At 47.0% G+C, this 115343-nt stretch carries 107 protein-coding genes (1 of these 107 running past the window's edge); 51 read left to right on the top strand and 56 right to left on the bottom strand.

Going from position 1 to position 115343, the window contains the following annotated elements:
* Positions 1-1350 carry the 5' portion of an L-aspartate oxidase gene (gene nadB, locus R6242_RS04920; RefSeq protein ID WP_318424489.1) on the bottom strand. It extends 234 nt beyond the left edge of the window, so the window shows 1350 of its 1584 coding nt (coding positions 1-1350); it begins with the start codon at positions 1348-1350; its stop codon lies off the left edge, out of view.
* Between the two features lie 312 nt (positions 1351-1662).
* On the opposite strand from nadB, the gene rpoE reads away from it, so the two are divergent.
* The 14 genes from rpoE to R6242_RS04850 all read left to right on the top strand — a co-directional run bounded on the left by rpoE (position 1663) and on the right by R6242_RS04850 (position 14169).
* On the top strand, positions 1663-2271 hold the full coding sequence (gene rpoE / locus R6242_RS04915; protein ID WP_293934728.1) for an RNA polymerase sigma factor RpoE: 609 nt from the start codon (positions 1663-1665) through the stop codon (positions 2269-2271).
* 30 nt (positions 2272-2301) lie between these two features.
* The gene (locus R6242_RS04910) at positions 2302-2787 is read left to right on the top strand and encodes a sigma-E factor negative regulatory protein (RefSeq protein WP_293934708.1); all 486 of its coding nucleotides are present in this window, start codon (positions 2302-2304) and stop codon (positions 2785-2787) included.
* Complete coding sequence (locus R6242_RS04905) at positions 2788-3762, top strand: MucB/RseB C-terminal domain-containing protein (protein ID WP_293934706.1); 975 nt, start codon at positions 2788-2790, stop codon at positions 3760-3762.
* Between the two features lie 6 nt (positions 3763-3768).
* Positions 3769-4242, top strand: coding sequence for a SoxR reducing system RseC family protein (locus R6242_RS04900; RefSeq protein ID WP_318424485.1), 474 nt, complete (start codon positions 3769-3771; stop codon positions 4240-4242).
* Entirely contained in the window at positions 4239-5648 is a 1410-nt protein-coding gene (locus R6242_RS04895; protein ID WP_318424483.1) for a DegQ family serine endoprotease, read from the top strand. The genes R6242_RS04900 and R6242_RS04895 overlap by 4 nt, the downstream gene beginning before the upstream one ends.
* Positions 5645-5890, top strand: a complete 246-nt coding sequence (locus tag R6242_RS04890) for a glutaredoxin family protein (protein ID WP_293934698.1) — start codon at positions 5645-5647, stop codon at positions 5888-5890. The genes R6242_RS04895 and R6242_RS04890 overlap by 4 nt, the downstream gene beginning before the upstream one ends.
* 195 nt (positions 5891-6085) lie before the next feature.
* Positions 6086-7879: a translation elongation factor 4 gene (lepA, locus tag R6242_RS04885; protein ID WP_293934695.1), complete on the top strand. Its 1794-nt coding sequence runs from the start codon at positions 6086-6088 to the stop codon at positions 7877-7879.
* A 110-nt stretch (positions 7880-7989) separates the two neighbouring features.
* Positions 7990-8949, top strand: a complete 960-nt coding sequence (lepB, locus tag R6242_RS04880) for a signal peptidase I (RefSeq protein WP_318424479.1) — start codon at positions 7990-7992, stop codon at positions 8947-8949.
* An 11-nt stretch (positions 8950-8960) separates the two neighbouring features.
* Entirely contained in the window at positions 8961-9335 is a 375-nt protein-coding gene (locus R6242_RS04875; protein WP_293934691.1) for a DUF4845 domain-containing protein, read from the top strand.
* Positions 9336-9337: 2 nt separating this feature from the next.
* On the top strand, positions 9338-10075 hold the full coding sequence (gene rnc / locus R6242_RS04870) for a ribonuclease III (protein ID WP_293934689.1): 738 nt from the start codon (positions 9338-9340) through the stop codon (positions 10073-10075).
* Positions 10072-10998, top strand: a complete 927-nt coding sequence (gene era / locus R6242_RS04865) for a GTPase Era (protein ID WP_293934687.1) — start codon at positions 10072-10074, stop codon at positions 10996-10998. The genes rnc and era overlap by 4 nt, the downstream gene beginning before the upstream one ends.
* Positions 10999-11003: 5 nt before the next feature.
* Positions 11004-11723, top strand: a complete 720-nt coding sequence (gene recO / locus R6242_RS04860; protein WP_318424475.1) for a DNA repair protein RecO — start codon at positions 11004-11006, stop codon at positions 11721-11723.
* A 362-nt stretch (positions 11724-12085) separates the two neighbouring features.
* Positions 12086-12448 (top strand): STAS/SEC14 domain-containing protein, encoded by a 363-nt coding sequence (locus R6242_RS04855; RefSeq protein ID WP_293934684.1) that lies wholly within the window; start codon positions 12086-12088, stop codon positions 12446-12448.
* Between the two features lie 14 nt (positions 12449-12462).
* Positions 12463-14169 carry a hypothetical protein gene (locus tag R6242_RS04850; protein WP_318424470.1) on the top strand — a complete coding sequence of 569 codons (1707 nt, stop codon included), beginning with the start codon at positions 12463-12465 and terminating at the stop codon, positions 14167-14169.
* 242 nt (positions 14170-14411) lie between these two features.
* On the opposite strand, the gene R6242_RS04845 is transcribed toward R6242_RS04850, so the two are convergent.
* From R6242_RS04845 to fnr, 24 genes are all read right to left on the bottom strand, one after another.
* On the bottom strand, positions 14412-16292 hold the full coding sequence (locus R6242_RS04845; RefSeq protein ID WP_318424468.1) for an MFS transporter: 1881 nt from the start codon (positions 16290-16292) through the stop codon (positions 14412-14414).
* Positions 16293-16395: 103 nt separating this feature from the next.
* Positions 16396-17484, bottom strand: a complete 1089-nt coding sequence (locus R6242_RS04840) for an anhydro-N-acetylmuramic acid kinase (protein ID WP_318424465.1) — start codon at positions 17482-17484, stop codon at positions 16396-16398.
* Positions 17481-18806 carry a M23 family metallopeptidase gene (locus tag R6242_RS04835; RefSeq protein ID WP_318424462.1) on the bottom strand — a complete coding sequence of 442 codons (1326 nt, stop codon included), beginning with the start codon at positions 18804-18806 and terminating at the stop codon, positions 17481-17483. The genes R6242_RS04840 and R6242_RS04835 overlap by 4 nt, the downstream gene beginning before the upstream one ends.
* 234 nt (positions 18807-19040) lie before the next feature.
* Positions 19041-19922 (bottom strand): DUF6999 family protein, encoded by an 882-nt coding sequence (locus tag R6242_RS04830; protein WP_318424459.1) that lies wholly within the window; start codon positions 19920-19922, stop codon positions 19041-19043.
* Positions 19923-20150: 228 nt separating this feature from the next.
* Complete coding sequence (locus tag R6242_RS04825; RefSeq protein WP_318424458.1) at positions 20151-22010, bottom strand: iron-containing redox enzyme family protein; 1860 nt, start codon at positions 22008-22010, stop codon at positions 20151-20153.
* A complete protein-coding gene (locus R6242_RS04820; protein ID WP_318424454.1) occupies positions 22010-22879 on the bottom strand; it encodes a fatty acid desaturase in 870 nt (289 codons plus the stop codon). Before R6242_RS04820 ends, R6242_RS04825 begins: the two co-directional genes overlap by 1 nt.
* Complete coding sequence (locus R6242_RS04815; protein WP_318424452.1) at positions 22869-23630, bottom strand: sterol desaturase family protein; 762 nt, start codon at positions 23628-23630, stop codon at positions 22869-22871. The genes R6242_RS04820 and R6242_RS04815 overlap by 11 nt, the downstream gene beginning before the upstream one ends.
* Positions 23631-23854: 224 nt before the next feature.
* Positions 23855-24352 carry a FixH family protein gene (locus tag R6242_RS04810; protein WP_318424451.1) on the bottom strand — a complete coding sequence of 166 codons (498 nt, stop codon included), beginning with the start codon at positions 24350-24352 and terminating at the stop codon, positions 23855-23857.
* A 2-nt stretch (positions 24353-24354) separates the two neighbouring features.
* Positions 24355-25791 carry a cytochrome c oxidase accessory protein CcoG gene (gene ccoG / locus R6242_RS04805; protein WP_318424447.1) on the bottom strand — a complete coding sequence of 479 codons (1437 nt, stop codon included), beginning with the start codon at positions 25789-25791 and terminating at the stop codon, positions 24355-24357.
* A gap of 138 nt (positions 25792-25929) precedes the next feature.
* A complete protein-coding gene (gene ccoP / locus R6242_RS04800) occupies positions 25930-26838 on the bottom strand; it encodes a cytochrome-c oxidase, cbb3-type subunit III (RefSeq protein ID WP_293931053.1) in 909 nt (302 codons plus the stop codon).
* A gap of 19 nt (positions 26839-26857) precedes the next feature.
* Positions 26858-27025, bottom strand: coding sequence for a cbb3-type cytochrome c oxidase subunit 3 (locus R6242_RS04795; RefSeq protein WP_318424445.1), 168 nt, complete (start codon positions 27023-27025; stop codon positions 26858-26860).
* A gap of 6 nt (positions 27026-27031) precedes the next feature.
* Complete coding sequence (ccoO, locus tag R6242_RS04790; protein ID WP_293931058.1) at positions 27032-27646, bottom strand: cytochrome-c oxidase, cbb3-type subunit II; 615 nt, start codon at positions 27644-27646, stop codon at positions 27032-27034.
* 29 nt (positions 27647-27675) lie between these two features.
* A complete protein-coding gene (ccoN, locus tag R6242_RS04785; RefSeq protein ID WP_293931051.1) occupies positions 27676-29097 on the bottom strand; it encodes a cytochrome-c oxidase, cbb3-type subunit I in 1422 nt (473 codons plus the stop codon).
* A gap of 209 nt (positions 29098-29306) precedes the next feature.
* Positions 29307-29513: a cbb3-type cytochrome oxidase assembly protein CcoS gene (ccoS, locus tag R6242_RS04780; protein ID WP_318424441.1), complete on the bottom strand. Its 207-nt coding sequence runs from the start codon at positions 29511-29513 to the stop codon at positions 29307-29309.
* Positions 29514-31922 (bottom strand): heavy metal translocating P-type ATPase, encoded by a 2409-nt coding sequence (locus R6242_RS04775; RefSeq protein ID WP_318424437.1) that lies wholly within the window; start codon positions 31920-31922, stop codon positions 29514-29516. It lies immediately after the preceding gene.
* Between the two features lie 102 nt (positions 31923-32024).
* On the bottom strand, positions 32025-32948 hold the full coding sequence (gene ispH, locus R6242_RS04770; RefSeq protein WP_318424435.1) for a 4-hydroxy-3-methylbut-2-enyl diphosphate reductase: 924 nt from the start codon (positions 32946-32948) through the stop codon (positions 32025-32027).
* On the bottom strand, positions 32945-33439 hold the full coding sequence (gene lspA / locus R6242_RS04765) for a signal peptidase II (protein WP_318424433.1): 495 nt from the start codon (positions 33437-33439) through the stop codon (positions 32945-32947). Before lspA ends, ispH begins: the two co-directional genes overlap by 4 nt.
* Positions 33432-36299: an isoleucine--tRNA ligase gene (ileS, locus tag R6242_RS04760; protein WP_318424428.1), complete on the bottom strand. Its 2868-nt coding sequence runs from the start codon at positions 36297-36299 to the stop codon at positions 33432-33434. The genes lspA and ileS overlap by 8 nt, the downstream gene beginning before the upstream one ends.
* Positions 36300-36442: 143 nt before the next feature.
* Positions 36443-37393 carry a bifunctional riboflavin kinase/FAD synthetase gene (locus R6242_RS04755; protein ID WP_318424426.1) on the bottom strand — a complete coding sequence of 317 codons (951 nt, stop codon included), beginning with the start codon at positions 37391-37393 and terminating at the stop codon, positions 36443-36445.
* Between the two features lie 147 nt (positions 37394-37540).
* Complete coding sequence (locus R6242_RS04750; protein WP_318424423.1) at positions 37541-38500, bottom strand: MlaD family protein; 960 nt, start codon at positions 38498-38500, stop codon at positions 37541-37543.
* Between the two features lie 30 nt (positions 38501-38530).
* Positions 38531-39085: a hypothetical protein gene (locus R6242_RS04745; RefSeq protein WP_318424421.1), complete on the bottom strand. Its 555-nt coding sequence runs from the start codon at positions 39083-39085 to the stop codon at positions 38531-38533.
* Positions 39082-39771 carry an ABC transporter permease gene (locus R6242_RS04740; protein ID WP_318424418.1) on the bottom strand — a complete coding sequence of 230 codons (690 nt, stop codon included), beginning with the start codon at positions 39769-39771 and terminating at the stop codon, positions 39082-39084. Before R6242_RS04740 ends, R6242_RS04745 begins: the two co-directional genes overlap by 4 nt.
* Before the next feature lie 77 nt (positions 39772-39848).
* Positions 39849-40532 carry a hypothetical protein gene (locus R6242_RS04735; RefSeq protein WP_318424415.1) on the bottom strand — a complete coding sequence of 228 codons (684 nt, stop codon included), beginning with the start codon at positions 40530-40532 and terminating at the stop codon, positions 39849-39851.
* 12 nt (positions 40533-40544) lie between these two features.
* The gene (fnr, locus tag R6242_RS04730) at positions 40545-41294 is read right to left on the bottom strand and encodes a fumarate/nitrate reduction transcriptional regulator Fnr (RefSeq protein WP_293931031.1); all 750 of its coding nucleotides are present in this window, start codon (positions 41292-41294) and stop codon (positions 40545-40547) included.
* Between the two features lie 128 nt (positions 41295-41422).
* Here fnr and hemN point away from each other — a divergent pair, with 128 nt between their 5' ends.
* From hemN to R6242_RS04690, 8 genes are all read left to right on the top strand, one after another.
* Positions 41423-42829 carry an oxygen-independent coproporphyrinogen III oxidase gene (hemN, locus tag R6242_RS04725; protein ID WP_318424413.1) on the top strand — a complete coding sequence of 469 codons (1407 nt, stop codon included), beginning with the start codon at positions 41423-41425 and terminating at the stop codon, positions 42827-42829.
* 4 nt (positions 42830-42833) lie between these two features.
* Positions 42834-43493, top strand: coding sequence for a sulfite exporter TauE/SafE family protein (locus tag R6242_RS04720; RefSeq protein ID WP_318424410.1), 660 nt, complete (start codon positions 42834-42836; stop codon positions 43491-43493).
* A 113-nt stretch (positions 43494-43606) separates the two neighbouring features.
* The gene (locus R6242_RS04715; protein WP_318424407.1) at positions 43607-43975 is read left to right on the top strand and encodes a response regulator; all 369 of its coding nucleotides are present in this window, start codon (positions 43607-43609) and stop codon (positions 43973-43975) included.
* A complete protein-coding gene (locus tag R6242_RS04710; protein WP_293931022.1) occupies positions 43972-44589 on the top strand; it encodes a chemotaxis protein CheC in 618 nt (205 codons plus the stop codon). The genes R6242_RS04715 and R6242_RS04710 overlap by 4 nt, the downstream gene beginning before the upstream one ends.
* Positions 44589-45539: a GGDEF domain-containing protein gene (locus R6242_RS04705; RefSeq protein ID WP_293931021.1), complete on the top strand. Its 951-nt coding sequence runs from the start codon at positions 44589-44591 to the stop codon at positions 45537-45539. The genes R6242_RS04710 and R6242_RS04705 overlap by 1 nt, the downstream gene beginning before the upstream one ends.
* Before the next feature lie 234 nt (positions 45540-45773).
* A complete protein-coding gene (locus R6242_RS04700) occupies positions 45774-47696 on the top strand; it encodes a PrkA family serine protein kinase (protein WP_293931019.1) in 1923 nt (640 codons plus the stop codon).
* Between the two features lie 77 nt (positions 47697-47773).
* Entirely contained in the window at positions 47774-49051 is a 1278-nt protein-coding gene (locus R6242_RS04695) for a YeaH/YhbH family protein (RefSeq protein WP_293931017.1), read from the top strand.
* A complete protein-coding gene (locus tag R6242_RS04690) occupies positions 49048-50586 on the top strand; it encodes a SpoVR family protein (RefSeq protein WP_318424401.1) in 1539 nt (512 codons plus the stop codon). The genes R6242_RS04695 and R6242_RS04690 overlap by 4 nt, the downstream gene beginning before the upstream one ends.
* A gap of 88 nt (positions 50587-50674) precedes the next feature.
* Here R6242_RS04690 and rplI read toward each other — a convergent pair whose 3' ends face one another.
* From rplI to fdxA, 5 genes are all read right to left on the bottom strand, one after another.
* A complete protein-coding gene (rplI, locus tag R6242_RS04685; protein WP_293931013.1) occupies positions 50675-51124 on the bottom strand; it encodes a 50S ribosomal protein L9 in 450 nt (149 codons plus the stop codon).
* Between the two features lie 15 nt (positions 51125-51139).
* Entirely contained in the window at positions 51140-51367 is a 228-nt protein-coding gene (gene rpsR, locus R6242_RS04680; RefSeq protein WP_046351876.1) for a 30S ribosomal protein S18, read from the bottom strand.
* A gap of 8 nt (positions 51368-51375) precedes the next feature.
* Positions 51376-51681, bottom strand: a complete 306-nt coding sequence (gene priB, locus R6242_RS04675) for a primosomal replication protein N (RefSeq protein WP_293931004.1) — start codon at positions 51679-51681, stop codon at positions 51376-51378.
* Between the two features lie 58 nt (positions 51682-51739).
* Positions 51740-52108: a 30S ribosomal protein S6 gene (gene rpsF / locus R6242_RS04670; protein ID WP_293931002.1), complete on the bottom strand. Its 369-nt coding sequence runs from the start codon at positions 52106-52108 to the stop codon at positions 51740-51742.
* 121 nt (positions 52109-52229) lie between these two features.
* The gene (gene fdxA / locus R6242_RS04665) at positions 52230-52553 is read right to left on the bottom strand and encodes a ferredoxin FdxA (RefSeq protein WP_293931783.1); all 324 of its coding nucleotides are present in this window, start codon (positions 52551-52553) and stop codon (positions 52230-52232) included.
* Between the two features lie 654 nt (positions 52554-53207).
* Here fdxA and R6242_RS04660 point away from each other — a divergent pair.
* Positions 53208-53990: a transporter substrate-binding domain-containing protein gene (locus R6242_RS04660; protein ID WP_318424386.1), complete on the top strand. Its 783-nt coding sequence runs from the start codon at positions 53208-53210 to the stop codon at positions 53988-53990.
* Positions 53991-54183: 193 nt separating this feature from the next.
* On the opposite strand, the gene R6242_RS04655 is transcribed toward R6242_RS04660, so the two are convergent.
* Positions 54184-56091: an ATP-dependent helicase gene (locus R6242_RS04655; RefSeq protein ID WP_318424383.1), complete on the bottom strand. Its 1908-nt coding sequence runs from the start codon at positions 56089-56091 to the stop codon at positions 54184-54186.
* Positions 56092-56192: 101 nt separating this feature from the next.
* On the opposite strand from R6242_RS04655, the gene R6242_RS04650 reads away from it, so the two are divergent.
* Entirely contained in the window at positions 56193-57161 is a 969-nt protein-coding gene (locus tag R6242_RS04650) for a hypothetical protein (RefSeq protein WP_318424380.1), read from the top strand.
* 109 nt (positions 57162-57270) lie between these two features.
* On the opposite strand, the gene R6242_RS04645 is transcribed toward R6242_RS04650, so the two are convergent.
* The 3 genes from R6242_RS04645 to R6242_RS04635 form a co-directional block, all read right to left on the bottom strand.
* Entirely contained in the window at positions 57271-57939 is a 669-nt protein-coding gene (locus tag R6242_RS04645) for a peptidoglycan DD-metalloendopeptidase family protein (RefSeq protein ID WP_318424379.1), read from the bottom strand.
* 435 nt (positions 57940-58374) lie between these two features.
* Positions 58375-60999, bottom strand: coding sequence for an alanine--tRNA ligase (alaS, locus tag R6242_RS04640; protein WP_318424376.1), 2625 nt, complete (start codon positions 60997-60999; stop codon positions 58375-58377).
* A 285-nt stretch (positions 61000-61284) separates the two neighbouring features.
* Positions 61285-62469 (bottom strand): Bcr/CflA family multidrug efflux MFS transporter, encoded by a 1185-nt coding sequence (locus tag R6242_RS04635; protein WP_318424374.1) that lies wholly within the window; start codon positions 62467-62469, stop codon positions 61285-61287.
* Positions 62470-62679: 210 nt separating this feature from the next.
* Between R6242_RS04635 and R6242_RS04630 the strand changes: the two genes are divergently transcribed.
* The 8 genes from R6242_RS04630 to R6242_RS04595 all read left to right on the top strand — a co-directional run bounded on the left by R6242_RS04630 (position 62680) and on the right by R6242_RS04595 (position 73450).
* A complete protein-coding gene (locus R6242_RS04630; protein ID WP_318424371.1) occupies positions 62680-63204 on the top strand; it encodes a fimbrial protein in 525 nt (174 codons plus the stop codon).
* Between the two features lie 482 nt (positions 63205-63686).
* On the top strand, positions 63687-66137 hold the full coding sequence (locus R6242_RS04625; protein ID WP_318424369.1) for a fimbria/pilus outer membrane usher protein: 2451 nt from the start codon (positions 63687-63689) through the stop codon (positions 66135-66137).
* Positions 66138-66164: 27 nt separating this feature from the next.
* On the top strand, positions 66165-66884 hold the full coding sequence (locus tag R6242_RS04620) for a molecular chaperone (RefSeq protein WP_318424366.1): 720 nt from the start codon (positions 66165-66167) through the stop codon (positions 66882-66884).
* 36 nt (positions 66885-66920) lie between these two features.
* Positions 66921-67946: a fimbrial protein gene (locus tag R6242_RS04615; RefSeq protein WP_318424362.1), complete on the top strand. Its 1026-nt coding sequence runs from the start codon at positions 66921-66923 to the stop codon at positions 67944-67946.
* A 54-nt stretch (positions 67947-68000) separates the two neighbouring features.
* Positions 68001-68498 (top strand): fimbrial protein, encoded by a 498-nt coding sequence (locus R6242_RS04610; protein WP_318424359.1) that lies wholly within the window; start codon positions 68001-68003, stop codon positions 68496-68498.
* 11 nt (positions 68499-68509) lie between these two features.
* The gene (locus tag R6242_RS04605; protein WP_318424357.1) at positions 68510-69034 is read left to right on the top strand and encodes a fimbrial protein; all 525 of its coding nucleotides are present in this window, start codon (positions 68510-68512) and stop codon (positions 69032-69034) included.
* A gap of 118 nt (positions 69035-69152) precedes the next feature.
* Positions 69153-69779, top strand: coding sequence for a response regulator transcription factor (locus R6242_RS04600; protein WP_318424354.1), 627 nt, complete (start codon positions 69153-69155; stop codon positions 69777-69779).
* A gap of 71 nt (positions 69780-69850) precedes the next feature.
* Complete coding sequence (locus tag R6242_RS04595) at positions 69851-73450, top strand: transporter substrate-binding domain-containing protein (protein WP_318424351.1); 3600 nt, start codon at positions 69851-69853, stop codon at positions 73448-73450.
* Positions 73451-73789: 339 nt separating this feature from the next.
* On the opposite strand, the gene R6242_RS04590 is transcribed toward R6242_RS04595, so the two are convergent.
* A complete protein-coding gene (locus R6242_RS04590) occupies positions 73790-74428 on the bottom strand; it encodes an NAD(P)-dependent oxidoreductase (protein ID WP_318424348.1) in 639 nt (212 codons plus the stop codon).
* A gap of 31 nt (positions 74429-74459) precedes the next feature.
* Positions 74460-75077, bottom strand: a complete 618-nt coding sequence (locus R6242_RS04585; RefSeq protein ID WP_318424346.1) for a DsbA family protein — start codon at positions 75075-75077, stop codon at positions 74460-74462.
* A 101-nt stretch (positions 75078-75178) separates the two neighbouring features.
* Between R6242_RS04585 and R6242_RS04580 the strand changes: the two genes are divergently transcribed.
* Positions 75179-76057 (top strand): LysR family transcriptional regulator, encoded by an 879-nt coding sequence (locus tag R6242_RS04580; protein WP_318424344.1) that lies wholly within the window; start codon positions 75179-75181, stop codon positions 76055-76057.
* Between the two features lie 105 nt (positions 76058-76162).
* Positions 76163-76981, top strand: a complete 819-nt coding sequence (locus tag R6242_RS04575; RefSeq protein ID WP_318424341.1) for a transglycosylase SLT domain-containing protein — start codon at positions 76163-76165, stop codon at positions 76979-76981.
* A 401-nt stretch (positions 76982-77382) separates the two neighbouring features.
* Here the strand turns inward: R6242_RS04575 and recX are convergent, their stop codons facing one another.
* From recX to R6242_RS04560, 3 genes are all read right to left on the bottom strand, one after another.
* Positions 77383-77829, bottom strand: coding sequence for a recombination regulator RecX (gene recX / locus R6242_RS04570; protein WP_318424338.1), 447 nt, complete (start codon positions 77827-77829; stop codon positions 77383-77385).
* A 2-nt stretch (positions 77830-77831) separates the two neighbouring features.
* Positions 77832-78890, bottom strand: a complete 1059-nt coding sequence (recA, locus tag R6242_RS04565; RefSeq protein WP_130107929.1) for a recombinase RecA — start codon at positions 78888-78890, stop codon at positions 77832-77834.
* A gap of 79 nt (positions 78891-78969) precedes the next feature.
* Entirely contained in the window at positions 78970-80826 is a 1857-nt protein-coding gene (locus R6242_RS04560) for an ATP-binding protein (protein ID WP_318424332.1), read from the bottom strand.
* Positions 80827-81034: 208 nt separating this feature from the next.
* On the opposite strand from R6242_RS04560, the gene R6242_RS04555 reads away from it, so the two are divergent.
* The 12 genes from R6242_RS04555 (at position 81035) to purF (ending at position 95612) form a co-directional block, all read left to right on the top strand.
* The gene (locus R6242_RS04555; protein ID WP_318424577.1) at positions 81035-82339 is read left to right on the top strand and encodes a D-amino acid dehydrogenase; all 1305 of its coding nucleotides are present in this window, start codon (positions 81035-81037) and stop codon (positions 82337-82339) included.
* A gap of 952 nt (positions 82340-83291) precedes the next feature.
* Positions 83292-86219 carry a FimV/HubP family polar landmark protein gene (locus tag R6242_RS04550; RefSeq protein WP_318424329.1) on the top strand — a complete coding sequence of 976 codons (2928 nt, stop codon included), beginning with the start codon at positions 83292-83294 and terminating at the stop codon, positions 86217-86219.
* A 53-nt stretch (positions 86220-86272) separates the two neighbouring features.
* Complete coding sequence (locus R6242_RS04545) at positions 86273-86842, top strand: hypothetical protein (RefSeq protein ID WP_318424326.1); 570 nt, start codon at positions 86273-86275, stop codon at positions 86840-86842.
* A 41-nt stretch (positions 86843-86883) separates the two neighbouring features.
* A complete protein-coding gene (gene truA, locus R6242_RS04540; RefSeq protein WP_318424322.1) occupies positions 86884-87666 on the top strand; it encodes a tRNA pseudouridine(38-40) synthase TruA in 783 nt (260 codons plus the stop codon).
* Between the two features lie 10 nt (positions 87667-87676).
* A complete protein-coding gene (locus R6242_RS04535) occupies positions 87677-88309 on the top strand; it encodes a phosphoribosylanthranilate isomerase (protein ID WP_318424319.1) in 633 nt (210 codons plus the stop codon).
* Positions 88302-89537, top strand: coding sequence for a tryptophan synthase subunit beta (gene trpB / locus R6242_RS04530; protein WP_318424315.1), 1236 nt, complete (start codon positions 88302-88304; stop codon positions 89535-89537). Before R6242_RS04535 ends, trpB begins: the two co-directional genes overlap by 8 nt.
* A 184-nt stretch (positions 89538-89721) precedes the next feature.
* On the top strand, positions 89722-90522 hold the full coding sequence (gene trpA, locus R6242_RS04525) for a tryptophan synthase subunit alpha (protein WP_293934861.1): 801 nt from the start codon (positions 89722-89724) through the stop codon (positions 90520-90522).
* A 53-nt stretch (positions 90523-90575) separates the two neighbouring features.
* A complete protein-coding gene (gene accD, locus R6242_RS04520; RefSeq protein WP_293934863.1) occupies positions 90576-91442 on the top strand; it encodes an acetyl-CoA carboxylase, carboxyltransferase subunit beta in 867 nt (288 codons plus the stop codon).
* A complete protein-coding gene (gene folC, locus R6242_RS04515; protein ID WP_318424311.1) occupies positions 91442-92725 on the top strand; it encodes a bifunctional tetrahydrofolate synthase/dihydrofolate synthase in 1284 nt (427 codons plus the stop codon). Before accD ends, folC begins: the two co-directional genes overlap by 1 nt.
* 2 nt (positions 92726-92727) lie before the next feature.
* Positions 92728-93462, top strand: coding sequence for an SPOR domain-containing protein (locus R6242_RS04510; protein WP_318424308.1), 735 nt, complete (start codon positions 92728-92730; stop codon positions 93460-93462).
* Between the two features lie 8 nt (positions 93463-93470).
* Complete coding sequence (locus R6242_RS04505; RefSeq protein WP_318424305.1) at positions 93471-93962, top strand: CvpA family protein; 492 nt, start codon at positions 93471-93473, stop codon at positions 93960-93962.
* A 108-nt stretch (positions 93963-94070) separates the two neighbouring features.
* On the top strand, positions 94071-95612 hold the full coding sequence (gene purF, locus R6242_RS04500; protein WP_293934874.1) for an amidophosphoribosyltransferase: 1542 nt from the start codon (positions 94071-94073) through the stop codon (positions 95610-95612).
* A 53-nt stretch (positions 95613-95665) separates the two neighbouring features.
* On the opposite strand, the gene zigA is transcribed toward purF, so the two are convergent.
* Positions 95666-96865 carry a zinc metallochaperone GTPase ZigA gene (gene zigA / locus R6242_RS04495; RefSeq protein ID WP_318424300.1) on the bottom strand — a complete coding sequence of 400 codons (1200 nt, stop codon included), beginning with the start codon at positions 96863-96865 and terminating at the stop codon, positions 95666-95668.
* A gap of 386 nt (positions 96866-97251) precedes the next feature.
* Between zigA and R6242_RS04490 the strand changes: the two genes are divergently transcribed.
* A complete protein-coding gene (locus R6242_RS04490; protein ID WP_318424298.1) occupies positions 97252-98433 on the top strand; it encodes an O-succinylhomoserine sulfhydrylase in 1182 nt (393 codons plus the stop codon).
* A gap of 141 nt (positions 98434-98574) precedes the next feature.
* Positions 98575-99174 carry a LysE family translocator gene (locus R6242_RS04485; protein ID WP_318424295.1) on the top strand — a complete coding sequence of 200 codons (600 nt, stop codon included), beginning with the start codon at positions 98575-98577 and terminating at the stop codon, positions 99172-99174.
* A 192-nt stretch (positions 99175-99366) separates the two neighbouring features.
* Here R6242_RS04485 and R6242_RS04480 read toward each other — a convergent pair whose 3' ends face one another.
* The 5 genes from R6242_RS04480 to R6242_RS04460 form a co-directional block, all read right to left on the bottom strand.
* A complete protein-coding gene (locus tag R6242_RS04480) occupies positions 99367-100179 on the bottom strand; it encodes a crotonase/enoyl-CoA hydratase family protein (RefSeq protein ID WP_318424291.1) in 813 nt (270 codons plus the stop codon).
* A gap of 72 nt (positions 100180-100251) precedes the next feature.
* Complete coding sequence (locus R6242_RS04475) at positions 100252-100749, bottom strand: DUF4442 domain-containing protein (RefSeq protein WP_318424287.1); 498 nt, start codon at positions 100747-100749, stop codon at positions 100252-100254.
* A gap of 147 nt (positions 100750-100896) precedes the next feature.
* Positions 100897-101697, bottom strand: coding sequence for a helix-turn-helix transcriptional regulator (locus R6242_RS04470; protein WP_318424284.1), 801 nt, complete (start codon positions 101695-101697; stop codon positions 100897-100899).
* 289 nt (positions 101698-101986) lie between these two features.
* Positions 101987-102514: a YbhB/YbcL family Raf kinase inhibitor-like protein gene (locus R6242_RS04465; protein ID WP_318424282.1), complete on the bottom strand. Its 528-nt coding sequence runs from the start codon at positions 102512-102514 to the stop codon at positions 101987-101989.
* Between the two features lie 165 nt (positions 102515-102679).
* Entirely contained in the window at positions 102680-103597 is a 918-nt protein-coding gene (locus R6242_RS04460) for a LysR family transcriptional regulator ArgP (protein WP_318424280.1), read from the bottom strand.
* A gap of 138 nt (positions 103598-103735) precedes the next feature.
* Here R6242_RS04460 and R6242_RS04455 point away from each other — a divergent pair, with 138 nt between their 5' ends.
* Positions 103736-104233 carry a GNAT family N-acetyltransferase gene (locus R6242_RS04455; protein WP_318424277.1) on the top strand — a complete coding sequence of 166 codons (498 nt, stop codon included), beginning with the start codon at positions 103736-103738 and terminating at the stop codon, positions 104231-104233.
* 32 nt (positions 104234-104265) lie between these two features.
* On the opposite strand, the gene R6242_RS04450 is transcribed toward R6242_RS04455, so the two are convergent.
* Complete coding sequence (locus R6242_RS04450; RefSeq protein WP_318424574.1) at positions 104266-104703, bottom strand: FMN-dependent NADH-azoreductase; 438 nt, start codon at positions 104701-104703, stop codon at positions 104266-104268.
* A 246-nt stretch (positions 104704-104949) separates the two neighbouring features.
* Between R6242_RS04450 and R6242_RS04445 the strand changes: the two genes are divergently transcribed.
* Positions 104950-105393 (top strand): GNAT family N-acetyltransferase, encoded by a 444-nt coding sequence (locus R6242_RS04445; RefSeq protein ID WP_318424274.1) that lies wholly within the window; start codon positions 104950-104952, stop codon positions 105391-105393.
* Between the two features lie 66 nt (positions 105394-105459).
* On the opposite strand, the gene R6242_RS04440 is transcribed toward R6242_RS04445, so the two are convergent.
* The 4 genes from R6242_RS04440 to R6242_RS04425 all read right to left on the bottom strand — a co-directional run bounded on the left by R6242_RS04440 (position 105460) and on the right by R6242_RS04425 (position 107965).
* Positions 105460-105654: a hypothetical protein gene (locus tag R6242_RS04440; RefSeq protein WP_293932338.1), complete on the bottom strand. Its 195-nt coding sequence runs from the start codon at positions 105652-105654 to the stop codon at positions 105460-105462.
* A 261-nt stretch (positions 105655-105915) separates the two neighbouring features.
* Positions 105916-106926 carry a nucleoid-associated protein gene (locus R6242_RS04435; RefSeq protein WP_318424271.1) on the bottom strand — a complete coding sequence of 337 codons (1011 nt, stop codon included), beginning with the start codon at positions 106924-106926 and terminating at the stop codon, positions 105916-105918.
* Positions 106927-106961: 35 nt separating this feature from the next.
* Positions 106962-107501 carry a flavodoxin domain-containing protein gene (locus R6242_RS04430; protein ID WP_318424267.1) on the bottom strand — a complete coding sequence of 180 codons (540 nt, stop codon included), beginning with the start codon at positions 107499-107501 and terminating at the stop codon, positions 106962-106964.
* Between the two features lie 44 nt (positions 107502-107545).
* A complete protein-coding gene (locus R6242_RS04425; RefSeq protein ID WP_293932344.1) occupies positions 107546-107965 on the bottom strand; it encodes a YkgJ family cysteine cluster protein in 420 nt (139 codons plus the stop codon).
* Positions 107966-108533: 568 nt separating this feature from the next.
* Between R6242_RS04425 and R6242_RS04420 the strand changes: the two genes are divergently transcribed.
* Positions 108534-108803, top strand: coding sequence for a hypothetical protein (locus R6242_RS04420; RefSeq protein WP_293932346.1), 270 nt, complete (start codon positions 108534-108536; stop codon positions 108801-108803).
* A 78-nt stretch (positions 108804-108881) separates the two neighbouring features.
* Here the strand turns inward: R6242_RS04420 and R6242_RS04415 are convergent, their stop codons facing one another.
* The 6 genes from R6242_RS04415 to R6242_RS04390 form a co-directional block, all read right to left on the bottom strand.
* Positions 108882-110093 (bottom strand): hypothetical protein, encoded by a 1212-nt coding sequence (locus tag R6242_RS04415; RefSeq protein ID WP_318424262.1) that lies wholly within the window; start codon positions 110091-110093, stop codon positions 108882-108884.
* Entirely contained in the window at positions 110093-110863 is a 771-nt protein-coding gene (locus tag R6242_RS04410) for a hypothetical protein (RefSeq protein WP_318424258.1), read from the bottom strand. The genes R6242_RS04415 and R6242_RS04410 overlap by 1 nt, the downstream gene beginning before the upstream one ends.
* Positions 110864-110871: 8 nt before the next feature.
* On the bottom strand, positions 110872-111414 hold the full coding sequence (locus R6242_RS04405; protein ID WP_318424255.1) for a hypothetical protein: 543 nt from the start codon (positions 111412-111414) through the stop codon (positions 110872-110874).
* Complete coding sequence (locus tag R6242_RS04400; RefSeq protein ID WP_293936866.1) at positions 111411-111698, bottom strand: DnaJ domain-containing protein; 288 nt, start codon at positions 111696-111698, stop codon at positions 111411-111413. The genes R6242_RS04405 and R6242_RS04400 overlap by 4 nt, the downstream gene beginning before the upstream one ends.
* A gap of 588 nt (positions 111699-112286) precedes the next feature.
* Positions 112287-113957: an energy-dependent translational throttle protein EttA gene (gene ettA / locus R6242_RS04395; protein WP_318424251.1), complete on the bottom strand. Its 1671-nt coding sequence runs from the start codon at positions 113955-113957 to the stop codon at positions 112287-112289.
* A gap of 562 nt (positions 113958-114519) precedes the next feature.
* On the bottom strand, positions 114520-115062 hold the full coding sequence (locus R6242_RS04390) for an NUDIX hydrolase (RefSeq protein WP_318424248.1): 543 nt from the start codon (positions 115060-115062) through the stop codon (positions 114520-114522).
* Between the last annotated feature and the right edge of the window lie 281 nt (positions 115063-115343).

The raw sequence follows: 115343 nt of genomic DNA, 5'->3' as shown, positions 1-115343 counted from the left end.
GTTGGTGCGCACAATGCCCACGTAATCCCACATAAAGCGGCGTAATTCATCCCAGTTGTGCGAGATCACTACTTCTTCGTCGGGATCGGTGACTTGGCTTTCATCCCACTCGGGGATATCTGGGCGCTCAGTGGCGGCGGCTTTTAAGATGTCGGTGGCGGCAGCTTTGCCAAGAACCATGCATTCCAGTAAGGAGTTGGAGGCAAGGCGGTTGGCCCCGTGTAGACCGGTGCAGGCGACTTCGCCCACGGCATAGAGGCTGGCAACATCGGTGCGGCCAGCCATGTCGCTCACTACGCCGCCGCAGGTGTAATGTGCGGCAGGCACAACGGGGATGGGCTCTTTGGTGATGTCGATGCCCAGTTCTAAGCAGCGTAGATAGATATTTGGGAAGTGCTCTTTAATAAACGCGGCGGGTTTATAGGAGATATCCAGATAAACGCAGTCAAAACCGCCTTTTTTCATTTCAAAGTCGATAGCGCGGGCCACAATATCTCGCGGAGCCAGCTCGGCACGTTCGTCGTGCAGGGGCATAAAGCGGGTGCCGTCAGGTAGTCTTAATATGCCGCCTTCACCACGTACGGCTTCAGTGATCAAAAATGATTTGGCGTGCGGGTGATAAAGGCAGGTGGGGTGAAATTGGATGAATTCCATGTTGGCAACGCGGCAGCCTGCACGCCAGCCCATAGCAATGCCGTCACCCGTTGCTACATCGGGATTGGTGGTATAGAGGTAAACTTTGCCCGCCCCGCCACTAGCCAGCACGGTAGAACGGGCGACGATGGTTTCAACGTGGTCCGTTTCTTTATTGTAAATGTAAGCGCCATAGCAGTGCTTACCTTCACGGCCTAGCTTTTGGTCGGTAATTAAATCAACGGCAATATGTGATTCAAGCACGGTGATATTGGGGTGGGAGGCTACTTTATGCGCCAGTGTGTCGATCACGGCAGCACCAGTAGCATCTGCAGCATGAATAATACGCCGGTGGCTGTGGCCGCCTTCGCGGGTGAGGTGGTAGCCTTGATAAGCGCTATCGCCTTCGGTGTCTTTGGTGAAGGGCACGCCCATTTGAATGAGCCAATCTATCGCTTCTTTGGAGTGTTCCACAATAAAGCGTGTGCTGTCGTGATCGCACAGGCCTGCGCCTGCAACGTGGGTGTCACGGATATGCAGCTCTACGCTGTCGGTGCCATCAAGTACTGCCGCAATGCCGCCTTGTGCCCAGCCACTGCCACCATCGCGCAATTCGCGTTTGGTGACCAGACCCACTTTGATGTGGTCAGCTAAGTGCAGTGCCATGGTCATCCCGCCAAGACCGCTGCCAATAATTAACGCATCAAATTCCCGCATTGCTGATGTTCCATTCCCAGAAAAATGAAATATTAACAGAGGCCAGACTTACGTAGCCGTGTATAAAGCCAAATCTGTTCGTATAAGTGCAGATTGACTTGATAAAGATCATGGTTAGCCCCATGTCACAGGTAGCCTGTCAGAATTAAGGCGGATTTGTTGTGGGAAACTGATTTTCTTATGCGCTACGCATTTTATCTTGCGTGCCAACACATCACTTCAAGGTTTGTGGGCGTCTTTAAGCAAGACACCATGCCTTGTGGGTGCTTAATTTTGACAGACGGCTAGAAATTTATTTTGGAGGTATCCTTGATTCAGCGTACCGATCGTGACATCGATCAGGAGCTTGTAGTACGGGCGCAGGCAGGTGATAAGCGTGCTTTTGAGCTGTTGGTGGTGAAGTACCAGCGTCGTGTGGCGCGGCTATTGTCGCGTCTGATTCGTGATCAAAACGAAATTGAAGACGTATCACAAGAGTCTTTTATCAAGGCCTATCGTGCCTTGCCTTCCTTTCGTGGGGAAAGTGCTTTTTATACTTGGCTTTATCGTATTGCTATCAATACCGCAAAAAATCATTTGTCGACTTTAGGCCGTCGTCCGCAGCTATTGGCGGATTACGAGGACGAAGAGGGTGAGTCGCTGGATGCTGCGGCACAAATACCGGATTACCATACGCCTGAAACTGAACTCTCTAACCGGCAGATTGTCTCTACAGTAAATGCAGTGGTGGATGAGTTGCCATCTGAGCTACGTACAGCGATTACCTTGCGTGAAATGGATGGTTTAAGTTATGAAGACATCGCTGCGGTGATGAATTGCCCCATCGGCACGGTGCGCTCACGTATTTTTCGCGCCCGAGAGGCAATAGCAAGCAAGCTGAGGCCCTTATTGGATATCGTTGGTCGAGATAAGCGCTGGTAAGCTTTGCATAAGATATGAGAGGGAAATACGATGAAAGAGAAACTTTCCGCCTTGATGGATGGCGAGCTGGATGTCTCAGAGATGGATGGCTTACTAGCTGAAATGAAACGCAAGCCTGAGTTAACGAATGCTTGGTACGATTGGCATCTGGCCAGCGATAGCTTACAAGAACATCCGCTCTTGTCGCCGCAGTTTATGCAGCGTTTTTCTGCGCGATTGGCCGCCGAGCCAACGGTGGTTGCGCCACAGCGCTTAAAGCGTAGTTCGGGGATGAAAAAACTACTAGTGCCTTTAACTGCAGCGGCATCGATCGCCTTTGTCGGTGTAGCAGTTTGGCAATCTAATACGGTTTTAAACACTGCTCCTGCAATGGTTGCGGTACAGAGTAATCATAAAATGGTGGCAAAAGCGCCAGCCGTGCGTGCTTATTTGGCTGCGCATAGCCAAGAATCTGGCAATGTTTTGGCGGAGCGAGATATCGTTTACGCTGATTTTGGCACGGAGATTGTGCGCTAAATGAGCGACTTGCTGGATAGATTAAAACCCCTTGTACTATGTGTAAGTTTGTTTCTGCCGGTGAGTGCTTGGGCTGCGTCTGAGCTAAATAACGCAGACGCGGCTGTTTTGCTGAATCGGATGGTGGCTGCGGCCAAGCAAGCTGATTTTCAAGGTACGTTCACGCATCAGCATGGTGATGCGACAGAAACTTTCCGAATTGTGCATGTAGGCAGTGAGCCGCTTGAGATTGAGCGTCGTGAATCCTTAGATGGTCCACGCCGTGAATACGTGAGAAAAGGCGATCAAATCAGCATTTACTTGCCTTCTAAAAGGCCAGTTTCTTTAGATCGCCGCTTTAGCTCAAAACTTTTCCCCCAGCATTTACCAGAAACAGCCGAAGCGGTGCTGCTTAATTACAAGTTAAAGAAATTAGGCATGGAGCGGGTTGCTGGCCTAAATGCACAGGTGCTTGAGCTGGAGCCGCGGGATGTGTTTCGATTCCCTATGCGTTTATGGATGCACACTGAAAGTGGCTTAATTCTTAAATCTGAGCGTCTTGGGCCTTATTCGCAGCCGGTTGAGTTATTTGTGTTTTCAAACCTTGTGCTCGGCAAGATTGATCGCGCTTTGCTTAGCCCCGTTAATCCATTGCGTGCGGTGGTGATGGAATCCAATCAAGGCGTAGCCAGCAGCCCCGTTGAGCCTTCATGGAAGATTGAGCATTTGCCACGTGGTTTTCGCTTTCTTAAAAGTATTCAGCGCTCTTTGATTGGCAAAGAAATGCCGGTTGTGCAGCATTTGTATAGCGATGGCTTGGTGACGGTGTCGGTGTTTTTAGAGCCTGCCATCGCTGAAGTCAAAGAAGGCGCTTCTCATCAAAGTGCTATGCATATGTTTGTGCGGCAAATTGATGGAAAAATGGTCACAGTATTGGGTGAAGTACCTGCCGATACGGTAAAGGCCTTTGCGCTTGCTTTTAATCCACAAAAGTAAATAAGCATGATTGAAACTGAAGCACAGGTGATTCGCGTCGATGGGCGGCATGCTTGGGTTAAAATCAAGCCACATACGCCTTGCGGGCAATGCGATCCTAAAACCGGTTGCAAATCGGTGGCGGTGAGCCGCTTGTTTGCACAGGCTCAAGAAGGCTTTCGAGTGCAAAGCCCGTTGTCATCTAAGGCGGGTGATTTGGTGACTGTGGCTGTGGCAGAGCAACAGCTGCTTAAAACCGCCGTGTGGGCTTATGGTGTGCCTCTGCTGTTGCTGATTGCAGGAGCTGCCCTAGGGCAATGGCTTATGCCTCAATCGCCTGTATATTCTGTGCTTGGCGCGTGTATCGGATTTGTAGTGGGTTTTGTGTTGCTTAAGCAGCAGCACCAACTGGCGGCGTCTGCCGAACCAGTCATTGTGGCGAGTAGGCATTCAAGCCCCTCGCCGTTTCTTAGCCCTTGTCAGATGAAACGTAAATCATGATGAAAAAACTAATTGCCAGTTTAAGTTTGGGTTTTGTAGCGAGCGCCGCTTTTGCGGCAGCTAGCCTGCCTGATTTCACCCAGCTGGTCGAGAAAGAAGGCCGTGCAGTGGTGAATATTTCAACCACGTCCACGATCAAAGAGCAGCCGCAGCAAGTGGGTGATGAAGACGGCATGGATATTTTTCGCCGTTTTGGTTTTCCTGTGCCGCGCATGATTCCGCGTAATGGGCAACAGCAGCAGCCCAGAGAACGCCAAGCGCAATCCCTCGGTTCTGGTTTTATCATGGCCGCAGATGGTTATATTCTTACCAATGCCCATGTGATTGCGCAGGCTGATGAAATCACCGTTAAGTTAACAGATAAGCGCACATTTAAAGCCAAAGTGATTGGGGCGGATGCCCGTACTGATGTGGCTTTACTTAAAATTGATGCCACAGGCTTGCCCAAAGTCACGCTTGGCGATGCAAATAAGCTCAAAGTGGGTGAGTGGGTGGTGGCGATTGGCTCGCCATTTGGCTTTGAAAATACGGTGACAGCAGGGATTGTTTCAGCCAAAGGCCGCAGCCTGCCAGATGAAACCTTTGTGCCGTTTATTCAGACTGATGTGGCGATTAACCCAGGTAATTCAGGCGGGCCGCTATTTAATATGGCCGGTGAAGTGGTTGGGATTAATTCGCAAATTTACAGCCGTTCGGGTGGCTTTATGGGGCTATCGTTCTCGATTCCGGTTGATGTGGTGATGAAGGTGGCGGATGAATTAAAAGCCACCGGCAAAGTGACGCGTGGTCGAATCGGTGTGGCTATTCAAGAGCTAAACGATGATTTAGCTAAAAGCTTTGGTTTAAGCAAAGTAAGCGGTGCACTGCTGGCTAGCGTAGAAAAAGACGGCCCCGCCGATAAAGCAGGCTTAAAGCCTGGCGATGTGATCTTGAAATTTAACGGTCAGGCTGTCACGACATCGAGCGATTTGCCTAAGTATGTTGCCGCTGTTCGCCCAGGCACCAAAGTGCCAGTACAGGTTTGGCGTGATAAAGCACTGCGTGATGTTGCTGTGACAATTGGTGTGCTTGAGCAATCCGATCGCATCAATGCAGAGCGTGAATACCGCGGCAATCAAAATGATGAAGGCGGGCGCTTTGGTTTGTCTTTGCAGGCAGTTGAGGCGGCACAGCTTAAGGCTATGGGCCTAAAATTTGCTGTTCAAGTACAAGCGGTGCGTGGCCCTTCAGCAAAGGCAGGCTTGCAGGCCGGCGATTTAATCGTGGCGGTGGCCAATCAAGAACTCACCAGCCTTGGCCAGCTAAAGCAGCTACTGACCGCGCTTAAGCCAAATGAAGCCAGTGCACTGCGGGTGATTCGTGGCGATGCTTCGATGTTTATGACTATTCGTGCGCCAGCGAAATGATTGCTCTTAAATTATATGGCCGCGAATATTGCGGGCTGTGCTTGGTGATGCGCGATGCTTTGCAGCAGCAGGCCGTGGCTAAGGGCTTTGTTTTAGAATGGATTGATATCGATGATGTCGATCATTTAGAAGAGAAGTATGGCGAATGGGTGCCGGTTTTGGCCGCTGCGGACGGGGTGGAAATATGTCATTACCACCTTGATCAAGCAGCACTTGATGCCTATCTTGCTAATTTCCGTTAAAATCACTGCAAATTAATATCTGGGGTGCGAAAGCGAGCTATCGGATTTTCAAAAATCGACGGCAGATCAAGCTTACAGCATCACAGCACGCTGATTTTAGCGCGCTGCGTTGTCGCTGATAGCTTGAATCCTGAGGATTTTTAAATTCGGTACAGCTCTTTCGTACCCCTTTTTACGTGAGTTTCTGGCAGACCAATGGATCATATTCGTAATTTCTCTATCATCGCTCACATCGATCACGGCAAAAGCACGCTGGCTGATCGTTTTATCCAATTCTGTGGTGGCCTAGAGCTGCGTGAGATGAGCGCGCAAGTGCTTGATTCGATGGATATCGAAAAAGAGCGCGGCATCACGATCAAGGCGCAGACGGCTGCGCTATCTTATAAAGCCCGTAATGGTGAAATTTATAACCTTAATTTGATCGACACCCCAGGACACGTTGACTTCTCTTACGAAGTAAGCCGCTCTTTGGCTGCTTGTGAGGGCGCGCTGTTGGTGGTGGATGCCTCGCAAGGTGTTGAAGCTCAAACTGTCGCCAACTGCTACACCGCGCTGGAGCAAGGCGTGGAAGTGGTGGCTGTACTGAATAAAATTGACTTGCCAGCGGCGGATCCTGAGCGTGTGATTCAAGAAATTGAAGACATTATCGGCATCGAAGCCACAGATGCAGTTCATGCCTCCGCCAAAAGCGGTATTGGTATCGAAGATATTCTTGAGGCGCTGATCGTTAAAGTGCCCGCCCCTAAAGGCAATCCTGATGGTGCATTTAAGGCGCTGATTGTGGACTCGTGGTTTGATAACTACGTTGGCGTGGTGATGTTGGTGCGGGTGGTGGATGGGCAGATTAGCCCGAAAGAAAAAATCATGTTTATGTCGAATAAATCGCAGCATCTTTGCGAACAAGTCGGCGTATTCACCCCAAAAACAGTACAAAGAACCGTATTGAAAGCCGGTGAAGTAGGCTTTGTGATTGCGGGGATTAAAGAAATTGCCAATGCTAAGGTTGGCGACACCATCACCACGGCTAAAGACCCTGCTACTGAGCCTTTGCCTGGTTTTAAAGAAGTGAAATCTCAGGTATTCGCGGGGCTTTACCCGATCGAAGGCCATGATTACGAAAAACTGCGTGATGCCTTAGAAAAACTCAAGCTAAATGATGCCTCGCTACATTACGAGCCGGAAGTTTCGCAGGCGCTGGGCTTTGGTTTTCGTTGCGGTTTCTTGGGCTTGTTGCACTTAGAAATCGTGCAAGAGCGTTTAGAGCGCGAATTCGATATGGACTTGATCACCACCGCGCCAACGGTGGTGTATGAGCTGCTGCTTAAGTCAGGCGAAGTGGTGCATATCGAAAATCCATCTAAGCTGCCAGATCCTTCTAAATACGAAGAAATCCGTGAGCCGATTATTACCGCCACTATCTTGGTGCCACAAGATTACGTGGGCGCGGTGATGACGCTGTGTAATCAAAAGCGCGGTAATCAGCGCAATATGCAGTATATGGGCCGTCAGGTGATGCTGAGCTACGATCTGCCAATGGCTGAAGTGGTGATGGATTTCTTTGATCGTCTTAAATCAGTGAGTCGTGGTTACGCGTCCTTGGATTACGATTTTAAAGAATTCCAAGTGGCTGACTTGATTAAGCTAGATGTACTGGTGAATGGCGAACGCGTCGATGCCTTAAGCCTGATTATTCACCGCAGCAGTAGCCAGTATCGTGGCCGTGAGCTGGTGGCCAAAATGCGCGAGCTGATTCCGCGCCAGATGTATGACGTGGCGGTGCAAGCGGCGATTGGTAGCCAGATTGTGGCGCGTGAAACGGTAAAAGCCACTCGTAAAGATGTATTGGCAAAATGTTATGGTGGTGACGTTTCACGTAAGCGTAAACTGCTGGACAAGCAAAAAGCGGGTAAGAAGCGCATGAAGCAAGTGGGTAATGTTGAAATCCCACAAGAAGCTTTCCTTGCAATCTTGCAAGTGAGCGATAAGTAAATTATTAGACAAATAATTTTTCTAGCATTGTTGTATCTACTTGGCGTATTCAAAGTACTGTCTGTGTTGGTGTGCTTTGCTAGAAAACTCCCCTATAAAAAGGAAAACGGATGAACTGGTTGTTGCTCGGAATTGTTTTCGTCATTTTAGGGCCCGTGTTGGTAGCAATCGGTGCCAAGCATGAGCGTAAAGGCAGTGAGCCACCTTCTTTAGTGCAGTACGGCTATCTTGCGGTGGTGATGGGCTTATTTATTGTCTTAGTACAATACTGCTCTATCTCTGCTGCCATGCTTATTTTTGTATTGGTGACGGGGGTAATTTGGGGCTTAGATCGGTTTATTTGGGCAAAGAAGCGTGGTGAAACACCGATTGCCGATTGGGTTGAATATGGCCGTGGTTTCTTTCCTGTATTGCTAGCGGTATTTGTATTGCGCTCATTTGTTGTAGAGCCTTTTCAGATTCCATCTAGCTCAATGCGTCCTGGCTTAGTGGTGGGTGATTTTATTCTAGTGAATAAATTTGCTTATGGTTTGCGCACCCCTGTGCTTAATAATGTGATGGTACCTGTAGGTAAGCCAGAGCATGGTGATGTGATGGTGTTTAATTACCCTGAAAACCCATCGCTTAATTATATTAAGCGGGTGATTGGTTTGCCTGGGGATACCGTTGAGTATCGCAATAAAAAGCTAACGATTAATGGTAAACCTGTGCCAACCACTGATATGCCAGACCATCAGTATGTAGAGCAGGGGACTTATTTAATTAATAATAAGCAATACAATGAAAAGCTAGGTCTGCATGATTACTCTACTTTAGCCATGGCGGATGTGCCATCGGTAAATATGGGTGAAGTGCGTGATTTTCCTTTTCGCGAAGATTGCCGCTATGATGAAGAAGGCTTTAGCTGCAAAGTGCCAGAAGGTCATTTCTTTATGATGGGCGATAACCGTGATCATAGTGCCGATGGCCGTTATTGGGGCTTTGTTCCTGATAAATACGTAGTCGGTAAAGCGTTTCTTATTTGGCTTAATTTTAAGGATATGGGGCGCGTTGGCACCTCTATTCGTTAAGGAAATCAATAATGCATAGTCGGCAGCGTGGTTTGTCTTTTGGCTCTTTTCTAATGTTTGCAATTGTAGGTGCGGTCATTGCCATTACGGCGCTGAAAGTGGTGCCGACTTATTTAGAGTACTTTACCGTTAAAAAAGCCATTGAACGTACGGTTAAAGAATATGGTGCACAGCAGCCCGCTGCAATTAGAGAGGCTTTTGGGCGCCAATCATCGGTTGATAATATCCGGGGTATTAGTGCTGCTGAATTACAGATTTCTCAGGCTAGCAGTGGTACAACGGTAAGTTTAAGCTACGAGCGGGTTGTTCCAATCGTGGGAAATATGAGTCTGTTGTTCGCTTTTGATATCCAAAAATCGAATACGCAGCAAGCTGCGGGTAATTAGTCGTGAGTGTTGTTCTTCCCCCAGAGCGCCTATTAAGGGTGCTCTCTTATTCTTTTAAAGAACCAAAGCTATTTAAACAAGCTTTAACGCATCGTAGTTTTTCTTCTACGCATAATGAGCGCTTAGAGTTTATTGGCGATGGTGTTCTAAATTCCTTGATTGCATTGGCTTTATATCAGACGTTTCCTAAGCTGCCTGAAGGGGATTTATCCCGCTTACGGGCAAGTTTGGTACGCCAAGAAGCCTTAGCCAGTATTGCCACCGAGCTTAATCTCGGTGATTTTATTTGGCTGGGCGAGGGCGAGCTAAAAAGTGGCGGCCATCGGCGTCCATCCATTTTAGCGGATGCCTTAGAGGCAATTTTAGGCTCGATTTGGTTAGATGGTGGCTTCGATGCGGTTTCAGCTGTGGTGCAAGCGCTATTTGCATCCAGAATTGCTGCCATTGATCCGCTGCTTGGTGCAAAAGACGCCAAGACCAGCTTGCAAGAGTGGCTGCAAGCTCGCCGTTATACGCTGCCGGCGTACACTATTCTTCGGCAGGATGGCGAATCGCCCGATCAGATTTTTGAAGTGAGCTGTTGTATCGCTGAAGTGAAGTTGCTAACCAAAGGCGTTGGCACAAGTCGCCGCGCCGCTGAGCAGCTTGCCGCCGAATCAGCTCTCACCATTTTGCAGGATAAGTTCCCGCTAAAAAGTAAGCACGCAGCTAGCAAGCTAGCCAAAGGTAAAAGCGCATGAGCGAGATAGATATTCAAAACGAAGTAAACGATTTTCGTTGTGGCTTCGTGGCCATTGTAGGCCGCCCAAATGTAGGTAAATCAACGCTACTTAATCAATTGATTGGCCAGAAGATCAGCATTACATCACGTAAAGCACAAACAACGCGTCACCGTATTACCGGTGTGCATAGCTCAGAAACTGCTCAGTTTGTATTTGTAGACACGCCTGGCTTTCAAACCAAATACCAAAACGCTTTAAATCAAGCCATGAATCGCAGCGTAACCAGCACTTTGGCTGATGTTGATGTGATTATGTATGTGATTGAAGCGGGTTACTTTAGCCCCGCTGATGAAGAAGTGCTGAAGCTATTGCCGACTAATCGCCCGGTGTTATTGGTGCTGAATAAAATTGATGAGCTGAAAGATAAAAACGAAATGTTCCCGTTTATTGAAGCGATGAATGCACGTTTTGATTTTCATGCCATTGTGCCTATTTCCGCACAAAAGAATCTAAGCGTGGATGTCTTGCTTAAAGTGGTGGAGCCACTACTGCCTAAGTCCGTGCCTCTATACGATATAGATCAAGTAACCGATCGCAATGAGCGCTTTTTGGCGTCAGAAATCATTCGGGAAAAGATTTTCCGCTTAATGGGAGAGGAGCTGCCTTATTCCATGACGGTAGAAATCGAAAAATTTGAAGACGATGAAATGCGTGATGGCCGTGAGCTACGCCGTATCCATGCCGCCGTCTTGGTAGATAGGGATGGGCAAAAAGCCATGCTGATCGGCCAAAATGGTGAAAAGCTAAAACGCATCGCCACTGAAGCACGGCAAGATATGGAAAAACTCTTTGACGCTAAAGTGTTCTTGGAAGTGTGGGTCAAAGTGAAAAACGGCTGGGCAGATGATACGCGCTTGGTTCGTCAGTACGGTTACGAATAAAGCCCGTGGCAAGACCTCTAAAGCAGCGCATTGATACGCAGGCGGCCTTTGTACTGCATCAGTACCCATACAAAGAAACCAGCCGCCTGCTCGATGTATTTAGCCGCGATCATGGCCGTGTCATGATGGTGGCTCGGGGAGCCCAACGCCCCGGTTCGCAGCTGCGTAGTATTTTATTAGGCTTTCAGCCTGTGCTGCTGTCTTGGTTTGGTGTGGGGGAGCTTAAAACCCTACACTCTGCAGATTGGCAGGGGGGCATTCCCCAGTTACGCGGCTTGCCGCTGCTGTGCGGCTTTTATTTGAATGAGCTGCTGCTACGTCTTCTGCCTCGCGATGAACCCCATGCTTTATTATTTGCCAGCTATTTTGAGGCGATTCGAGCCCTGTCTATCTTACCGAGTGATGGCTTAGGGGTAGAGCCGGTTTTGCGTGAGTTTGAGCGTGTTTTGCTCGATGCGATGGGTTATGGCGTTGATTGGGGGCAGTGTGAGGGCCAGCCGGTGCTGGCTGGGCGCACATATGGCTTTGATCCAACACTTGGTATTATTCCAGCGCAAAGTCATTTGCCTCAGTATCAGGGGCAGGCTTTGCTCGCCTTTGCCACCGGTGATTATGCCAGCGTGGCAACTCAGGGTAAGTTATTAATGAGACAGGCATTCGCGGCTATTTTGGGCGATGCGCCTTTACATACCCGCCAGCTTTTAATTGATTTGCAAAAGCTTTAATTGGCAAAGTATTTATCATCGCTTGCCTGCAGGGCAGGGGTGAAGAATGTCAGAATAGGGTCTAGAATTGATTGATCCATTATGCGGCCATAATCCGCGTTTATCTGGGGTGATCATTCAATTTGGTCATTTCTCTGAATTAGCAAATACTTAAATCGTATCGTATTTAATTGTGGTTTGTTTTAAAACACTCTCTTTTATGCAGAGTTAACAAAACCTTGCGGTAAAACAAAAGCGGACGCATTAATTTTAAATTGCTATAAATAATTAAAAAAATGTAATCCTTGTCGAGGCAGGGGAAAGCTAAGTAAACTAGCTAGTAGACATTGTATTTTAGTTTTTTTCTTGGGCAGGAGTCCGCGATGATTAGCATTTCACAAGAAAGCGATTATATCCAGACCACCGTTTTGGGTGAATTTACTTTGCAAGACTATCGTGAATTTGAAGAAAGTGTACTTTATCAGTCCAAGTTTCATGGGCCAGTTGCATTATTGTTTGATTTGCATGGAATGCTAAGCTATACGCTTGATGTGGCTTTAGAAGAACTTAAATTTGTTCGTGAACATGGGCAAGAATTTAATCGCATCGCTGTGGTTACTTCGGATCAATGGGTAACTTGGTCTGCTTGGTTAAGCCGTATGTTTACTGATGCTGAAATTGGTATATTCGATGATGCTGATGATGCTAAGGCTTGGCTTGTTCAATCCTCTGAACTCAATGCCTAACTGATAGGCGAATTATGCGTAATTTTTTAACGACTATTTTTTCAAAAGATAAATCGCCATTTGCTAGCGTAAAGGCGGCTACGTCGTGGTGTAAACGTTTGCAAGAGATTGATACACAATCACAGCAGCTTAAAATACATCAGGCGGTAGCCGCATTTATTAATGAGCAGAGAGTGGCAAGCTTAGAAAGCTTACATGTTTTACTATTGCTTGATGATGCTGCTCAGCTGTCTTATGAGGCCGTTTGTTACCAATACATTTCTAATCCACGGATGTCGAAAGATATTGAGATTAAACTTTGGAAACAAATTACTCAATTTGCTGCGGATATGGTGGTTATTTACCAGTGCTTTGTTCAAGCAGAAGTTGATGGTGGCAAAAAAGCAGAGCTTGCTCTGCTTATGCCAAAGGTATTGGCTAGAAGCTTGCATTATTTATCAATTCAAGCCAAATGGCATTATTTTAAATTTGAAAAAGTACCGCCTAAATTATGGATTTTATCCCATCAGCTTTATCGTCTATCTGAAATAGAAGGCTGCGATAGTAATCCCTTCCCTCTTTATAACTTGCACGGTAAAGAGGTGACTTCTTGCGCGGATGAATATATCCAAATGTTAATGTTGGGCTCTTTGTCTAGCAATAACCTCTCTGTGCGGCAAATTGATTGGGTCGATCAATGGCTTAATCAGTGGTCAAAACTTATTCAGCTATCACGGAAATTTCAAGAAGGGCGCTATCATTTCTGCGTGAATTTACAGGCCCCAGAAGGGGCACAAAAAATTCAGCCTGATTGTGAAGGGGAGCCATTCAGATACTGGGGCTTGCATGATTTAATGCAGGAAGTCACTGATTTATTACGCCGTTTAGAAACGGGCAGTTTGCCGCGAGATATTGGTATGGGTAAAGATTGCCCTGCGCCATTGGCTTTAGAATTACTCAAACATTTAGATATGTTTTGGTCATTAAGTATTAGAAATAGCGTAGTGCAAAGAAGTGAGCGTAAAAAAGTCGCTAAAATTGCCGATATCATTAGCGGTCTAGATTGCATTGTTGGCCATGTACGCTTAGATAACGATAAGTTTATGCGTAAATCAGCCACAGATGAACGAGGCCATGTTGATTATGATGAAATCATGGATATGCGTTTATATGGTTTTGTTTCTACTCGCACTAAAGAAAAAGTATCGCCAGCTAAGCAAATCGAAAATAAACAGAATGATTGGTTTGTGTGGAGTATAGAAAACGAAAGCGCGGGTGGTTATGGTGCGGTAGTACAGTTTTCAGAAAATGAATGGGTGAGGCCTGGCTTATTGCTGGCTAATCGCTTGGGTCGTAATGAAAACTGGCAGCTTGGTGTGATTCGCCGCCTTAATCGTTTAGCAGACGATGAAGTCTATGTGGGGATTCAATCACTGGCCGTTGCTCCTGTTGCCGTTAATTTATATATGGAAAAAGAAGAGCGAAAAGAGCGTATTTCCTTAGCCGAAGAAAGTACATTTGGTGTGTCTGATTTGCCAAATGTGCGCACGGCTTTGTATTTACCGCATCAAGTAGATGCAAAAAATGTAAATACGCTTATTTTGCATTCGGCTGATTATGGTGGTAACAAAATTTACCGTGTTCAAGCGCGCGAGCGGATTTTTATGGTGCGCTTAGGATCCGTGATTGAAAAAGGCATTGATTGGATTTGGGTCACGGTATTTGTATTAAGCCAAGAATAAATATTCTAATAAAAAAACCAGCCCATTTAAATTGCTTCCTGATTATGTCTCTTGCTCAAAAAAAGCCATATATGACATGTAGGCCAATATTCTGTAGGGGCGCTGCTTGCTGCGCCCTGTTCAGCGAGGGCGCAGCAAGCAGCGCCCCTACGAGTTAACTCGATTCACGTTGATATTCCAGCCCAACGACAAAAAATGAGCAAGAGACATAATCAGGAATTGCTTTAAATGGGCTGGTTTTTTTATTTCCAATCAGCACGTAATACCCTGACTTGTTGCTCTAAGTATTGGCGGGTAGCAAGGGCTGCCGGAACAGGCTCCCCTACAATAAAGCCAACTTTAGCCCAGATATTGCGCGGCATCTTCATCATTGCTGCGCCATCTTTGCGGCTAAAGAAGCTGCCCCATAGGCCTTGCAACGCAATGGGTATGACTGGTACGGGGGTGCGTTTAATAATTTCATCAATGCCAGGTTTAAAGGTGTTGATTTCGCCAGTGTGGGTGATTTTCCCCTCAGGGAAAATACAGATAATTTCACCTTCATCTAAGTATTGAGCCACTTTATCAAAAGCTTGGCCCTTCATATTTGGGTCTTCACGCATCGGGGCAATGGGGATCGTGCCTGCGGTGCGAAAGATGAAATTAAGCACCGGTATTTTAAAAATACGATGATCCATGACAAAGCGCACCGGCCGGCGTATTGCGCCAGCAATAATCATTGCATCCATAAAACTAACGTGGTTGCAAACTAAAACGCACGGCCCTTTATCTGGGATATTGTCTAAACCTTGATGGTTTACGCGGTAGAGGGTATGAGTCATGATCCACACCAAAAAGCGCATCATAAATTCGGGAATAAGCGTGTAGATGTAAATTGATACGCCAATATTCATTAAAGCCACCATTAATAGTAGGCCTCGAATAGGAATACCCGCGCTGAGTATGGCGATGCTCATCCCTGCTGCGACTACCATAAAGAGCGAATTTAAAATGTTATTTGCGGCAATGGCGCGTGAGGTGAATTCTTTTTCAGTGCGCATTTGCACTAAGGCATAGAGGGGAACGATAAATAAACCGCCAAATACACCCATCAAGCCAATGTCGGCCATGATGCGCCAATGTGGCGCTGCGCTAATGAATTGCGAAAGTGTAAATTGCCCGCTAGGTGCATTGCCAATAGCAAAGAATAGCTCTATGCCAAAAAACGACAAACCTAAAGAGCCAAATGGCACGAGGCCTAATTCAATTTTCCGCCCGGATAGTTTTTCACAAAGTACGGAGCCAAGGCCAACCCCCACAGAAAACAATGCAACCAGTAGTGTGTAGACTGCGGCATCACCGCCCAGTACATCTTTTGCTAGGCTAGGGAGCTGGGTTAAATAGACCGCACCAAAAAACCAGAACCATGAAATGCCCAATAAACTATTAAATACTGTTTTGTTTTGTTTAACATGCTTAACAATGTGCCATGTCTCTGAAAAAACATTCCAGTTTATCTTTAAATCTTTAACAGGGGCGGGGGCCGCTGGCATGCTACGGCTGCTTAGCCAACCCAAAATGGCAACGCCCAAGCAGGCCCAAATAATCAGGGACTCACCATGTGGCTGGTGCTGAATAATCATTGTGCCCGCAATTTGCCCTAATAAAATTGCGACAAAAGTGCCCATTTCAATTAGGCCATTGCCACCAAGTAATTCTTGATCTTTTAGGTATTGCGGTAAAATTGAGTATTTTAATGGCCCAAATAAAGCAGAGTGCACGCCCATCATAAAGAGACAGCTCATTAAAATGGCGGCGTCTTTTTGCCAAAAGCCAATCCCTGCCGCTAGCATAATGGCAATTTCTAATAGTTTTACCCATTGAGCCACGCGCGCTTTATCGTATTTCTCAGCTAATTGCCCAGCAAAAGATGAAAACAAGAAAAACGGCAGGATAAAAATACCTGCAGCAGCGTTAACCAGCGCGCCAGCACTGAGCCCCGCGGTAGATAGACCGTGAAAGGTGATCATCACCAAGAGGGCATTTTTAAATAGGTTGTCGTTAAATGCCCCGAGTGATTGCGTAATAAATAAGGGTAAGAAGCGACGAGTCTTGAGTAGATCGAACTGGTTTGTCTGGTGCATAAAATCTTATCCGCAGGGAATCGGGGCCAAGTCTAACTGAGAAGCGGCTGATTTAGAACGGCTATTTGCGTGTATTGCATAAGATTGCTAATGGCCTAGTTCGCTATGCTGGCCAAATGGCACCCAGGATGCGTGGCCCTTGCGCGCCGGTAACCCGTGGTAGGTTGGCGGGGACTCGGTCTAGGCAGCATTTTGCGAGCCAAGCAAAGGCATAGGTTTCCATCCAATCTGGATCAACCCCCAGCGTGGCACTGCTGCACACATGGGTTTGTGGCAGCTCTAGCGCTAACATTTGCATCAGGGTTACATTGTGCGCGCCACCGCCGCAAATATAGACCGCATCCAGTGCTTGCTGCCGCAGCGTATTGGCAATGCTGCGCGCCGTTAAGGCACAAAGCGTGGCTTGTACATCGGCGGGGGCATCACTACGTTGTGCTAAATGATGGTCTAACCAAGCTTGGTGGAATAAATCTCGGCCTGTGCTTTTGGGGGCAGGCAAAGCAAAGTAAGCATCGCTTAAAAACTGTGCTAATAAATCAGGCAAGATTTGCCCCGTTGCCGCCCATGCGCCGTCTTTATCGTAGCGCTGGCCCTGCTGCTGGCCAATCCATAAATCCATTAGCACATTGCCAGGGCCCGTATCAAAGCCGGTGGTGGGCTGGCCTGCGATCAGCAGCGATGAATTGGCAATGCCGCCAATATTAACGAGGGCGCGTTTTTGCATGGGGTTGCTAAACAGCGCTTGATGAAAGGCGGGCACAAGCGGCGCACCCTGGCCGCCTGCCGCTACGTCTCTGGAGCGAAAGTCGCCCACCACGCTGATGCCGGTTTGCTCGGCTAAGCGGGCGTTATTACTGATTTGCAAGGTGTAGCTGCATTCGGGGCGATGCCGAATGGTTTGCCCGTGGTTGCCAATCGCCTCGATATCTGCCGCCGTATAGCCGGTTTGGGCCAGTAGCTTGTGCACCGCATTGGCGCAAGCATCGGCATGGGCATTGGCGGCAAGCTGGGCCAAGTGCAGCTCATTGGCTTGTGGGGATTGCAGCGCAAGTAGCTGCGCGCGCAATGGCTCACTCAGCACGGTGCCTTTGGCGGCAATGAGCTGAGGGGGCGTACTGGCAAAATCAACCAGTGCGGCATCAATGCCATCTAAACTGGTACCGGTCATTAATCCAATAATCAAACGGCTCATTCAGTGCGGGCCTGTTCTATTCGTTGTAAGAAAGCTAACTGGTTTTTGGTCTGCGCAGCGATTGGTTGAAAGTGCGCTAAGTAGCGGCTTTCAATTGGCTGGGCGGTGGGGAGCTGCAATGCAACTGGATTCACTTGCTGCCCATTAATTTTAAATTCGTAATGCAAATGGGGGCCGGTGACACGGCCTGTGGCGCCAACTAGCCCGATCACTTCGCCTTGTTTGACTTTAGAGCCGGTTTTTAGGCCAGGACTGAAGGCGGACATATGTGCGTAGAGGGTGCTGTATTTGCCTGCGTGATTAATTTCAATATGCTTACCATAGCCACTATTGTCTTGGGTTATTTTGCTAATCACTCCATCTGCCGTTGACATGATTTTGGTGCCGGTTGATGCGGCAAAGTCGATACCCTTATGCTGCTTCCATGATTTTAACACGGGATGAAAGCGCATCTGAAAGCCAGAGCTAATTCTTGAAAATTCTACGGGGTTTTTTAAGAAAGATTGCTTCAAGCTTTTGCCGTCAGGCGTGTAATAAGCACCTTCCTTACTGCCTGGTGGGGTGTACCACATGGCTTGTAGTGTTTTGTGTTGGTCGCTAAATTCTGCGGCAAGAATTTTGCCGGTTTTGATTTCTAAGCCGTCATGCGTAAAGCTTTCGTACACTAGGCTAAAGCGGTCCCCGACTTTTAAGCCACGGTGAAAGTCGATCTGGCCAGAAAAAATCTCAATCAATTGCTTGGTAATATCGTCGGGAATATCCAGTTGATCGGTGCTGGCGTAAAACGAGCTGGTAATAGTGCCCGATTTAACCACGGTGTGTAGTTGGGTTGTTGCATCGTTCATTGAGGCAATAAACCCAGTATCTTGACGTTTGATGCTTAGCTCTTGGTTTTTATTATTTAAGTAGTATAGCTCTAGCAGCTTGCCTTCTCGATCTGTCTTGGCCCGTAAACTACGGCTGGGGTGTAGCTCAAATAAGGCCTTAGCAATCGGATCATTGCGAATGAATTGGCTGGCTTGAGCATCGTCTACGTTTAGCCGGTTAAGTGCTGCCGATAAAGTATCCCCCGCACGAATCACATCCTCATGCCAGATGGGGCTAGCTGTGATGCTGCTTGGTAAAATGGGGGTGGCAATCGCTTCGGTACGGGTACTGATAGCGATCTTTTCTTTAGGGCCAAACTCGGCAACGCCATAGGCAGTAAGCGTAATACAAGAAGGGATTAAGATGATAAGCCAGCTTCTATGAATAAACTGTGGCGTAATACTGACAGAATGATTGCTGATTCTTTTCACAAAATCTTGAATAATACGTGGCATAGGAAGAACCGAAAAAAGCGTGTGCGCTAGACTAACAGATGATTTTTCTTAGTTAAACTTCCTTATTTAACATTGGCTTAAAGACTTAATCACATTGTGTTTGTGACGGTGTGTTTTGTGCGGCGCTAAAAGAGGCCGATGCCGCATGCTTGCAGGGCTGGCTTTGTTTTAACACCAACAATCTGCCGTTTGTCTAAAACATTGGCAAAATAAAATTATTATGCAGTTATGGGTTTAATGGGCGTTACTGCTTGCGTTTGTTCGCTTCATTTCGCTAAGTAGGCAGTGCAGCATCTCGGTAGATAGCCCATGTAATACCAGTCTATGCCCTGCGTGTAGGGTGGAAAGCGGGACCAGTGGGTGTTTATTATTCAGTAAGAGTAGATGTTGTGGTGTGTTGAGCAGGGTGGCGACATACACCCCCATGGTTTCGTCCATTTGTAGTGAATTTGCGGCACGCCAAAAATCGTTATCGGTTAGAAATAACTGGTAAACCGGTGTAAAGATCTCGATAGCAGTTTGCACGTCGATCCAATTGAGCTTGGTTTGTGGCATCGCGCTTAATGCCAATGGCGGCTCGGTAATCATGCTGAAATCAACTTCAGCCACTGCAGTCAGCTTTTTGTCTTCATCTCTTAAGGCTTGCCCTAGCCGGATAATAAAATTAAACAGGTTTAAATCGTGTTTAAGAAAAAGCTCATCGGCAAGCGCATCAATCGTCAGGGGCTTGAGGGGGGAAAGTGGCACGCTGACGGGCGCGTTTCGTTCTACAAACTCGATAATCTGCGCCCCTAAATGAAAATGACGCAGGATGAGCCAATTGGCCTCAGGGGATACAAAGCCTTTTAAACCCCAAACCAAGAGCCGGTGCAGCGCTTTGGAGGCAGACCAGCGCTTGGGTAAAAGTAGCTTGAGGATTTGAATTAAAATCATCGAAAGCTTGGCAATGGGCCGCACAAAAGGCAGTAAAAACTGCCGTGAAGGCGAGGCTAAATCGCTCAGCCATGCTTGTTTTACATGATCGGGTAGGGGCGTGCTTTGGTCTAGATACATCGCGAGCCAAGGGCTGGGGTCACGTGGATCGTGGGCTGTGTGCAAGAAATCATCTTTGGGCATGGTGGGGCCGTTTAATTGTGGATGGAATTAACTTTATTCACAGATATTACGCAGCAAGATCAATAAAGACGTAGGCCACTAAAAACACGAATAAATACCGCATTACCATTATCCTGTGATGGATTTAAATAATGCCATTTAAAAAAAGCATGTATGTTTTTTTCGTGGACACATAGTTTTTGTGTTCTGTGTTCTCATTGGTGCCTACAGTTTTTTTAAATGCCCTTCTTATTCAATATGCTCAAATTGCATTAAATACAGCTGGGCGCAGCGTTTGGCCGTGGCCAAGATGGCCGGCGCTGCGCTTGGGTCTATGGCTAGGGTGATTTCTACTGCGCCTAGCCAGCGGGCAAGGTGGTGTTCATCGTTTGCACCGTGATATTCCAAAAAGCGAAAGGCTTGTGCGGGCAGCGTAAGTTGGCTACGCAGCAAGGGCAATAGGGTGGGAACGATGCGCTGGCCCGTGCCTTCAATAATATAAATCGCGCCTAGTAAGCCGATGGGATTGGGCGTGGCGGCTAGGGCGTGCAGATAGCTATTGAGCGCTTCGCCACCTGGATTACGGCGTAAATCATCTAAGGCGAGCTGGCCGCCTGCAGCTTGGTAATCTTGGTAAAGGATCTGAAAATCGTTTTGCTCATCATCGGCGTGCAGGTCGATTAAGCTGGCTAAGACGGCTAGATCGCCATTGAGCGAGGCCGCCGCTTCGCGCATCCATAGGCTGCCTTCCCTGACTTGCGGCACCCATGCGGCTGTCCAGCGTTGGTAAGCCGTTTCGTCAAAGCGGCCATTCACAAGCGATTGGATCACGGGCGTGCGCCAGACTTGCGAGCGATAGTCTTGCCACAGGCTGGCTAGCTGGGTGAGTAGTGGCTGCAGGGCCAGTGGTGCGGTGCTTGGTTGATGCGGCGCGGGGATTTGCGGATCAAAGAGAACAGGATGAGTGCGCGGCGCGGCGGATTGCATGGCGTTGCCGTCTTCTACCTCAAACAGCATATAGGCTGCTGAAATACGGCCTGATTCGGGGATGAAGCAAAAAATCTTTTCACCCGCTTTGATGGTTTTTTGTTTTAAGAAATCAGCCAACATAATAAAGATAGAGGCTGCACCGGTATTGCCACGATGGCTTAGATTGCTGTACCAGCGCTCGGGCGGAATGCTGAGCCCCGCCTTGGCGAGTAGCTCTTCTACTACCGGCATAAATTTGGCTGATGAGTAATGGCAAAGAAAGTGATCAATCTGGTTCGAGCTAATCCAACCTTCGTCTACCAGCTTCACGTATTCATGAATACAGATATCAAATAAATGCGGCAGCATGCGGATATCTTGTCGCAGCGATAATGCGCCCGCGGCTTCTGCTTCGCCAGATGAGGCGAAGTCTAAAAAAGATTGGCTGCGATCTTCCGTTAGCCCCAGTTGCATACACACGGGGTAATCCCCTGAGAAACTCTTTTGGTGTATCCATTTAAGCTTGATATTGAGGCCTGCCTTTGGCTGGCGGCTGAGCAGCATGGCCCCTGCGCCATCGGATAACATCCAGCGCAAAAAATGCGCGTCAAAATCGCTTTGATAGCCGCGTGGGGCAAAGCGGCTTTGCTTAAACATTCGAGATGGCATTTCAGCAGCCACGGCTAAGGCCTGCTGGTGCGCGCCTAGCTCAATGGCTTGGGCAGCAAATTCGATGGCGCTGACCCCCGCCGCGCACACGCCTTGGCAAGAAACGGTTTGCATGGGCGGTGCGCCCAGCTCGCCTTGAATCATATTGGCAAAGCCTGGCATTAGCGCGTCGCCCCCTGAAGAGCCAACGGCCAGTAAAGACACTTTATCCAGAGAGCTTTGGGCTAAGTCTAAGCAGTGATGCACCGCTGCAGCTGCGATTTGTGCGTGGTTTTGCCGTGTTTTTCCTTCGGCATCAATGGCGTAATGGCGGGTCTTGATGCCGTTTTCGGCGAGTATTCTGGCTTTTATGCGCTTGGAGATTTTATTTATGGGCGCAATAAAGGCATCCATTTCTTCATTGCCAATCGCAGGCCCAGGCAAATAGAGGCCCGCAGCGGATAGATAAACGTGTTCAAACTGAATCGGCATTATGCATCCTTATGGTGTTGCATCAGGCTTTGGCTGCGCCAGCGGGGGCGGAATAAGCTCAAAAAATAAGTACGAAACATATACGCCAGTAGCGGGCCCGCATTTAAACGTGGATCAACTTGCTGGCGGTAGCGTGGATGTAAGCTGCTAAGTTCAGACCAGTGCGCTCTGGGATGGTGATGATGCGCTGTATGTAGGCCAATATTAAACAGCAGTGGATTGACCCAGCCCTCAAAATTGCGGGCAAAGTTGATGCGTGAATGGCCATTGGCGTGGGCATGTTGTAAGTAATTGGTGGCTAATAGCCAGTGCAAGCCGTGTAATTGCGGCAGCAAAATGAAAGTTAAAAATTTGTGGTAATCAATCGTCGCCAAAATGATCCAAGCGAGGCCAAGCACTAAATATTGACGCAGGTAGTAATAAAAAACGTTGGTTTTTTTATGTTTTATGCGTATTAACCAAGTTATAAAAAGTGGGTAAAGCACCCATGCCGCTTGTAGTGGGTGTAATACATAGCCAAGCAGATTATTGCTATCGCTACCAAAGCGGTAGGTTCTCGCCTCATCTTTGGGGCCATGATGATAGCGATGGTGATTGGCAATATGCGCCGGATAAAACACAAAGCTAGGGTGACCTTGCAGCAGGGTAATCCAAATATCTGTGATTCTATTGAGCTGCTTATTCCGCCAGATATGTAAATGGCAGTGATTATGGTGAATAACACTAATGCCAAGCGTAAGAAAAAGCAGCAGGCAAAACAGCAGTTTATTGATGGTTGAGGTGAGCCCCGTTTGCCACAAATAAAACATTAATAGCGGCTGCATGCCTAGATAAAGCAAGCTTTGCCAATCTTGCTGCTTATAAAGCATGACGGCTACGTTCAATTTTATGTTTTGCCGCATCTGCAGGCAGCGCTGTGCCAAGTAAACGATCCATAAAGGGGAACATAAAACCGTAATTACCTTGATAACAGGCGTGATGCAAATGGTGGCGGCGCGCGCCATTAAGCCACCAGCGATCGTGATCGGCATCGGGTAAAAAATCGTAATTGGAATGGCCAATATTATTAAAAACAATGCTGAATACCGGCACAGCAGCCAGCGAGTAAATGGAGAAATCATGCACCAGCATCGGCAGCATAATCACATTGCCCAGCATAATGGCTTCGACGGGGTGAAAGCTATAGGTTGACCAAGGTGTGGTGATGATGGAGCGGTGATGGGGCAGGTGAAAGCGCTTTAGCCAAGGCGTGTGAAGTAAGCGGTGGTTTATATAAAAATGGATTTCATTCCAGATAATCAAGGCAAACATTTCGATGCCAAGCTGGATGGGCGAGGCGTTAATGGCCAGCCGTGCCCAGCCCAATTGCAGCAGGCCCCAAGGGAAGACCATGCCGGTGCCAAATAAAAAAATGGTGAGTATAGAAAGCGTTATTTCTTTACGCTTTTGCGCGGGCATTAAAGGCCGAGGGTCGAGTATATGACCATAAAGAATGGCAGGCAGCCATTTTTGGCTAAGCAGTAGATTGAGCGTGCCAAAGCCAAAATACAGTGCGGCAAAAAAAAATACGCCAACCACCATAATTTCATGCCATTGGGCTTGCAGTATATATTCGCGCATAGATCTGCATTGTGGGCGAGGGTAATCATGGATTGTATGACAATTGCGCTGACCCACCCTAGTTTATGGCTTACGTTTGTCTCTATCTGGCGACGGCAAGGCGAGCTGCAATAAAAAAGCCCACTGCTTTATGTAAGCAGTAGGCTTTTTTTATGATAAATCATCTGATGGCGTTGCTTGCTGCGCTCTGTTTGATTTTGCTAGGGCAAGCAGCACCTCTCTAGTTATGTTGTGGGCTTGAGCTGCAGGGCTTCGGCATCACTGATGCTCCATTCTGCTTTTAAACGCCATTGCTTGCTGGTGTCGGCTAATTCTACTTGCCAGCGCGGCTGAGTCAGAGCGTTGCTTAGCTTGCCAACATAAAATTGTGGGGCTTGCTTATGTAAAATAATGGTTTGGTCTTGACCCGCACGGGTAGGGTGCATCAGCTTGAGTACCAAGTCACCAGCAATCGCCTTATTCAGCTGAATACGGATGGACTTACCGTCTTCACCCAGCATTAATTGCCCACTTAGGCCTAAGTTTGTGGCTTTGATGTCGCGATCGAGCTGGCTGTTTATTTCTTGGCCTTCCTTATAATAATCATCGCTGACCAAGCCATCGTCGCTTTGAACGGCTTGAAAAAACAAATTAATCCCACCGACAACGGCAACGGTGGGGAATAAAATCAGCAGCCATACAAATCGGTGCTTGTACCAAGGTTCTGTGGTTTCGTTTTGCATCTTTAGCGTCCTATAAAACTAGCTTTTTCTGTACTGGTGATGGTTGGGTTATCTGTGGCGGTAATAATAAAGTGGATTTCATGTCCGCCAGCCCCAGCAAGATTTGGTTCAACTTGCACACGAACACCAATATCTTGGCTGGCCGTGGCCTCTACAAAGATCTGACCTGAGCCTTCCACAATGGTTCGTGAATTGGCGATCCCTGTCGCTATAATCGTGTAGCTATGTGCTTTTTCATCGGTATTTTGAATCTGTAAGCGATAACTGTTTTCTAGCCAGCCATCATCTGCTTCCCTCACCATGGCAACACGGTCTCTAGAAATATTGACTTTGATGGGTTTACGCATGACTAAAGAGCTTACGGTAATGCCCATAATAATAAACAGCAGTAAGACATACATCATCACACGGGGGCGGGTGATTTTTTTGATGATGTCTCGCTCAGGGTATTTATGCTCCAGCGCGTTTTCTGTGGTGTAACGAATTAGCCCGCGTGGATATTCCATTTTATCCATGATTTCATCACAGGCATCAATACAGGCGGCGCAACCAATGCACTCGTATTGCAAGCCATCGCGGATATCGATGCCAACGGGGCAAACTTGCACGCATACCGTGCAATCAATGCAATCGCCTAAGCCCGCCGCTTTGTAATCGCTGCCTTTTTTACGGCTACCGCGTGCATCTCCACGCTCGGCATCATAAGAAATAATCAGCGTGTCCGCATCAAACATGGTGCTCTGAAAGCGGGCGTAGGGGCACATATACTTACAAACCTGCTCACGCATCCAACCGGCATTGCCATAGGTGGCAAAACCATAGAAAAACACCCAGAAGGTTTCCCAAGGGCCTAGGCCAAACTGAGTAACTTCGGTCCAGAGCGCGCGAATCGGCGTGAAATAACCCACAAAGGTAAAACCTGTCCACAGCGAGAAGATGATCCATATACTGTGTTTGATGGCTTTTAGGCGTATTTTACGTGCGCTGCTGGGGGCGTTATCCAGCTTGATGCGCGCCATGCGATCGCCTTCTACCCATTTTTCTATCCAAAGAAAAATCTCGGTATAGACGGTTTGTGGACAGGCATAACCACACCACAGCCGCCCTCCGGCAGTGGTCCAAGCAAACAGCCCAATCGCACTAGCAAGTAGTAGGGCAGTAAGATAGATAAAATCTTGCGGCAAGAAAACAAAGCCGTAAATATAGAATGTATGTTCGGTGATGTTGAAGAGCAATGCTTGACGGCCATTCATTTGTAGCCAAGGCATGCCGTAGAAGAAGAGCTGAGTGATCACCACAAACAGAATGCGCCAGCGGTTAAACAAGCCATTTACCCAGCGCGGGTAGATTTTTTTATGTTTGCTATAGAGGTGGATTTCTTCGTATTCGCCATCGTCTTTGATGACTGTGACGGGAATATCTCTTAATTTTTTACTCATTTCTTTACCTGCTCCAGGCAAAATGTTTTGCGTTAGTGGCAACACAAAGCATTTCGATCAAGGAAAAACGGGCGGGATAAACCCGCCCGTTTAAAACATAAAGTGCGGGGGAAACCCCAGCCCACCCCCTATGCTTTCCTACTTTACTTTCTGATTATTGGAAAGGCCATAAACATAGCCAGCCAATAAATGCACTTTGGCATCGCCTAAGAACTCTTTCCATGCTGGCATCACATTGCTGCGACCATTGGTAATCGTTTCAATGATCGTGGCTTCAGAGCCGCCATATAGCCAAGTATTGTCTGTTAGATTTGGCGCGCCTAAGGCTTGATTGCCCTTGCCGTCGGCACCATGACAGGCTACACATGTTTGCTTGAATGTTTCTGCACCACGGCTTGCACGTAGTTCATTGCGTGGCTTACCAGCAATTTGTAATACATAGTTGGCGACGTCTTTTACTTTTTCCTCACCAAATACAGCACCCCAAGCAGGCATTTGCCCATGACGGCCATTTGCAATGGATTCCATGATGTTGTCAGGCGTGCCACCGTATAACCAATCGCCATCCGTCAGGTTTGGAAAACCCTTAGCGCCGCGTGCATCTGCACCGTGACACTGAATGCAGTAAGTCAGAAATAGGCGTTTACCCATGTCTCTGGCTTCTTGATTCTGTGCAACAGCCGCAATCGGCATTTTGGAATACTTATCGTATAGCCCTTGGTATTTAGAATTGGCTTGCACCACTTCTTTGCCATATTGGTTGGTCGATGTCCATTTCCATGCGCCGCCCCAAATGCCAGGGTAGAGCACCAGATAGACCACGCCAAAAACGATGGTCATATAAAACATCATGACCCACCAGCCCGGCAACGGATTGTTGAATTCTTCTAAATCTCCATCCCATTTATGGCCAGTTACATCGGCATTTTCACCTTTTTTGAGCTTAACAACACCTTGGCTCATTAAAAGCAAAGTCATTGCCACAATACCGCCGATCACAATGATCGCGATCCAATAATTCCAAAAGATACTTTGAAAATCTGTCATTTTTTATATCCTCTAGAAATCAGGAGGTCTTGTTTGATGAGGGCAGATCATCATCAAGGAACGGTTGTTGTGCCGCTTCATCAAAAGATGCTTTGCTGTTTTTGCTGCAGGCCCAAATGATGATGCCCACAAAACAAATGAAACTGACTACGGTAGAGAGCACGCGTAGATTATTTAAGATTTCCACGATGAATTACCTCTTGTTCTTGAGCGCAAGACCCAAGCCTTGTAGGTAGAAAATCACAGCTTCCATCTCTGTTTTGCCTTCAGTCGCGGCTACAGAGCCTTTGATATCAGCGTCAGAGTATGGATCGCCAAGTTTACGCAAGGCTGTCATTTTGGCTGGCAGAGCGGCAGAGTCCACCTTGTTTGCCGCTAAGAAGGCAAAAGCAGGCATATTTGACTCTGGCACAACATCGCGCGGATTCATTAAGTGAGCACGATGCCATTCGTCAGAGTAACGCGCACCCACACGGGCTAAATCTGGCCCTGTGCGTTTGGAGCCCCACTGAAATGGACGATCGTAAACGGATTCACCCGCTACCGAGTAATGGCCATAGCGCTCTGTTTCTGCACGGAAAGGGCGAATCATTTGTGAGTGGCAGTTATAGCAACCTTCGCGCACAAAAATATCGCGTCCAGCCAAGGCTAGGGCGGTGTAAGGTTTTACCCCTTCGATAGGCTTGGTGGTGGAGTTGCTAAACATCAGCGGTAAAATTTCTACCAGCATGGCAATGCTTAAGGTCAGTAACGTCAGAATGATTAAGTAGGCGACGTTTTGCTCGACCTTTGCTTGCAGTTGGTTCATAAAGTTTTTCATGATTTATCTCCTCTTGATCAGGCGTGTTGAGCAATGGCCGGAATTTTGGCATCGACAGCTTGGCCAGAAAAAGCGGTACGCAGTACGTTGTAAAGCATCAATATCATGCCCGACAAGAAGCACAAACCACCCAAGAAGCGGATAAAGTAATACGGGTACGATGCTTTAACTGAGTCAATAAAGGCGTAAGTTAAAGTGCCATCAGTATTAACTGCACGCCACATCAAGCCCTGCGTTACACCGGCAATCCACATGGAAGAGATGTAAAGCACCACGCCAATCGTCGCGATCCAGAAGTGGGTATCGATCAATTTCACCGAATACATTTCTTCTTTGTTAAATAGGCGCGGGATCAGGTAGTAAATTGAGCCAATAGTAATCATGGCCACCCAGCCTAAAGCGCCGGAGTGCACGTGACCAATGGTCCAGTCTGTGTAATGCGATAGCGCGTTCACTGTTTTGATGGCCATCATCGGGCCTTCAAAAGTGGACATGCCGTAGAACGACAATGCAGTAACGAGGAATTTCAGGATTGGATCGGTACGCAGCTTATGCCATGCACCTGATAGCGTCATAATCCCGTTAATCATGCCGCCCCAGCTTGGAGCCAGCAGAATCAAGGAAAACACCATACCCAAAGATTGAGTCCAATCTGGCAGCGCGGTGTAATGCAAATGGTGCGGGCCAGCCCACATATAAGTGAACGATAGCGCCCAAAAGTGCACCACGGACAGACGATAGGAGTAAACCGGACGTCCCGCTTGCTTTGGCACAAAATAGTACATCATGCCTAAGAAGCCAGCGGTTAAGAAGAAGCCCACCGCATTATGCCCGTACCACCATTGCACCATCGCATCGACAGCGCCGGAGTAAACCGAGTATGACTTGGTGGCAGACACAGGAATCGCCAAGCCGTTAACGATGTGCAGCAGCGCTACAGCAAGAATAAACGCACCATAAAACCAGTTGGCAACGTAGATATGCTTCACTTTGCGCTTAGCAATCGTGCCAAAGAATACGATCGCGTAAGCCACCCAAATCACGGCGATCAGCCAAGTGATTGGCCATTCTAGCTCGGCGTATTCTTTGCCACGGGTGTAACCCATAGGCAGAGTGATGGCGGCCAGCACAATCACCAGTTGCCAGCCCCAAAAATGGAAGGCTGCCAGCTTGTCGGAGATCAAACGCACATTACAGGTGCGCTGAACCACGTAATAGGATGTTGCAAATAAACCGCTACCACCAAACGCAAAAATAACTGCGTTAGTGTGTAGTGGTCGTAAGCGGCCAAAATGAAAGTAAGGGCCAAAATTAAGTTCTGGCCAGTACATCTGGGCAGCGATGATCACGCCAACCAGCATCCCAACAATCCCCCAAATGACTGTCATGATGGCAAATTGCCGCACCACTTTATAGTTGTATGTACCTTGGTGTTCCATGCGAGCTCCGATTGATCTCCAACAGCTTGGACTTTGAATTTTTGACTTGAAAAATGTACAACCTGTCTGCATTTAACCAGTTGTAAGGAAAAGACTGGTTTTTTGCTGGTTGTGAATATTTCTTATGTAATTATGCTAACTGAACTTTAGCTGCTTCAGTCGGCGGTCTTATTGACGAACATCAATGCCTTTCATCAGATCGCGGCATTTTACACCCCGTCAGACTTAAATTCCTTGTTTTTTCTTTCGTCTGCGGAACTTTTCTCTACGAGCAGGCTGTCATCATCTTGCAAAATCTGCCAGCCAGGCCCCTCCATATCATCAAATTGCCCTCCTTTAAGCGACCACCAAAAAATAATCCCAATTAGAAAAACCAGTAAGACGGAAAGAGGAATTAGCAAATAAAGGCTTTCCATTTAGTTTTTCCCTTTAAGCCGCAAGGCATTGAGCACCACTAACAGTGAGCTGCATGCCATGCCTAAGCTGGCAATCCATGGGGTAATCAGGCCGCAGACGGCTAATGGCAATGCGGCTAAATTATAAACAATGGCCCACACTAAATTTTGACGAATAATGCTACGGGTTTTTTTGGCTAGGGCCAGCGCTTTGGGGAGCCGATCCAGCTGATTATTGAGCAGCACCATATCGCCTGCGGCATGAGCTACATCGACCCCCGCCCCCATTGCCATAGAGACATCGGCTTGCGCTAAAACGGGCGCATCGTTGACGCCATCTCCCAGCATTAATACTCGGCGGCCCTGTTGTTGCAGTGTATTGATGTAAGCCAGCTTATCCCCAGGCGTTGCTCTGCCGACAGCGTTTTCAATATGCATGCTTAAAGCTAAAGCTTGTACGGTAGCGTTGCTATCGCCCGATACAAGGTGCAGGCGTAAGCCGGCAGCCTGCAAGGCGGCTATAGATGCGGCTGCGTCAGAGCGCAAAGTGTCCGCCACAATAAAAGCACCTAGCCATTCTGTTTTGCTTGCTAATGCAATTAAGCTGCCTTCTGCACTACGGATGGATTCGGGCATCAGCATGCTGCATTGCCTGTTTACAAAATTAGGATGGCCAATGTAATACAGCTGGCCATCCACCATTCCACTTAAGCCGCCGCCTGGGTAGGTTTGAATCTCTTGAGCCAAGGGGGCATCTGGCAAAGTAAAAGCGCGGGCTAGGGGGTGGGCGGAGCTGGCTTCTAATGAAGCGGCAATTTGACGGGCTTCATCTTCATTTTTGTGACTAGCGATATATTGCTGAATGCGCGGTTCGCCATGGGTGAGGGTGCCGGTTTTATCTAGCATCACATCGGTGATTTTTGCCAGCGTTTCTAGTGCTGGGCTGTTGCTTATCATGAGTCCTAGCTGGGCTAAATGCCCTGTGGCTGCGGTAAGGGCCACAGGGGTGGCAAGGGCGAGCGCACAGGGGCAGGAAATAACCAGCACCGATACCATAATCGGCAGTGCGTGGATCGGGTCGTGTTGATGCCAGTACAGCCATGCCAAAGCGGCGGTGATTAAAAGTGCGGCAATAAACCAGCCAGACACCTGTTCGGCAAGTAGAGCGAGGCGGGGTTTTTGCGCCAGTGCTTGATCGAGCAAACGCACAATGGCGGCTAGACGGGTGTTTTCACCAATCTGGCTGATTTCGATATGCAGTGGCGCGGCTAAATTAAGTGTGCCCCCCGTAACGTGCATGCTGGGTGTCTTTGGAATGGCAAGGCTTTCGCCGGTCAGTAATGCCTCGCTAACAGCGCCTTCGCCTTGGCGAACAATGCCGTCTACGGGGATTGTTTCGCCTGATTTAACGAGAATTTTGTCCCCTACATTTAGGCTGCTCACGGTGACTTCTATTGTCCCTTGCCCGTCCATTTTGTGTGCAAAGGAGGGGATGAGTTTGACCAGTTGCTCTGTGGCTGCGCCTGCTTTACGCCGCGCCGCCATTTCTAGATAGCGCCCAGCCAGCAGCAAAAATACAAACATGGATACTGAGTCAAAGTAAACCTCCCCATGCCCAGTAAGTAGTGTGTAGCAGCTAGCAATAAAGGCGGCGAGCACCCCAATGGCAACGGGTAAGTCCATGCCGGTGCGACGGCGCTTTAAATCTCGCCAGCTAGAAACATAAAAAGGCACGGCGGAATACAGCACTACCGGCAAAGTAAGGATCAGGCTGGCCCAGTTCATAAGATGCAGCCACTCTGGGGCGATTTCGCCAGCCTTGGACATATAAATAGGCACAGAAAACATCATGACTTGCATCATGGATAAGCCAGCTATCCATAAGCGCAATAAGGCGCTTTTACGTTGTTTTTGCCAACCCGCCTCTTGCTTGGCTTGATCATAAGGCTGGGCGCGATAACCAATGGCGGCAATCGCTTGCAAGATAGTAGAAAGCTGAATTGCGCGCTCATCCCAGCGCACGCGGGCGCGGTGAGTGCTGTAATTGATGCTGGCGGATAATACGCCGGGTAGCTGGCGAATATGGCGCTCATTTAGCCAAATGCAGGCCGCGCAGCTAATGCCTTCCAGAATGAGGGCGGCTTCACGAATATCACTATCGATATTCAGTACAAAGCTGGCTTGCAGGCTGCTGTCGTCATAGAGGCTGAGCTGAGCAAGGATTTCATCTGGCAGGGGCTGGGCTCGGTCTGCTGGACGATCCCGCTGGGTGTAATAGCTCTCTAAGCCGCTTTGAATAATAGTCGTGGCCACGGCTTGGCAGCCTGCGCAGCAGGTGGCTTGCTCTACTTGCTTATACATAACGGGGAAGTGGTCAGATGCCAAAAGTGGCTCGCCACAATGAAAGCAGTTGCTGCGGGGAGAAGTCATAAGCTGAGTTGGCCGAAAGGAGGGCTTGGTACGGTGGCTTAAAGCTGAATCAGCGGGCCGTTTGGCTTAAACGGCCCGCTAGGGTGGCGTTTACATAAACGCTTACACTAAGCCCTTAGGTAGCGAGAAAATCACATTTTCTTCAATGCCATCCATTTGGCGTATCGAGCCTGCACCAAATTTTTCTACTTGGGCAATGACTTGCTGTACCAAAATATCAGGTGCAGAAGCGCCCGCCGTTACGCCGACGTTTGCCTTGCCAATAAACCACTCGGCTTTTAACTCGCTGGCGTTATCCACCATGTAGGAATCAATACCTAGGTTGGCGGCTACTTCACGCAGGCGGTTAGAGTTAGAGCTGTTTGGCGAGCCTACCACCACTACCACATCCACTTCTTTAGCGAGGTGTTTCACGGCGTCTTGGCGATTTTGCGTGGCGTAGCAGATATCGTCTTTCTTAGGGCCAACAATATTAGGGAAGCGGGCCCGAAGGGCTTCAATCACCACTTGTGCATCATCCACCGACAGCGTGGTTTGGGTTACGTAAGCTAGCTTGTCGCTTGCAACTTGCAGGGTAGCTACGTCGCTGGTTTCTTCTACCAAATACATGCCACCTTGGGCTTGGCCCATGGTGCCTTCTACTTCTGGGTGGCCTTTATGGCCGATCATAATGATCTCGAAGCCTTGTTCGCGCAGGCGTTTTACTTCTAGGTGAACTTTGGTGACCAGAGGGCAAGTGGCGTCAAAAATAGTTAAGCCGCGCTCGCTGGCCTCGGCACGTACGGCTTGGGATACGCCGTGAGCAGAGAAAATCAGCGTATTGCCCGCAGGTACATCGGCCAAGTCTTCAACAAAAATGGCCCCTTTTAGTTTGAGATCTTCGATCACAAATTTATTGTGTACCACTTCATGGCGCACATAAATTGGCGCGCCAAATTTTTCGAGTGCTTTTTCAACAATCGCAATGGCACGGTCAACACCCGCACAAAAGCCGCGGGGCGTTGCTAAAACAATTTGCATCTTCATGCCACATTCTCCGATTTAGCTTCGCGCCGGAAAGAATCAATTACCATAAGGACGGCTCCTATGCAAATAGCGGAGTCCGCAATATTAAAGGCTGGGTAGTACCAGCGCTGCTGGTAATGGATCTGAATAAAGTCGATCACATGACCTAACAGCATACGATCAATGGCATTGCCCAGCGCGCCACCCAAAATCAGCGCCAGCGCCAGCGCGTAGCGTGTTTCTGCTTGGTGTTTTTTGAGCAAAAATACAATAAACACCGATACACCCAGCGCCAGCGCCGTAAAGAAATAGCGCTGCCAGCCACCCGCGTCGGCTAAAAAGCTAAACGCTGCGCCAGGGTTGTAGGCCAGCGTGAGGTTAAAAAAGCCAGGGATTAAGGCAAGCTGTTCACCAAATTGGAACATCGCCTCAATCGCATGCTTGCTCGCTTGATCTAGGACTAGCACCAAAAGTGCCAACCCTAGCCAGCGCGCTAGGCCACGGTTAAGCATGAGTACGCGCCTCGCCTGTGGAGTGCAGATTGCTATTGCAACGGCTGCATAGCGTTGGATGATCGCTGTGCGTGCCTACGCTGGCAGTGTAGTGCCAGCAACGCTCACACTTAGCCTCGGCAGAAGCGCTTACGCTGATTTCTGTGGTGTCCCCTGTGTGAAGGCGGGCTTGGGAGGTGATTAGCACAAATTTTAGCTCGTCGCCCAAGGCGGCAAGGGCGGTAAATGTTTCGCCACCGGCGGTGATGTCTACTTCGGCTTGCAGGCTAGAGCCTAGCTTGCCATCGGCGCGTTGCAGCTCAATTTCTTTTTGCGCTGCAGCGCGAACTTCACGCACCAGTACAAAGCGGGCTTCCAGCGTGGCGGCATCCTGCACGCTTGGGATTGCGTGCCATGTGCTAAGAAATACGCTTTCTTCGTTTTTGAGCGCGCTCCATGCTTCATGCGCAGTAAAGGAGAGAATCGGCGCAAGCAAGCGTACCAAAGCTTGGCTGATATGCCACAGCGCAGTTTGTGCTGAGCGGCGGCCTTGGCTATCCGCAGCCATGGTGTAGAGCCGATCTTTGATAATGTCTAAGTAGAAAGAGCCTAAGCCTTCTGAGCAATACGCATGGATTTCTTGCACGGCCAGGTGGAACTCGTACTTATCGTAAAGCGCGGTGATTTTTTGCTGGAATGCAGCCAGCTCAACCAAGGCATAGCGATCCAGCTGCAATAGCTCGTCTGCGGGTAAGACATGGCTTGCATCAAAGTCAGAAATATTGGCCAGTAAGAAGCGCAGCGTATTACGGATACGGCGATAAGAATCGGCGGTACGCTTCAAAATCTCGTCAGAAATGGTCAGCTCACCCGAGTAATCGGTGGAAGCCGCCCATAGGCGCAGCATATCTGCACCCAGCTGATTAATCACCGTTTGCGGCGCAATCACATTACCTTTGGACTTAGACATCTTCATGCCCTTGCCATCCACCACAAAGCCGTGGGTTAGCAATTGCTTGTAAGGTGCACGACCTTCGGTAGCGCAGCCTGTGAGCAAGGATGATTGGAACCAGCCACGGTGTTGGTCTGAGCCTTCCAAGTACAAATCAGCAGGCCAAGTCAGCTCTTCCCTTTGTTTTAGTACCGCGTAATGGGTCGAGCCAGAGTCAAACCATACATCAAGGGTGTCTTTGAGCTTGTCGTAGTAAACCGCATCCTTGCCAAGTAACTCTTCAGCGTCGAGCTTAAACCAGGCTTCAATGCCTTCCTGCTCAATACGCTTGGCCACGATTTCAAGCAGTTCGCCGGAGTTGGGGTGTAGCTCGCCCGTTTCTTTGTGTACAAAGAAAGTCATCGGCACGCCCCAGTTACGCTGGCGCGATACGCACCAGTCTGGGCGATTTTTAATCATGGATTCTAAGCGCGCGCGGCCCCAAGCAGGGAAGAACTCGGTGGAGTCCACTGCGGTATTGGCTTGGGCGCGCAGCGTTTGGCCGTTATTGCCTGCGGTTTCCATGCCAATAAACCATTGGCTGGTGGCGCGGAAAATAATTGGGGTTTTATGACGCCAGCAATGCGGGTAGCTGTGTTCTAGTTTTTTGCTAGCAAACAGCGCGCCGCGTTCCTCTAAAATAGCCAGCACCATTGGGTTGGCTTCCCAAACGCTTTTGCCACCCAGTAGCTCGATATTGCTATAAAAACGGCCATCATTGCCAACAGGATTGTCGGTGGCTAGCTTGTATTTGGTGCCAATTACGTAGTCTTCTAAGCCATGGGCAGGGGCGGTATGCACAAGGCCAGTCCCTGCTTCGGTGGTGACATGGTCGCCGCAGATAATTGGCACAACACGGTCAAGGAATGGGTGTTGTAATTGTAAAAATTCAAGTGCCGAGCCTTTGGCTTGCGCGATCACTTCGGTGGTTTCGATGTCGTAGCGCTTGATGGTCGTCTCGGCTAAATCACGCGCTAAGATCAGCAGGCCTTTTGGCGTAGCGATCAGATCGTAAATAAAATCTGGGTGGACCGATACGGCTTGGTTGGCAGGTAGCGTCCAAGGTGTGGTGGTCCAGATCAGTGCAAAAGCAGGCGTGTCGCCAATGCTTACACCACCGAATGCCTTGGATAGGGCCGCGCTGTCGATAACGCGAAAGCCAACGTCGATCGCTGGTGAGATTTTATCTTCGTATTCCACTTCTGCTTCGGCCAGTGCGGATGCACAGTCTACGCACCAATGCACCGGCTTTTGGCCGCGCAGCAGGTAGCCATTAGCGTGGACTTTACCCAAGGTGCGAACGATATCGGCCTCGGTTTTAAAATCCATAGTCAAATAGGGGTTGTTCCAATCACCTAGTACACCCAAGCGGATAAAGTCAGCCTTTTGGCGCTCAATCTGGGTGGCGGCGTATTCACGGCACAGCTCGCGGGTAAACGCTGCGGGCAGGCGGGTTTCTTTTGGATCTAGTCCATTGGCTTTGCGGTAGTCTTGCACGCGCGCAAAGATATCAGGATTGGCCGCCAGCGCTTGCTTATCAAATTTAACGATTTTTTCGATCTGATGCTCAATCGGCAAGCCGTGACAATCCCAGCCAGGCACATAAGGCGCGTCAAAACCGTCTAAAGTCTTGGCTTTGATAATGATGTCTTTTAAAACTTTATTAACCGCATGGCCAATATGAATGTCGCCGTTAGCGTAAGGTGGGCCATCGTGCAAAATAAATTTAGGGCGGTTTTGCTCTTTGGCTTTGGCCCGAATCGCTTGGTATAGCTTGTTGTCTTGCCAGTCTTTTAAAAAGCCCGGTTCGCGCTTGGCCAAGTCGCCACGCATAGGAAATGGCGTATCAAGTAAGTTAACTGGGTATTTATTGGCTGGTTTGTCTGACATGTTTATCTCTCAATGGTATTTAGTTAAGTGCTTTTAAAAAGGTCTGTAGGCTTGGGGATCACTTAGTTCACAGCAGTCAGGAGAGAAACTTCCCGTTTCAAGATGTTCTCAGTCTGCTCTGTGGTCTCATTTTTTCTCTGTGTCTACAGAACTTTTAGATTTTTCAGCCCAGCCTCGTGATGATCAGCAAACCAGTCGCGGGCATTTTGGCAGTCTTTTTCGATTTGTTTCACTAGGGTGGGCAAATCGATATATTTTTCTTCATCGCGCAATTTATGCAGGAAGTCTACACGTAGATGTTGGCGATAAATCTCGCGTTTAAAATCAAATAAATGCGCTTCTAATTTTGGGTAGGCATCGCCACCATGAATGGTTGGCCTAAAGCCTAGGCTTGCCACGCCTTGATAGGGCTTTTCTAGCCCATGCACTTCAACCACAAAAATGCCAAACAAAGGCGGGCGATTGTGTTTGATTTGAATGTTGGCGGTTGGAAAGCCCAAGGTGCGGCCAATTTTATCGCCATCCACTACGCGGCCCGCAATGGAATAGGGGCGGCCCAAATAGCCAGCGGCTAAATCCATATTTCCCGCTGCCAGCGCATTGCGCACGGCGGTAGAAGAAATACGCGTGCCTTGATCGGCAACGGTGGCCAAGCTACAGGCGCTAAAATCTGGGCTGGCTTGTAGTAGGGCAAAATCACCCGCGCGTTTGGCGCCAAAACAAAAATCGTCGCCCACAATCACATGCCGAGCATTTAAACCTTTTGCGAGGATTTGATCTCTAAAATCCAGCGCACTTAAGGATGAAAATGCACGGTTAAAACGCTGCACTATCACATAGTCAATATGGTGGCTTTTTAATAGCTCTAGCTTCTCGCGCAGGCTGGTGAGGCGAGCGGGGGCCGCATCTGGCGTAAAAAACTCACGCGGGTGCGGCTCAAAAGTGAGCACGCAGGTTTTTAGCCCGTGCTGACGGGCAACCGATTTTAATTCGGACAACATTGCTTCGTGGCCCGCGTGCAAACCATCAAAATTACCGATGGTAATTGCAGTAGGGGGAAGATGCGCGTCGGAAACGCTTCTGAAAACATGCATGCTTAAGCGCTTAGGCGGACTTTACGAAGCCGTAAATTGTAGCGGCTGGCGGACGTTTTGTCAGTTCGCTTGTGAATATGGCTGATATTTTGCTGTTTTTTGCTTGGCAGGCGAGGGGAAACCGGCTGTGTTTATTCAAAATTGGCACTATGGGGGTAGTGTTTCAGGCATGGAGGCGGGTTTGCTCTCGCCGCTAAATGGCCAGTGCTCGTGCATATTGCTAATGGTGGTATTGCCATTACGAATCAGAAGGTCGGAGTCTTGTAATAGCTTGTGTAAGCTTGGCCTGGTTTCTTGGAGTAATAAGCGCATCTCTTGCAGGCTGGCATTTGCATGTTCGCCGGTTTGTTCAAATTTGCTTAGGGTGGTTTGCAGTTTTTGTGTGCTAGCAAAGAGCTGTGTATCGGCACTTTGTGCAAGGTTTTTAAATTCGATCAGCGTGGTGTTGAGGTGGGCTAGGCTGGCGGGCAGTTTTTTCTCTGCTAGCCCTGTGCTGGCAATCAGTAGCTTATCGATTTGCTGACGCGTGCTGCGTAATTCATGCATCAGTTGCTGCGCTTCGCTTAGCGTGTGGTTCAGTTGCCCGTCGGGCGATTTTAAATGTGTTGCCAGACTTTGCATCTCTTCCAATAAAGGGAATAGCCGCTCTTTTAATTGAGGAACAAAATCGCTCATGTTGCTTGCGGGAATAAAAGTAATCATTGCGCCGTCGCTCAAGGGCGGGGTGGTTTTTTTGCTGGCCGTTATTTGAATAAAATGATCACCAAACAGCCCTTCGGCCATCAGGGCGGCATTTGAGTCTGGTTTAATCCAGCGTTGATATTCAGTTTTTATTTTTATTTTTACCTGCACATGTGCGTCTTCTTCTAGCGTGATTTCGGTGACATTGCCGATAGGAAGTCCAGACAGACGGATTGGCATGCCAACAAGCAGCGATTCAGCACTTTGGGTGTAAAAAACAAGGGAATAGCTGGGTTCAAACCAGCCTAGTGTTCGAATCAATATATACAGCAGCAGACCAGCAAGCAGTAGACCACCGCTTATAAATAAGCCGACTTGCCAGCGTTTATCTTGCTGTAAAAAAGTGCTTATTGTGGTGTTGCTCATTGCGTATGATTTATCCATCATTAAACGGATTTAGCTGCTGCTAGGTATTTGTTCTGCCAAAAATATCAAAGCGTCTTGTGTGCTCCAAGCCGCATCATTACTGGGGGCTTCAATATCATCGCTGAATACCCACCAATCGCAGTGTGCCAGCAGGGGTAGGGCGCGCTGATAAAGGTCTCTATCTACTTGTTTTAAGCCTAAAAACCAATCGTGATCAATCAGCAATATCTCTGGGCTTAGCAGTAGAGCCCGTAGTAGCAGCGCGACTCTGGTTTCGGTGTTACTTAAGTTTGCGGGCCTTGCAGCCAAGAGCTTTGCTGCGTTTTGCTCATTAATATTGAGTTGGCTGAGGATGGATTGCAAGTTTGTAAGTATTTCGGTGCTACTTTGGTTGTTCTGCCAAGACGGGATAAGCCAGAGGTTTTCAAGTACATTGATGTTGCTTAATAGCCCCCCACTTAAAGCAAGCAAGCCCCATGGACGTTTTAAGTATTTACGCAGTAAATAGCAGGCCTGATCTAAAGCTAAATTCCGCTCCCCGCTATGTTTGCAAAGGAGTAGCAGGCGCTGGGGAGCGTTGCTCATTTGAGTGAGCTTAATAGTAGGGCTAGCGCGGCATCTAGCGTTAGAATCGCAAGAATACTGAGTAAAACTGCCCGTGAAGAGAGCCTGGCAATCTCTGTACTTGCAGATGCGGCACTTAGGCCAAGTAAACAGGCCGACATGCTGGTGATGACGCCAAATAACAGGCTTTTTCCTAGCCCCGTCACGGCGGTGCTGAGGGAAAGGTGGCTTAAGCTTTGCCTGATTTCTGCAAGCACCCCCGATTGAGGGGTAATCAGCGCGCCACTTAACAGGGCTGCAGCCATAAAGTAGCAAAATAACAGCACGCAGCTTAATCCTGCGGCAATAATGCGCGGCTGGATTAAATACCCCCAAACGGAGATGCCGACCCGCTCTAGGGTGCGTAATTCGCCGTGTACTTTCATGGTGGATAATTCTGTGGCCATGGCCGATGCGCTACGCGCCGTAAAAATGAGCCCCACCATCAGGGGGCCTGCCTCTTGCATGGCGCTGATCATCAGTACATTCATCGCCTTAATACCACTTTGGCCAAAGTTGCCTTGTACCAAGGTAACGACCACCGCGCCAATGGCCGCGCCCGCTAAGCAACTTACGCCAAGAGATTGAACGCCAGAGAAATACAATTGGCGTAGCAGCACGCGATACATGGCCGCTTTAGGCCGTGCTTTGATTAGGGCAGACAACATGCGTGGCAAGATGTAATAAGAGGAAGTGTGAGTATAGAAAAGCAGGCTTATCTTGCTCAGTTAATGTATTTGCGCTATTAAGATTTTTGAAAGAACTGTATCAAAAACTGAGCTAATGCGGCGGCAGGTTCGATATGTGTCGGTAGCTGAAACGGATTAAGTTGAGGGTGAAAAGCGTGGTGGACTCGCCCTTGGCTGAGGGCTAAGTATTGCTGGCAGAGTGGATAGAGGGCTTGCCATTGCGTAGTTTGTAATTCAGCCAGCTTGCTTAAATCAGCCTTGGGTGATGGCTTGCCATTGGGGAAAATGACTTTCCAGCTTTCAATCAGTGGCTGCAGCATGATGTTTTGCAAAAGGGCTAAAAAGCTTGCCGCGCCAGGCCCTCCGGCGTGCAGCCAATTTGCTGATCCTGCGGGAGCAAGGGCATCTAGTAAGGGGGCTGCGTAAGCGAGGGCTGTAGGCTCGCCACTGGCGGCTAGCATCCAGCCCAATTGAGCGGCGCATTGAGGCTCGCCAACTAAGGCAAGGTCAATATGTTGCCATTTTTGTGAATGGGCCCAATGAGCACTGGATAAATAGTGTTCAACGCTCGCATGGCCTGCCGTAAGTAGCAGCCCGTCAGTGGGTAGCGTGGGGATTTGTGACTGCATGCCAATGGGGAGCAGCATAAGCTGCGGCACTGGCACGGTATTTAGCCTAGATTGCAAAGACTCCAAAATGGCCGCAGGGGCCAGAAAGAGGACTGGTCCAGATGGAGTCATAGGCATGGTGGCTTATTGTTGGCAGTTGTTAATTAATTGTTTGAGTGCGGGAGCATCAATGATTTCAATCAAACGGTTTTGTACCTTAATTAAACCATTTTCTTGGAATTTAGATAAGGAGCGGCTCACCGTTTCAAGTTTAAGGCCTAAATAACTGCCGATTTCTTCACGGGTCATACGTAAATGAAAGCTGCTGGCCGAGTAGCCACGGATTGCAAAACGCTGCGACAAATTAAGTAAAAACGCGGCAATACGCTCTTCAGCCTTCATATTGCCAAGTAAAAGCATAACCCCATGATCGCGAACGATTTCGCGGCTCATCAATTTGTAGAAGTGATGTTGTAAGGCGGGAATGCGGCGGCTGAGTTCTTCCATGTCGGTAAAGGGCAGCTCACAGACTTCGCTATCTTCTAAGGCAATGGCATCGCAAGTATGCTGGTCTGCACTCACCGCATCCATACCCATTAATTCGCCCGTCATATGAAACCCAGTGACTTGTTCGCGGCCGTCTTCTGAAATAACGCTGGCTTTAAAAAAGCCCAAGCGAATCGCAAATAGAGAGCGAAAAGGCTCACCCGCACGGTACAGCGCTTCACCCCGTTTGATGGGTTTGGATTGCGTGATCAAGGTGTCCAGTTCATGCATTTCATCAGCAGACAGCCCAATGGGTAGGCATAGTTCCCGCAAGCTACAGTTCACACAGCTTTGGCGAAGATGTTTAAGACTTAGGTCGCGAACTGGAATGTGGGGTGTCGTGTTCATGGGATCATTCAATCTATGTACTCGTTATCACCAGTTGCACGGATTTTGTCGCGACTGTGTTGATATCGATCAAGGTTATGGAAAATGAATATGGGCAAGCTGCACGCATACGTTCATAAGGATGAAACATGTTATTTCAGGATAATGCTACTGTATTACAGTCACTTGATTTTGACCGAGATCTAATTAGTCAGCATAGCGGCAAGGGGCCAAGGTATACATCCTACCCCACTGCGGACCGATTTGTTGCAATGGATGCTCAACGCTATGAGGAGAGTGTTCGTCAGCAACAACCAGGTACTGTGATTAAACCTTTATCTCTGTATTTTCATCTGCCTTTTTGCAATACGATTTGCTACTACTGCGCCTGTAATAAAGTCATTACCAAGGATCAAGGTAAGGCGGATCAATACCTAGATTATCTACTGAAAGAAGTGCAAATGCAGGCGGCATTATTAACGAATCGTGGGCGTGCCTCACAGCTGCATTTTGGGGGGGGGACGCCCACATTTCTGAGTGATGTGCAACTGACCCGTTTAATGGAGGGGATTCGCAGTCATTTTGATTTAAAAGCCGATGGTGAATTCTCCATAGAAATAGACCCACGTAAAGTGAATGCAACCACCGTGGCTTTATTGGGTAAAATTGGTTTTAATCGGATGAGTGTAGGGATTCAAGATTTTAATTTGGCGGTGCAGCAAGCAGTTAATCGAGTGCAATCGGAGGAAGAAACACGCGCGGTGATTGATGCCGCCCGTGCTAATGGTTTTAAATCAGTCAGCATTGATTTGATTTATGGTTTGCCGCATCAAAGCCAAATGACGATGTATCAGACAATAGAAAGGGTGCTCACTCTCCTGCCAGATCGCATCGCGCTATATAGCTACGCCCACTTGCCAGAGCGATTTAAACCCCAGCGGCGCATTGATGCTGGGCAGCTACCCACCGCAGAGGGTAAACTAGATATCTTACAAAGTAGTGTTAAGCAGCTGCTCGCCGCAGGTTATGTTTATATCGGCATGGATCACTTTGCTTTACCTAATGATGCACTAGCGATTGCGCAGCGTCGTGGCGCGTTGCATCGTAATTTTCAGGGGTATTCCACCCATGCAGATTGCGATTTGATGGCTTTTGGGGTATCAGCAATTGGCAAAGTAGGGCGTTGTTATTCGCAAAATGTTAAGGACTTAACGACTTATTACGCTGCATTAGATCAAAATCGCTTACCTGTTGAACGTGGATTAAGCGTAACGCACGATGATTTGCTCCGCGCTGCGGTGATTCAATCATTAATGTGCCAGTTTGAATTGAGTTTCCAACCGTTGGAGCTGTCCTATTTTATTGATTTTAAAAGTTATTTTGCAGAAGAATTAATGCTGCTTTTACCGTATCAAGAGGATGGTTTAATTGCCGTGTTGGATGATTCCATTGTGGTTTCTCCTCGGGGGCGTTTTCTAGTTCGCTCTATTGCGATGATTTTTGATCGTTATTTACGCCATGCGGCACCTGCGGGGCGATATTCAAAGTTGATATAAATAAATGCTTGAGTTTGACCTTTTTGCATTGTTTTTAGCGGGTCTTTTAGGGGGCGGGCATTGTGTTGGGATGTGCGGTGGGGTAGTTACGGCATTTAGCTTACAACTACCTGCAGGGCGACGTTGGCATTACCACCTAGGGTTTAATCTAGGGCGTATTTTGGGCTATTGCCTGATTGGCATGTTGGTGGGCGGGCTAGGCTCCTTGTCTAGCTTGCTTTCCTTGCAAGGCGTTAAAGGTGTCTTGTTTGTTGCTGCAAATTTATTACTGATTTTGCTCGGCGCGTATATGGCAGGATGGTCAATATTGATCCTGTATTTAGAGAAAGCAGGTCGGCCTTTATGGGGTAAAATACAGCCGTATATGCGGCTGTTTTTGCCGGTTAAACGCTGGTCAGATACTTTAATCGTGGGGGCATTATGGGGGTGGCTACCCTGTGGCTTGGTCTATACGGCGTCGCTAAATGCCTTAGCCAGCGCAAGCCCTTGGCATGGTGGTTTAATTATGTTGTCGTTTGGCCTTGGTACGCTACCTAATTTATTGCTGATGTCGGCCTTTATAGAGCCACTGCGCACCTTATTACGGCGCCCCTATTTGCGCTATTTTTTTGGTGGAAGTTTAATTTTTCTTGGCTTTTTTAGGATTTTCCAGTATTTATTTTAACGCGTTGCAGGGCTTCGTTTTTCTCAGCGCCAATCCACGTATAAAAAAATAAAAATAATTTTATATTGCGTTTTTGCAGTTGTTGTTTCTGATTAAAAGGAACTTTTAAAAAGATGCCTATCCCTATTTTGGTTGTTGATGATTCTGCTATGGCCAGAAAAATGCTAATAAAAGCCTTGCCTAAAAATTGGGATGTTGAAATTACACAAGCATGCAATGGTATTGAAGCACTAACAGCGTATCGAGCAGGCAAAGCAGATGTGATGTTTTTAGATTTAACCATGCCGCTACTTGATGGCTATGCGGTACTAGAGGCAATGCAAAAAGAGGGGCTGAATAGCTATGTGGTGGTGGTTTCCGCCGATATTCAGGTCAAGGCTCGTGAACGTGTTCGACAATTGGGGGCTGCGGCCTTTGTTCAAAAACCAGTGAAAGCTTCTGATATTGAGATTATTTTGCGCGAATATGGAATCGCTTTATGAACGAAGAATTGTTTTTGACCGAAGACCAAGCCGATGCGCTGCAAGAAATTACCAATATTGCGATGGGGCGTGCAGGTGCGCAACTTGCCCAAATTTTAGATACCTTTGTTAAATTATCAGTGCCGCGAATCAATATTATTCAAGCCGATTCAATCAGCCACAATATGCTACATATGATAGGCAGCAAAAGTGCCGCCACGGCAATCCGTCAGTCATTTAATGGCTCTTTGTCTGGTGAGGCCATGGTGGTGTACGATCAGCATGGCTGTAGAAATTTAGCTGATTTGATGGGCTACGATGGTGTGATTGATCGTACGGCCGAGCGTGAATTGTTGTTAGATGTGGGCAATGTATTGATTGGCGCTTGTTTAAATGGTGTGGCTGACTTATTAGGCGCATCTTTAGTTTTTTCTGCGCCCACCATTATGGCTGAAAATGTTGAAGTGGATCAGCTGATCAATACTAAACACCTGACTTGGAATTACGCTTTATTGGTGGAAGTACACTTTACTTTAGAAATTAGAGATTTTACTTGCCACTTACTCACCTTGATGCCAGAAGAATCTATTTTACGATTACAGCTAGCTATTGATGCGTTTATGGATAACATCTAATGCAACAAAGATTATGTGATTTTATTGTTAATGAGGTTGGGGTCGGTATTTTTTCGCTGGATCGCGAGTATCGTATTTTGCTCTGGAATCGCTTTATGGCTCAACATAGCGGAATATCTGCAGAGCAAGCGATTGGGGCTAATTTATTTGAATTGTTCCCAGAATTGCCGCAAAAATGGTTAAGCAAAAAGATTGAAAGTGTTTTTGTGCTTAAGAATTTTGCGTTTACTTCTTGGGAACAACGGCCATATTTATTTAAATTTCCCCATAATCGGCCTATTACCGGTGGGATGGATTTTATGCAGCAAAATACCACCTTTATGCCGGTAAGAAATGAGTCGGGAGAGGTGGATGCGGTAACCGTCAATTTATTTGACGTGACCGACAATGCAATTGCCCAAAATCTATTGCAAGAAGCAATGGGTAAATTGGAAGAATATTCCAATCGAGATGGTTTAACGGGAATTTATAATCGCCGCTATTTAGATACGCGCTTTACTCAGGAGCTAGAGCGGATGTCGCGTTATCAGGCGGCATTCTTTACCGTTATTTTGTTTGATTTAGATCGCTTTAAACAAGTCAACGATAACTACGGTCATGTGGCGGGCGATGAAGTGCTTCGCGTGGTGGCATCACGCGTGCTCACCACGCTGCGAGATACCGATATCTTTGGCCGTTACGGTGGCGAAGAGTTTATGTTGTTGTTGCCGCAAACTGATTTAGCAGGGGCGGAAATCGCTGCGGAAAGGATACGTGTGATTTTATGCGATCAACCGGTTCAGTTTGGTGAAACAAAAATTATAATTTCAGCAAGCTTGGGCTTATCTGAATGTCATTCTGGTGCGGCTGAGCCACAAAAAGTAATTGAAGAAGCCGATATGGCCTTGTATTTTTCTAAGCAAAATGGGCGAAATCGCGTCACGGTCTACTCGCCTGAGATAAATAGCTGATTTATCGCCGCAATACTGAGTAAAAAAGAGCCCTGCAGGGCTCTTTTTTTTGCACTCTTTTTATGGATTAGCGCTTGGCAAGTCAAACTTATTAGCAATCTACGCGTAATTTATTGAAATATTCAACTTGAGCTTGTCTATAAAGAAGCAAGTGGCCTGTGCTTGAGCTGCTTGCAAGTGAGGGGCCGCATTCGCTGAGCCACTCGTACGACATACACGGTGAGGAGAGGCGTCATGGATGTCTTCAATAATTTTGCTGCACGTTACGAGCGCACACGCGAAGAAGAAATGTCTCTTAGAGACTATCTAGAGCTATGCAAACATGATCAAGTTGCCTATGCCACGGCGGCGGAGCGTATGTTAATGGCGATTGGTGAGCCAGAGCTTATTGATACTCGGCTTGATTCTAGCTTATCGCGTATTTTTCAAAATAAAGTGATTCGCATCTATCCAGCTTTTCGTGAGTTTTATGGCATGGAAGAGGTGATAGAGCAGGTGGTCGCTTATTTTCGCCATGCCGCGCAAGGTTTAGAGGAAAAGAAACAAATCCTTTATCTGCTTGGCCCAGTTGGCGGGGGTAAAAGCTCGATTGCTGAAAAATTAAAAGAACTGATGGAATGCGTGCCTTTTTATTGTATTAAAGGCTCGCCGGTTAATGAATCGCCATTGGGCCTGTTTAATGCCGATGAAGATGGTGGCCTATTGCAAGAGCAATTTGGCATCGCTAGTCGTTATTTAAAAACCATTCCCAGCCCTTGGGCGGTAAAAAGGTTGCACGAATTCAATGGTGATATTAATCAGTTTAGAGTGGTGAAGCGCCATCCTTCGGTATTACGTCAAGTAGCGATTGCAAAAACAGAGCCAGGGGATGAAAACAATCAAGATATCTCGGCCCTAGTCGGTAAAGTAGATATTCGTAAATTAGAAAAATATGCCCAAGATGATCCTGATGCTTATAGCTATTCGGGCGGCCTATGTTTAGCTAATCAAGGTTTGCTTGAATTTGTGGAAATGTTTAAGGCGCCTATCAAGGTGCTTCATCCATTGTTAACTGCCACGCAAGAGGGCAATTTCAAAGGCACAGAAGGCTTTGGGGCTATTCCATTTGATGGCGTAGTTTTAGCTCACTCAAATGAATCTGAATGGAAACAATTTAAAAATAATAAAAATAATGAGGCGTTTTTAGACCGTATTTATATTGTGAAAGTGCCTTACTGCTTAAGGGTGAGTGAGGAAGTGAAGATTTATGAAAAACTGGTGCTCAATTCCTCTTTGTCTAAAGCACCGTGTGCACCGGGTACTTTAAAAATGATGGCGCAATTTGCGATTCTTTCGCGGCTAAGAGAGCCAGAGAATTCGAGTATTTTCTCTAAAATGCTGGTTTATGATGGTGATAATTTAAAAGACGTAGATCCAAAAGCAAAATCCATCCAAGAATACCGGGATTTTGCTGGGGTAGATGAGGGTATGAATGGCTTGTCTACTCGGTTTGCTTTTAAGATTTTATCTAAAGTATTTAATTTTGATCACGCTGAAGTGGCCGCCAATCCAGTGCATCTTTTATATTTACTGGAACAGCAAGTTGAGCGTGAGCAATTCTCTGCCGAGCTGGAGCAAAAATATATCTCGTATATCAAAGAGTTTATGGCTTTGAAATATGTTGATTTTATCGGCAAGGAAATTCAAACCGCTTATTTAGAAAGCTATTCTGAATATGGGCAAAATATTTTTGATCGCTACGTCACTTTGGCGGATTACTGGATTCAGGATCAAGAATACCGCGATGCGGATACGGGTGAATCTTTTGATCGTACTAGTTTAAACAATGAGTTAGAAAAAATTGAAAAACCAGCCGGCATTTCTAATCCTAAGGACTTTAGAAATGAAATTGTTAATTTTGTGCTTCGAGCGCGCGCCAATAATGGTGGCAATAATCCAGCGTGGACATCTTATGAAAAGCTGCGCTCGGTTATTGAGAAGAAAATGTTCTCTAATACCGAAGAATTGCTGCCCGTTATTTCATTTAATGCGAAGGCCAGTCACGATGATGCCCGTAAACATGAAGACTTTGTGAATAGGATGGTCAGCAAGGGCTACACGCCTAAACAAGTGCGCCTCTTGTGCGAATGGTACTTAAGAGTGCGTAAATCATCGTAATCCAGTGAGCAGAAGAGCTGTGCTTGAGCACTATGCTCAAGCACCTCTTGCGTCTCACGCCTCACTGGAGTTGCAAAATGATTCATATGATTGATCGGCGTTTGAATGGAAAAAATAAGTCGGCGATAAATCGGGAGCGATTTTTACGCCGTTTTAAGGGGCAAATTAAAGAAGCGGTCACTAAGGCGGTGAATGGTCGATCCATTACCGATATTGAGCGCGGCGAGAAAGTCTCTATTCCCGTTAAAGACATTAATGAGCCAGGTTTTGCCCATGCCCAAGGTGGCGTGTGGGAGCGTGTGTTTCCTGGTAATGACCGCTATAGCCGAGGCGATGAAATTGAACGCCCTTCTGGTGGTGATGGTGCGGGAGGAAATGGCGGAGCAGGGAATGGCGGCGATGGTGAGGATGATTTTGTATTTGAATTAAGCAAAGAAGAATTTTTAGAATTCTTTTTTGATGATCTTGAATTACCTAATTTGGTTAAAACCCAATTGAAGCAAAGCATGGTGATGAAGCCGGTGAGGGCGGGTTTCACCTCGGATGGCACGCCTACCAATATTCATGTGCTGCGTAGTTTGCGTGCCGCTTTAGGACGGCGTATTGCGCTATCTGCAGGGCCGCTTGAAGAACTCAATACGGTGCAAGAGCAGTTAGATGAATTGCTGGAAACCCAAGGTGAGCGCTCAAAAGAAGTACAAACGCTGCAGGCGATTATTCGTGAATTAAAAGCCAAGCTGGTATGTATTCCCTATATCGACCCTTTTGATTTGAAATACACCAATCGTATTCGGGTGCCTAAGCCTACTACGCAAGCGGTGATGTTTTGCGTAATGGATGTTTCTGGATCAATGGATGAGGCCAAAAAAGATATCGCTAAGCGCTTCTTTATTTTGCTATATTTATTTTTGGTCCGCGCTTATGAAAAAATAGAAGTAGTGTTTATTCGTCACCATACCCAAGCCACGGAAGTGAATGAGCATGATTTCTTTCATGCTAGGGATACGGGTGGGACGGTGGTTTCATCGGCATTAAAACTCACCAAGAAAATTATTGATGAGCGCTATCCCGATGCAGATTGGAATATCTATGTAGCGCAAGCCAGTGATGGTGATAATTGGGATTCCGATTCGCCACAATGCAGGCAATTGCTGAGTGCAGAAATTATGCCGCTATTGCAATACTACGCTTATGTGGAAATCACCGAAGGAGAGCCGCAAAACTTATGGTTTGAGTACGAAAAAGTGGCCGAGCAGCACGCGCATTTTACGATGCGCCGTATTCGTAACCCTGCTGAAATTTGGCCAATTTTTAAAGAATTATTTAAAAAAGTGAGCGCAAGGAGTGGGGCATGAATACCAATACGCGCCAAAAAAAAGCCAAATCAAAGAAACTGCTCTCTACAGGATCAGAGTGGTCATTTGATTTAATTGATGATTATTATCGAGAAATAGCGCGCATCGCTAAGCAATTCGGTTTGGATACTTATCCTAATCAATTAGAGGTGATTTCTGCTGAACAAATGATGGATGCTTACGCTTCAGTGGGTATGCCGGTGATGTATAACCACTGGAGCTATGGTAAACATTTTTTATCGACGCAAAAATCATATCAGCGCGGTGCAATGGGCTTGGCTTATGAGATTGTGATCAATTCCAGCCCATGTATCGCTTATTTAATGGAAGAAAACACCATGACCATGCAGGCGCTGGTGATTGCGCATGCGGCATTTGGGCATAACTCTTTTTTTAAAGGTAATTATCTCTTTAGAAGCTGGACGGATGCATCGGCTATTATTGATTATTTGGTGTTTGCTAAAAATTATATTGCACAGTGTGAGCAGCGCTATGGCGAGGATAAGGTGGAGGAATTGCTTGATTCCTGCCACGCCTTAATGAATTATGGCGTTGACCGCTATAAACGTCCGCAAAAATTATCGCTATCATTGGAACGAGCCAAGCAATCAGAGCGGGAGAGTTATCAGCAGTCGCAAATTAATGAATTATGGCGAACACTGCCCAAGCGTACGCAGGAGGAGAAGTCTTTTGAAGAAAGTCGTTTTCCATCTGAGCCACAAGAGAATTTGCTGTATTTTATTGAAAAATATGCACCGCTATTAGAGCCTTGGCAAAGAGAGATTGTGCGGATTATTCGCAAAATAGCACAATACTTTTATCCGCAGCGGCAAACCCAGGTCATGAATGAGGGCTGGGCTACTTTTTGGCATTACACGCTATTGAATCAGCTTTACGATGAGGGTTTGGTGGATGATGCCTTTATGTTGGAGTTTTTGCATAGCCATACTAATGTGGTGTTTCAGCAGCCCGTGACAAGTAAGTGGTTTAATGGAATTAATCCTTATGCTTTAGGCTTTGCAATGTTTAGGGATTTACGCCGTATCTGCGAAGAGCCCACAGCAGAAGATGCAGCATGGTTTCCTGATTTAGTAAATACAGATTGGAAAAAAACGCTCGATTTTGCAATGCGAAATTTTAAAGATGAGAGCTTTATTTTGCAGTATCTGTCACCTAAGTTAATTCGGGAATTTAGATTGTTTGCTATTTTGGATGATGATTATTTACCCAAATTAAAAGTCGCTGCAATTCATGATGGGGATGGTTATCGTGAAATAAGACAAAAATTAGCTGAGCAATATAATCTGGCAGGGCGTGAGCCAAATATTCAAGTCTATGAGGCTAATACTCAGGGGGATAGATCATTAACCTTGCGGCACTATCAATATCAACGTCGGCCATTGGGCAATAGCGTACACGAGGTGCTTAAACATATATCACGGCTCTGGGGCTTTTCGGTAAAACTAGATAGTGTGGATGAGAAAGGGCGGGTGTTATTAGGCTATGAGTGTAAATTAGAAAAAAGAGGTGGGTGAGTTGTTGGGTTAGTTATATAGGCGTGGGCAATAAAAAACGGCAATCCGAAGATTGCCGTTTTTTTGTGGGATTAATTAATCGCTAGGATTAGTTAATGCCAACAACCGTTACTTTAACAGCAGCAACGATTTCGTGGTGCAGAGCAAGCTCAACATCGTATTCGCCGATTTGCTTGAATGGACCTTCAGGCAGACGAACTTCAGATTTAGCCACTTCAAAGCCGGCAGCAACGAATGCTTCAGCGATGTCTTGTGTGCTAACTGAACCAAATAGACGGCCATCAACACCGGCTTTTTGTTCGATAGAAACTGCAGCGCCTTCCAGCTTAGCAGCGCGGTCTGTTGCAGCTGCAATAATTGCAACTTGACGAGCTTCAAGCTCAACACGACGAGCTTCAAATTCAGCTAAGTTAGCTGCAGTTGCGCGTTGTGCTTTGCCTTGCGGTACTAAAAAGTTACGTGCGTAACCATTTTTTACCGTAACCACATCACCAAGACCACCTAAGTTTGCTACTTTTTCGAGCAGAATGATTTGCATTTTTATTCCTCTCGCTTAGTGTTGGTCGGTGTATGGTAAAAGCGCAAGCAGACGAGCAACTTTGATTGCTTCAGACAGTTGGCGCTGGAACTTAGCTTTTGTACCAGTAATACGGGCAGGGATGATCTTGCCATTTTCAGAGATAAAGTCTTTTAACAGAGCGATATCTTTGTAATCCACGTGGGCAATGCCTTCAGCGGTAAAGCGGCAGAATTTTTTCCGCTTGAATAGGTGACGCGACATGATAAACCTCAATTCAACAATTCAAATTCTTCGAGATGCAACACAAGCTCATGACGATAACGATTACTTTTTGCGGCGATAAAACCTTTGCTGGCTAAGCGTTGTCCTATCGAAATAAGCGCAAGCCTTGCTGCAATATCGCCGAGTGCCATTATGGACACTTCACACTCCACCTTACGGTGTTTGCCTGCTTCAAGCTGTTCAGAAAGGTGAGTGATCACAATTTCTAAAACCGGCGTTCCCGCAGGGGTGTGGCGTAATTCGCTTCGTTTTATAACGGTACCGTCAATGAGTACTCGGTTACGTTTGTCCAATTTAGTAGTCCGGTGCAACGATCGCGAAACACAAGTGCCTCGCTACGTTAAGCGTACCTTAGGCTTCAGCAGTGCCTTCGGCAGTAGCTGTAGTCAGGGACTTGGACTTCTCTTCCTTCATCATTGGGGAAGCTTCAACAACAGCAGTTTCTGTGCGCAGAGTGATGTGGCGCAGAACAGCATCATTGAATTTGAAGGCGTGTTCGAGTTCGTCCAAAATCAGCTGGCTGATTTCAACGTTCATCATGACGTAGTGAGCTTTGTGGATCTTTTGGATCGGGTAAGCTAACTGACGACGGCCCCAGTCTTCAAGGCGGTGAATAGCACCGCCACCGTTTGTGATCAGGGTCTTGTAGCGATCAATCATCGCTGGAACCTGTTCGCTTTGATCCGGATGCACGATAAATACGATTTCGTAATGTCGCATGACATCTCCTTATGGATGTTAAGCCTGCCGCGTGCGACTACGGTCAAGCAAGGGTTGTTAAGAGGGGCGGATCATACCGGATAAGTAAGTAGATCTCAAGCACTATCTAGCTGTGCGCTGCTTACCGCTCGATTTGATCGAACTTGCCAGTCACTGTAGACCATGTTTCATGATCAGGTAGCGGGTCTTTTTTCTCGACGATGGTATGCCATATTTTAGACATCTCTGCGTTCAGTTCGATGTAATCTTGCATATCAGCAGGCACATCGTCTTCGGCATAAATAGCCTCGACTGGGCATTCTGCAACGCATAGCGTGCAATCGATGCATTCATCGGGATCGATCACTAAAAAATTTGGGCCTTCTTTAAAACAGTCCACTGGGCATACATCAACGCAGTCTGTGTACTTACATTTCACACAGGCGTCGGTCACTACGTACGTCATGATTGAATCCTTGTTGATGGGGCTGGGCCCTGTAGATGCTTATTCGCTTATTCTAATAAGGCGCAAGGATTGGATTTTAGCAGAGCTCAGGGGCTTAGAAGCAATGTGATAGTTATTTATAAAGAATCAGCGGCGATAACTGTGTATCTATTAGATATGCGGGTGTGTGCTTTACTAGGGTTTTGCCTAAGTAAAGGGCGGGTATTATAGACACGACGGCAGGGGCTAGGTTATTCAAGCCTAAATATTGGCATTGCTAGATTGTAAATATTCCCGATGCATTTTATGATCTTGCCCTAGGCTGCAGGTAGTTGGCATAGCAATGATGGTAATCCCCTACAAAGCCAGCTCACTCTATGAGTGGAATTTTCTCGCAGTCTTTGAGGCGCTTCTACATGAAAACCGTAGGCAATTTATGACGCCAGATTGTGGCAATTTTAAAGCAAGCCGCTTCAATAGTTATTGGGCTGACTATTAGTGTAGGATCGATTGTAAAAGTTGCATTTATAATGTGCTGAAAATGGTAAATATTTATCTTCTATATGCGTTTTTGTTAAGATTTTTCTGGCGGAAAAGATGTGCATCTTTTTTTACACACTTAGTGCAGATGATTAAGGTTTCTTGTTTATTGCATTACAGATACAAGAGGTAATCATGAAACTACAGCTTTGCAAGGTACTGGTTGTTGCGTTATTTGCCGTTTATTTAGCACCATCTTCCGCAGCAGGCCAAGCTGAAAATATTGTACTTTGCCATGAGGAAGAAGACTCATATCCATGGGTTTTAAAAGGTCGGCCGGGTTTAGATATTATTTTATTAAAAATGATTGCTAAAAAATTAAAGGTAAAATTTGAAATGCGGCCTTTGCCATGGGTGAGGTGTTTACATGAATTAAAAAATAATCATGTGGATGGAGCGTTTAACCTTAGCTTTGGCGCAGAAAGACTAGATATTGGTCATTATCCTATGTTAGGAAATAAACCTAATATAGATCAAAGACTCCACTCAGATAGCTATAGCCTTTATAGATTAAAAGGAAGTGGTATTAATTGGGACGGTGAGCGGCTGCTTAATCCCTACGGGGGGATTGTTGGCGCACAATCTGGTTTTGCCGTTATTCCACAGCTGAAAGAGTTAGGGGCAAAGGTAGATGATCAAACGCGTAGCGCAGAAATTAATTTTAAAAAATTAATGGTGGGCCGGGTTGATGCTGTGGCATTGCCGACCAAAGAAGGGGATATGCAGCTGAGGAATAAACGAGTTTTTTCAAAACGCATAGAAAAAATAGTGCCACCCCTAGTTGATAAAAATTATTATTTAGTAATGTCAAACGATTTTTATACGCGAAATCCAAAATTAGCCAAGCAAATATGGGTGACGCTTGCCAATATGCGCGAATCTGCAGAATTTAAAAAAATGGTGGCGCAATTTAATTAGATTTAATAGCTGCACTTAAGTCTAAAAAATATTTATCGAAAAATAATAAAAACAAGCGGTGTGAATTGGCTGGGTTTTTGCTTGTGACTAGCTAAGCAGTTAATAAAATAATCCCGCTTTTTTAAAAAATAGCGAGATTATTTATTTACTTTTTAAGCGGATAGTTTGTGTGGATAAGCGTGTGCCGCAGTGCTTATTTAATGCCGATTTCTGCTAGCCATGGGCTGTGCGCAATGTTGGCGTCGTTCCCTAAAATGCTTAGGTATTCACGGGCGCGGGTAATAGCCACATAAAGATGACGGCGCTCATTAGCGCTGTCTGGGCCATCTTTTAATTGCCAAGCACCCAGTTGCGGCAAGATCACATGCGCCCATTCGCGCCCTTTTGCTTGCTGCACACTGCTGACCACGACACGATTTTTATTAAAATGTTGGTAGCGCAGACGGCGTTTTTGCCAGTCTTTTTGCAGTGCATCTGGCCCCATTGCGGCAAGGTCAGCTAATAACTCTTTAAATAGCTGTAAGCGTGCTTTGGCGGTGCGGGCGGTTGGGGCGCTTAGTGCCACCAATGGTTTTAAATTTAGCTGGTCGACGAGTTCGTCTAGGCGAATGGCGAGTGGAGTTTTGCTGTCCTTTATCCTTACAAAAGCCAAATGGGCGATATCGGCGGGGATCAGCCCTTTTAAAATAGCGTAAGCATCTGGCAGCCAATCAAGGCGGTAGAGTGGTTTATTTTCGTGATCACGACTGATCAGCTCTTTTTGGAAATTGCTGATTTGTTCTTCAGTGATTTCCCAAGCAGGGGATTGAATCAGCGCTAAAAACGCGTCTACATCGCTGCTATCTATTTCCTTGCAGCTGCTCGCTAAATAGGCAATAGCTTGGCAGAGGAGTGCGGCATGGCGTAAAAAATAAGGGCGGCTGCCTTCCATCCGGTAAGCAATCCCCGCAGCATATAGCGCGTCTTCTACAGGCTTAGAACGATCTGCTTCGCGCACTAAGATGGCACATTCGTTTAGGCTGCGGCCAGTGGCCTGCCAGCCTTCTAGTAGGGCGCTGCAATCGCAGTCATTGCTCACTTTGCGTAATTTGGGGCGAGTGTAATGGTTGGCTTTAGAGCGTACTTCAATTTTGCTGCCCAGTGGTTTAATCAGGCGGGTGGCGATCTGATCTAGCGGGCGGCCAAAGCGAAATGAGCGGGATAAACCAAAGGGGGCGGATTGGGCTTCCCAGGCTTTAAATGCAGAAAAAGGGACTAGGCCGCGCCATTCGTAGATATCTTGCGCATCGTCGCCCACGGCTAGCATACGGATGCCTGCAGCTTGCATATGCCGCAGGATTTGCTCATGCACTGGCTTGGTATCGTGAAACTCATCTACTAATACCCACTGTATGCCGAGTTGCTTTAAATCTTTGCTAATGATTTCTGGTTCACGCAGTAGATCAAAGGCCGCATCACCCGGCGCGAGGAATTCCAATCGCTCGCGGGCGTTTTCAAAGCGTTTGAATAGGCGGTAACGTTGGCGGCTAATGCCAAGGCGCATCAGGGCATCGTCTACATCGTACTCATCTTCTTCTTCATCTAAATCGCCCCATAGTGCGAAGGGGCGGGTATTAAATGACAGACTTACTTTTGCGTCATCGATAAACTGCAGCAGCATGGACAAGGTCTGGCTGTCGCGGGCAATGCGCACTTCGTCTTCAAGCAGGCTATCGTTAATGATATCGATGGCTTCATTCATGGCCATGTCGATTAAATTAGCCAAGGTATCAGGGCGTAAGCGCCGTGGTTTAAGGCGCGATCGGCCGGAATGCTGGGAAAATACCCTGAGTGCATAGCCGTCAAAAGTGTAAGCTTGCGGTGGGGGAAGCTCAGGGTAGTGGCTGCGGCAGCGTTTAATAAATGTGTCACGGCCACTGTTTGAAAAAGTAAGAATCAGCGGCGTATGCCCTTGGCTGCGTAATTGCTTATAGGCGGCAACCAGTGTGGTGGTTTTTCCGGTGCCCGCACGCGCACAGATAAGCCCAGATTGGTGCTGGTCAGGCTGTTGTAGCCAGTTAAAAATAGCCTGATGCTCGCCATCCCATTCCAGTTCGTGCATGGTTTTCTTCTATATGTAGGTTATGGGTATTTTAAACGGATTAGACCTTGTATAAGTGGTATTGTTTTTTTAGCTGTATTTATTGAATAAACAGGATAGATATGCGCGATTGGATTAAATTTTCTGTTCTTTCAGCGGCGCTATGCACCCCGCTGGCTCAAGCTGATTCCTTGTCGGCATTAGCAGGGGCAATGAACAGTACCAAGCAAGAGCAAAGCTCCTATGCTTGGACTTTGTCGTATTTGCATGATCTAAATGAAAATATGGCGGTCAGTTTCTCTTGGCTCAATGAAGGCCATGTGGATAACCATCATCGAGATGGTCATACCTTTCAGTTTTGGGGCAAAACTCAAGCCCTGCATCCTAAACTGACCCTTGCTGCAGGGCTTGGCCCCTATCGTTATTTTGATACCACACCAAAAAAAATAGGTGGCCAAGCTTATTTAAATGACCATGGTTGGGGTGGCATTTTTAGCTTGCAGGCCACTTGGCAGGGTGAAAGTGATTGGCAATATCAGCTGCGCCTCAATCACATCAGCACCTCGGGCAGTATTGATACCAATTCAATTATGCTAGGCATGGGTTATCAGCTATCGCCAATGGCGTTTGATGATCCCCGTTGGCCAGGTGCACGCGGCAAGCAAGAAGTGGTGGCCTATTATGGGCAAACCATCATTAATAGCTTTGGTTCAGAAGTGGCTGATTCAGGGGCTTTAGAGTATCGCTATACCTTCTTGCCAGGAATCAAAGCCTCCGCTGAGTATATTCAAGAAGGCGAGACCAATCGCTTGCGTCGCAGCGGCATTGCCTTGCAAGCGTGGTATGAGCCAGGGTTTTTTGACGATAAATTTACCGTTGGCTTAGGCGTTGGGCCTTATTTCTCGGTAGGTAAGCAATACAGAAATAAACGCCCTGATTTAGAGAGAAAATCGGTGTCAGGCTTGGTGACGATGGCGGCAAGTTACCGCTTTAGCGAGCACTGGCGGGCAAGGGTGGCTTGGAACAGAACTGTTACAGATTATGACAAAGACACCGATGTAATTTTGTTTGGTCTAGGTTATTTGTTTTAAGCAGTAAGCTATTTTTGGTCACGAAAAACACGAGCAAACACTATGGTTCATTGGCCTTTGTGTGTGTTTAGTGTTTTTCGTGGGCTATATATTTCACTACCTTATTGGATTACTCAGCTAAAAACGGCTTAGGATTAATGGCCTTGCCTTTAAAACGCAGCTCAAAATGCAATTTCACCTTGTTACTGCCCGAGCTTCCCATCTCGGCCACCTGTTGCCCTTGCTTAATCATGTCGCCTTCTTTGACCAAGATCCGCTGATTGTGGGCGTAAGCGCTTAAGTAATCTTGATTGTGCTTGATAATCAGCAAATTGCCGTAGCTGCGTATGCCATTGCCGGCATAGGCCACTTTGCCACTGGCTGCGGCGTAAATGGGCGAGCCTGCCGCCCCACCAATATCTATCCCCTTATTGCTGCCACCGTTGTAGTTTTGCAGTACAGGCCCTTTGCTTGGCCAAATTAGGCTGATCGCAGGGGCGGGTTTGTTGGCCGCTGGGGTTGGGCGGGAGGGGGTAGGGAGGCTTGGGGTGCTTACATTGGCTGTCTTTGGGCTTGGCTTTACGGTGAGAGTCTGTCCAATTTGAATGGTGGTGTCGCTCAGTTGATTCAAGCGCTGTAGTTCACTCACACTTAGATTATGGTTGCGTGCAATGCTATAGAGCGTATCGCCTGTTTTTACTTCGTATTGCGAGCTATTGCTAATAGGGGCAGTGCCACAAGCGCTGATCAGCAGGGTGGAAAAAAGGGCGTAGCGACGGAGTAGGGGAAAGATAGGCATAGTGCTGATTTTAGCACTGTCTTTTGCGTCAGCGTTTGCCTAGGTATTTTTGACAGAACTGCATCGTAAAACTTTCTAGCAAAAAAATGGGCGACTGATGAGTCGCCCATTGTGGCTTACGGCTTTGCAACAAAATGCATCTTCTTGTAGGTTGGGTGCAAGCTGCGTATTTCTCAATATTGCTCGCGGATTTCACCCGCCCTACGCAACTGGCTGTACGGTGGGCTTAACTTGACCTGATTATGTCTCTTGCTCAATTTCATTATAAATATCGTAGGGCGGGTGAAACCCGCGTATTTCTTCAGCATGGCTCGCGGGTTTCACCCGCCCTACACATTCAAAAACCAAGCCCAACACTTAAGAAACCCATCTGCACAGAGCTCATTGAGCAAGAGACATAATCAGATAACTTGATGTGCAGGCCGCCCTACATCTTTACAGCTTTTCAGTTAACCAAGCTGGAATGCTTGCCAGTGCCGCATCTAGGTTTGCTGGTTCAGTACCACCCGCTTGGGCCATATCAGGCTTGCCGCCGCCTTTGCCGCCCACTTGCTGCGCTACAAAGTTGACCAGCTCACTGGCTTTGACTTTGCCGGTTAAATCTTTGCTCACGCGGGCGATTAAGCTAACTTTGCCTTCGCTTACGCTGGCCAGTAGTGAAATGCCGCTTTGCAGTCTGTCCATGACTTTATCGCTCATTTCACGCAGTACTGTGCCATCGGCACCCTCTACCACCGCGCCTAGACACTTCACATCCTTAATAGTGCGCAAACCGCCGGCCAATAAGTTGTCTAGCTGAGCAAAAGCCATCTGGCCTTTTAAGCCTTGGATTTCTTTTTGCGCAGATTTGAGCTCGGCTTGAAGTTTTTCTAGCTTGGCAGCCAACTCGCCCGGTTTAGATTGAGTCATCGCCGCAAGTGTTTTGATTTCGCTGTCTTGTGCCTGAATCACTGCCAATGCCGCGCTGCCGGTAATCGCTTCGATACGGCGAATTCCAGCGGCAATGCCCGTTTCACTGACCACTTTAAACAGGCCAATATCACCCGTGCGGGCCACGTGGGTACCACCACAAAGCTCGGTAGAGAACTTGCCCATTTGTAATACGCGCACATCATCGCCGTATTTTTCGCCAAACAGGGCCATGGCACCGGCGGCAATCGCGTCGTCAAAGCTCATCTCAGAGGCAGATACTGCGTCGTTAAGCATGATTTCTTCATTGACCAGCGCTTCAATCTGGGCGATTTCGGCTGCGGTCACTGGGCGCGGTTGGCTAAAGTCAAAGCGGGTGCGCTCAAATGTAACGAGCGAGCCTTTTTGCTCCACATGTGTGCCAAGCACGGTGCGCAGTGCCGCGTGCAGCAAGTGGGTAGCGCTGTGATTACGTTGGCTGGCTTGGCGCTTACCCATATCAATGCTGGCGATAACGGCGTCGCCGACATTTAAGTTGCCGTTGCTGAGTATACCTTGGTGACCAAATACATCGGACTTCACTTTTTGCGTGTCCGTTACGTCAAACAAAATATCACCAGCAAAAATCTGCCCAACATCACCTGCTTGGCCACCAGATTCTGCATAAAATGGCGTGTGATCAAGTACCACAACGCCTGTTTCACCTGCGTTTAATACTTGTACTGGCTCATTGCCTTTGTACAGCGCTAATACTTTGGCTTCACGGCTATGCTCGGTATAGCCATGAAAAACACTGGCGCTGCCATCGTATTCTAAGCCCGTTACCGCTTTAAACTGACCGGCCGCCTTGGATTGCGCACGCTGGGTATTAAGGGCAACTTCAAAGCCTTCCATGTCAACGCTGACGTTTTTTTCACGGCATACGTCCGCGGTTAAGTCGATAGGGAAGCCGTAGGTGTCGGATAATTTAAACGCGGTTGCGCCATCTAATACGGTTTTGCCACCAGCCAGAGCCGTATCGAGCAGCGCCATGCCGTTTTCTAGTGTTTTGGCAAACAGCTCTTCTTCGTATTTGAGCAAGTCTTCAATCTGAGCTTGCTTTTGTACTAGCTCGGGATAGGCATGGCCCATTTCCGCCACAAGGGGGGCAACCAGTTTGTAGAAGAAGGCGCTTTTTTGGCCAAGCTTATAACCGTGGCGTACCGCACGGCGAATGATGCGGCGCAATACATAGCCACGGCCTTCATTGCTTGGCAATACGCCGTCAGCAATCAGGAATGAACAGGCACGGATATGATCGGCAATCACTTTGAGTGATGGCGTGTCTTGGTTGTAAGGCACACCCGTTTCTTGGGCCGCAGCTTGTAGTAGTGCAACAAATAAATCAATTTCGTAATTGGTATGCACTTTTTGTAAGAGTGCGGACAAACGCTCTAGCCCCATGCCGGTATCAACAGATGGCTTAGGTAGCGGGTGCATCACGCCTTCGGCATCGCGGTTGAACTGCATAAACACGTTGTTCCAGATTTCTACGAAGCGATCGCCGTCTTCATCTGGGCTACCTGGAGGACCGCCCCAGATATGATCGCCATGGTCGTAGAAAATCTCGGTACAAGGGCCGCAAGGGCCGGTATCGCCCATCGCCCAGAAATTATCTGAGGCATAAGCGCCGCCTTTATTGTCGCCAATGCGGATAATTTTATCTGCAGGGATGCCGATCTGTTGGTTCCAGATTTCATACGCTTCGTCATCCGAGGCGTAAACCGTCACCATTAGCTTTTCTTTAGGAATCGCTAGCCATTCTGGGCCAGTTAGAAATTCCCAAGCGTAATGAATGGCATCACGCTTAAAGTAATCGCCAAAGCTGAAGTTGCCGAGCATTTCAAAGAAAGTATGGTGACGCGCGGTGTAGCCAACGTTTTCTAAATCGTTATGCTTGCCGCCTGCGCGTAAGCATTTTTGGCTGGTGGTGGCACGGGTGTAATTACGCTTATCAAAGCCTAAAAACACATCTTTAAATTGCACCATACCGGCCACGGTAAACATGATCGTTGGATCATTACCTGGCACAAGCGGGCTGGAGTTAACAACTTGGTGCCCTTTAGAGGCAAAAAAGTCGAGAAATTTCTGGCGGATTTCGGCTGATTTCATAGTGTAAGGTCGGTATTCGGTGAATACGAAAGTATCAATTCTAAATGAAAGCCCATCATCAGGGTAGCGCCCTGTTAATCAGGGAGTGGGCTTGCCGCTGTGCGAGTGAATCTGACTGCTTGCTGGCGTATTTTTAATGCCAAAAGAATGGAGGGAAGAAGGAGAGCTAGTTTTGGTGCTTGGGCTCATTTGCCATTATAAAGTGCGATTGCATCACTCTAATAGAATTGTATGGCGCTGCCTCAGGCAGGTGTCGCCCATGAGGGCGACACGATGAGTAATCTATTAAGCCTTTACAACCGCCACTGGCCCTGTCCGATTCAGTAGCCATGCGCCTGTGCCACATGCTGCCAATAGCGTCAGCAAGGGGAGTGCGCTGTTGTCGTGCCACAAGCCCATTAATAAACCAGTCAGTGTGGCGCAGCCAAATTGCAAGGTGCCGAGTAGGGCAGATGCCAGCCCAGCTTGTTTGCTTTGGTGTTGCAAAGCCATTGCCGAGGTGTTGGGGGTGATAAAGCCCATGCTGGTGATGAAAATAAATAAGCCCAGCAGCAAAAGCGGGAAATTAAGCAGGCCAAAGATTTGTAGCAAAAACAGGCTTAGCCCAGAAATAGCCGGTAAATACAGCGCGCGTCTGAGTAGATTAGCGGTGCTATGGGTTTTAAGTGCGCGCGCATTAAATTGGCTACTAATAATAAAACCCGCTGCATTGCTCCCAAAGATCCAGCCAAAGTGCTCGGCGGGCACACCGAATAACTCGATAATAATATAGGGCGATCCGGCGATATAGCCAAAGAAGCCACCCATAATCAGCGAGCCCGTTAGGGTGTGCCGCATAAAGGCTTTATCGCGGATCAGTGCGGCATAGCCTTTTAAAACTTTGCCTAATTCAAGTGCTGGGCTGTGCTGGGTATTGTGCGTTTCCTTAAAAAAGAAATGCACATTAATTAAGCAAGCTAGCGCAAACAGCATTTGAAAAGCAAAAATGGCGCGCCAGCCCAGTGTAGTGACTACCCATCCTCCTACAATCGGCGCCAAGATTGGGGCGAGCCCCATAATCAGCATCAGGGTAGAAAAAGCTTTGGCCATTTCTTGCACATTGCAGCGATCCCTGACTACGGCTCTGGAAACCACCATGCCTGCGCAGCCGCCCAAGGCTTGCAAAAAGCGCAAAGCAATCAGCTGATCGATATGTGTGACAAAGACGCAGCCTATGGTGGCCAGAATATAAATCACAAGACCAAAATAAAGCGGTGGCTTACGGCCAAATCGATCACTAAACGGGCCGTAAATCGCTTGGCCTATGGCAAGGCCAATAAAAAAGCTGGCAAGCGTGAGTTGCACCGAGCCGGGCGAGGCTCCCAAACTATGCGAAATAGCAGGGAAGCTAGGTAAATACATATCAATGGAAAGCGGGCCAAGCGCGGTAAGCGCACCCAGTAAGAGTAGCCAAGGCGGGAAATAGCGCATGTGTTGTACTTCTTTAAATTTAGGAAAGGATACAGTTTTTTGTGCGAACTGCGGCAGGATTTTTCCTACAACAGTAAAAGAATTTTCTCATCTTAATTGAGTCTGTGCTGACGTGTGATTTAAATTTAATGAGCATAAAATTGCATCTGTCGGTGGCGTTGATGCCATATGACTCACCAATATCTAATTATTTTATTTGGAATAAATACTATGAAGTTAAAATATATTGCATCTGCTATGGCATGTTCGATGTTGTTTGCAGGCTCTGTATTCGCTGCGGATGAGGGGAGTGGTACCGTTAAATTTGAAGGTTCGATTATTGATGCACCATGCTCAATTTCAGCTTCAACACAAAACCAAATTATTCCTATGGGCGCTATTTCAAATAAATCCATTTTTTCAAAGGATGGTAAGCTTAAATCTAACTTCACAATCAAGTTAGAAGATTGCACTGTTGCAACTAAAAAGAATGTAACGATTACATTTAGTGGAGCAGCTAAAGATGGCTTATTGGCTCTTGAGGGAACTACTAAAGGGGCTGGTATTCAGATCGACGATTCTTATGGTACTCCAATAGTGTTGGGTACAGCGAGTGCCGCAGTTCCAATGCTAGCGGGTGAGAATGATTTAAAATTTAATGCTTACTTGAAGCCTGTCGCGGCGGCGGCAAGTGCGGATGATATTCAACCGGGTAACTTTACGGCGACAGTGACGTTCACATTAAATTACCTATAGCATTGTTTTGTGAATTAACATTAATGAGGATTTAATTAAATGTTGCCCTGACTTTTATGTGAGTAACAACTAAAAATTTATCGCTTATTTTGTTAATGCACTATGTAAAAGGGTGCATAACGATGTTCTTGTTTTGCACCCAATACAATCCCGTATTTTTCTTAATTAAAATTGATGCTTAGAGTACTTGGCTAATGCCAAGGCCGCACTGCCCTTGATTTTTTTAGGGGTGAGGCTCGCTATGCTCTGGCTTGTGCTTCCGTATAAAAGCAGAACTAGTTAATTTAACAATTAAGTAGTTTATGTGATGTTTTTTTATTTGATAAAAATAGTGTTTACAGTGGGTCGTAATTTTACCATGAGTTGTTTGTCGTGGCTTTAAATTAACCATCATTTTTGCGCGCCCATATAGATCGTCATACTGACTGGTAATATTAAATTATTGCTATATTACTGTGTTTTTTTATAAAAGAGGGGATGGGGTGTTTAATAGAAAACTATTGGGTGCTATTTTATTTATTCCCACTATATGTTGCGCTGTAGAATTTAATGTTGGCGTATTAGATGCGGTTGATCGTGAAAATATTGATTTGTCTGTATTCTCTAAAGTTGGTTATGTTTTGCCTGGCCGTTATATATTAGGAATTAAATCAAATAATCATTTAATTCCTGAATTGCCAGTGATGTTTCACTCCCGCGGGTTGGCAGCAGAAAGTGCAGAGGCCTGTATTACGCCTGATGTGCTTGCTAAGTTAGGTTTAAAAGATGAATCGATTAAGCTAATTTCATACTGGCATAATGACGAGTGTGCTGATTTTAGTGAATTGAAAGGTATAAGTATCCGTAATGCCATCAATGAGGGCTATATTGCGCTTGGCATTCCTTTAGCTTATATGGAATATGCTGATGCAGATTGGGTTCCCCCAGCTTTTTGGGATGATGGATTGCCAAGTTTAATGCTGGATTATAGTGCCACTGCTTATGAGTCAAGATTTAAAAATAAGCCTATTGAGCGCAAGCTAAGTGTGTATGGAACGCTAGGTGCCAATTTGGGAGCATGGCGTTTTAGAGGTGATTTTCAGGGCGGGAATCAAGGAGGAGTAGAAACGGAGAGTCGCTTCAATTGGTCGCGTATTTATGCTTACCGAGCATTGCCAAGTATCAATTCTACTTTGGTCATTGGTGATAATTATTTAGGCTCAGACTTGTTTGATTCTTTTCGTTATAGCGGAATCGCGTTAAGTAGTGATGATCGTATGTTGCCGCCTGCATTACAAGGCTATGCACCAGAGATAAGGGGTGTTGCTAAAACAAATGCTAAGGTTACTATTTTGCAAAATGCTAATATTTTGTATGAAACTATTGTTCCTGCAGGGCCATTTAATATTCAAGAATTAGGGCGTGGGGTGCGTGGTCAATTAGAGGTGAGAGTGCTTGAGCAAGATGGCAGCGTTCAAGTATTTAGCGTAGATACAGCAACAATTCCTTATTTAACACGTCCAGGCAGTGTACGGTATAAGGCTGCAATGGGTAAATCATCAGCTTCTGGCTATAAATCGGGTAATTCGGGGGACATATTATTTGGCGCTAGTGAGTTTTCCTGGGGGGTAAGTAATAGTTGGTCTTTGTTCGGCGGCTCTATTTTTTCAGAAAAATATAATGCTATTGCACTGGGTCTGGGCCGAGATTTATATCAGTTTGGTGCTTTATCATTGGATGTAACGCGTTCTGCCGCTAATCTAGCTAACGAGAACGATCGTCAAGGCTATTCATATCGGCTAAATTATTCAAAACGTTTTGATGAGATTGATGGTGATATTGCCTTTGCAGCTTATCGTTTTTCTCAGCGCGAATTTATGAGCATGAATGAGTTTTTAGAAGCAAATAAAGCCCTAGTAAATATTGGAAACAGCAAATCCATGTATACAGTTACGGGTAGTAAAAGTTTTGCTAACTTTAAAACATCTGTATATGCATCGTATACCCATCAGGATTATTGGAATACTTTACCTGAAGAACGTATTAATTTATCAATTAACAAAATATTTGACTCTGGTTTCATAAAAGGCGTGTCTGCAAGTTTGTCTTTTTCTAAAAATGTAAATAAAAATAACAGCGGCAATATGCTATCAATGAACTTGTCCATACCAATGGGGCAAGGCGCTTCAGCGAATTATTCTGCAAGTAGAAATAATGATGTGAATAGCCATGATGTTACATATAGTAATTATCAAAACGACGGAAATCATTGGCAAATCAGTGCTGGGGTAAGAGATAAAGCAAGTGGTAGTGCCGAATCTGTACGTGGCTATTATGCTCATGAAGGGGCGATGGCGAGTACTACCCTGAGCGTAGGGCATGAAAGTGGCGAGTATTGGTCTGCAGCAGCAACCGTTAGAAGTGCGATAACGATTACCGCAGAAGGCGCAGCTTTGCATCAACAAAGTGTTAATGGTGGCACCAGATTGATGCTTGATACCGCTGGTGTGGGTGGTGTGCCTGTTAATGGTGGGCGCACGCAAAGCAATTACTGGGGAAAGGCCGTTGTTGGTGATGTAAATAGCTATGCTCGAACCAGCGCTGCAGTTGATGTGAATCAACTGGCCGATGACGTTGAAGTATCAAGCCCTGTTGTGGATGCAACATTAACAGAAGGTGCGGTTGGCTATAGAAAGCTCTCTGTACAGCAAGGAATGAAGCTAATGACTACTCTTACATTGCCAGATGGCAAGTACCTACCTTTTGGGGCTCAAATTGTTGATGCTAAGGGGCGTATGGCGGGCTTGGTGAGTGATGCAGGAATGGCGTATTTATCTGGGATAAATTCAGATAGCGAATTTACCGCCACTTGGAGTGATAGTAAATGCCGTATTTATATTGCAGAAAAAAATACCCTTCAAAGTCTAGCCACATTAACGTGTGTGCCCTATTAATAAATGAAAATTAAAGGTAATTATAAAATGAAATCATTCGTTTTTATTTTATTTGCGGCAATATGTGGCGCGCAAGCTTCGATTGTTAATGCGGCCGTTGGTTTGGATAGAACGCGATTAGTTTATAACGAGCAGGATAAGTCAACTAGCCTTAGGATTTTTAATGGGAGCAAGGCATTGCCCTATTTGGCGCAAGCTTGGTTGGAAAATAAAGACTATAAAAAAGAGGGTATTCCTTTTGCCGTTTTACCCCCATTGCAGCGCTTAGAGGCTGATTCAGAAAGTTTGGTACGAATTGAAAAAACGGCTTCCATTGCTGATTTACCGCAGGATAGAGAAAGTGTTTTTTATTTTAATCTACGTGAAATACCGCCTAAAAGCGATAAAGAAAACGTAATGCAAATTGCGATGCAGACACAAATTAAGATGTTTTACCGCCCTAAAAATATTGGTTTGCTTGGGGGGGGGGGATGGCAAGAAAAATTGATTTTAAATAAAGTGGCTACAGGTTTTAAGGTGATAAATCCAACTGCCTATCATATTACGGTAACAAAATTTGCACTTGCAGAAAAAGAGAATTCTATTGCAGAGTTTGCAGGTTTTATGATTGAGCCAAAATCGAGCTTAGATTTACCTATGAAAGATAATAAATTTAACCATTTTGTGCTGACGTATATTAATGATTATGGTGGGCATATAGAGCTGTTATTTACATGTGGTGAAGATAAATGTGCGGTAAAAAAATAAACAATCGAAAATGGATGTACTTAAAGGCGAATAGCTATGAATGGTTTTTTTAGGATTGTTTTTTTATGCATTGCCGTGACTTATTCTGCATTTTCTTTTTCTGCTATTAACTGTTACTCGGCGTTAACTACAGCACCTGTTTTAGCTAGTGATATTTTTAAAAGCAATAAAGTAGGGACTGAGGTTCTACCTGGTTGGGGGTTGCCAGAGCAAAGCCAGGCCGTTATTTGTAGTAATACAAGAGGAGAAAAACCTGGGGCTATGCATTTAAGATCCACTATGGGGGAGTTAACCCCAGGTATTAATGCTGGCTATTATAAATTGACTGATGATATTGATGTACGTGTTGTATATGGTTTAATACCTGGGTTTACGCCTGCTGGTAATACGGCTCCTTTTTTGCTTGTAAATAATACCGGTGGTGCAACCATAGAGACTGGAACGTATTTTAACAACTTGATGCGTTTGAGTCTGCCAACATATGGCGGCTGGCTTTATTATAAATTGAGGCGTAACGTGACGGGAGGCTCCATAAGGATTCCCGCTGGCATTATTATTTCATCTATTTTTCTTGCCTATGGGGATACAGAGGGTGCTGTGTTTTCAGCGCAGCCTTATTTGAAATTGCAGACTGCGGATACGACGTTAACTTTTCCGTCTAAATGCACAATAAATGCGGGGGCAGATTTAAATATTGATTTTGGCAGTGTTAATTCTGATTTGCTTTCTACTTCTGCTAGTGTATCCGATCGTAATTACAAGGCAATTAATCCAAGTTTTGTTTGTACCGGCTCTGTGGTGGATGCAAGGAGTTTAGCGGTGCGTCTTACGGCAGCTTCATCCACTTTGTCTAACACGCTTATTGCTTCGACAATAGGCGCGGATTTAGGGATCGCTATGATGTCTGCAGATAAGGTCGTTAAGCCAGGAGATTTGTTTCAGGTGTCTTCTACGAGCGGGCGTGGGGCAATTTCTGTGGGTTTTGTGCCAGTCAAGCGAAGTGGTAAAAACGTAAGTGGGAGTTTTACAGCCACAGCCACATTGGTTATTGTGTTCCCATAAGAATGAAATCCATTCTATATGGTGAATTTATCCCTTTTTATTTCAGAGTACATAATGAATAAAATTTTTAATTTTTCATTCTTTATATTGTTCAGTTTGCTATTGGGATCAGATGCTTTTGCTGCGGGTGATGTAAATCTTGTGGTTAGATTAAAAGGGAGTGTTTTTATTCCTCCTCGCTGTGTTTTTAATATGGATAAAGATTATAGCGTTGATTTGGGGAAGGTGGATATCCAAAAGGTAGATGGCGAACCATCTATTCAGGTAGATATCCCTCAACAATGTACCCCAGGTTTGGGGGCTGCGGAGTATCTAGTTAGGATTACTGGCACTTTTGTGGGTACTTCTAATGTTTTAACAACTAACCATGCTAATTTGGGCCTAAAATTATTAGTGAATGACCAGACTGTAAGAAGTGGGAGTAATTTTTTAGTCAACTCTATAAATGACAAATTGAAGCTAAGTATTGCTCCCACTAAATTAGATGCAGCAAAATCATTAGCTCCTGGAAAGTTTTTAGCAAATATTACGATGATTTCTATCATTAGATAAGGTGTTTTATTTTGAAACTGCTAATGTATCAAATTTTCTTGTTGGGCCTATTTATGTTTACACCAAAGCATGCAATGGCAATTAAGGTGAATATTTCTGGAGAATTGCTTGCAAGTCCCTGCATTCTAGCGATAGAAAGTGGCGATCAAACAGTACGGTTTAATGCCATATCAACTAAGGATTTGTACTCTTCTGGCGTAGCTGCTACAAAAGATTTTAGTTTTATTTTAAAAAATTGTGATCTTAGTATTAGTAAATCAGTTAACATTATTTTTACGGGGAATAAGAGCGCTGAGCAGAATGGTCTATTGGCTCTTGATCCAGGGTCTATTGCATCAGGTGTGGCAATAGGATTGAAATATAAAAATAATATTTTGCCTTTAGGCTCCTCAACAGGGGGGATCGATCTAACTACAGGTGAGAATACGCTTCAATTTAGTGCGTTTGTTCACGGTGATCCTAGTACAATTGAAAATAAAACGATAAAAGCTGGGCGCTTTAGTGCAGTAGCAAATTTCAAATTAAATTACCCCTAGTGTGGAATTTTTTATGGCATTTGAATATAAATGTTTGCACCTATAAGTATTGTTAATTTAAGGTAAAAGTTGGCATAGTTATTTGGGATGTGATGTACGCCTCACTAATGGATTTTTTATGGCAAAAGTTTTAATTGTGGATGATCATCCCGTGGTTCGGTTGGCGGTAAAAATGCTACTCGAACAGAATGGTTTCGATGTGGTAGGTGAGGCGGATAATGGGGTGGATGCTTGGCAATTGGCCCAGAGCTTAGTGCCAGATGTACTGGTATTGGATCTTGCTATTCCCAATCTAGATGGGTTTGAGGTGATTGCTCGAATTCAAAAATCAAAGCTCCCTATTCGGGTTATGGTTTTTTCATCCGGCGAGGCTGAGCAGATGGTTCAGCGCTGTATGCGGGCGGGGGCCTCTGGCTATTTGGGCAAAGATAAAGAAATCACAGATTTAGTTGATGCAATAAAGATGATAATGAAAGGGGTGGGGTATTTTCCAAACCAGTCATTTTTAGCCTCTACGGGGGATAATCTATTACAGTCAGAGCGTCAAATGCTGAATAGTTTATCTAACCGTGAAATGATGATTATGCAGCAGTTGCTTTTGGGGAAAAGCAATAAAGAAATGGCCGCTGATATGCTGTTAAGCCCTAAAACGGTGAGTACATATAAGCTTAGGATTTTTACTAAATTGGGGATTAGCAGTCTTACTGATTTAATCAATATGGTGAGTAGGAATACACCCGTATGAGCCATGTAAAGTATCTTATGTTTTTGCTATTTTCGTTACTGATGCACCAGGCTAGCTCACAGGTTCCTTTTTTGGATAAGTTGCTATTATCTGAGCATGTTTTTTCTACCATGCATGATGTACCGCTTGATGAACAAGATTCACGTTGGTTAAGAGCAAAAAAAATATTAAAACTGGGTGTTGCGTTACCTGATGTGCCTCCTTTTGGTATTACAACTTATGAGCGTGAGTTTTCTGGTGTGACTGCAGACTATATTGGGGTGATTGCAGAGTCGCTAGGGGTTAGGGTTGAGGTCTATCATTATGCTAACCAAGCGCTCTTGCTTGATGCTTTGAAAGCGGGTGAGGTTGATTTATTGGATGGCTCGGATTTTTTTTACTCCTCTGATGGCGCATATATTTTTAGTGATCAGTATATTGAAAATAATCTTGTTGTTGTATCTAGGAAAAAAGAAGAACGCCATTTTCCTGGAAATCTAAGCGGTGTAAGTATTGCCGCAGTGCCTGATTACATCCCTTTTTCTGTGTTAAAAAGTAAATATTCAAGCGCAAATTTCAAATCGTTTTCTTCAGTTAGTAATGCGCTTGGCGCGGTTGCTTTTGGATCGGCTGATGTAATGATTATTGACTTAATTTCTGCTAATTACTTAATTAATAATGATTTTTATAATTATCTTGAATTGAATGGTTTGAGTGAAATTGATTTGGGTAATTATGGGTGTTGTTATGTGTTTGGAAAAAATAATACTAAATTGCAACGGATTATTAACGCTGCGCTAAAATCAATTACAGAAGAAGAAAAGGCAGGAATTGCTCGTAGATGGAATGGTAATGGTATTAATCTTGGTAATAAAAATAAAATTACTCTAACTGAATCAGAGAAACGATGGATAAATAAAAACCCTGTTGTGACCATTGATGTGGGTGACTATATTGCCCCTATATCCTATTTTGATATAAATGGAGGTTTGCAGGGGGTGCTCGGTGATGTTTTAAATAAAATAAAATTGAATACGGGTTTGACTTTTAAAATATCCCGCAGCTCATCTTTGAGCGATACTTTTTCTAAAGCCGATGATGGTGATATTGATGTGTTTGCGCCGTTATCCCGCTCACTTTCTTTAAGAAAGAAATTTATATTTAGTCGGCCAATTTTTTATAGTCAATATGTTTTTGTGGTAAAAAAGGGGATGCCCAGAATTGACGACCTTTCAAATTTTGATGGTTTGAAGCTGGCTGTTGTCGATAATGTAGAATTAATTGAAATATTAAAAAGAAAATATCCGAAAATAAAATTAGCAAATATGGAGAATGCGCTTGAAGCCTTGGGCTTTACCGCGACAGGAAAAGTAGATGCCACTGTGGTGACGTTGCCACGGGCTGAATACTATATTCATAGCTTATTTGAAAATGAATTGTATATTTCTTCAATGTTAGATTTGGGTGATGAGCAAATCCAATACCAACCCGCATTTGCTGTAAAAAAAGATGCGATAGAATTGCTTGCTATTTTAGATAAGGCCTTGGCTGCGATTCCTGTTGAGGAGCGATCAATGATTCGTAGTCGCTGGCAGGCTCCGCCTATGGTGTCTTCAGGCCGCTGGCTTGATCATAAATCTTTAATTTATAGCATCATCGTTCTTGTTTTTTTTATTATCGTTATTTTTGTGATTTGGAATCTTAGATTAGCAATGATTGGTAAGCAGAGGACTGCAGCTCATCGTGTATTGCTTGATAAATTGAATCTTTTGGCTGGGGCAATGAATGGCGCACCCTTTCCAATTTATATTGTTGGAGCCGATGGCGTTTTACAGTTTTGTAATGATTTTTTTCTAAATAAAATTGGTTTGACGCGGGAGTCATTAATAGGTAAGGCAGATAATGCTGATGTGCTCATTTCATTGGGTTTAAATGGTGCGGACGGGCTTAGAGCGCTGAACGTAGCATTTCAGCGGGTGCTTAGTGATGAGGTGGCTGTGGATTGTATCCTGAGCTGGGAAGTAGAGGATTCGATGATGATTTGTCGTCATTGGATGCTTCCTTGTCTTGACTCTAGGGGGGCAATTCAAGGTGTAGCCTGTTGCTATGTGGATGTTACTGAGCGGGAGCAATTAATTAGTGGGTTGAAGGATGCAAAAGAGTTGGCGGATTGTGCAAGCAAAGCAAAGACGACTTTTTTAGCGACTATGAGTCATGAAATTCGCACGCCTATGAATGCAATTATTGGGATGTTAGAACTTGCATTAAAAAAAGCGGACCGGAATGTACTTGATCGTTCTGCCATTGAGGTGGCTTATGGTTCAGCCCAAAGTTTATTAGAGCTGATTGGCGATATCTTGGATGTGGTTAGAATTGAGTCTGGTAGTCTGAGCTTAGCCCCTACAAGAGGGCATTTGCGTGAGTTAGTCGAATCCGTGGTGCGCGTTTTTGATGGTTTGGCTAGGCAAAAGGGATTGAGTTTGGTTGTGGATTTGGACGTGAGTATTAATAGGGATGTATTGCTTGATCCTTTACGGTTTAAACAAGTACTTTCTAATTTAATTGGAAATGCTATTAAATTTACTCATAAAGGGCGGGTTGATATTCAAGTGCTGGGTAAGCCAATCGATGACGTCTATTTGCAGGTGCAGTTGTTAGTGAAAGATAGTGGTATTGGTATTTCCAAAAAAGATCAGGAGCGATTATTTCAGCCTTTTATTCAGGCCAACAATAATGGGCAGAGCACTAGGATAGGTGCTGGCTTAGGCCTGATGATTAGTCGTGAGCTTTGTGAATTGATGGGCGGTGGTTTAGAGCTTACTAGCGAGTTAGGGGTGGGGACTCAGGTTCAGGTTAGCCTTACTTTTAATGTGCTAGAACCCGTATTGTCTGCTCAGGGCTGGGTAGAGCAAGGGCAGCAGGAGCAAAAGCCCTTGACGGTGTTAGTGGTGGATGATCACGCTGCGAATCGCTTATTGCTGTGTGAACAGCTTATCTATCTGGGGCATGGGGTCCGCTCCGCAGAAGATGGGGCAGAGGGGCTGAGTGTTTGGAAAGCAAACCATTTTGATGTGGTCATTACCGATTGCAATATGCCTGTGATGAGTGGCTATGAGCTAACTCAAGCGATTCGCAAAGCAGAAAAGATAAGCCAGTTGCCACCATGCCGTGTACTTGGCTATACCGCTAATGCTCAAGAGGAGGAGCGTGAGCATTGTAAGGCGGTAGGGATGGATGATTGTATGTTTAAGCCTGTGGGGGTGGATGATTTAGCAAAATACTTAACGAGCTCTGCACTTTCTCCAGTGTTATTTTTGGGGGAAGGGGAAAGAGATTACGGTGAGGTTAAAATTGAGCAGCTCATGAGGCTAACGGGCAATAATCCTAAGTTAGTTGCTCGATTTTTGAATGAGCTAATCAATAATAATCGGGATGATTTGGTGACACTTTTAAATCTTTCTGATGTGGCAGATACAGTAGGCTTGGGTGGTTTGGCGCATAAAATCAAGGGAGCCGCTCAGGTTGTTAATGCTGGTGAGCTTATGCGGAGTTGTGAGGTACTGGAGGCTCTCTGTAAATGTGCCCATCAGCCAGAAGAATTAGCTGCTGCGGTTTTTGCCTTGGAAGAATCCATTTTAGCTTTGGAGTCTTTGCTTTTATCTTATATTAATAGTGGGCTAGCAGAGTTGTAAAGCAGGTTTCTTGATGTGTTTTTATGCTGAAATTCAGAGTTGTCTGAGGGGGGCGGGAGTTCAGTGTGACGTATGTTTTTTGGCACAAATAATTTAGGGGCGAGTGACAAGCACTGTATATCTAATCGGCATGCTCGTTTTTCTCTGTGAGATGTGGTTTTTTAAAGCTGTTGTACTTTATAAAACGACGGATTTTCTGCATAAAAAAGCGGCTCCATATGAGCCGCTTTTTTAATTTCAAGAGTCGATCGTGATGCGTTTAATTATCTTTGGGTTTTGGCCAGTAAATGCGCTTATAGGGCGTTTGCTGATTTTCCTCTAGGAGGGGCAATGAGGGTTTTAGTACCCAACGGTAAAGCGCTGACGGCTGTGTTGTGTGTTTTCTGCCTCATTAAGCATCGCTACTGCATAGTCTTCTACCGAGATACGGCTTTCACCTTGGGCATCAAGCAGTAGCTGATCGCCACCTAGGCGGAATACGCCGCTGCGTGTGCCTGGCTCTAGATGGGCGGATGGGCTGAGTAAGCTCCAATCTAGTGTGCTTTCTTTACGCAGTAATTCAAGCGCAGTACGTGCGCCTAGCGCTGAGGCTTTCCATTCTGCGGGAAAGCTTGGGGTGTCTACAACTTGCAAGCCAGGTGCTACTTCTAAGCTACCCGCGCCGCCAACCACTAAAAAGCGCGCTACACCTGCAGCTTTAACGCTATTTAAAATATGCGTAAAACCATCCACAAAATATTGGTAAACATCGCCAGCAGCATGACCACTGAAGGCGCTGATAACGATATCGTGACCGGCCAGTTGAGCGGTGAGCGCGGCTTCGTCATTCACATTAGTTTTAACGGCGGTTAAACCGGCATGGCTAGGCAGCTTGTCGATATTTTGCACGAGCGCGCTGACGTGATGGCCACGCTCTAGGGCTTCTGCCAATAGTTTTGAGCCAACGTAACCGGTTGCGCCGATGATTGCGATTTTCATGGTGAGTCCTTTGTGGTGTCTTAAGTGTGGATTATTGGTGTTTTGCTACAAAGTCAATTAAGGCTTGTGGGTCTTGATATAGCAAGGAGCTAGGTACAACAGAAAGCTGATTGTCTTTTTGTAATAATAGTGCTGGCACGCCGCGCAGGCCCTGCTGTTGCATGGTTTTTTGAGCCTTGCTGGTCATCTCACTTAGCTCTTTTGGCCAGCCAGCAGCAAAGTCTTGAGCAAATTGCTTGCCATCCAAGCCAAATTCAATTGCAATCTGAATAAATGCACTGCTCTCTTGTAAGCCATCGGCGTAGCGTAGTTGTTGTACGCGATGCAAGATATGAATGGCCTGTTCGGGTACGGCTTGGCTAATCAAATAATAGGCCAGCGTGGCGTCGCTTGAATTAAATGGCTTAGATAAATCGCCCAAAACATTGTCTTTGTAAGCTTGGCTAAATACTTGGCCAGTCATTTGGGCGATGCGTTGATCATTGCTCCAAAAGTATTGGGCCATTTCAGCGTCCATAGCTTGCGGGTGGGCAAACAGGCCGGTTGGGTGGAGTTGCCATGCAATATTGCTATTTTGCTTGAGTGCCGCAAGGGCAGGTGCCGCGCCGTAGCACCAGCCGCAAAGTGGATCAAAGAAAAGATGAAGCATTGTGTGTGTCCCAGAGAATATGCTGCTATCTTGCCTGTTAGAATTGATTAGATAAATAAGCCAATTAAGAATTGAATGTTTACAAAAACGGAACAATGCCCATGTTGGATTTAAATCGCCTCAGTACTTTTGTGGCTGTGGTGGAATCGGGTGGCTTTACCGCCGCGGGGGATAGGCTTGGGATGGCAAAGTCTTTAGTGAGCCAGCAAATCAGCAAGCTTGAATCACAGCTGGGCGTAGCGCTGTTTACCCGTAGTACCCGTAAAGTATTACTCACTGAGGTGGGTGAGCAGCTGTATGGGGATATCTCACCATTATTGCAAGCGGCACATGAGGCTGTAGACCGGTTGGGGCTGGTTAAGGCATCGGGGCTATTACGAATTACCGTGCCGGTGGATTACGCTGGGGCAGTGCTGGCGCCCTTGCTGGCCGAGTTCGCCGCTTTGCATCCACAGCTAGAAATTGAATTGCTAGCAACCGATGAAGTGCTGGATTTATTGGCCGAGCGCATTGATATTGCCTTTCGCCTAGGGCGTTTACAAGATTCGGCCCTGCATGCCATTAAGCTGGCGCAATTTGCGGAATGTGTCGTAGCTGCTCCCGCATGCTTGGCGCAGTTTGTTCCGCCCTCACATCCACAAGATTTAGCTCAGCTGCCTTGGGTGACGATGACAAGGCTGCATGCGCCACTGACATGGAGGTTTAACCAAGCGGGGGAAACGTGCACGGTGAGGATGCGCTCGGTGATGCGCGCCAGCGCGCCTTCATCGGTATTGGCCTTAGTAAGAAATGGGGCGGGAGTGTCCGTTTTACCTGATTTTATGGTGGCAGATGATTTGGCCTTAGGCCGTTTAGTGCATGTGCTGCCCGAGTGGGCACTATCAGCTGGCGGCATTTACGCTGTTTATCCGAGCGCACGCTATTTACCGGCGAAGGTCAGGATTTTGCTGGATTTTATGCGTTCAAGGCCGATGACATAGTGAAGGCGGCTGGTCGCTTGATTTAATCCTCTGGTCTGCTTGTGCTCGTTGTTTTCTGGCATAGGAATAAGCTGTAAGCAACTTGCTTGGCTATCGGGGACGATCATGATATTTACTCTGGTTTTTAGTACCGTTGTGGCGTTAGCACCTGTCCCAAATATGGGCGAGGCCCCTGTGTTGGTCGATAGCTTGGCTGCGGCAGCTAAATTAGAGTCTCTGGATGCATGGGAGGCCGCTGCCTTATATTGTGCTGCAGCCAGAAACGGCTCTACCGAAGCACAGTACCGGCTGGGGATGCTCTATGCATTTGGCGAGGGCGTGCCAGAAAATAGAAAAATGGCGGCCACCTTGTTTTCTAGTGCCGCTGGGCAGGGGCATGTGCGGGCGCAGGCGATGTTAGAAACCATACGCTTAGGCGCTAGCCAATTGCCACCTTGTATTTTGGCCGATGTAAAGCCAGAAAGAATGCCAGAAGTGACCCCACCTACATTGCCGGCACTGAATGCTAATCAGCAAAAAATTGCCCGCATCGTGCGGCAAATTGCCTTATGGCATGATGTAGATCCAAACTTTGCCTTGAGCATTGCAAGGGTGGAATCACAACTTAACCCGCAAGCTTTGTCTTTAAAATCTGCACAGGGAGTGATGCAGCTGATCCCTGAAACTGCCGAGCGCTTTAATGTGCGGGATGCCTTTAATGCTACTCAAAATATTAAAGGCGGCGTGCGCTATTTGCGCTGGCTATTAGATCGCTATCAGGGCAATGTGAAGTTGGTGGCTGCTAGCTATAACGCAGGAGAGAAGGCCGTTGACCGTTATCACGGTGTGCCGCCTTATCCCGAAACGCAGCAATATGTGGTTAAAGTAATGCGGCTTTATCCCTATGCCCAGCATAAGCTGATCCAGCGGCGCTTGGGCGTCTAATATTTTGAGTGTTGAAGGGGTATTTAGCCGCATGATCAAAAAATACGCCGCCTACGAAATAGGCGAAAATCACAAATTATAAATATATTGGCTGATTGCGAGCACGTTTTGTTAGTTTGATGACATAACACACAAAAATAATCTCTATTAGTACAAGCAATCCTCATCGTCTTAATAAAAAACGCGGCCAGACAGAGCCTAGGGGAACTCTGATTTATTCACTTTCGTCATTCCCGCGCAGGCGAGAATCTAGGATTTACGCTGGATTCCCGATAGACAGATTCGAGGATGATGATTTAATCAGAGGTCTCCCTAGGTATTGCCTTGGTTTGTGTATGCTTGGCGTTTTTTGTGGACGTGACGTATTAAAATTCAATTGGTGTATATAGCAATTTTAGCGATTAAAAATCATCATCTTCAGCGCCGCCAACCACTTTATAAATCACCGATACAGAAAAACCACGGCTGATTAAAAAGCGCAGTTGTTTGTTTTTTTCTTTGATGTCTTGGGGGGGGCTATCAAATTTTTTACGCCAAAGCGCGCGAGCTTGCGCTAGCTCATCGTCGCCATGCTCTTCCATCACTGCAGAGATAATGTCGCTTGCCACGCCTTTTTGCTGTAATTCTGCGCGTAGGCGCTGTGGGCCGTAGCGTGCAGAGCGGTAGAAAACCCATTGCTCTGCAAAGCGAGTATCAGATAGCCAACCTCGCTCCACAAAATCATCTAAGACGGCATCCACTTCGCTTGGGTCTTCACTAAAAGGCAGTAATTTTTGCCGCAACTCCCCGCGCGCATGATCGCGGCGCGCAAGGTGTTGCAAGGCTTTATTGCGCAATACTGAACTCATACTTATTCGTCAGATTCTTCTTTGGGATCATCTAACAATGCCGCTGGATCAATCGGTAGTAAGCCACCTGCGCCAAGTTTAGCGCGGATTTTTTGCTCGATTTCAGCAGCAATTTCTGGATTGTCTTTCAGGTATTGGCGGGAGTTTTCTATCCCTTGGCCAATTTTATTGCCGTTGTAGCTATACCAAGCGCCTGACTTTTCAACGATTTTATGCGTTACGCCGTGCTCGATAATTTCGCCTTCATGGCTAATGCCTTCGCCGTAAAGAATATCAAAGGTCACGATGCGGAAAGGGGGCGCCACTTTGTTTTTTGCGATTTTAACCTTGGTTTGATTGCCGATAATTTCATCACCTTTCTTAACCGCGCCGATACGGCGGATATCAAGGCGTACTGAGGCGTAAAACTTCAGTGCATTACCACCAGTGGTGGTTTCAGGGCTTTGCCCTGGCATCATATTGCCGATCTTCATACGCAGCTGGTTAATAAAGATCACCAGTGTGTTAGTGCGTTTGATATTGCCGGTGAGCTTACGTAGGGCTTGGCTCATTAAACGTGCTTGCAGGCCAACGTGTACATCACCCATTTCTCCTTCAATTTCTGCCTTAGGAGTGAGGGCGGCCACGGAGTCAACCACAATAATATCTACGCCGCCGGAGCGAACTAGCATATCGGCAATTTCTAAGCCTTGCTCGCCAGTGTCTGGCTGGGAAATCAACATCTCAGATACATTTACACCCAGCTTGCTGGCGTAGACGGGATCAAGTGCGTTTTCAGCGTCGATATAAGCGGCAACACCGCCTAGTTTTTGTACTTCAGCTACAACGTGCAAGCAAAGTGTGGTTTTACCCGATGATTCTGGTCCAAAGATTTCTACAACACGCCCGCGAGGTAAGCCGCCAACGCCAAGGCCTAGATCCAAGCCTAATGATCCGGTTGATACTACTTGTAGATCATTTTGGATTTGGTTCTCGCCCATTTTCATGATGGCGCCTTTACCGAACTGACGTTCGATTTGCGCGAGTGCCGCGGCGAGTGCCTTGCTCTTGTTGTCGTCCATGTGTGTGTCCCGAGCGCTATGTGAAAGTAGGTTGATTATAGAACAATCGTTCTGTAAATGAAAAGGGGTTTACTCACAATTAGTTGAGTAGGTGATTATTGAGCTGCGATTTATTAGGCAGAGTGAAGTAAAAGAAGGTATTGCTGCCTGCCTGTGATTTGGCCCAAATGCGGCCATCATGGCGATGAATAATGCGTTGCACGATGGCAAGGCCGATGCCGTTGCCGGTGAGCTCGCTTTGGGAGTGCAGACGCTGAAACGGCGAAAATATCTTATTAGCGTGTGCCATATCAAAACCGCAACCATTGTCTTGAACATGGAAAACAGTTTGCCCGTTGACTTGATTGGCGCCGATGCTGATCTTGGCGTGTTCTGTTTGTTCGGTAAATTTCCATGCATTGTCGAGCAGGTGCCGCAAGGCGATCAAGATCAGTTTAGGATCGGCATTGGCTTGTAGGTGCTCTTCAATGCGTACTTCAATTTGGCGCTGTGGCTGAAGGCTGCGGAATTCATCGATGATTTCTGCGCTCAAGGCGCTGATATTGATGGGCTGGCTGCGCACTTCAATGCGGGTGAGCTTGGATAAGTTGAGTAGATCATCAATCAAGCTGGCCATATTGTGCGTCGTGCTACGGATGCGGGCTAAGTAATTACGTGCGTTAATGTCGAGCGAGCCAATATAGTCTTCAAGCAATACTTGGCTAAAGCCTTCGATGGTGCGAAGTGGAATCCGCAAATCGTGCGATACCGAGTAGGAGAACGCTTCTAACTCGTGATTAGCCGAGGCGAGCGCACGGGTGCGGGCTTCGACGACTTCTTCTAGGTGATTGCGGTAGTGCTCCATATCCAGCTCGGCTTGCTTGCGTACGCTGATATCAATAATAAAGCCTTGTAAGGTGCGCTTGTTATTGGCATCGCATTGGTTGGATGCTGTAAGGAGCACCCAAATTTCTTTGCCTTCGCTGCTCTGGAAGCGGCATTCAAACTCAGAAATGCCTTCCTTACTGGTTTCGCTAAACAGGCGATATGCATGGTGCCTGTCATCGGGGTGCAAATAGCTAGAAAGAAAACCTTCGTGATACCACTGTGCAAGCGGGTAGCCGAGTAATTCTTCTGCCTGCGGGCCAACATAAGTAAAGCGCCATTCATCAGGGTTGGCATCCCAAGGAATGATGCGGGTGGATTCCACTAAACGCCGATAGCGATCTTGGCTGGTACGTAGGGCTAATTCAATTTGCCGGCGGCCAAGTAAATCCGTTTCAAGTTGTAGGTTTTTTTGCTCAAGGGTCAAAATAAGTTCAGATAAAGACCGGCGCGTGGTATCTAAGTTTTGCCCAAGCGTGCCAATTTCATCGCTGCGATGCCAAGTAAAGGCTTCATCTAGCTCACGGCGAGCTAGTTTAATGGCTTGCCTAGATAGCTCGGCTAATGGGCGGATAATGCGCGATTCAAGCAGTAAAAGAATCAGCCCTAAGCTTAGAACGATTTGTAAAAGCACCGCAGCAAGGTAGAGGCGTTGCTCGCTGCGAATGCGTGTGGTGGCATTGCCATCGTCTAATTCAATGGTGATGGTGCCGATATTGCTGCCTTGCTTGCTGACGACTCGGGTGAGTGAGTGCAAATGGCCTCGGCGGCGCTCTGGTTTATTGGCTTCTAAAAACAAACCAAGCGTTGAATCATTGACCGTAATACGCACAATGCGCTCGTCGCTCACAACCGAATCCAAGAGTGGCTTGCCTGCGTCTGGCGATAGGTTCCATAACGGCTCTTGCATACCTAGTACTAGGATATCGGCAATCCGCTGGTGATCATTATTGATTTGTCGCTGGGCATTATCTAGCTGACGGGTCAGGCTGATATAGCCATTTACGCCTGAGGGGAGGAGTAAACCTAAAAGCGTGGCAAAAATAATAGAAGTTCTAAGCGACAGATTCATAGCGTGGTGGGGCTTGGCTTTAGAGAGTGGGGGAGTTTGAGATGTTAGTTTAGATCAAGTCTTGTCTTTCTAGTTAAACCGATGTGCTTTTCATGATTCTGAATGCCGTATTATGAATCGCCTTGCGGGCGGCATAAAGAAAAAACAATGGATTGATCGCAGGATAAGCGCGCTGATTGATTGAGTTGCTATTGATATCTAAAGCTGGATTTGGGAATCCACGTCGCAAAAAAATATCAATAGTCATTCGATGAGGGAGATAAAAATGAAAGTCATTGTATTAGGCGCTGGCGTGATTGGGATAACCTCCGCGTGGTTCTTAACTCAGGCAGGGCATGAGGTCACGGTGATTGAGCGGGCTCCCGAGGCCGCAAGGGAAACCAGTTACGCCAATGGCGGGCAAATTTCAGTTTGCCACGCTGAGCCTTGGGCCAATCCCAAAGCGCCTTGGAAAGCATTGCAATGGCTGGGGGAAGAAGACGCACCGCTGTTATTTCGTTTTAAGCTGGATTGGCATCAATGGCGCTGGGGTTTGCGCTTTTTACAACAGTGCACCAAGGAGCGCGCACGCTACAACCTACAAAACCTAGTGCGATTAGGTTTGTATAGCCGCGATACCTTGCAAACTTTGCGCGCGGCAACGGGGATTGAATACCATCAGCGCACGGAAGGTATTTTGCATTACTACACCGAGTTGTCAGAGTTTGAAGCGGCTATTCCAGCGGCAAAATTAATGGGGGAGTTAGGATTAGATCGGCAAGTTAAGTCAGCGGCGGAATGTTTATTGATTGAGCCTGCTTTGCGTGATTCTATGCGGCCTATCATTGGCGGCACATATACGGCTAGCGATGAATCAGGAGATGCACGGGTATTTACCAATGAATTGGCGCTGCGTTGTGAGCTGGCGGGAGTGAAGTTTCGTTACGATTGCGAGATAGCGGGCTTTGAGTGCGCAGCAGGTGATGTGCAAGCGGTGCGGGTGCTGGGTGATCGGGGGCTGGAATCCCTCGCTGCCGATGCTTTTGTGGTGAGCTTGGGGAGCTATAGCCCGCTGCATCTGCGCCCCTTGGGTATTCATTTAGATATCTATCCTGCAAAGGGATATTCCGCCACGATTCCTGTGCGGGCTGAGCATTGCGCACCTACAGTAAGCCTGACCGATGATGGCCATAAATTGGTGTTCTCGCGGCTTGGCGATTATTTGCGCGTGGCGGGTACGGCAGAGTTTGATGGCTATAACTTGGATTTAAATGCAGTACGTTGTAAGGCGATTGTTGATCGTGTGAAAGATATTTTCCCCAACGGTGCAGACTATGCTGCGGCTGAGTTTTGGACCGGGCTGCGGCCAGCAACGCCAGGTAATCTTCCGTATATCGGCCGTACCCAGTATCCAAGCCTTTGGTTGAACACGGGGCATGGCACTTTAGGTTGGACAGAATGCTGTGGCTCCGCATTGGCCATTGCTGAGCTTATTTCAGGCAAGAAGCCTGAGGTGGATTTTTGTTTTCAGTAAGGGCTTGAGAAGGTAGCCATGGTTATTTGGTGGCTTTTTGATATCTATTTGACCGGTGAATAGGATAGATGTTTGGCTTGTTTTTGTTTTATTTTTTTGGTTTATTTTTTTGATTAAACGCGTGCCTACTAAGCAAAAATACTTAGTGATTTTTACGGTGATTTATTTAAAAATTGAAGCAATGTTCACAAATAAAATTGACTTTATGTTTTTGCTAAATAGGAGGAAAACCCTAAATTAAAACCCACCCCTTTCAATTTGCACATGTCATTTTATAAAGGGTCAAAGTGGAATGGTTTTATCGGTGGTTTGATAAAAAGGTAGCCGCCGATTTCCTCAGAACAGGGGGCGATGTGTTCTATAATTCATCTGGTTTGTGTGAAAACTATTGTTAGGTATGGGTACAAATCTTGTTTTTCGTTGCATTTTTTGCGATTATATTTTGCATTGATTTGTTGAGTTAATTGGGCGGTTAGGATGTAAGCCTTGAGCCGTATCTGCGCGTTAAATATGTTGTATGTGTTTGTTGGGATTGGATTTATTCTATGTATCCTGAATCGATTTCCGCATCTTGCTCTGGGTTTTTGTGGGTGGCGGTACCTTGCTTGGCTAGCATTGCTTGTTTGATTTTTGTAGATATAGATTGGATTAATGCTTAATATTTGCTATATGGTTTGAGTGTCTTGCATATATAAGGAAAGGGAGTGGCTTCGTTTTGTGCTTCTGTTTTTTTAGATTGTTAGGGCTGTGTTTCGTTATTTAAGTTGTAGGAATGAGCGCTTTACGTATTATTTTGTCTTATTCTAAAATCAAGTTTTAACATGTATGCGGTATACAAATTAGGTGTGCGGCTTGCGCCACGCTTGGCGCAAATGTTATGTTTATCAAGAAAGCAATAAGCGCTGAGGTTTAATACCTTGGTTAAAAAACAAAGTGAAGTGTTGGGGGAATTGTGCCGATCAAACCGAAACTCAAGGCTTGTGTCCTTGCTATTATGCTGGCTGTACCCTTGTCTGCGGGTGCAGTTGGATTAGGTAGGCTAAATGTATTGTCTGGGCTTGGTCAGCCTTTTCGTGCTGAAATTGATTTAGTTTCCGTGCAGCCGGGTGAGGCAGAGGGCTTAGTTGCTCGTCTAGCCGCTCCGGAGGCTTTTGCGCAAGCGCAAGTCCCTTACCCTTCGGCTTCGATGGGTTTGCGGTTTGCGGTTGATAAGCGCGCTAATGGCCAGCACTATGTCTTGGTGTCCTCTACGCAGTCTATTTCAGAGCCATTTTTGGACTTAGTGATTGATCTGAAATGGGCAGACGGAAAAATCCAGCGTGAATACACCGCTTTGATTGATCCACTGGGCTATACGCCATCTGCTACGGCGGGAAACTCGTCAAGAGAGTCGTTTTCGCCATCCGTGTTGCCTGGTACACGCCGTACAGGTGCTATTAAATCGGCAGCTAGAAAATCAGAAGCCAAGTCTGCAGACGTTGCGGCGGCTGCAGATAAATCAACCGATCAACAATATAAGGTGAAGGCAGGGGATACCCTGTCTGCCGTTGCTCGCCAAACGCAAGCGGAAGGTATTTCGTTAGAGCAAATGCTGGTGGGGCTTTATCGCCAAAATCCAGATGCTTTTGATGGCAATATGAATCGCTTACGCCGTGGCCGCATTTTAAATGTGCCGGGTAAAGAAGCTTTACAAGTGACGCCGGCTAAAGAGGCGGCCCAAGAAGTCCGCTTGCAATCGAAAGATTGGCAGGCCTATCGCAATAAAGTTGCTGAAGCGGTGCAAAAGCGCCAAGCAGTAGCGGGTAATGAGCCGGTTAATGCTGGGAAAATCACCCCAAAGGTTGAAGAAAAAGCCTTGCCGGGTAGCGCTAATCAAGATGTTTTGAAGCTGTCTAAGGGTGAATCTCCAGGTAAAGCGAAGGGTGATGCCACTGCACAAGGCCGTATTCGTGCCTTGGAAGAAGAAGTGACGGCAAGGCAAAAAGGTTTGGATGAGTCAAACCAACGCGTGTCCGAGTTGCAAAAAAACATCCATGACATGGAAAAACTACTGGCGCTGAAAAGCCGAACAGGGGCTGAGTTGCAAGGCGTTAACAAGCCAAACCCTGTCGTCGCTTCTGAGGCCAGCCCTCAGCCCGTTGCAACGCCGCTGCCGACGCCTGTAGCGACAACGGTGCCGTTGGTGGCCAGCGATGTTCCTGCAATTGTGCCAGATACGGCCAGTGCCGCATCGAGCGTTAGCCCGCCAAAGAAAATACGTCGTCCTGTGCCCGCTCCAGAGCCTATTGCTGAGCCTGGCATTGTAGATGCTGTGATGGATAATTTATTACCACTAGGTGGCGGCTTGGCCGCAATTCTATTGGGTGGCGCTGGCTTTGCGTGGACGCGGCGACGCAAGCAAGGTAGCGCATTTGCGGATAGCGTGTTGACGGGGGGAGATTTAAAATCTAATACGCTGCTTGGCAATACCGGTGGTGCAGTCATTAGTACCCAGCCAACAGAAAACTCCTTTCTTACCGATTTTAGCCGTCAAGGCTTAGGTACGATTGATACGGATGAAGTCGATCCAATTGCTGAAGCCGAAGTGTATATGGCTTACGATCGGAATGAACAGGCCGAGGAGATTTTGCGTGACGCCCTGGTAAAAGATCCAAATCGTCACGAAATTCGCCTGAAGCTGCTGGAAATATTGGCGGCAAAAAAAGACAAAACGTCCTTTGAAGAGTTGGCAGCAGACCTCTTTACTATGACTTCCGGTAAGGGGGCGCATTGGGAACAGGCGGCGTATCAAGGCCGTGAAATTGATCCAGACAACCCGCTGTATACCCAAGCTCCAGTGAACACGGCCTTTGCATCGACCACGGCCGCTAGCGTGTTTGACAATATGTCCATGCCAGCTGATGAGTTTGACTTGCCGCTTGATGAGCTTCCAGAGCCGCCACCTGCGAGTAGCGTCAGTGATTTTGATGCAATGATGGGCGTGGAAGCTGCCGCTGCACCAAGTGTGGATCATCAAGCTAGTTTAAATGATCTAGATCTATCGCTTGATTTTGATCCTAGTGAGCTGGATGTTGTACCGCCAGCGGCTGAACATGTCGTTAGCCCTAAGTCTAATGCGATCGCTGAGTTTGATTTGTCTTTGCCTGAGTTGCAGCCAAATGTAGCAGCTGCTGCGCCCGTAAATCCTGTTTTGGATGATTTGGCCAGCCTTGATTTTGGTTTGGACAACTTCTTGGCGCCAGAAAAAGCCGCAAAGCCAGTAGATGCCCCTAGCGACAATGTAATGCTGGATCTGGATTTGCCTGTTGATTTTGCTGCAATGACCGCTAAAGCACCGGCCGAAGTTTTGGCTCCGGCGGAGCCAATTGCTGATGATCCCTTCGATTTAAATTTTGATCTTGATGCCATGCCAGAAGCGGCCGTAGATATCACAGCATCTTTGCCTGATTTGGATTTGGATGAGTCGCCAGCCATGGGTGAGTTACCTGCTTTTGATGGCTTGCTTGATACTGCGCCAACACCGTCTAATGATGGGGCCGAAGAGGTCTTGGAGGCGATCAGCGCTGATGATGGTTTAGGTTTGGATTTTGATTTTTCTCTCGATACACCGCTTGAAATCACCGCGCCTAATTTGCCTGCTGAGGAGTCCATTGATTTGGGCGACTTAGGTTTGGACTTTGACTCGGCTTCCGCTTTCTCGCCTGCAGAATCAAATTTAGAATTTGCTGGGGATGATCCCGTGCAAACTAAAATAGATTTGGCAAAAGCATATGTGGATATGGGCGATGTCGAAGGCGCAAGAGAAATCTTGCAAGAGGCCATTGGTGAAGGTAACCCCGATCAGCAGAAACAGGCGCAAGCTTTATTAGGTAATCTTTGATTAGAGTACATTCTGCAAATCAAATTGTAGTTTGGCTTTGGGTGGCGTGTATCTTGCAAATTTTGCAGGGTACCCCACTCATTGTCTTTTCTGCGTTATGTGTTTTGCTTGCTCTAAGCTGCTGCGCTAATCGCTGCCGCTTAACTTTGAGGCGCTGCCGCTATTTATTATTAGCCATTGCACTGGTATATGGCTGGGCTACGCCGGGGCAGTATCTTTGGCCAAGCCCTTGGTCTCCCACGATAGAAGGCTTGGCTTTTGGTGCTCTGCAAGCGGTGCGCTTAATGGGGGTGCTAGCGGCTTTGCAGCTATTGCTGTGGCGATTAAGCTCGGCGCAGATTTTTTCTGGGTTGTATGCTTTATTGCGCCCATTTGCCTATGTGGGGCTAAATCGGCAACGCTGGGCTTTGCGCCTTAGCTTAACCATGCGTTTCTCTGCCGAATTTTTATCACAGCCAGAGCCGCTAGCGTGGCGCACATTTGCGCAGCGATTGGCGGTTGCAGAGCAGCCTTGCGAGTTGCAGGAAGTCTCTATTCTGGTAGAGTCGCTGTCTTTTTTTGATTTGCTGCTGCTTATTGTCTTGTGCATGGCGGCGCTGAGCACCTTGTTGATGCTGCGCTAGGTGCTTTTTTGTAGATGACTTCTTTTTAGATGACGATGTTAATGAAATACGCACTCGCAGTGGAATACGATGGCCGTGCCTTTTATGGCTGGCAAGTCCAAAAAGATCTGCCGACTGTGCAAGCGGCTTTAGAGCTGGCGCTGAGTCAAATGGCGGGCGAGACCATTCGCGTACACGCTGCTGGCCGTACGGATGCGGGTGTGCATGGCGCAAGGCAAATTGTTCACTTTGAAACACAGGTCAATCGGCCGCTTACCGCATGGGTGAGGGGGGTGAATAGTTTTTTGCCTGATTCGGTGGCTGTATTGTGGGCCAAGCCCGTCTCGGATGACTTTCATGCGCGGTTCTCGGCGTTTGCTCGACATTATCGCTATTTATTACTCAATCATCCGGTGCGCCCAGCACTCTGGTCAGGGCGAATGGGGTGGGCGTTTTATGATTTAGATTTTGAGGCGATGCAGGCAGGGATGGCGTATTTGCTTGGGCAACATGATTTTACAAGTTTTAGGGCGGCGGAATGTCAAGCTAAATCTCCGGTCAAAACCATGACGCGGGCGAGTATCCAAAAAGAAGGTAATCTCATTATTTGTGATTTCTCTGCCGATGCTTTCTTGCATCATATGGTAAGAAATATTATTGGAGCCTTACTACATATTGGGAAAGGTAACGATAAACCCGAGTGGATGGCCGAATTAATCCTAGCCAAAGACAGAACGTCCGCGCCCCCCACCTTTATGCCAGACGGGCTCTACCTAGCTGGTGTAAGCTATCCCCCTGAATATGCGCTGGCGAGTGAGCCAGAATCACGGCATGGTTTGATTTAAGGTGTTGCCAATGAAAACACGTATCAAAGTTTGCGGTTTGCGGGATGCAGATATGGCGCTGCGTACGGCGGAGCTAGGGGCCGATGCTATTGGTCTTGTGTTTTACCCACCTAGCCCTCGGCATGTGGAAATCGACGCCGCAATGCAGATTGTGGCCGCCTTGCCTGCCTTTGTAAGTAGCGTAGGGCTGTTTGTTGATGCCGATGTGAGCTTTGTGTGTGGCGTACTGAATAAGGTGCCTTTAGACCTACTGCAGTTTCACGGCGATGAGACGCCTGAGTACTGTCGGCAGTTTGGCCGACCTTATTTAAAGGCGCTTAGGGTAAGACCTGATATAAATTTGGTAGAATACGCACAGCGCTACGTGGATGGGCTTTGTAAGGGTATTTTAGTCGATGCTTTTGTTGAAGGCGTGCCAGGCGGAACTGGCGAGGCGTTTGATTGGGATCTGCTCCCTAAGTCGCTGCCGCTGCCCTTGATTTTATCGGGGGGTTTACATCCAGATAATGTTTATGCAGCAATTTGTAAGGTTAAACCTTGGGCCGTTGATGTATCCAGCGGCGTAGAAAGCAGTAAGGGAATCAAAGATGCAGCAAAAATTGCTGCGTTTATTAATCAAGCGGAGAGAAATGCGCATGACTGAGACAGCTCACGGACAGAAACCCCAGCAGGAAACCTATCAGCAGCCTGACTCCCAAGGCCATTTTGGCCAGTTTGGTGGTATTTTTGTAGCCGAAACTTTGATCCCTGCGTTGGATGAGCTTCGTATTGAGTACGAAAAAGCCCTGCAAGATCCAGATTTCGTGGCTGAGTATCACAGCGAGCTAAAGCATTACGTTGGCCGCCCCAGCCCGATCTACCATGCTAAACGCTGGTCAGAGCTACTTGGCGGCGCACAAATTTATTTAAAGCGCGAAGATTTAAACCATACCGGCGCACATAAGGTAAACAACACCATAGGCCAAGCGCTGTTAGCGCGTCGCATGGGTAAAAAACGCGTTATTGCTGAAACCGGCGCGGGCCAGCACGGCGTGGCCTCGGCCACTGTGGCTGCGCGTTATGGCTTGGAATGTATCGTGTATATGGGCGCTGAAGACGTAAAACGTCAAGCACCTAATGTCTACCGCATGAAGTTACTAGGTGCAACCGTAGTGCCGGTGGAGTCAGGCACAAAAACGCTGAAAGACGCGATGAATGAAGCGATGCGTGATTGGGTGACCAATGTAGATTCTACCTATTACATCATCGGTACGTGCGCTGGGCCACATCCGTATCCACAGCTAGTGCGTGATTTTCAGCGGGTGATTGGTGATGAATGCAAGGTGCAAATGCCAGAAATGATAGGTCGTCAGCCCGATGCCGTGGTGGCCTGTGTGGGTGGTGGCTCGAATGCAATCGGCATTTTCTACCCTTATGTAGATGATCTATCGGTGCGCTTGATTGGGGTTGAGGCGGGCGGGGATGGTATTGATACCGGCCGCCACGCGGCGCCGCTTACTACCAATGCCAAGGTAGGCGTATTGCATGGCAATCGCACCTTCTTAATGCAAGATGAAAACGGCCAGATCAGCGATACCCATTCGGTGTCTGCGGGCCTTGATTATCCTGGGGTTGGGCCAGAGCATAGTTACCTAAAAGATATTGGCCGTGCAGAGTACGTGGCCATTAATGATGATGAAGCGATTGCAGCTTTTCACGATCTTTGTCATTTTGAGGGTATCATTCCGGCCCTTGAGTCCAGTCATGCATTGGCACACGCGGCAAAAATGGCAAAAACAATGTCTAAAGATCAGGTGATTCTGGTGAACTTGTCGGGCCGAGGGGATAAAGATATTCCTACTTTGGCGCGCTTAACGGGGATCGAGCTCTAATCGCGCATTGAAAAAATACAAAAATCTGTAGCCACAAAAGGGGGTTGAGAACACATAAAAAGAAACATACTGATTGTTAGTTTTAAGCTAAGTTTTGGGGTTTCTTGCGTTAATTTATGTGCCCGTTGTTTTCTGTAGCTACAGATGTTTTAGATTTTAATAATTCTTTGTGGAATGCTGATATATGTCCCGAATTCAAGCTACATTCGCGCGTTTGCAAGGCCAAAATCGTCAAGCCTTGATCCCTTTTGTGACTGCGGGTGATCCGCATCCCCGTATCACGGTGGATGTGATGCATGCCTTAGTGGCTGGTGGTGCTGATATTCTTGAGCTGGGCGTGCCGTTTTCTGATCCTATGGCCGATGGCCCTGTGATTCAGCGTGCTTCAGAGCGTGCGCTATTGCATGGTGTATCTTTACGCCAAGTATTAGGTATGGTGGCCGAGTTTCGCCAAAGCAATACTGAAACACCGGTTGTGCTTATGGGCTACGCCAATCCAATGGAAGCGATGGGTTATGAGGCGTTTTCTAAGGCTGCGGTATTGGCAGGGGTGGACGGGGTATTAACCGTTGATTTACCGCCTGAAGAAGCCAAAGAGCGTGTGGATATCCTCAAGCAACACGGGATTGATCCCATTTTCTTACTTGCGCCAACTACAAAAGTTGCGCGGATCAAAGTCGTTGCCGAGATGGCCGCAGGCTATGTGTACTATGTTTCGCTGAAGGGCGTGACCGGTTCAGCTAACTTAGATATTAGCGACGTCACAGAAAAACTGAATGTATTAAAACAGTATCTCACCATTCCTATTGGGGTTGGTTTTGGGATTAGTGATGCAGCTACCGCAAAAGCGGTGGCTCGCGTGGCCGATGCGGTGGTGATTGGCTCACGTTTAGTAAAAGAAGCTGAAGCTGGGGAAGACGGCTTGGCAGATCGATTAACTGATTTTCTAACCGGCATTCGTGCCGCGATGGATACTGCACGCTAAGTAGGGGCACGGCATGCCGTGCCATCTTTAGTTGCAAGGATGGAGAAATAACAATGAGCTGGCTGCAAAAACTGCTTCCGCCGAAGATTAAGATTCGCACTACGGTGTCCAAGTCAGGTGTGCCTGAGGGTTTATGGCATAAATGCCCTGCTTGCAGCGCGGTTTTATACCGCACTGATTTAGAAAATAATTTAGAAGTATGTCCAAAGTGTGATTACCACAACGCGGTATTTGCGCGTCGCCGCTTGGATTTACTGCTCGATCAAGAGGGGCGTTTTGAGATTGGCGCTGAAGTTAAGCCAGTCGATGTTCTTAAGTTTAAAGATAGTAAAAAATACATCGATCGTCTCCACGCCGCACAAGCCGATACGGGCGAAGACGATGCAATGGTTGTCATGCAGGGCGCTATTTTGACTGTGCCAGTGGTGATCGCTGCGTTTGAGTTTAAGTTTATTGGTGGATCAATGGGCTCGGTAGTGGGGGAGCGCTTTGTGCGCGGTGTCCGGGCGGCCATTGAAAATAACGTACCGTTTATTTGCGTATCCGCTTCTGGTGGTGCGCGTATGCAGGAAGGCTTGAACTCCTTAATGCAAATGACTAAAACTTGTGCGATTTTAACCAAGTTAGCGGATAAAAAATTACCCTTTATTTCTATCTTGACTGATCCAACTATGGGTGGGGTTTCGGCTTCTTTCGCTTTTTTGGGTGATGTGGTCATGGCCGAGCCTGGTGCCTTAATTGGTTTTGCGGGCCCACGAGTGATCGAGCAAACCGTGCGTGAAACATTGCCTGAGGGTTTTCAGCGCTCAGAATTCCTTTTGCAAAAAGGTGCGATTGATATGATCGTTGATCGCCGTGAAATGCGTCAGAAACTAGCGCTATTAATGACGCTTCTTTCTAAACAGCCAGCTCTGAACTGATGCCTACACCGTTTGATTCCTCCTCCCTTGATGCGTGGCTTTCCTATTTAGAGCAGCTTCACCCCAGCGCCATTGATATGGGGCTAACACGTGTTGCCAGCGTGCGTGATGCTATGGGCTTAAAGCCTGATTTTCCCGTGTTATTAGTAGGGGGGACCAATGGTAAAGGCTCGGTTTGCACGATGTTATCGAGTGTTTTACATGCTGCTGGATACAAAGTAGGTACTTATACCTCGCCGCATTTATTGCATTATCACGAGCGCGTTGCCATTAATCTGCAGCCAGCAAGCGACACCGATATCGTGGCCAGCTTTCAAGCGATTGAAGCGGCACGTGGTGAAATATCGCTGACCTATTTTGAGTTTGGCACCCTTGCCGCAATGCAGCAGTTTATGGCTGCAGGCGTGGACGTGGCGGTGTTAGAAGTAGGTTTGGGTGGGCGCTTAGATGCGGTCAATGTTTTTGAGCCAACGGCTTCGGCAGTCGTAAATGTCGGCCTAGATCATCAGTCCTATTTGGGTGACACGCGCGAGGCTATTGGTTTTGAAAAAGCGGGTATTTATCGAGCCAATAAAATTGCAATTTGTGCTGATCCTGAGCCTCCTCAAAGCTTGATTAATGAGGCAAAACGTATTGGTGCAGACTTGCAGCTTATTGGGCAAGATTTTGGTTTTGAAAAGCAAGCAGAAGGTCAGCAGTGGACGTGGTGGAATAAAAACGGTGTACGCCGCCATGCGCTGCCGTTTCCCGCACTGCGTGGGCAGTATCAATTAGGTAATGCTGCGGTTGTGCTGGCTCTGCTGGATGCGGTAAAAGATGTACTGCCTATTGGAATTGGTGATATAAAGCGCGGCTTGCTTGAGGTTGAGTTGGCGGCCCGTTTTCAAGTATTACCAGGGCGGCCTGCGGTGGTGCTTGATGTAGGGCATAATCCGCACGCGGCTAAAGTCTTACGGGCTAATTTAGATAGCATGGGCTTTTATCCAGTTACCCATGCCGTGATGGGCATGATGGCAGATAAGGATATTGCTGGAGTTGTGGCCTTGTTGGCAGATCGTATTGATGTTTGGCACTTAGCTGCACCGCAATTGCCACGAGCGGCTAGCCCAGAGCAACTTGCTAAAATTGTCAGTAGCCTTACTCCTCGAGCGCAGATAAATATTTATGAGAATGTCGAATTTGCTTTCACTGCGGCCTGTAAGCTGGCTACAGAAAGTGATAGAATTCTCGCCTTTGGATCCTTTTACACAGTTGCTGAAGTTATGGCGACGCGTGAGCGCTGAATATGCTTAACCGAAACACCAGCGAAGATTTGTTGCAGCTTAAAAAACGTGCCCGTCGCCGCTTAGTAGGAGCCATTACCTTAGTGGTGTTTGCCCTGATTGTGCTGTGGACTGCACTTGATAGCACGCCACCAAGCAGTATCGCTGGCAGTAATAGCATAGAAATCATCTCTAGCTCACCCGCTCTGCTACAACCTGCGGTAACGGCGGCTCCTGAAGTGGCGTCTATGGCGGCCACGGAGGCGGCAGTTGTTTTAACGCCGCAGCCAGAGCTTGCTCCCCCCCCTCAAGAATTAACGCCTACACCAGCACCGCAATATCGGGTAGCCAGTAGCACACAGTCTGTCTTGCCTGGTAAATTGGTTAATCATCAGAAAAAAGTAGTGATGACACCTCCTCCTACGCCTAAACCAACGCCTATTGCTTTGCCTGATCCTCAAAAAATATTAGAAGGGCTGGATACCACGCCAAGTAAGCAAGTTGCCCTTGCTGAAAAACCCCTGATTGATAAGCGGTACTACATTCAAATTGGCGCTTATGCCGATGGCGAAAAGGCTGCGCAAGTCGTCAGTAAGCTAAAGGCCGAAGGTGTGCCTGCCTATTCTGAAAAAGTAACCACAGAAAAGGGCGCATTAACACGGGTTAGAGTTGGCCCAGTGAAAGATGAAGCGAAAGCCCAAAGCTACCTTAAAAAAATGGGAGTGCTTGGTTTAAGCGGGCACCTATCTAGCAAATAGGTTGAACCATGACAGGCTTTGATTACACAGTATTAGGCATTCTGGGCTTATCCATGTTGCTGTCCGTGATGCGGGGCTTAGTGCAAGAAGTGCTGGCGCTGGCGGCGTGGGTGCTGGCATTTTGGTTAGCCAGCCATTACGCCAGCGTTGCGGCTATGTGGATGCCGCAAAGTTTACCCAATGATGAATTGCGTTACTTGGCTGGATTTGTCTCGATATTTTTTGTGACTTGGGTGGCTTCCGCCATGTTGCGAGTGACGTTCAATCAATTTTTACAGGCTACAGGTTTAAAACCGATGGATCGCTTGTTGGGTGCAGGTTTTGGTCTATTACGTGGCTTTTTATTATGCTTAACCTTGGTGCTGGCCGCTGGTTTCACCAGTTTGCCTAAGCAAATGATCTGGCGAAATGCCATGTTTAGCCCCTTATTTGAAGAAGCTGCCGTGATGGCCAAGGTTTGGTTGCCAGAGTCATTGGCGGCGCGCATTCATTACGATTGATTTTGGGCAGGCATTCACCGCCGCCCTTGTTAAAAGATACTGCCGTGATAGCCATTTTGGCTGTTACGCGTGCATTTGTTAGATTAAAGAACCCAAAGGGGCATTCCGATGTGTGGCATTGTAGGTATCGTCGCCAAGACACCCGTTAATCAGTTGTTATACGATGGTTTGCTGGTTTTGCAGCATCGTGGTCAAGATGCTGCAGGGATCGTTACTGCTGAGGGGCTAACGCTCCATATGCACAAAGGGCAGGGTTTAGTGAGTGATGTATTCCGCACTCGCAATATGCGCTCTTTGATGGGCAACGCTGGGATTGGCCATGTGCGCTACCCAACGGCTGGCTCGGCCTCTAGCCTTGCTGAGTCGCAGCCCTTTTATGTCAACAGCCCGTTTGGGATTGTGCTGGCGCATAACGGCAATCTGACCAACGATAAGCAGTTGAAAGAAGATATGTACCGCACTGATCTGCGTCATATCAATACCAACTCTGATTCTGAAGCGCTGCTCAATGTGTTTGCCCACGAGCTATCACGCCGTGTAACCGGCCCGCAGCTGGATGCAGATACCGTGTTTGATGCCATTACCGCCGTACACGAGCGCGTAAAAGGTGCTTACGCTGTAGTGGCCATGATTGCAGGCTTTGGCTTGGTGGCATTCCGTGATCCTTACGGTATTCGCCCGCTTTGCTTAGGCACACATGCAACAGCCGATGGCCTTGAATATATTGTGGCCTCTGAATCGGTAGCTCACGATGTATTGGGCTTTAAATTTGAGCGTGATATTGCACCGGGTGAAGCGGTGTATGTGACTTTTGAAGGCGAATTCCATAGCAAGCAGTGCCATGCTAACCCTGTGCTGGTGCCTTGTATTTTTGAACACGTTTATTTCGCCCGCCCTGATACCGTGATTGATGGTATTTCGGTGCACGAAGCGCGATTAAATATGGGTGAAAATCTAGCCGATAAAGTCGCCGCCGTGATTCCAAAGCTCGATATCGACGTGGTGATTCCTATTCCGGATACCAGCCGTGATTCAGCCTTGCAATTAGCCAATAAATTAGGTTTGCCATATCGCGAAGGCTTTATGAAAAACCGCTATATTGGCCGCACCTTTATTATGCCTGGCCAAGCCAGCCGTAAAAAATCAGTGCGCCAAAAGCTCAATCCAATTGCGGTTGAATTCCGTGGCAAGAATGTATTGCTGGTAGACGATTCAATTGTACGTGGCACCACCAGCCGCCAAATTGTGCAAATGGTAAGAGATTGCGGGGCGACTAAAGTGTATTTAGCATCCGCTGCGCCACCAGTGATGTTCCCGCACGTTTATGGCATTGATATGCCAACCCGTGCAGAGCTGATTGCAACGGGCCGCACGGATCAGCAAATTGCCGATGAGATTGGCGTAGATGCCATTATCTATCAAGAGCTAGATGCTCTGATTGATGCGTGTAGCAAAGCCAGTGCAGGCAAAATCACTTCTTTTGAAACATCCTGTTTTGATGGTAAATATATTACCGGCGATATTACGCCGCAATATCTGGATGAATTAGAAGCCAAGCGTCTATCGCCTTTGTCGGCAAAAGCCGGTGATGTAGCCGAAAGCCGTTTATTAGATATGAATATCGGTGTGGGCGAGCAGAATCTGCTTTAAGCTCGATTAAATCTAGTAAGCAAAGCCCCCGAAAGGGGGCTTTTTTGTTGGGTTTATACGGTAGGCTGCGCTGCCCAGCGTGGAAACGGGTCTTGAAAATTGGCCCATTGCTCTACTCCTAGGGCTAACTCATCCTCGCTTAGTAAGCAGTGATTAAGCCTGTCACGAAAACCAGCTTCATCGATATCCTGCCCAATAAATACAATCTCTTGCCTGCGATCGCCAAAATGATCGTCCCGGCGCTCCATAATCTCTGCAATATGCTCGTCGTCTTCTGGCCAGTGTTTTTTTGGCACGCTGGCCCACCAATAGCCGCCCGCTTCATGACGACATGCCCCACCGGCTTGCGACCAGCTACCGGCAAAATCAGGGCGGCTGGCTAGCCAAAAAAAACCTTTAGACCTTAAAACCCCAGGCCATTCGCTATGGATTAAATCCCAGAAGCGCTGTGGATGCATGGGGCAGGGGGCGTGCCATACAAAGCTGGAGATGCCGTATTCCTCTGTTTCGGGGATTTCTTCACCACGTAAGCCTTGTAGCCAGCCAGGTGAATTGGCGGCCACTTCAAAATCAAACAGCCCAGTGCCCATAATGCGCTTGAGTGGCACTTGGCCATTGATGGCAATTTCTTGAATCGCCCGTGGGTTAAGCGCCGTTAAAATGCTTTGCAGCTCAGCCAGCTGCGCCATGCTAATCATGTCGGATTTACTAATGATAAGCACATCACAGAACTCAATCTGCTCAATCAGTAAATCAACCAGCGCTCTATCATCGCCTTCCCCTGCGGTTTCGCCGCGATCGCTTAATAGATCGGCGCTGGCGTAATCCTTTAAAAAATTAAAGGCATCCACAACGGTGACCATGGTATCTAATCGTGCGATATCAGATAGCGATTGGCCTTGTTCATCTCTGAATGTAAAGGTTTCGGCCACAGGCAAAGGCTCGGCAATGCCGCTTGATTCGATCAGCAGATAATCAAAGCGGTTTTCTTTGGCAAGCTTAGCTACTTCTTCTAGCAAATCTTCACGTAGGGTGCAGCAAATGCAGCCATTACTCATTTCCACCAGTTTTTCTTCGCCGCGCTTAAAACCGCCTTGATGGATCAGCTCGCCATCAATATTGATGTGGGATAAATCATTCACAATCACGGCCACGCGCAAGCCTTCACGGTTTTGCAAAATATGATTGAGCAGCGTTGTTTTGCCCGCGCCTAAAAAGCCAGACAAAACCGTGACGGGTAGATGCTTATGCATATTGCACTCCTAGTAAAAGCGCTAGCATACCTAAATGCAACTCAATTGCGCAACTTAGTTGCATTAGCGATGAGGTTGATTGCTTGGAAAGAAGGGGGGTTGAAGCGGCTTACAATAGGTTTGCTAGATACCTTGCATTTGAATAGCGGCAGATAAACTGCAACAAGGCGTATTCTTCACATAAAATAGTGGCTTAGCGCGAAATAAGCGCCTGAAATAAACCGTGTAGGGTGGGCGCGCCGTTGTTCCCACGCGGCATATTAAGTGTGGGCACAAAAACGTGCCCATCCTAAGATATTCCTAGGGAAAATATTTCGAGCTGAATCCTTCGCCTTACACGATTTAAGCCCCTATTGATGTTGACCGTGAGTGAGTAGAGTTAAGCCATGAATGAAGAAGAATTCGCAGCCTTACATCCCGATACTTTAGCCGTGCGCGCTGGTACCAGCCGTAGCCAGTTTGGCGAGCACTCAGATGCCATGTACCTTACCTCCAGCTTTGTGGTGGGCAGCGCCGAAGAAGCCTCGCTTAAATTTACCGGCCAAATTCCTGGGTTTATTTACTCTCGCTTTACCAATCCCACCGTCAGCGCTTTTGAAGAAAGACTCGCCGCCTTAGAAGGGGCCGAGCGTGCCGTGGCCACGGCATCGGGCATGAGCGCCATCTTGTCGCTATTTATGGCGCATTTAAAATATGGCGATCATGTGGTGGCCTCGGCCAGCCTGTTTGGCTCCACCATCCAGCTGCTTAATGTGTACCTCAGTAAGTTTGGTGTGGGCGTGACTTATGTTTCGGCGACAGATACCGCCGAATGGGCGGATGCTTGCCAGCCCAATACCAAACTGTTTTTCTTAGAAACACCATCCAACCCGCTGACTGAAATCAGTGACATTCGCACCATTGCCGACATCGCCCATGCGCACGATGCCCTGCTGGTGGTGGATAACTGCTTTTGCACCCCCATCTTACAAAAGCCCTTAGCGCTAGGTGCGGATTTGGTGGTGCATTCGGCGACTAAATTTATTGACGGCCAAGGCCGCGTGTTGGGCGGGGCAGTGGTTGGCTCTTCTGCCTTGATTGAGCCGGTGTATCTATTCCTACGCACCGCTGGCCCTAGTCTGTCGGCCTTTAATGCATGGGTCTTACTCAAGGGCCTAGAAACCCTGCCTATCCGCATGCGCGCCCATTCAGAAACCGCTTTAAAGTTAGCCACCTACCTAGAAGCGCATCCTGCTATCGAGCAAGTCTACTACCCCGGCCTGCCTTCGCACCCTCAACATAAGCTGGCGATGACCCAGCAAAACGCCGGTGGTGGTATGGTGTCTTTTGTGGTGAAAGGTGGCCGCGAGCAAGCGTGGAAAATCGTCGACGCCGTGCAACTGATCAGCCGCACCGCCAACCTAGGCGACACCCGCAGCACCATCACCCACCCCGCCAGCACCACCCACGCCCGCATCACCCCAGCAGCGCGAGAAGCCGCAGGGATTACGGAAGGGCTGATCCGTATTTCGGTGGGGTTGGAATATATTGATGATTTAATTGCCGATTTGCAGCAGGGATTGGCTTAACATTTAGCAAAAAAGCCCAGCTTCAAAGCTGGGCTTTTTTTAATTACGCCAGCTGTTTTGCATAAATCACCGCGATCTGTTGCTTGTTTCTCAGAATTTTAATCATTAATCTGTATTGATTCATTTCTGAGGGAGAGCGCCATGATTCCATTTGAAGTCTGGGCTTTGATATTAGGTTTTTCTGTACCGATGATTATCAGCCCAGGGCCGGGGAATACGATTCTTGCTGCTGCGGGTGGGCATTTTGGGGTGCGGGGCTCCATGCCTTTTTTATTGGGCTTTGAAGCGGGTGATTTATTTTGGTGCCTTGTTTATGGTTTTGGGCTAAGTCAGGTGTTTGTGGCTTATCCGGCGTTGCGTGAGTTATTAAAATGGGGAGGGATTATTTTTACCCTCTATTTGGCTTATGGATTTTTTCAATTTTCATCACTTAAAGAGAAAAAAGATTTGCCACGGTTGAATGCTTGGGATGGTTTTTTATCGGTGTCTTTAAATCCTAAAATTCATTCCATGATTCTGGTATTGTTTTCTCAATTTTTAAATCCTAGTTTGGTTTTATTTAATCAGGTGATGCAAATATCAATGGTTTTTGTTTTGATTAGCGTGCTTTGCCATTTGTTATGGATATATAGCGGGCAGTTATTGTTTAGCCAGCTTAAAAGCCAGCAGGCGATGCGGGTGCAGGGTTATCTCTTTGGCGGTTGCCTGATTTTGGTGGCGATTTTTATGGGGTTTGTTTAGATATAGATGGCATTGGCTTGCCGCCTATGCTCGATGCTTAGGATGAGACTGAAAATAAATCCCTAACGGGTTTCTTTATTAAAATCGTCATTCCCGAGTGTTGCTGTCGGGAATCCAGTGGCTCTGCTGGATCCCCGATAAATACACTCGGGGATGACGGGCATGTTAATTTGTAAAATTAATAGCAAGTCCTTAATCCAAAAACTGTGCCGCCCGCCCGCTCATTTGGGCGGTGATGGCTTCTTTGATGTCGGCAGAGAGCAGCATGCCGCCGTTCCAAGTAGCCACGTATTCCAAACCATCGCTGATGCTATGGTCGCGGCTGTAGTTCAGCACTTGCTTGCTGCCGCGCACGGCCAGCGGTGATTGTGCGGCGATGACGCTGGCGGTGCGCATGGCCGCGGCAAGGCATTCCTCTGGGCTGGCTAATACTTTGTTTACTAGGCGCACATTCAGCGCATCATTGGCGGGCATGTCCATTGCGGTGAAAGTCATTTCGCGCGCGGTGCCTTCGCCTACCACGCGGCCTAAACGTTGTAAGCTGCCTACGTCGGCCACCAAGCCCATCGCCACTTCGCGCACGCTAAAGCTGGCGTCTGTGCTGGCGTATCTAAAATCAGCCGCTAATACCAAATCTAAGCCGCCGCCCACACATGCGCCATGAATCGCGGCAATCACTGGCTTGCGGCAGTGCTCTAGGCTGCTGACGCAGGATTGTAGGTTTAAAATTAAGGCGCGGATGGTTTCGCGATTGCGTGCTTCGCATTCACTGCTTAGGCTGGTTTGGATTTCGGCCAGCATCATCAAATCAATCCCTGCACAGAAATTACGCCCAGCACCATTCAGTACCACGGCGCGCACTTCTGCCGTTTGATCACACCATTGCAAGGCTGCTTTAATCTCTTGCCACATCAGGGCATTGAGCGAGTTGGCTTTTTTAGGGCGATTAAGCGTGACAAGGGCGATGGCGTTGCTGACATTCACTTCAATCGTTTCGTATTGCATGGGGCATCCTTGGTGAGTAGAAGCTTGCAAAGTCATATGGATTGGATAATTGATTGGATGGCTAAAATAGGCTTAATCGCGCTTTTTGGGTAGCCAAGCCCAGACCATTTCGCACTGAATAGGCGCTTCGCCAGATTCATCGCTGATCTCTACATTCACCGCGAAATTACCTTTGTCGCTACTGTGTAATAGCTCGATTTGGTCCTTGCTTAAGGTGGCCACAGCACGCATATCGCCCTGTGAGCGCTTTTGGTAATCCACATGCATGGATTTAAGCAGCAGCAGTTTATCGTCCGGCACATTCATACCCATCACAAAGCCGGTGCTGGTTTCGGCCAGCAGCGCCATCGCCGCAGCGTGCACGCCCTTGATATGGTTTTGTACTTTACGACGGTTTTTAATGGAGACCACCAGCCGCTCCGCGCTGACTTCTTCAAATTGCACCGAGGCCGTGGATAAAAAAGGCACGATGCGGCCAAATAGTTTGGTGAGGATAAAGCTGCGTAAGCCTTGCGGTAGGCTGGCAGTTTTGGCCGCGATACGGCTCATTTTGTTCAGTGGGCGGGACATTGTTTCTTGCCTTATCTTGCTGGAATATAAGACAAAATAGCAAGATATGGCTCCTTGCGTGACCGGAGTATCCCGCCTTTACAAACGATCGTTTTAATGTTGTGCATTGTCGCAGGGCTTACGGGAGTGTTTTAAACGTAATAAGTTTTACATCACGCTTGCTCTTAGTTGCAAGGGCTTGATTCCAAAGTGCAGATGAAAGCGGCTACTAAAGCGGGAAGCGGAGGCAAAGCCGCATTGCCTTGCTATTTGCCCAATGGGCTGCTTACTTGTTTGAATCATGCCTAATGCGGTATTTAACCTGACTTGCTCAAGTATTTTCCGAAATGAGCTGCCTTCCTGACCAAGCTGGCGGCGTAGCGTGGATGCACCCATTTGTAAATGCTGTGCCATCTCTTTCACGGTCCATTCTTTACCCGGCTGAAATAAAACCTGTTGCTGGACTCGTGTGACAACAGGTGAGCTACGATCCACAAACAGTGCGCCGCCCAAGCCTGCTAGCACCAGCCCTAGTAACAAGCCAATGGCGCGATGCTCTAGCAGCTCTATCATCTCGCCACGCTGGCTTGCTGTAAAAAGCTCATCCCATAGCTGGGCAATAATGGGGCTGAGCTTGGCGCACAGCTTAGGCTCTATGGTTTGCAGGCCGTGTACAGCCTTGGGATAGGCGCTGCGGCATGTTTGCATGATCTTTGAATCGAGTTGCAGTACCTCGCACACATAGCCATGTGCATCTGGCTGATTAGATAAGCTCATTTCTAGCCCTGCGGGCACAATGATGATATCCCCGCTACGGGCAATCTGCGTTTGCTCGTTGAGGTAAATATGCTTGGCACCATGGCGTACCCGCATCAGGGTAAATTGCAGAAAGCACACTTGTCGTAAGGACTGCGTGGCTTTGGCTTGAATCACACACTGCTGAATACTGCGGCTTATAAGCTGGCTCATTCAGGCTCCTGTTGGATTGATTGAGGATTATTGTAATCACCTTCCTGATTGTGGGACGGAAGCAAGCTCATCCTATTAACGTCGCTTTTGTCTTAGGATGAATCAGATTTTCGTAGGGTGTACAACGACGTAGTCGTTGCGCACCGAAAGCGGTGCGCAAGAAAAACGACTTGCACACCCTATGCAAAACCAGATTTGCTCCTATTTTTTGTCTTAAGTTGATAGGGTCAGGGTGATAGCGCGTGGGTTTCACCCGCCTTACAAGTACAAACTGCTCTATTTCGGGCGTTTATTTCTTTCGCTGATATGTGGCGATCAGTTGAGCTGTGCCTAGCTTGTGTTGGTTGAGCATATAGCCCACTAATGCACCGCTGGCTTGGGCATCGAGGGGTAGTTGTTCAACATCTAAAGCCCAGATGGTATGAATATAACGGTGAGCGGGGTCTCCGGCTGGTGGGCATGCGCCACCAAAGCCTGCTGTGCCATAGTCGGTGCGTGTTTCTAATGCGCCCTTAGGGACGCTGCCAGTGGCCACAGATGTTGTGCTTGCTGGGATATTAACCACATTCCAGTGCCACCAACCGCTACCTGTGGGGGCGTCTGGATCAAATATGGTGATTGCAAAGCTTTTGGTTCCGGCTGGCGCATTTTGCCATTGTAATTGGGGGGAAAGGTTGGCTCCGCTGCAGCCAAAGCCGTTAAATTCTTGCTTGGCCGACATTGGCGTGTCGGCCTTGATATCTGAACTGCGAACACTAAAATCTGCGGCAAAAATTGTTTGGCTCATTAGTAAGGCGGTTAATAGCATGGCTTTCATCGTGTGGCTCCTTGTAGAGCCATCATCATATTAAATCTTATCGGCTTATTTTATCCTTAAACGCTCTATTTTTAGTTTGTTTCGCTCTGATAGTGCTTTTTTCGAATAAAAGTATTTTTAAACGCCAGTTTTATTTTGGTGTAGGTGGCCTACTTTGCATCGTGCTTACAATGCATTTAAATGCAGCGAAGCCTCTTGCGATGGCAGTACGCGCCTGCCAAAAGCGAGCACGGCATCGCTGATGCGTTTGGCTTCTTGCGTTTGTTTCTGCCAATGGTGCCAAAACAAGGGGATATAAATTCGCTCGGATTGGGCTAACTCAATAATTTTTCCGCTGGCAATCGCATGCTTGGCTTGGGCGTAAGGGATGGCGGCGTAGGCCAGCCCAAAGCAAACTGCATCAAATAGAGCGTGGCTTTCTGGGATCTGATGGCAGGGGAAGTGATCATCCAAGATGCCATAACGCTCGCCTAGCCAGCGCCGGTGTAATGAATCCCTATTGCCAAACACCGCCGTTGGTGCGTGCATTAGGGCAGTTTGGGTAAAGCCTTGGGAAAAATAGCGCTCGGCAAATGTCGGTGTGGCCACAAACACATAGGGCATGCTGCCAAGGCTTTGTACTGCGCAGCCAGCCACGGCGCTGGATTGCGTGCTGATGCAGCCCGCCACATCGCCCGCGCGCAGCAAATCCAGCGTGTAGCCCTCATCATCAATCACGCATTCCAGCAATAAACGCTCACTTTCTAAGAGCGGGGCAAGCGCATCTAATAAACCAACGGCCAAGCTATCGGCATTCACGCCAAGGCGCACGCTTTGCCAATCTTGCTCTTTAAAATCAATTTGCTCGGCCAGCGCAGCTTCTAGCTGGCGTACTTGCCGAAAATGCACAATCAGCATCTCACCGGCGCGGGTAGCGTGTACGGGGCTTTCGCGCACCACCAATACTTTGCCTAGCTTTTCTTCTAGCGATTTAATCCGCTGTGAAACCGCCGATTGCGTCAGGAAAAGCCGCTTAGCTGCGCGCTCAAAACTACTTTCCTTTACCACCATTTCCAGCGCTTCTAGTAATTTGTAGTCAAGCATCAGTTTGGCTTATGCAACATAAGAATTGCTTGTTTTACCACAAATCAAGCTTGTGTTTGAATGCTTATTATCAAATACAGCATGACATCGAATTAAATGATTGCCTCGCCGAACGCTACGATTTATCTGGATAAAAAAATGAATACCTTATTAAACGATGGAAGCACATTGACTATTCGCCAAGCTAATCTAGATGATCTGCATGAAATCTGGCGTTTATGGGGGGCATGGGCTTTATTTGATGAGTATCGCCAGCACTTTAATCAAGCTACAGATTTAGAAGCAGGGCATCAATTTTTAATTGAACGCCTAAAAAGCGGTGATTCGGTATTATTTACCGCGTGTGAAGGCACTAAAACGGTGGGCTTTGCCCAGCTATATTGGAATATCTCTTCACTGCGCATGCAAAAAACGTTATTGCTGAATGATTTATATGTAACTAAAGAATCACGGCATCGAGGCGTAGGCCGTGCGCTGATTAAAGCCACCGAAGATTTCGCCGCTACCCATAGTGTGGGCTATATGGAAATGGAATCCGCCGCTAGCGAAAAAGACGCCTTATCCTTATATAAAAACGCAGGCTGGCAACCTAGCCGTGATTATGTGGTTTATGAGCGTAAATTGCTGGCCGCTTGATGGGCATGCAATTGAGCGATTAATCGTTGCCCTTAACTATTTAAAAGCGATAAATCGCGGGCAATCTGCCCCACGGCTTGTTCCGCCTGTTGAATAGAGTGAGTGAGTCGATGATCTACAAATTCATCGTATTCAATGGCCGAGCCAAAAACGTGGCTAATGCCAATATAGGCAAAGGCTGTGCAAATGGATGGCTCAACGTGATTGCTTGCAGCCATGCGCTCACCTTGGTTGTAACCATAATCGCCGCGAGCGGACAGAATAACCAAGCGCTTGTGCTGCTCTGCTAGTAGCGGCCAGTAAGGCTCATTCGGGCGCTGGCGATCAAAGCCGAAAGTTTTATCTACCCGTACGATATTGTCGATATACGCCTTGAACGGCGCAGGAGGCCCAAAGTTGTACATGGGCACGCCTGCAACAATCACATCCGCCTCGAGTAATTCATCAATTAATTGATCGCTTTCTGCCAGAGGTCAGCCCCACGTGGCAGCTTATTTGTTATGAGTTTGCCGCGCACGAAAATATTGAGCTGATTACGTCTCTTGCTCAAACAAAGGCTTATATCCCTTCATGTCGATAACCTCAGGGAAACGACAAAAAATGAGTAAGAGACATAATCAGGAATATATATTTAAAAATTAGTAATGTAGGGCGAGGGGTTTAACTGCGAGTATGCTTGCTATGTAAATAAGCGGAAAACATCATGAGGTGATTAAATGAAAATAAAGTTAGCAGATATTTTGGAGGTGGCAGAGGTTGCAGTGTTGTTTGATCAGTATCGCGTGTTTTATGGTAAAGAAAGTGATCTGAATGCTGCAATACTATTTTTATCAGATAGATTGATTAATCAGCAGTCGATATTGCTTATTGCCTGTGATGAATCGGGGATGCTATTGGGGTTTGCTCAACTTTATCCAACTTTTTCTTCTGTATCAATGCGCAAAAAATATATCTTAAATGATCTTTTTGTGAGGCCAGATGCAAGAAAACTTGGCGTAGGTGGGGCTTTGTTGGATCAGGCTAAGGTATTTGCTAAGGCCTCGAGTGCAGTGGCGCTGACACTTTCCACTGCCAAAACTAATTTTGCGGCGCAAGGTTTGTATAAAGCAAATGCTTGGAAGCAGGATGAAGATTTTTTGAATTTTGATTTCATGCTGTAATTGTGTTTTATCAAAGAAAAAAAGCCACGGTGATTAAATCGTGGCTTTTTTGTATGTGGGGCCTTGCTATTTAATATCTTCTAAATAATCTAATGCTTTATCTGCTTTGGCGGCGGCGCGATCTGCCAGCTCATTCCTTATTTGACGCCTCGCTTCAAATTGTTGCCGATGAAGCCCCATCACGACGATTTCCATATTGCGCTGAGATTGTTCCAGCTGACGTCGCTGGCGAGGGGTTTTGAACGTAGAAGGCAGAGTCATGGGAATACCTTTTTTGAGGGTTACCGTTTGATCACTGGGGCCCCTGATGGGGAGCCGGTCACATCGCCTAGCATCGCTGTTATAGATTACAGTTTAAAGATATTACGCCAATTTTTTTGTGTATGTAATATTACATTTTGCCTATGACTTGGCCAGCTTGAGAGGTCAGGCCTCTTTAATAAAGTGGTCTGGTGTTTACTCAGGCTGGCCTAGCTAGTTTAGTTGAATTTTATTGCAATGCAATATGAGCCGTGTTCTTGTTTATGATTTGGTTTCAGCTAAGAGTTCTTTACGCATTTCTTCTGGGATATTGGATAGCACTAAGGTATCGTTTTCTGGGTTGTAGTGTACCGCACCCGAGCGCAGGCTGCTGCGATCAAACTCTAGCTTCCAATGAGGGGCCTTGGTTTTAAAGGTTCGCAGCGGTTTAATGGCGCGCCGATCTGGCACAAAACCATCGCTGATTTCAACCGCTTGATTATCTAAAACACTTTGTAATTGCTGCGGTGCATCAGGCCAAGCTTGTTCGGCAACTTGGGCCACTGTGACTGGGCAACTGGCATTGCCTAGCTCGTCTAGGTATTGATGGGCACGCTCAAATAGCTGATCGCGCTCTGTGGCAGCAAGCTGTTGTTCTTCTGCAAATTGGCTAAGGCCTTGCACCAATTTTTGCGTTTCTTTCAACGCCACCACAACATCATTACAGCCTAAGAATGATTTGAAGTAGTGGGCGATATCGCCACGGCCACGCAAAAAGCTGATATAGCGCTCGGTGCCATTTTGCCAAGCTTGTAGATCAATCTTGCCCGCCACTTTTAAATTGGCGGTGTCTAGATAAAGACTGTCGGCAATGTCTAAATCATTGGTGAGCATGGTGCCCATCACTTCAGACAAAATGGTGAAGAGTAAATAATCGCTGCCATCAGCCTTGACCCGTGCAATCAGCACATAGCCGCCGCTGGCCAATGGCTCTTGCTCTAGCCGCGTTTGCAGGTGTTGCATCATTTGGCACGATAGCGTGTAAAAATCGACGCTAGCATCGTTTAAATGGCGGCGAATCATGGCTTGAACTGGAAAGCTGGCTTCGTCAGTCTCGAAACTACCAAATCCTTTGCCCATGCGCTGTATATAGAGCTGGCTGAGCTGATCAACCAGCCTTTGCGCTGCAGGTGTTGGGCTGATTTCCTTGCTACTTAAACGCAGACTAACGGGGCCGTGCGCTTCTTTATTGATTTGGTGACTAATTAGGTTGGCAATGGTGTTGCTGCTCATGGTGGTTCTCTGTGATGGCTTTGGGGCGCAGTTTACTATTCATCGGGAGTTGGGAGGCAAAGATGCGCAGTGATTTTTTGTGCGAACACGGCTAGCTGTTGCCAATCGGTGTATTCCACACTACAGCGACCATCGCTGGGGCCGCCGCTTAAATACATAATAAAGCGGATCATTTGCTTATCTAGCCAGCTATAGCGTGGGTAATCGAGTTTGCCTGCTAAGGCAATCGTTGCGAATGGCGTTAAATTAAATTGTGAAATAAGCTTGCTTAAATAGCGGTTGGGCTCGCCATTATCCTTGCGTGCGCTGAGGCTGACCGAGGCAATCGCTAATGGAATATGCTGAATTTGGCAGGGGGCGCTACGTAAAAACGTGGCTACTTCAGGCAGGTGCCGTCCATAGCGTACTGCCGCAACCATAATGATGGCGCTGCAATGATCGTACTGGCTAGGTGCTTGTTTTATATTGCATAGCTCCACCGCCAGAGCGTGGTGAGAAAGATAAAGTGCAAGCGTTCGAGCGATCCGCTCTGCTTGACCATCATAGCTGGCATAGAGGATAAGGGCTGGTTTCATCCCCTCAGTTTAAAACGTCTGTGGGGATGCGCGTTGAGCTGGGTCTAACTACCAATCAATAAGCTGGCCGCTCGGCTGCGATAAGCGCAATAGCCTGGGCGTGGGCCAATCCGTGGATGGTTGCGACAGGTGTTTGGTCGGTTTTCATAAATAGTGCAGAGCCGCGTTTTTAAATCTAAATAACGGCAATCGCCATTGGCTTTGCGCTTGAGCGTGTAAATGCTGTTTTTAAAATTAAAGTGATCGATAATGCCTGCTTTAGTCAAGCGCTTGGCGATTTGCTTGGGCGGCTCGCCTTCGGCTTCAAAGGCATCAACCAGATTCATGCGGACTAAATCGCTTAGCTTTACTTCTACCGGCATGGTGCAACAGGAAGATTGGCAGTTTTGGCATAAATCATCCCGAAATTTAATCCAAGTGGCGGGGTTTTCGGGGTGAGCGTGATAAATCAAAGGGTTTGTCATAAGTGTCTATTTGGCATGCTACTGGCGATCGGGGGCGTATTTTGCCTGTTTTTTCTATTCATGGGCTTATTAACTGACTTAATGCCAGATGATCGTGATTTATCCTGAAAAAGAGGCCAAATTAAGCGCTGATGTTACACATAAAGACTATTTATCTACGAAAAACACTGAATGCACGAAAAAAACGCATTAAACATGAATAATCTCTCTTTAATTCATGATGTGTAAAATAAATTTATTGTTAACTATTTGATTTTAAATGAAATTATTATAATTAATCAAAGAGTGATGGTCATGCGGCTTCTGTGTGTGCTTTGTGTTTTTTAGTGGGCGGCGTATTTTTTTATCATGCTGCGTCACATTAGTTAAGCCAATAAATGCAGGCTCTTTTTGTATTTTTACTTTTGTGTCTTGCTTCGATCGCAAAAACACCGCATCCTTCGCACTTGGTTTTTTTAGTCTTGGCGCTTGTTCGGTGTTTGAACTGGCTACTGGATGGGTTACGGTTATACTTAAGTGCTTAAAAGAATGATCACAAGTGATAGCTGTAGAATGAAAGAGGGTGCGTATGTTAAGTAAATTTCAGTTGTATAAACTAGACGGGTTTAAATCCGACGAACAAAATCGAAAAGAACGGACTCCGGGACGTTTTGGTCAGGAAGCGGCAAAAGTAATGGATAAACGCGAACAACGTAAATTAGATCAAGCGGCAGGTTTAGTGCCTTTTGCAGTAAAGCTGAATGGCGATCTAATTAAAGAATTGCATGCCACAGCAGAAAAACGCCAAATAACTTTAGCCGAGCTAGTCGCTGAATTGCTACAAAAAGGCTTGGTATAAGCTTAGCAATGCTCTGAGTGGTTTTTTAGAGTAGATAAATAAAAAGGGGAAGCCAAGGCTTCCCCTTTTTATTTGCATTTACGCGCGGCCTTTCCATTTTGCATTGCAGCGCTGCTGCAAATATCGGAGTGCGCGCTCCATGTAAAGATCTGGATATTGAGGGTCTTTATTGGCAAGGGCGGCTTCGGCTTCGGCTTTTAAATCATTTTGCCAAAAATCATTGATTTCCTCTCGTTGGCTCATCGGTACATTGTTATCAATAAATTGCGTGATGGCTGAAGCATTAAAGCCATGGTCGCGAACATATTGCGTAATGGCGATGGCTTCCCGTTTAAGCATGGCGGCTTTAAAGGGCAGCTCGCAAGCACTAAATAGCAATAGCGTGGCTAGCGTTTCTGAATCTGAATCTAGCCCAGTGAGCCGCTGCCAATTATCTGCAATCCCTTGGTCATATAGGCTGATTTCATTATGCCCACCACGTAAATAATAAGATTCAACGTGCTGATTGCCAGTTTTAATTTTTGGCAATTCATTTTGAATAAACACATTCATCTCGACTTGGGCGCTGGTTTGAATAGTTGCTGGGGCGGCTTTAAAAAAAGCGGCTAAATGCTCAGCATTGAGCGTGCTTGTTTTCTTTTTCGCTATTTTAATATAGCGATCATAGTCGGCACGGCGCAGTGGTTTTTCATCATTGCCCATGGCGTAAAGCATCAGCATGCTGCTTAGAATGAGCGATTCCGCATCGCAAATATCGTCGCTGGCGAGCTTTAATTTCTTTGCTAGCCAAAAGCCTAAATCAATCTTGCTTTGCAATAGCTGGCCTTCGCGTAAATCGGCTTGATATTGTGGCCAAGAAATACGCTCTTGCGAGCTCATGATGTTTAAATAAGACTGCTGTTCATCAAGCGATATACCACCTGATTTAATCAGTAGGGTGTTTTGTGCCAGCCCCGCAATATTGCGCAGTAAATCAGCGCCTTTTTTAGAGTGGGATAGCAGGGTGTTATTTTGCAATGATTGCGCGGCGATATGGATATCACCCTTAGATAGATCTTCCAAATAAAGGCTGATTAAATTGACGGTACGAATAAGCGCGAGTTCTAAATCTGGGCGTAAATAGGCTGTGCCAAAGTAATTGGCGATTTGCACGATGCCCTTGGCTAAATCAGCTTGGATTATTGTGCAACGCTCAGGTGTAATAAAGCCTTGGGCTACGCCGTAGCTCAAAGCTTTATCAAAAAAACGCCGCTGATCAAAAGTGGATATTACTGTGGAAGCGGCTCCCATTAAATTGCAGACTCTTCAATATCGTCGCTGCTACTATTGCAAATGGCTTGTAATAGCTTATCCAGTGCATCTGGGTTGATCTCAGTTTTTTGTGCTGCGCGTTGACAGGCTGCCAGCATCCGGCTTTGTACTTCATCAATAAGATGATCGAAGGCATCCGGAACTTCGTGAAATAAAATCCACAAAGTTTCTTTCCAATCATTATCCGCAAGTTCGGTGCGGGAATAGCCCCAGTCAACCTTATCCATGATGTTTTCGCTGGAGTAGAAAACCTCAAAAAATGCGCTGATTTCTTCCGGATCAAGGATATTTTCGTCGTCTAAAAACGGTAAGGGCGTGGTCTCTAAGTAGGCGCGCAGAATAAAATTGAGCGCAACTTCATAATGCCCTTCAAAATAATCCGCCAGAATGCCCGCGCCGCCTTTTTGCTCAAAAATGGCGGTCAGATAATCCGGTGCGGTATCGGCGTGTTTGTAGATAACCGCATTCATCATGCCGCGCAGCTTGTCTTTATTGCGCTCGCCATAGAGCTTATCTAATACTACCGCCCGGGCAAATTGCTCGGGAGAGACAACTAGGCTGAGCACTGTTTCTTTGGCAGAGTCGTACTCGCGCAAGATGGCCAGTAAATCCTTAGGGGCAACATCTTCTAAAATGACGGACAGGGCATGATCGCCGTGTTCGTCAGCAATGTCAGATAGCGCTTTTTCTGCGCCGCTAATATCGCCGACTAGAATCAGCTTTGAGGCATTGATAATTGCTGGATGCATGATCGTCCTTAATTAGCGTCTATGGTTTCAAAGCCTTGCTCGGCTAGCCAGTTGGAGCCAGATTCGCCTAAATCATCGCTGTCTTGCTCATCATTATCATCGCCTTCATCGTTGTGCTCGTCCGGCTCTGCTGCTGTATTTTTAGCGGGGCTATGTGAGCTGTGAAGACGGTGAAATTCGAGTGCCGCGCTGCTTACTAAAAACACATCGCCGCCGTCGGCTTCAATTGCCGCATCTACCAAGGGCTGGGCCCAATCGGCAATGCTTAGATTGTCTTTAATCTCGTCCCAAACCATAAAATCATCGTCATCAGGCTCGCTACGCATCAGGGTGCGCATCATTTGCGGTGCCTGAAAGCTAAATGCATTGTAAAAAGCCACCGCTACCATTTCGGGGCTAAATTCAATCATGGCCAGCAGTGCTTCAAATTGCTTGCGCTTCTCGTCTAGGCGTTTTTTGATGGCAGAGCGGCCTTCAGAATCGGTCATTAAATCGTCAAGCTCTGCGCTATACGCCGATGTTAATTCTTCAAAATAAGGGGAAAAACTCAATTTAATATGCCTTGTATATAGAGCGCCGAAATTTCTTGGGCAATTTCGAGAGGATTATCAATCAAGCTGCGCTGCCGGTAATTATCGTAAGCTTTGCGGCGGGTAGCATCACTTAAAATCTCATAGGCTGCTTGGATCTCACGAAAGCGCGCTGGCGCAGCTGGGTCAGGATTTTTATCTGGGTGAAATTTTGCCGCGTTTTTGCGGTAAGCAGATTTAATTAGATCGATACTGGCATTGGGGGACACGCCGAGCTTTGCATAATGATCGCTGTTTAAAGACACTGCTTTATCCTTGGTTAAGGTGATCGGTATGCCAAGCAAAAAGCCCACATCTTGAATGCGGGCTTTTAAATATCTTGTTTTTGATGGTTTGGGGCGGGGGAGGTGCCCCTACACAATGCTGCACTTTGCTAGCGCCCACACCAAATAACCCTCAATTGTATGAATTAAGTAAAAAATAGTCAATGGTGCATGGTATGAGCGGTAGGATTAAGCCTAGGCTTGGATAGCAGGGAACCTCGAAAAGCCCATCTTTCGTCATAATACTGCGTTGCGTTTTAAAAAAAATCTCCTTACATATCAAACATATGCAGCGTCGGTTTTTTTAAAATGCACCTTGTCGTATTTAGAAATATAGGTTTTTCGAGGCCCCCAGCAGTCGCCATAAAAAAAACGGGAAGATAAGCTCTTCCCGTTTGATATAAGTAGTGAATAACAAGTTTCCATGCATTTTAGGCGGGCTAAAAAAGCGTCATCCCCGCGCGTTTTGTCGGGTATCCAGCCGCGTAGCTGGATTCCTGCTTACACGGGAATGACGATGCTGATTTCCGTAATACACGATAACTTATTAACGCTAATGACGAGCGTAGATTAGCGACTAATAGGCTTGTAGCGAATACGTTTTGGTTTTGCGCCTTCTTCACCGAGGCGTTTTTTCTTGTCGGCTTCGTATTCTTGATAGTTGCCGTCAAAGAATTGCCATTTAGAATCGCCTTCACACGCTAAAATGTGCGTAGCGATACGATCCAAGAACCAGCGATCGTGCGAGATCACCATCACGCAACCGGCAAATTCTAAAAGCGCATCTTCAAGCGCACGCAGGGTTTCGATATCCAGATCATTAGACGGCTCATCCAATAGCAAGACATTGCCGCCCGAAATCAGCGTTTTAGCCAAGTGTAAGCGGCCACGCTCGCCACCCGATAATTGGCTGACAATTTTGGCTTGATCCGCGCCTTTAAAGTTAAAGCGGCCAATGTAAGCACGGCTGGATGTTTCGTAGCGGCCAACGGTCAGAATATCGTGGCCGCCAGAAATCACATCAAATACCGATTTATTGCCATCGCCTAAGGAATCACGGTTTTGGTCAACATAGGCCATTTTGGTGGTGGTGCCGATTTTTACCGTGCCGCTATCCGGTTGCTCTACGCCTGCAAGCATCTTAAACAATGTGGATTTACCCGCGCCGTTTGGCCCGATAATCCCCACAATTGCACCAGGTGGTACGCGGAAGCTTAAATCATCGATCAGTAAGCGATCGCCAAAGGCTTTGCTGACGTTTTCGAATTCCACCACTTCATTACCCAAGCGCTCTGCCACAGGAATAAAGATTTCCTGTGTTTCATTTTGCTTTTGATAATCTTGGCTATTGAGCTCTTCAAAGCGGGCAATCCGTGATTTGGATTTAGCTTGACGCGCCTTAGGATTTTGGCGAACCCATTCTAATTCTTTCTTAATGGTTTTTTGGCGTGCAGATTCTTGGTTTTCTTCAGTTTTTAAGCGCGCTTGTTTTTGATCTAGCCAACTAGAGTAATTGCCTTTCCAAGGAATACCGTGGCCACGATCTAGCTCTAAAATCCACTCGGCGGCGTTATCTAGGAAGTAGCGATCGTGGGTAACGGCCACCACAGTACCTGGGAAGCGGCACAGGAATTGCTCTAGCCAATCCACGGATTCTGCATCCAAGTGATTGGTTGGCTCGTCCAGCAGCAGCATATCAGGCTTGGAAAGCAATAGCTTACACAGCGCCACGCGGCGCTTTTCACCACCCGATAGATTGCCAATAATGGCATCCCAAGGCGGCAGGCGCAGCGCATCGGCGGCAATTTCTAATTGCAGCTCGGCATTGTCGCCAGAGCTGGCCGAAATAATCGCTTCTAAGCGCGCTTGTTCGGTCGCGAGCGCATCAAAATCTGCATCTTCTTCGCCGTAGGCCACGTAAACGGCTTCTAGCTTGGCTTGCGCTTCAAACACTTCGCCAAGGCCAGATTCCACTTCTTCACGCACGGTTTTAAGTGGGTCAAGCTGTGGCTCTTGCGGCAGATAGCCGATATTCAAGCCCGGCATTGGGGTGGCTTCGCCAATGATATCTTTATCAATACCGGCCATAATTTTAAGCACGGTTGATTTACCCGAGCCATTCAGGCCTAAAACACCAATCTTGGCGCCAGGGAAAAAGCTTAATGAGATATCTTTTAAAATTTGACGCTTCGGCGGAACAATTTTGCCGACGCGATTCATGCTGAAAACATATTGAGCCATTTGTTTTCCTTAAATTAAGGGAGTGAATTGTTTGCGGGCAGCGATGGGTTTTCTGCCAATGGGCATAAGCATAACATTCATGCCCAATAAACACTGCTGAATAGTGGCAGTTTAGTGCGTAAGAGAAGCTGTCCTCAATGGTGCACTGGATGGCACCGGTACTTGCCTGAAAGAAGACGACTACTCGTCGAGGGCTAGTGAGACATGTTCGTCGCCTAATGCCAAACACAGCAGCTGGCCTACGCTGCAATTGGATAAAAAGCCGTACATTCCTGCCAGCCTGCTTGAATGCCATGCTAGGCGTATTGCCACTGCACAAAAAATAATGCCCTGTCTTTGGTGGCAAACCACAAAACTAAATAATGAATCCATGGAAACGGAGCAAGCGAATTAAAAGCATATTAATTAATAAATAGTGTAAACAGAAAACTGCAAAACAGAATAAGAATACCTGCACACAGCAACACAAACCGCCGCCACAGCGCGGCAACTAAAAAAACAAAACAATTAGCGGGGGGGCTAACGTTTGACATGAGGGGTTAGCCCTCATGCTGCTCGGATTTCAAAGGAGGCCCTTGAGGCGAAGGAGGCCAAATGCGGCAACCGTCGAGGCGTCCTTGACTGCTCCTACTTGGATCATTTGTTCCAATTCTGCGATCGTGAATCGCTTGGCGATCAATCCATGCTCCTCTACATCCAATTTGGGGGCACCATACTCGAGCTCCGAAGCGAAGAAGACGTCATAGCCTTGCGTCGAGAAGCCATATGCAAGGAAGAGGTGGCCCGCATGGATCATCGAGCGAGCGACAATTCCTGTTTCCTCTTTCAACTCTGCTTTGGCCAGGAGAAGAGGATCCAGCGTGACCTGCTCCCAAGAGCCTTGAGGCATCTCCCAGAAACGACCTTGCACCGGGTACCTGTATTGTTGGACGAGGCAGATGTGCCCGTCGTCGACTGCTGCGATGACCGCAAAGTCTGGCTTCTCCACCACGCCGTAGATGCCCGCGCTTCCATCCGCTCGAACGATCTCGTCCTCGCGCACAATCATCCACTTGTTTTGATAGGTGATGCGCGTATTACTCTGCGTGATCTCTTCATCGGCCATGTGGCTGCTCCTTGGGGGCTAACGTTGGAAATCAGCCGCGCCGTTAGGCGTCGGCTTGAATGAAGTGTTAGGCTGCATAGCCAATGCTCGATCGACAATTTCCTCATCGGTAATTGGATCGAGATATTCCACAATTAAGGCCATAAGTCGCAATGCATTTGTAGATACCGTCTTGCCGGTCAAGCATTTTGATACTCAGCTTGATATTTTTTTTGTGTTTTCAGGACGCCGAAGCACAGGTGAACCAATTTGCGCATGCAAGCACCAAGCGCCGACATTTT

The sequence above is a fragment of the Iodobacter sp. CM08 genome (assembly GCF_033446605.1).
Classification (GTDB): domain Bacteria; phylum Pseudomonadota; class Gammaproteobacteria; order Burkholderiales; family Chitinibacteraceae; genus Iodobacter.
Note: the sequence above shows the minus strand (reverse complement) of the source record. Positions and strands in the feature narration are given on the sequence as shown.

Excerpts from the sequence above, each read along its gene's own strand:
- R6242_RS04910 (WP_293934708.1), top strand. The coding sequence starts at position 2,302 with ATGAAAGAGAAACTTTCCGCCTTGATGGATGGCGAGCTGGATGTCTCA.
- R6242_RS04905 (WP_293934706.1), top strand. The coding sequence starts at position 2,788 with ATGAGCGACTTGCTGGATAGATTAAAACCCCTTGTACTATGTGTAAGT.
- R6242_RS04900 (WP_318424485.1), top strand. The coding sequence starts at position 3,769 with ATGATTGAAACTGAAGCACAGGTGATTCGCGTCGATGGGCGGCATGCT.
- R6242_RS04895 (WP_318424483.1), top strand. The coding sequence starts at position 4,239 with ATGATGAAAAAACTAATTGCCAGTTTAAGTTTGGGTTTTGTAGCGAGC.
- R6242_RS04890 (WP_293934698.1), top strand. The coding sequence starts at position 5,645 with ATGATTGCTCTTAAATTATATGGCCGCGAATATTGCGGGCTGTGCTTG.
- lepA (WP_293934695.1), top strand. The coding sequence starts at position 6,086 with ATGGATCATATTCGTAATTTCTCTATCATCGCTCACATCGATCACGGC.
- lepB (WP_318424479.1), top strand. The coding sequence starts at position 7,990 with ATGAACTGGTTGTTGCTCGGAATTGTTTTCGTCATTTTAGGGCCCGTG.
- R6242_RS04875 (WP_293934691.1), top strand. The coding sequence starts at position 8,961 with ATGCATAGTCGGCAGCGTGGTTTGTCTTTTGGCTCTTTTCTAATGTTT.
- era (WP_293934687.1), top strand. The coding sequence starts at position 10,072 with ATGAGCGAGATAGATATTCAAAACGAAGTAAACGATTTTCGTTGTGGC.
- R6242_RS04855 (WP_293934684.1), top strand. The coding sequence starts at position 12,086 with ATGATTAGCATTTCACAAGAAAGCGATTATATCCAGACCACCGTTTTG.
- R6242_RS04850 (WP_318424470.1), top strand. The coding sequence starts at position 12,463 with ATGCGTAATTTTTTAACGACTATTTTTTCAAAAGATAAATCGCCATTT.
- R6242_RS04845 (WP_318424468.1), bottom strand. The coding sequence starts at position 16,292 with ATGCACCAGACAAACCAGTTCGATCTACTCAAGACTCGTCGCTTCTTA.
- R6242_RS04840 (WP_318424465.1), bottom strand. The coding sequence starts at position 17,484 with ATGAGCCGTTTGATTATTGGATTAATGACCGGTACCAGTTTAGATGGC.
- R6242_RS04835 (WP_318424462.1), bottom strand. The coding sequence starts at position 18,806 with ATGCCACGTATTATTCAAGATTTTGTGAAAAGAATCAGCAATCATTCT.
- R6242_RS04830 (WP_318424459.1), bottom strand. The coding sequence starts at position 19,922 with ATGCCCAAAGATGATTTCTTGCACACAGCCCACGATCCACGTGACCCC.
- R6242_RS04825 (WP_318424458.1), bottom strand. The coding sequence starts at position 22,010 with ATGCCGATTCAGTTTGAACACGTTTATCTATCCGCTGCGGGCCTCTAT.
- R6242_RS04820 (WP_318424454.1), bottom strand. The coding sequence starts at position 22,879 with ATGCTTTATAAGCAGCAAGATTGGCAAAGCTTGCTTTATCTAGGCATG.
- R6242_RS04815 (WP_318424452.1), bottom strand. The coding sequence starts at position 23,630 with ATGCGCGAATATATACTGCAAGCCCAATGGCATGAAATTATGGTGGTT.
- R6242_RS04810 (WP_318424451.1), bottom strand. The coding sequence starts at position 24,352 with ATGCAAAACGAAACCACAGAACCTTGGTACAAGCACCGATTTGTATGG.
- ccoG (WP_318424447.1), bottom strand. The coding sequence starts at position 25,791 with ATGAGTAAAAAATTAAGAGATATTCCCGTCACAGTCATCAAAGACGAT.
- ccoP (WP_293931053.1), bottom strand. The coding sequence starts at position 26,838 with ATGACAGATTTTCAAAGTATCTTTTGGAATTATTGGATCGCGATCATT.
- ccoO (WP_293931058.1), bottom strand. The coding sequence starts at position 27,646 with ATGAACCAACTGCAAGCAAAGGTCGAGCAAAACGTCGCCTACTTAATC.
- ccoN (WP_293931051.1), bottom strand. The coding sequence starts at position 29,097 with ATGGAACACCAAGGTACATACAACTATAAAGTGGTGCGGCAATTTGCC.
- ccoS (WP_318424441.1), bottom strand. The coding sequence starts at position 29,513 with ATGGAAAGCCTTTATTTGCTAATTCCTCTTTCCGTCTTACTGGTTTTT.
- R6242_RS04775 (WP_318424437.1), bottom strand. The coding sequence starts at position 31,922 with ATGACTTCTCCCCGCAGCAACTGCTTTCATTGTGGCGAGCCACTTTTG.
- ispH (WP_318424435.1), bottom strand. The coding sequence starts at position 32,948 with ATGAAGATGCAAATTGTTTTAGCAACGCCCCGCGGCTTTTGTGCGGGT.
- lspA (WP_318424433.1), bottom strand. The coding sequence starts at position 33,439 with ATGCTTAACCGTGGCCTAGCGCGCTGGCTAGGGTTGGCACTTTTGGTG.
- ileS (WP_318424428.1), bottom strand. The coding sequence starts at position 36,299 with ATGTCAGACAAACCAGCCAATAAATACCCAGTTAACTTACTTGATACG.
- R6242_RS04755 (WP_318424426.1), bottom strand. The coding sequence starts at position 37,393 with ATGCATGTTTTCAGAAGCGTTTCCGACGCGCATCTTCCCCCTACTGCA.
- R6242_RS04750 (WP_318424423.1), bottom strand. The coding sequence starts at position 38,500 with ATGAGCAACACCACAATAAGCACTTTTTTACAGCAAGATAAACGCTGG.
- R6242_RS04745 (WP_318424421.1), bottom strand. The coding sequence starts at position 39,085 with ATGAGCAACGCTCCCCAGCGCCTGCTACTCCTTTGCAAACATAGCGGG.
- R6242_RS04740 (WP_318424418.1), bottom strand. The coding sequence starts at position 39,771 with ATGTTGTCTGCCCTAATCAAAGCACGGCCTAAAGCGGCCATGTATCGC.
- R6242_RS04735 (WP_318424415.1), bottom strand. The coding sequence starts at position 40,532 with ATGACTCCATCTGGACCAGTCCTCTTTCTGGCCCCTGCGGCCATTTTG.
- fnr (WP_293931031.1), bottom strand. The coding sequence starts at position 41,294 with ATGAACACGACACCCCACATTCCAGTTCGCGACCTAAGTCTTAAACAT.
- hemN (WP_318424413.1), top strand. The coding sequence starts at position 41,423 with ATGTTATTTCAGGATAATGCTACTGTATTACAGTCACTTGATTTTGAC.
- R6242_RS04720 (WP_318424410.1), top strand. The coding sequence starts at position 42,834 with ATGCTTGAGTTTGACCTTTTTGCATTGTTTTTAGCGGGTCTTTTAGGG.
- R6242_RS04715 (WP_318424407.1), top strand. The coding sequence starts at position 43,607 with ATGCCTATCCCTATTTTGGTTGTTGATGATTCTGCTATGGCCAGAAAA.
- R6242_RS04710 (WP_293931022.1), top strand. The coding sequence starts at position 43,972 with ATGAACGAAGAATTGTTTTTGACCGAAGACCAAGCCGATGCGCTGCAA.
- R6242_RS04705 (WP_293931021.1), top strand. The coding sequence starts at position 44,589 with ATGCAACAAAGATTATGTGATTTTATTGTTAATGAGGTTGGGGTCGGT.
- R6242_RS04700 (WP_293931019.1), top strand. The coding sequence starts at position 45,774 with ATGGATGTCTTCAATAATTTTGCTGCACGTTACGAGCGCACACGCGAA.
- R6242_RS04695 (WP_293931017.1), top strand. The coding sequence starts at position 47,774 with ATGATTCATATGATTGATCGGCGTTTGAATGGAAAAAATAAGTCGGCG.
- R6242_RS04690 (WP_318424401.1), top strand. The coding sequence starts at position 49,048 with ATGAATACCAATACGCGCCAAAAAAAAGCCAAATCAAAGAAACTGCTC.
- rplI (WP_293931013.1), bottom strand. The coding sequence starts at position 51,124 with ATGCAAATCATTCTGCTCGAAAAAGTAGCAAACTTAGGTGGTCTTGGT.
- rpsR (WP_046351876.1), bottom strand. The coding sequence starts at position 51,367 with ATGTCGCGTCACCTATTCAAGCGGAAAAAATTCTGCCGCTTTACCGCT.
- rpsF (WP_293931002.1), bottom strand. The coding sequence starts at position 52,108 with ATGCGACATTACGAAATCGTATTTATCGTGCATCCGGATCAAAGCGAA.
- fdxA (WP_293931783.1), bottom strand. The coding sequence starts at position 52,553 with ATGACGTACGTAGTGACCGACGCCTGTGTGAAATGTAAGTACACAGAC.
- R6242_RS04660 (WP_318424386.1), top strand. The coding sequence starts at position 53,208 with ATGAAACTACAGCTTTGCAAGGTACTGGTTGTTGCGTTATTTGCCGTT.
- R6242_RS04655 (WP_318424383.1), bottom strand. The coding sequence starts at position 56,091 with ATGCACGAACTGGAATGGGATGGCGAGCATCAGGCTATTTTTAACTGG.
- R6242_RS04650 (WP_318424380.1), top strand. The coding sequence starts at position 56,193 with ATGCGCGATTGGATTAAATTTTCTGTTCTTTCAGCGGCGCTATGCACC.
- R6242_RS04645 (WP_318424379.1), bottom strand. The coding sequence starts at position 57,939 with ATGCCTATCTTTCCCCTACTCCGTCGCTACGCCCTTTTTTCCACCCTG.
- alaS (WP_318424376.1), bottom strand. The coding sequence starts at position 60,999 with ATGAAATCAGCCGAAATCCGCCAGAAATTTCTCGACTTTTTTGCCTCT.
- R6242_RS04635 (WP_318424374.1), bottom strand. The coding sequence starts at position 62,469 with ATGCGCTATTTCCCGCCTTGGCTACTCTTACTGGGTGCGCTTACCGCG.
- R6242_RS04630 (WP_318424371.1), top strand. The coding sequence starts at position 62,680 with ATGAAGTTAAAATATATTGCATCTGCTATGGCATGTTCGATGTTGTTT.
- R6242_RS04620 (WP_318424366.1), top strand. The coding sequence starts at position 66,165 with ATGAAATCATTCGTTTTTATTTTATTTGCGGCAATATGTGGCGCGCAA.
- R6242_RS04615 (WP_318424362.1), top strand. The coding sequence starts at position 66,921 with ATGAATGGTTTTTTTAGGATTGTTTTTTTATGCATTGCCGTGACTTAT.
- R6242_RS04610 (WP_318424359.1), top strand. The coding sequence starts at position 68,001 with ATGAATAAAATTTTTAATTTTTCATTCTTTATATTGTTCAGTTTGCTA.
- R6242_RS04600 (WP_318424354.1), top strand. The coding sequence starts at position 69,153 with ATGGCAAAAGTTTTAATTGTGGATGATCATCCCGTGGTTCGGTTGGCG.
- R6242_RS04590 (WP_318424348.1), bottom strand. The coding sequence starts at position 74,428 with ATGAAAATCGCAATCATCGGCGCAACCGGTTACGTTGGCTCAAAACTA.
- R6242_RS04585 (WP_318424346.1), bottom strand. The coding sequence starts at position 75,077 with ATGCTTCATCTTTTCTTTGATCCACTTTGCGGCTGGTGCTACGGCGCG.
- R6242_RS04580 (WP_318424344.1), top strand. The coding sequence starts at position 75,179 with ATGTTGGATTTAAATCGCCTCAGTACTTTTGTGGCTGTGGTGGAATCG.
- R6242_RS04575 (WP_318424341.1), top strand. The coding sequence starts at position 76,163 with ATGATATTTACTCTGGTTTTTAGTACCGTTGTGGCGTTAGCACCTGTC.
- recX (WP_318424338.1), bottom strand. The coding sequence starts at position 77,829 with ATGAGTTCAGTATTGCGCAATAAAGCCTTGCAACACCTTGCGCGCCGC.
- recA (WP_130107929.1), bottom strand. The coding sequence starts at position 78,890 with ATGGACGACAACAAGAGCAAGGCACTCGCCGCGGCACTCGCGCAAATC.
- R6242_RS04560 (WP_318424332.1), bottom strand. The coding sequence starts at position 80,826 with ATGAATCTGTCGCTTAGAACTTCTATTATTTTTGCCACGCTTTTAGGT.
- truA (WP_318424322.1), top strand. The coding sequence starts at position 86,884 with ATGAAATACGCACTCGCAGTGGAATACGATGGCCGTGCCTTTTATGGC.
- R6242_RS04535 (WP_318424319.1), top strand. The coding sequence starts at position 87,677 with ATGAAAACACGTATCAAAGTTTGCGGTTTGCGGGATGCAGATATGGCG.
- trpB (WP_318424315.1), top strand. The coding sequence starts at position 88,302 with ATGACTGAGACAGCTCACGGACAGAAACCCCAGCAGGAAACCTATCAG.
- trpA (WP_293934861.1), top strand. The coding sequence starts at position 89,722 with ATGTCCCGAATTCAAGCTACATTCGCGCGTTTGCAAGGCCAAAATCGT.
- accD (WP_293934863.1), top strand. The coding sequence starts at position 90,576 with ATGAGCTGGCTGCAAAAACTGCTTCCGCCGAAGATTAAGATTCGCACT.
- folC (WP_318424311.1), top strand. The coding sequence starts at position 91,442 with ATGCCTACACCGTTTGATTCCTCCTCCCTTGATGCGTGGCTTTCCTAT.
- R6242_RS04510 (WP_318424308.1), top strand. The coding sequence starts at position 92,728 with ATGCTTAACCGAAACACCAGCGAAGATTTGTTGCAGCTTAAAAAACGT.
- R6242_RS04505 (WP_318424305.1), top strand. The coding sequence starts at position 93,471 with ATGACAGGCTTTGATTACACAGTATTAGGCATTCTGGGCTTATCCATG.
- purF (WP_293934874.1), top strand. The coding sequence starts at position 94,071 with ATGTGTGGCATTGTAGGTATCGTCGCCAAGACACCCGTTAATCAGTTG.
- zigA (WP_318424300.1), bottom strand. The coding sequence starts at position 96,865 with ATGCATAAGCATCTACCCGTCACGGTTTTGTCTGGCTTTTTAGGCGCG.
- R6242_RS04490 (WP_318424298.1), top strand. The coding sequence starts at position 97,252 with ATGAATGAAGAAGAATTCGCAGCCTTACATCCCGATACTTTAGCCGTG.
- R6242_RS04485 (WP_318424295.1), top strand. The coding sequence starts at position 98,575 with ATGATTCCATTTGAAGTCTGGGCTTTGATATTAGGTTTTTCTGTACCG.
- R6242_RS04480 (WP_318424291.1), bottom strand. The coding sequence starts at position 100,179 with ATGCAATACGAAACGATTGAAGTGAATGTCAGCAACGCCATCGCCCTT.
- R6242_RS04475 (WP_318424287.1), bottom strand. The coding sequence starts at position 100,749 with ATGTCCCGCCCACTGAACAAAATGAGCCGTATCGCGGCCAAAACTGCC.
- R6242_RS04470 (WP_318424284.1), bottom strand. The coding sequence starts at position 101,697 with ATGAGCCAGCTTATAAGCCGCAGTATTCAGCAGTGTGTGATTCAAGCC.
- R6242_RS04465 (WP_318424282.1), bottom strand. The coding sequence starts at position 102,514 with ATGAAAGCCATGCTATTAACCGCCTTACTAATGAGCCAAACAATTTTT.
- R6242_RS04460 (WP_318424280.1), bottom strand. The coding sequence starts at position 103,597 with ATGCTTGACTACAAATTACTAGAAGCGCTGGAAATGGTGGTAAAGGAA.
- R6242_RS04455 (WP_318424277.1), top strand. The coding sequence starts at position 103,736 with ATGAATACCTTATTAAACGATGGAAGCACATTGACTATTCGCCAAGCT.
- R6242_RS04445 (WP_318424274.1), top strand. The coding sequence starts at position 104,950 with ATGAAAATAAAGTTAGCAGATATTTTGGAGGTGGCAGAGGTTGCAGTG.
- R6242_RS04440 (WP_293932338.1), bottom strand. The coding sequence starts at position 105,654 with ATGACTCTGCCTTCTACGTTCAAAACCCCTCGCCAGCGACGTCAGCTG.
- R6242_RS04435 (WP_318424271.1), bottom strand. The coding sequence starts at position 106,926 with ATGAGCAGCAACACCATTGCCAACCTAATTAGTCACCAAATCAATAAA.
- R6242_RS04430 (WP_318424267.1), bottom strand. The coding sequence starts at position 107,501 with ATGAAACCAGCCCTTATCCTCTATGCCAGCTATGATGGTCAAGCAGAG.
- R6242_RS04425 (WP_293932344.1), bottom strand. The coding sequence starts at position 107,965 with ATGACAAACCCTTTGATTTATCACGCTCACCCCGAAAACCCCGCCACT.
- R6242_RS04420 (WP_293932346.1), top strand. The coding sequence starts at position 108,534 with ATGTTAAGTAAATTTCAGTTGTATAAACTAGACGGGTTTAAATCCGAC.
- R6242_RS04415 (WP_318424262.1), bottom strand. The coding sequence starts at position 110,093 with ATGGGAGCCGCTTCCACAGTAATATCCACTTTTGATCAGCGGCGTTTT.
- R6242_RS04410 (WP_318424258.1), bottom strand. The coding sequence starts at position 110,863 with ATGCATCCAGCAATTATCAATGCCTCAAAGCTGATTCTAGTCGGCGAT.
- ettA (WP_318424251.1), bottom strand. The coding sequence starts at position 113,957 with ATGGCTCAATATGTTTTCAGCATGAATCGCGTCGGCAAAATTGTTCCG.
- R6242_RS04390 (WP_318424248.1), bottom strand. The coding sequence starts at position 115,062 with ATGGCCGATGAAGAGATCACGCAGAGTAATACGCGCATCACCTATCAA.